Here is a 114,441-nt window from a genome sequence, read left to right on the forward strand (position 1 = left end):
GAGGTCGGGTCGCCGAACGCCGTCGCGTACTCCGCGCACCGGGCGCGGAAGTCGGCTTCGTCCAGGACGAACAGCGGGGTGCCGTACTCGCGGGCGAGCTCGCGCACGTCGGTTCCGGCGAAGCTGACCGCACCGTCGGCGTCGCGGTGCGCGCCACGTGGCCACACCGCCGCGTGCAACTCATCGAGCTCGGCCTCGTCAGCCGGGACCGGCCCGGCGGTGCTGCCCGGCAACAGGACCTCGGCGTGCCGAGGTCCGGCGGGGTGGGCGCGCATGATCGCGGCTCCTCTGCGAAATCGTGCCGAACCGGGGGAGCCGTACCCGGCCCCCCGGCGCAGCCGCCCGAAGCCGGGCGTGGACGTTGTGGATCACATCTGGTCGGGCGCGGTGACCCCGAGCAGGCCCAGGCCGTTGGCCAGCACCTGGCGGGTCGCCTCGCACAACTGCAGCCGCGCGACCGTCAGCGGATTCGCCTGGTCGTCGCCCGGCTGCAACACGCGGCACGCGTCGTAGAACTTGTGGTAGGCGCTGGCCACTTCCTCCAGGTACCGCGCGATGCGGTGCGGTTCCCGCAATTCGGCGGCCGAGAGCACCACTCGCGGGTACTCGCCCAGGGTGCGGATCAGGTCGCCCTCGCGTTCGTGGGCGAGCAGCGACAGGTCCGCTTCCTCGACCGGTCCCCGGTCGATGCCCAGGGACTCGGCGTTGCGCTGCAACGACGCCAGCCGAGCGTGCGCGTACTGCACGTAGAAGACCGGGTTCTCGTTGCTGCGCTTGCTGATCAGGTCCAGGTCGATGTCCACCGCGGAGTCCACCGAGGACCGGGTCAGCGAGTAGCGGGCGGCGTCCACGCCGACCGCCTCGACCAGGTCCTCCAAGGTCACCACGGTGCCGGCGCGCTTGCTCATCCGGACCGGTTTGCCCTCGCGCACCAGGTTCACCATCTGCCCGATGAGCACCTCGACGGCGTCCGGGTCGTCGTCGAACGCGGCGGCGGCGGCCTTGAGCCTGCTCACGTAGCCGTGGTGGTCGGCGCCCAGCATGTACAGGCACAGGTCGAAGCCGCGGCCCCGCTTGTCCCGCAAGTAGGCGACGTCACCGGCGATGTAGGCCGTGGCGCCGTCGCTCTTGATCACGACGCGGTCCTTGTCGTCGCCGAACTCGGTGGAGCGCAGCCACCAGGCGCCGTCGGCGAAGTACAGGTGCCCGGAGGCCTTGAGCTGCTCCACCGACTCGCTCACGGCACCGGACGAGTGCAGCGAGTCCTCGTGGAAGAACACGTCGAAGTCGGTGCCGAACTCGTGCAGGCTGCGCTTGATCTCGTCGAACATCAGGCCCACGCCGACCCGGCGGAACGTCTCGTGCCGCTCGGCCTCCGGCTGCTCCAGCGCACCCGGCTCGGCTTCCAGCACCTGCCGGGCGATGTCGGCGATGTAGTCGCCGCCGTAGCCGTCCTCCGGCGCGGGCTCGCCCTTCGCCGCGGCGAGCAGCGAGAGCACGAAGCGGTCGATCTGCGCGCCCGCGTCGTTGAAGTAGTACTCGCGGACCACCTCGGCGCCCTGCGCGGACAGCGCGCGGCCCAGCGCGTCGCCGACCGCGGCCCAGCGGGTGCCGCCCAGGTGGATCGGGCCGGTGGGGTTCGCCGACACGAACTCCAGGTTCACCCGGAGCCCCTGGTATCGGTCACCACGACCGAACTCAGCGCCCGCGGACACCACGTCGCGCACGATGCCCGCCTGCGCGTCGGTGGCGAGCCGGAGGTTGAGGAACCCCGGACCGGCGACCGTCACCTCGGTGATGCCGTCCTGCCCGGTCAGCGCCTCGGCCAGCCACGTCGCCAGATCGCGCGGCGGCACGCCCGCCTTCTTCGCGACCTGCATGGCCACGTTCGTCGCGTAGTCGCCGTGCTCCGGGTTGCGGGGGCGCTCCACGGTGACCGTCTCAGGCAGCACGGACACATCCAGTTTGCGTGCGGACAGCACGTCGACGGCGGTGTTGCGGACGAGATCAGCGAGCGCGGCAGGAGTCACCCGACAAAGTCTAAGGATGTGTCGTCGCTGTTCAGCGAACGGGTGCGAGCAGCAGTCGAGTGCGCTGCACTGCGGGTAATCGCACGGTGACCCGGATGTGAGAGCGTGACGCACGACGTGTTCGACGTACGCCCACCGGTGGCCGCGGGATCTCTAGACTGGCGAGCCGGGTCACCTGGCGACCGATGGCGAGACGAGGTCCGAACAGCATGGCGAGCGGTAAGAAGAACAAAGCGATGCGCAAAGCACGCGGTTCCGTGGTGCAGCAGCGCTCGATCCCGTGGATGACGTTGTCCGGGGTCGGGGTCGTCCTCCTCGTCGCCGTCGTCGTGTTCGGGTACGCCTACGTGCGCTACGCCGACCAGGCCGAGTCGCGGGAGGCGCAGGCGAAGGCCGAGGCTGCCGCGGCGCCGTTCAAGCCCACCCCGCAGAACCCGGACCCGTCGAAGAACATCCCGGGCGTCGAGACCGCCGACTACGCGGGCCAGCAGCACGTCACCAGCACCCAGCGCGTCGCCTACGACAAGACCCCGCCCTTCGGCGGCCCGCACGACGGCATCTGGGCCGACTGCACCGGTGTCGTCTACCCGCAGGCGGTGCGGACCGAGAACATGGTGCACTCCCTGGAGCACGGCGCCGTGTGGATCGCCTACGACCCGGCGAAGGTCGACGAGGCGGGCAGGGCGAAGCTCAGCCAGCGGGTCGAGAACAAGCCCTACACGATGATGTCGCCGTACCCCGAGCTCGACAGCCCGATCTCGGTGCAGTCCTGGGGCCACCAGGTCAAGCTCGACAGCCCCGACGACCCGCGCATCGACCAGTTCATCGCGGCGCTCAAGCAGAACCCGAACAACGTCTACCCCGAGGTCGGCGGCTCCTGCCAGGCCTACCCCGGTGCGTTCGACACCCAGAACCCGCCGCCGTTCGACCCGACGCCGCCGCCCGCGGACGCCATCCCCATGAGCGGAGAAGGCACCCAGTCCGCGCCCGGCGAGATGGGCGGACAGTGAGCGGTGACGACCGGGCGGCGGCGGGTTCGCCGCTGCCCGCGCGCATCGCCGTCGCCGTCGGCGCCGCCGTGGCGCTGCTGCTGCTCGGCGGCGCGCTCGGCCTGCTGCTGGCCACCCCGGCGAAGGACTCCGAGCCCGCGGCCAGCGGCGTCGACATCGGGTTCGCGCAGGACATGTCCACGCACCACCAGCAGGCCGTCACCATGGCCACGCTCGCCCGCGAGCACGGGGCGGACGTGGCGGTGCGCCAGCTGGCGTTCGACATCGAGACGAACCAGCGCGACCAGATCGGGCGCATGCAGGGCTGGCTGAACCTGTGGGGCGAGCCGGTGAGCGCCACCGGGGCGCCGATGCAGTGGATGCAGGGCGGCGGGCACCAGCACGGCGCGGATCACCACCCCATGGCCGGCGGAGCCACCATGCCCGGCATGGCCGACACCGCCGAGCTGGATCGGCTGCGCTCGCTCAACGGGCCCGCGTTCGACACGTACTTCTTGCAGCTCATGCTGCGCCACCACGAAGGCGGGGCGCCGATGGCCCGCTACGGCGCCGAGCACGCCGGGCTCGCACCGGTGCGCGGGCTCGCCGCGAACATGCTCGGTTCGCAGAACAGCGAGAGCGAACTCATGCGCGGCATGCTGGCCGACCGCCGCGTCCCGCCGCTGCCCGCGGACTGATCCCGGCCCGCCCCCCCGCACGATGCACGTGGACTCCGCGCGCGGTGCCGCGAGCAAGGGAACCTTCCTGTCACCCGTGACAAAAAGGTTCCCTTGCTCGCATCCGTCAGCCGCAGTGCGGATCGGTCGTGGCGTTGCGCATGAGGAAGATCGCCAGCAGTGCGAGCGCCGTACCGCCAAGCGCGAGCATCGGCACCAGCGGTACCTGGATCCGGTCGATGGTGAGCGCGCCCCCGAACATCGTCACCGGGTATCCGAAGCGGAGGCCGAAGCGCTGCCACCCGTTCGACCAGCGCACCCGGCCGCCGGTGAGCAGCGCGAGGCCCGCGGCGAACCCGAGCAGCACCGGGACCGACAGTTCGAAGCCCGGCGCGCCGTCGTCGAACGGCCAGGCCAGCAATGCCGCGACCCCGGTGGCGGCACCGAGGAACAACGGCGGCAGCGCGATCCACAACCGGACGGTGAGGTTGCGCAGGACAGGGCAGAGCAGCACGGGTAAAGGATGATCGTGCGCTGCTCCGCTCGCACTGGTCGACGGCGGCCACTCGGCGGACGGTCGTCCTGTCGCGCCGGGCGGTCGTGCGGCGCCGCCACGAGGAATAACGTTCGGCCCGCCTGCGTTCCAGGTCAACCCATTCGGTCTGGCAGAATGACAGGTCGAGTCGGCTCCGGTTCACCTCGCGATGACGGTCGACGAGGACCCGGCGGCCCCGAACAGGAGGACACGCTTTGAAGGCGGACATTCACCCCGAGTACGTCACCACCCAGGTGAACTGCGGCTGCGGGAACAGCTTCACCACCCGGAGCACCACCAAGGCCGGCAGCATCACGGTCGAGGTCTGCTCGAACTGCCACCCGTTCTACACGGGCAAGCAGAAGATTCTGGACACCGGTGGCCGGGTGGCTCGTTTCGAGGCCCGCTACGGCCGTCGTCAGAAGGACGGCGCCAAGAAGTAGCTGAGCCGACGGCGCCCGCTCTCGCGCACTGCGCGGGGCGGGCGCCGTTTTCGCGTCGAACCCCGGCCGGGGTCGGCCCGCACCGTTGGCGTTCAGCCGGTCCCGTTGCCGGTCCAGGAGTGAAGAGGGTTCCCGTGGAAACGTCGAAGCTCGAAGAGTTGCTCGCCGAGCACGCGGAACTGGAGCGGCGACTGGCCGAACCGGACGTGCACGCCGACCAGGCCACCGCGCGCAAGCTCGGACGCCGCTACGCGGAACTGACCCCGCTGGCCAAAGCGGCCGCCGAATGGGAGCAGACCCGCTCCGACCTGGCCACGGCCCGAGAGCTGGCCGCCGAGGACGACGGGTTCGCTGCCGAAGCCGACTCGCTCGCCGAGGCGCTGCCCGCGCTGGAGACGAAGCTCACCGAACTGCTGCTGCCGCGGGACCCGCACGACTCCTCCGATGTCGTGCTCGAGGTCAAATCCGGTGAGGGCGGCGAGGAATCGGCGCTGTTCGCGGGCGATCTGCTGCGGATGTACCTGCGCTACGCGGAGCGGCAGGGCTGGCGGGCCGACGTGCTCGACGCCACCGAATCCGACCTGGGCGGCTACAAGGACGTGACGGTCGCCGTGAAGACCAAGGCCGGCGACACCGGACCCGACGGCGTGTGGGCGAAGCTGAAGTTCGAAGGCGGCGTGCACCGCGTGCAGCGGGTGCCGGTGACCGAGTCCCAAGGCCGGGTGCACACCTCGGCGGCCGGGGTGCTGGTGTACCCGGAGACCGAAGAGGTCGAAGTCGAAGTCGACGAGAAAGACCTCCGCATCGACGTGTACCGGTCCTCAGGTCCCGGCGGGCAGAGCGTCAACACCACCGACTCCGCCGTGCGCATCACGCACCTGCCCACGGGCACCGTCGTGTCCTGCCAGAACGAGAAGTCGCAGTTGCAGAACAAGCTGCGCGCCATCCAGGTGCTGCGCGCCCGGTTGCAGGCGCTCGCCGAAGAGGAAGCGCAGAAGGAGGCGGCCGAGACGCGGCGCAGCCAGGTGCGCACCGTGGACCGGTCCGAACGCGTCCGCACCTACAACTTCGCGGAGAACCGCATCTCCGATCACCGGGTGAACTACAAGGCCTACAACCTGGACCACGTGCTCGACGGCGAACTCGACGGAGTGCTCGGTGCGCTGGTCGCCGCTGATCGGGAAGAGCGGCTCGCCTCCAGCTCGTGAAGTCCGAGCCGACCGGTGTGTCCGTCGTGACAGGAAGGTTCCCAACCGTGCGGGGTGTCGCCTGAACGAGGCGGCGGATCACGCGCTCTAAGCTTGCCCCGTGACTCGACAGCCACTGCGCCTGGCCATCCTCGAAGCGGAACGCGTGTTGTCCGCGGCAGGCGTGGCGAGCCCCCGCACCGACGCCGAACTGCTGGCCGCGCACCTGCTCGGCGTGGAGCGGACGAAATTGATGATGGTGCCGCTGGTCGACCCGCCGGTGGTGGAGGCGCTGCAGGCGCTGGTCCGGCGACGCGCGGACCGGATTCCCCTGCAGCACCTGGTGGGAACCGCGCACCTCGGCAACGTGACGCTCAGCGTCGGACCCGGTGTGTTCGTCCCCCGACCGGAGACCGAACTGCTGCTGGCGTGGGGGCTCGCGACGCTCGAAGGCGTCGACCGCCCCGTCGTGGTCGACCTGTGCACGGGAACGGGGGCGCTCGCGCTGGCCACGGCCCACGCCCGCCCCGACGCGCAGGTGCACGCCGTGGAAGTCGACTCGCAGGCGCTGGCCTGGGCTCGGCACAACATCGACCAGCAGGCGGCGGCCGGGGACACCCCGGTGCGGCTCTACGCGGGCGACGTGTTCGACCAGACGCTGCTGATGGAACTGGAGGGCCTCGTCGACCTGGTGCTGTGCAATCCGCCGTACGTGCCGGAGGGAACACCGGTTCCGCCCGAGGTGCGCGATCACGACCCGCACGGCGCGGTCTTCGGCGGGCGCGACGGGCTCGACGTGGTCCGGCAGGTCGTCGGGTGCGCGGCTCGACTGCTCCGGCCGGGCGGCGGCCTGGCCATCGAGCACGACGACACCCACGGCGGCTCCGTGCCCGCGCTGCTCAAGGCGCGGCGCGTGCTCGCCGACGTCGAGGACCACGCCGATCTGGCGGGGCGCCCCCGGTTCGCCACCGCCCACCGAGCCGCCCCCGAGCTCTGACTCCCGGTCACCCCTCCGGTCCAGGTCGCGAGGACCTGCACTCCCACCACCGGCTGCCCGAATGCGGCCGGGCCCCGTCGACGCCTCCCTCTCCCCGCACGCCGTGATGGCTGCGAGGAAGGGAACCTTTCTGCCACATGTGACAGAAAGGTTCCCTTCCTCGCATCAGGCCGCGGAGCGGTGCGGGGGATGGCGAGGTGTGCGGGCGCACGAAAAATCCGGTCAGGGGCTGTGCCCCTGACCGGATGGGATCCGTGTCGATGCGTGCGGTGGCGGAACGGGTCCGCGCAGGGTGTGGTCGCGCTCCGGGTCAGCGACGCGGGCGGGAACCCTGCTCGGCCGGTTCGGCCTGGGGAGCTCCGCCTTGGTTGCCGGGACGCTGCTGCTCGGTGCCGGGGATGGGCAGCTGGATCCGCCGGGTCGGCGGATCGTGCGGGTTTTGCTGCTGCGCGGGGGCGTTGCCGGGCAGGTTCTTGCGCTGGATCTTCTCCGTCGGACCGTCACCCGCGGCGGGCGACTCCGCGCGCTGCTCCCGAGGCTGCGGCGGCCGCTCCTCGGCGACCGCGGTCTCGGCGGACTTGCGCGCCTGCTCGCGCGCCTCGGCGGCGGCTTCCCGCAGCGCGGCTTCCTCGTCGTCCTCCTGCGCGAGCCGGGACAGCAGCGGAGTCGTCTGCCCGAGCAGCTCGGCGGCGTCCCGCAGCTTGCCGGCGACGGTGTCGCGCAGCTCGGTCAGCGAATGCACCTGCTGATCGGCCTTGGTGAGCCTGCGCTGGCACTCCTCGGTGGTGGCGCCCAGCCGCTTCTCCGCGTCGAGGCGAGCCTCCCGGACGAGGCGCTCGCTTTCCCGGGTGCCTTCCTCGACGAGCCGGGTCGCCTCGTCCGTCGTCTCCCGGATCATCCGCTCGGAACGCTCGGTGGCCTCGCTGACCAGCCGCTCGGCTTCCTGGGTGCTTTCGCGCTCGCGCTTCTGCGCGGCTTCGACGCTGTCCTTCTCCCGCTGCTGGGCCGCCGCGGTGCTCTCCTGCTCGCGGCGCTGCGCGGCCTCCGTGCTCTCCCGTTCGAGGCGCTGCGCGGCTTCGGTGCTCTCCCGCTCCAGCTTCTCGGCGGCCTGGGTGGACTCGGTGGTGAGCCTGGTGGCCTCGTCGGTGGCTTCGCGGACCCGCCGGTGCGCCTCGTTGGTGCCCTCCCGCAGCCTGCGGTTGGCTTCCTCGGTGGCTTCGCGGACGCGGCGCTGGGCGTCGGCCTTGCTGGTGGTCTCCTGCTCGGTGAGGGTCTTCATCGACTCGGTCCGCCGCGCGGCCATCGCGATCTCGAAGTCCTCTTCGACCTGCACGCGGCGGGCCTCGGACTCGTCATCGGCGCGCTTGCGGTTCTCCTCGGCCTCGCTGGTGATCCGCTCGGCCTCGGCCTTGGCCTTGTCGAGCACCGAACGGTGCTCCTGCTCCATTTCGGAGCGGCGGGTGTCGACCTCGGCGATGAGCTTCTCGTAGCGGGTCCGCAGCGCGCCGGCCTCCGCTTCGGAGCGGGAGCGCGTCTCGGCGGCGTCCTTCTCCGCGCGCGAGCGGATGTCGTTGGCCTCGTCCTGCGCCAGCCGCAGCATCCGCTGCAACCGCTCGCTGAGCCCTTCCAGCGTCGTCGGCGGCTTCGACAGCCGTTCCACCTGCCCGCGCAGGTTCTCGATCTCCGAGCGGGACGATTCGAGCTGCTTCGACAGGTCGCGTGCCTGCGAAACGGCCGCGTCGCGGTCGGAGGTGATGATGCGCAGATCTGCGTCGACCCGTTCGAGATGCTCGTCGACCTGGGCGCGGTCGTATCCGTTCTTGCGAACGAGGTCGAAGCCCGATCCCAGCGGGAGAAGATCACGGTCGTCGGCGAGGCCCATGGTGCAACGCTACCTGGAAGGCAACAGCGTTGTGGGAGGTGTGGGCGGGATGACGGGAGAATTCGCCGACGTGGACCACCTGGTCGGTGGCGCGGCGCCCCGTATCGGGGCGAAAGTCCCTTGACCGGCCGGCCGGCCAGGGCGAACGGTGAAGTCGTCGGCAGCGCTGGAGGTGATCGACATGGCCACCATGGCGAACGAACCGTCGAAGATCAAGCCGTGGACCCGGTGGCAGGACTGGGCCGCGCTGGTGCTCGGGGTGTACGTGATCCTCGCGACGATGTGGACGCGGACCAGCGGCGGCGCGATCTCGGCGATGGTCGTCCTCGGTGCGCTGCTGGTGCTCGCCGCGGTGTGGTCGCTCGCCATGCCCGGGTCGATGACCAGTGAGTACGCCCACATGCTGCTGGGCGTGCTGCTGTTCCTCGCCCCTTGGGTGCTCGGCTACACGGCGCTGACCGGGGCGGCGTGGACGTCCTGGGTGGTGGGGGTGCTGGCCGTCGTCGTCGGTGCCGCCGCGCTGCCCGAGGCGAACGTGGCGCACGGCAGGGGCATGGCCGCCGGGCAGCACTAGGCCGGGCCGCCCGGGTCCGTGACAGGAAGGTTCCCTTCCTCGCATTCGGCGTCGGAAAGTCGGCGCGGCGCTGTTCGCCCGAGGAGAGGCGTGCCGATGGAAGGAACATCGAGTAGGCGAACGACCCCCTCAGCCGGGGACACCGGCGCGGGCCACGGCGCTCGGCTGCCCGGTGGCACCGGGGCGGGGCCGCTCGGCGGGAGTCCGGCTTCGGCGCGGGATCGGATCCTCTCGGCGGCGGGGGAGTTGTTCGCCGAGTCGGGATTCGCCGCGACCCCCACCTCGCGGATCGCGGAGCGGGCTCAGGTGCCCAAGGGGCTGATCCACTACTACTTCCGCCGGAAACCCGACCTGCTGGTCGCGCTCGTGGAGCGGTTGCCCGCCGAGCAGGTCGACGCCGACCGGGTCGTGATCGCCGGGGACTTGGCGGGCAGCCTCGGCAGGCTGGTCGACGAGCTGGACCGCGAGTGCGCGTCCGCGCCGGCGCTCAACCACCTGCTGTGGCGGGAGGCCGATACGCACAGCGCGGTGCGGCGGGCGTTGCGGGAGCGGTTCCGGGGCGCGGTGGAGCAGGTCCGCCAGGTCGTGGTGCGCGCCCTGCCGGAGCGGGCCGACGACGGCGAGCTGGACACGGCCGCGGTCCTGCTGGCCAGGGCGGTCGACCACCGGCACGCGGTGACCGGGCGGGTCGACCGCGACGCCGCGGCCGACCGCGAGATCGACTTCATCGCCCGCGCGCTGCAACCGCACGTCCCGCGCGGCGCTCGGGTGCGCACCGCCGGAGGCGCCGATCTCGGCTGACGGGCCGTTCAGGCCGCGGGTTCGACGAGCTCCACGAGCACGCCGCCCGCGTCCTTCGGATGCACGAAGTTGATGCGGCTGTCGGCGGTGCCGCGACGCGGGGAGTCGTAGAGCAACCGCAGTCCTTTGGCACGCAGTGCCGCGCTGGCGGCCTCGACGTCGGTCACCCGGAACGCGAGTTGCTGCAGGCCGGGGTTGTTGCGTTCGAGGAACTTCGCGATGGCGGAATCCGGCCGCAGCGGAGCGAGCAACTGGATCTGGGTGGCCCCCGCGGCGTCGCCCGGTGCCCGCAGCATCGCCTCGTGGACCCCTTGTTCCTCGTTGATCTCGCTGTGGGTGACTTCGAGGCCGAAGGTCGAGCGCTGGAACTCGATCGCGGCGTCGAGGTCGGCCACCGCGATGCCGACGTGATCGATGGCGGTGACCAGTCCGCTCAGTTCGCTGTGCATGGCGGGCAGCCTAACGCGCCGTGAACCCGGTGGAAGTGTGCGAAATGTGGCAAGAAAAAGGGGTTGTGCGCTGCTGGGATTGGGCTGATCAGCGGAGTCGGGGTTGCAGTGATCGGCGTGAACATGTTGCCGGTTCACGTCGAAAGGCGAGTGATGGTTGCGAAGAAACCAAACCGGCTGAGACCTCGGCCGCTCCTGATCGCGGCGGTCGCCGCGATCATCACCGTGGGCGCGCCCTCGTTCGCCGTTGCGGCCGGCGGCGGCGGGATCGTCTCCGGTGGCGGTGGCCCCGACCCCGATGAGATCCGGCTCAAGCACGAACGAGCCCGCGTCGCCGCGACCCTGCTGAAGTTCGGGGCCGAATCCTACGAATCCGTGCGAACCGCTGCGGCGGACGCCGCGGGAAGCGCCGACTGCTCGGTGAGCGCGGACGCCGCCACCTACCTGACCTTGGCGACGACCTGGCCCGAAGTCGCAGGATCCGGCGAAGCGCCGTCGCCCATGACCCTGTCCCGCTACGACGACCAGACCGCGCTGGCCGACCCCGAGCAGCGCGGCGACGGGCTGTTCTTCAACCCCGGGATCGGGATCTGGCAGCTCGACTCCGCCGGTCTCGGCGCGGACGAGACGGCGGCCACCGCCATCGACTCGGCCGCCGCCGCGTCGAAGGTCGCGCCGTACCTGGTGGGGAAGTACTGCGACTCGGTGGGCTCCGGTGCGTCCAGCTCGTCCGCGCGCGCCACGGCGTGGAAGGCCTGGCACGCCTGCGACGAAGGAGCCTGCGAGGACGTCTACCAGCGGCTCACCGAAGAAGGGGTCACCAAGGATTCCACCGTGTCCCGGTACGGCGGCGCGCAACCGCGCCAGTGCACCTACGAGGGCGCTTCCTACGACTGCCTCTACGTCGACCCCGACGCCGTCGAAGGCGAGGACGCCTGGACATCGCCGGACTTCGGGCCCGCGCCGGTGCCCGACCCGTTCTACGTCTTCACCTACACCAGCGGCGGCACCGACTACGAGGTCCGCTACTGGCTCGATGCCGACTCCGGCGCGGGAACCGACGTGTCCGCGTCCCGGGAGCTTGGCGTCGACGCGCGCACCGCGCTGCACTGGGCAGCCGACTCCGGCCTCTGCGACACCACGGCCACCCGCGGCGACTGCTGAACCGCTGCGAGCAAGGGAACCTTCCTGTCACCGGTGACAGGAAGGTTCCCTTGCTCGCGGTCCGGGGGCGGCGTGGGGTGGTGTCGGGAACGTTCCCTTCCGGCCGAGGGCGGACTTGTGCGAAGGTGCGCAGATGGCACTGCGTGCCACGATGGGTGTGGTCCGGTCGAGCCGGGTGGGCGCATCATGAAGGCGGTGCGCGGCGCCGCTCGGACGGCGCGCAGCGGTAGTCGATGAGGATGGCCGGGAGGCGACTGTGAGCACTTCTGTGATCGTTTCGGGGGCACGCACTCCGATGGGGCGCCTGCTGGGCTCGTTGAAGGACTTCTCGGGCGCGCAGCTCGGCGGCGTGGCCATCAAGGCCGCGCTGGAGCGAGGCGGAGTCGCCCCCGAGCAGGTGCAGTACACGATCATGGGCCAGGTGCTGACCGCCGGAGCGGGGCAGATCCCCGCCCGGCAGGCGGCCGTCAACGCGGGCATCCCGATGGACGTCCCGGCGTTGACGATCAACAAGGTGTGCCTGTCCGGCCTCGACGCGATCGCGCTCGCCGACCAGCTCATCCGCGCCGGGGAGTTCGACGTGGTCGTCGCGGGCGGCCAGGAGTCGATGACGCAGGCTCCGCACCTGCTGGCGAGCTCCCGCGAGGGCGTCAAGTTCGGCGACGCGCAGCTGGTCGACCACATGGCCCTCGACGGCTTGACCTGTGCTTTCGACGAGATCGCGATGGGCGCTTCGACGGAGAAGCACAACGGCAGGCACGGGCTGACCAGGCAGGAGCAGGACGAGTTCGCCGCCCGGTCGCACCAGCGCGCCGGTGCCGCGGCGGCGCGCGGCGTGTTCGCCGAGGAGATCGCCCCGGTGACGGTGCCCCAGCGCAAGGGCGACCCGATCACCGTCGACACCGACGAGGGCGTCCGGCCGGACACGACGGCCGAAGGCCTCGGCAAGCTGCGCCCGGCGTTCGCCCCCGACGGCACGATCACGCCGGGCTCCGCATCGCAGATCTCCGACGGTGCCGCCGCGGTCGTGGTGATGAGCAAGGCGAAGGCCGAGGAGCTCGGCCTGACCTGGCTGGCCGAGATCGGCGCGCACGGCGTGGTGTCCGGACCGGACGCGAGCCTGCACGAGCAGCCGTCGAACGCGATCAAGGCGGCCTGCGCGAAGGAGCAGGTGGACGCCGCCGAACTCGACCTCGTGGAGATCAACGAAGCGTTCGCCGCGGTCGGCATCGTGTCCAGCAGGGCACTGGGGCTCTCCGACGAGATCGTCAACGTCAACGGCGGAGCCATCGCGCTCGGCCACCCGCTCGGCATGTCCGGTGCGCGGCTCGCGCTGCACCTGGCCCTGGAGCTGCGGCGTCGCGGCGGCGGCACCGGCGTGGCCGCGCTCTGCGGCGGCGGCGGTCAGGGCGACGCGCTGATCCTGCGCGTGCCGCAGAGCTGACCTGCACAACCCGGTGAATCGGGGCGGCGTCGGGGTACCCGGAAATCACCCTGATGCCGCCCTGGTTTTCCACGACCGACCGTGATCACTGTGCGTGCCCGCCGCTACCCTGGTGGGTATGAAGTGGCTTCCAGGTGGATGGCAACGTGCGGATCGGTCGGAACGGGAATGGGCCACGGTGCCCGGCCGCGTCACCGGTAAGAGCGACGCCACCGCGCGGTTCGGGGCGGAACGCGGCGGGCCCGGCACCCGGGTCTACGACAAGCACGACCGGCCGGCGGAGCCGGCGGCACCGATCGGGCTCGGTCCGGAAGCGCAGGACGTGGACGTGTCCGCGGGCAGCTTCCGGATGCTGCTGATCGGCGGCGGGCTCAGCGGCTTCGGCACCGTGCTGTGCGCCGCGACGCTGGCCAACAACGGCAGCAGCGCCGGCGTGTGGATCTGGCAGCTGGTGCTCGGCATCATCTTCCTCGGATTCGTGCTGTCCTCGCGGGGAATGCTCAACAGCCGCGGTTTCCTGCTGGACCGCAGCGGCTTCTACGCGCGCACCCTCGGCGAGGTGTACGGGGTGTCCTGGAACGAGATCTCCGCCATCGGCATCGGCAGCCTGCCGTGGATCGAGCAGAAGCGGCCGGTCCACCCGGAGCGCCGCGTCGCGCTGGAGTTCTACCCGGCCGACCCCGGTTTCGGCGGTCGCCACCCGGAGCTGGACCGCTGGCGGGTCGAGGAGCAGCCATCGCTGCCAGGTACGTCGTCGGTGCGCTACCGCTTCCACCTGCCGCCGTTCACGCGGCTGCCGCGAGCGGTGGAACGCGCCGTGCAGACCGTCGCCCCGCGCAAGTGGGTCGGTCACTACCGCAGGCACCTGCCGCCGGTGAGCATGCCGGACTCCACCAAGCTCTGATCGTCACCAGCCGAGGCTGTTCAGCGGCTCCGCGGGTTCGAGCGCCGGATCGTCGTCCTGGAAGGTGCGCGCACGACCACGGCCGGTCGCCGCGGTCTCGAAGCGCACCGTGACCCGGCCGAGCCCGGCGCCCTGCACCCAGCCGTGCCCGTTCTCCGGGTGGAACACGTCGTCCCCGGCGCGCCACGGTCGGTGCCCGAGCCGCGGAGCCGGTTCCGGTGTCGACTCGCCGTCCGGAACGGGCTCGGACTCGGATTCGTGCGCGGGACTGTCGAACAACGCCTCCTGCTCGGAGGTCGCGAGCCCCGAGTAGGAGACCCCGACCAGCCGGATCGGCGTTCCCGGCGGCACCGCGACCGAGATCAGCCGCCGGGCCGCCGCGCCGAGCGACCCCAGGTCCGAGGTGGCCGTGGCGAAGGTCTCCGCGCGGCTGATCGTCGTGAAGTCCGCGTCGCGGACCTTCACCGTCACGGTGCGTGCGGCCCGGCCGGACGAGACGAGCCTGCGGTGCGCGTGCTCGGCCATGCCGCCCACTTCGGTGGACAGCCGCACCGGCTCGGTGATGTCCACGTCGAACGTGGTCTCCGCGCTGACCTGCTTGGCCTCGGCGCGTTCCGCGACGGGGTGGTCGTCGATGCCGTGCGCCAACCGGTGCAGCTCCGCGCCGTGCGCCTGCCCGAGCAGCGACGTGACGTCGCCGGGATGCAAGGCCGCGAGCTCCCCGATGCTGTAGACGCCGATGCGGTGCAGCTTCGACTCGGTGACGGGCCCGACGCCCCACAACTTGCGCACCGGCAGCCCCGTGAGCAGCTCAAGCTCCTGATCGGGCGGGACCACGAGCGCGCCGTCCGGCTTCGCGAGCCCGGAGGCGATCTTCGCGATCTGCTTCCCGGACCCCGCTCCCACCGACGCCGGTACCCCGACCTCGGTGCGGACCCGTTCCCGCAGCCGCGCCGCGAACCGCTCCACGTCGTCGGTCGAGCCGCCGATCAGCTCGACCGGTTCCAGGAAGGCCTCGTCGATCGAGACCTGACCGACCACGTCGGAGATCTCGCGGACGATCTCGAAGACCCTGCGGCTGACCGCCTGGTAGACGCCACCGCGGGGAGGCAGCACCACCGCCACCGGGCAGCGGCGGCGGGCCTCGGCCATCGGCATCGCCGAGCGGGCGCCGTAAGCGCGGGCCTGGTAGCTGGCGCCGGCGACGGTGCCGCGCGGACCCAAGCCGCCCACCAGGACGGCTCGGTCGGAGACGGTGGGGCGGGTGAGCTGCTCGACGGACGCGAAGAACGCGTCCATGTCCATGTGCAGCACCCATCTCCGCATGCGCACATTCAACGAGATACCCCTGACATCCACCACAGGCCCCGGGGGAGACGGCGCTCCGCCGGTCCGCGGCGGTGCGAGGTGAGCACGGCCGCCCGGGGAGGTGCGGCTCAGTCCTCGTCGGTCTCGTGCTCGGCCGGTTCGGCCGGTTCCTGCTCGGCCGGGGGCGCGAGGAACACCACGCCGCGATCGAGGTCGAGCGGACCGCCCGGATCGTGCTCACGCCCAGGTGTGCCCTGATCGCCCTCGTGCCGAAGCTTGCGCCCCGGGAACAGTTCACCGTAGGAAGCCATGTCCCCAGCGTAGGCCGCCCATCCCCGTCATCACCCGAACCACCGGACCAACCGCGCGAGCAAGGGAACCTTTCTGTCACGGGTGCGAGGAAGGGAACCTTTCTGTCATCGACGGTGTCGTGAGGATGCGGTGGCGTCGGGCTGCGGGGACGGCTCGTCGGCTCGGTCGGGCGCATGGGGGAGGGGAGCTCGCTTGCAGAACCCTCGGGCGCGCGGCCGGGCGGGAGCGGGCAGGGCGGCTCGATCAGCGGCGAGCCGGCGGGCGCGCGGCGGGGTCAGCGCAGCGCCGGGTGACGCAAAAAACCCGGCCGCCACCGGACAACGGTGACGGCCGGGCGGCGGTACGAATCAGAACAGGGCGCTGGCCAGTGCCCTGCGGGCATTGGTGACCCGCGGGTCCCCGTCGGGGAACAGCTCGAACATGTCGATCAGGTGCTGGCGCACGCGGTTGCGATCGTCGCCGGAGGTGCGCTTGACGGTGCGCACGAGCCGGTCGAACGCGGCCTCCACCTGCTGGGTGGCGAGTTCGGCGTCGGAGGCGGCGAGCTGCGCGTCGAGGTCGTCGGGTGCGGCGTCGGCGCGCTCGATCGCGGCCGGATCGGCGTTCTCGGCGCGAGCGCTGAACCGGACTTGGGCGAGGGCGGCCTGTGCCTGCTCGTTGTTCGGTTCGGCTTCGAGGATCTGCCGGTAGGCGGTTTCGGCGGCGGCGAAATCGCCGTTGTCCAGGGCCTCTTCCGCGGCGGTGAACCGGGGGTCTTCGGGTTCTTCTTCGACCTCCGCCGCACCCGCGGCCTGCTCGGCGGCCTGGATGCCGGGGAGCTGTTCGCGCAGGGCGTCGAGCAGCGCGGTGATCCACTGGCGGATCTGCGGCTCGGGCTGCGCCCCGGCGAAGGCCTCGACGGGCTGCCCGCCCGCGATCGCGATCACGGTCGGGATGGACTGCACCTGGAAGAGCTGGGCGATCCGCGGGTTGGCGTCCACGTCGACCTTCGCGAGCACCCAGGTGCCGCCGCTCTCCTGCGCGAGCCGCTCCAGCACGGGGGAGAGCTGCTTGCAGGGGCCGCACCACTCGGCCCACAGGTCGACGACGACGGGGACCTGCATGGAGCGGTCCACCACTTCGGCCTGGAAGGTCGCTTCGGTGACGTCGATGACCGCCGGCGTGCCGGTGGCCGCCGCGTCGTCGGCGTGGCCGTTGGCGGCGGGTGGCCGGGAAGCGTTGTCCGCCTTGTTCTTCAGCGCGGACAGGTCGACTGCGCCCGCCATCGCGGCGGACATGGCTGCGTTCTGGCGTGGATCGGGCCTCGTCACCTCTCCATCCTGACACGGCGCGCGATGCGCACCGTGCGTGGGCAGGGGTTCTCCGGAGGGCGACGAGAACCGGCGCAGGACTGGTCACGGTGCGCTGGCTGAGCCGCTGACGTCTACCTGATCGAGTGTCGATGATCACTCGATCGCTTGACATTACGTGCGAACCCCTCATGTTTCGCCGGGGTGATCGCCGAAGGAGCCACTGTGTCTGCTCGAGAGCGTGCTCTCGGGCCGGCCAGACGGGGAGCCCCGGGAAAGATCCGGGATCGAGCCCCCTGCCCGAAGTTCTAGGAGAGGTTCAGAAAGTGCGTATTGCTACCCGCGTTGCCGGCGCCGCCGGTATCGCCGCCCTCGGCATGGTGTCCCTCGGCTCGACCGCCTTCGCCGACACGGCGGGCAACGAAGGCGTCAACCTGGTCGACGACAACAACATCAGCGCGGTGCCGGTCCAGGCGTGCGGCAACAACGTCGGTGCCGTCATCGGCGTCGTCGTGCCGGTCCTGTCGCCGCAGACCAACGACTGCACCAACGCGCCGGTCATCGACCACCCCTCCGTCAAGGGCTGATCGATCGCGTACGACGACGGCCGGCCGGAGACGTCCCTCGGGACCTCCGGCCGGCCGCGTCTCTCACCGGTCCGTCGACAGGTGCTCTTCGACCCGTCGGACCTTCTCGTGCAACTGCCCGGTGTGGCCGGGGCGGATGTCGGCCTTGAGCACCAGGCTGGTGCGGGGCGAGTGCGCGGACACCGCTTCCGTCGCGCGCTTCACCACGTCCATGACCTCGTCCCAGTCGCCTTCGACGGTCGTGAACATCGACGTCGTCTCGTGCGGCAGGCCTGATTCGCGCACGATCCGCACCGCTTCCGCGACGGCCGCGCTGACGCTGTCGCCATCACCGGAGCCGGACGGTGCCACGCTGAACGCAACCAACATTCGATCTTCCTCCTGCGAGCTGCTCGGGAAAGACTGCGATCATGCTGGATCCCATCGGCATCGTGCTCGTCGGCAGGTCGTGATGCCGAATGGTCATTCGTCCGTTCGGTGCCCGCTGCTAGCGTCGGCATCATGAGCGCCCGTAGCCCGCTGCCATTCGACCCCATCGCACGTGCGGCCGAACTGTGGTCGGAGCGGATCGGGCCATCGACGACGATGGCCGCGGTGACCAGCGTCATGCGGGTCCAGCAGATCCTGCAGTCCGCGGTCGACACGGCGCTGCGCCCGCACAACCTCACCTTCGCCCGCTACGAGGCGCTCGTCCTGCTGACCTTCTCCAGCCGCGGAAGCCTGCCGATGCGCGTCATGGGTGATCGGCTCCAGCTGCACCCCACCAGCGTCACCAACATCGTCGACCGGCTCGAGCACGACGAGCTGGTGCGCCGGGTGCCGCACCCGACGGATCGGCGCACCACGCTCGTCGAGATCACCGATGAAGGACGGGATCTGATGAAGCGCGCCACCGAGTCGGTCAACGAGATCGAGTTCGGGCTGGGCGGCGTGACCGAGCGGCAGACGCAGCAGCTCACCGAACTGCTCGGCAAGGTCCGCCACGCGGCGGGCGATTTCTGAGCCGAACCCGGCTCCACTCGGGGATCTCTCCCCGCACGCCTCCCCATCGGGTCGAGGCGCGTTCGACCACCCGCTCAGCCGCCGCACGCGCGCGCCCTGGTGCGAGGAAGGGAACCTTCCTGTCACCGGTGACAGGAAGGTTCCCTTCCTCGCGGGGGAGCGGGCGTCAGTTCAGGGTGCGCAGGACGTAGCGGACCCGGCCCCAGAACGTGGGGTCCGCGGAGTGCTGCCAGGTGAGCAGGCCGCGGCCGGTCGCCCAGCGTTCGAAGCCGACGGAGGCCAGCGGCGGCACCGAGGACACCAGTGCGAGCACGAGCACGCCGAACGACCAGCGCAGCGGGCTGAACACCACGAGGCAGGTCACGACGTAGGCGGTGAACACGAGGCCGTGGATCCAGCCTGCGACGGTGACGCCTTCGGGTAGCCCGAAGCCGTACTTGAAGACCATCGCGATCAGCAGCGCCGCCCAGGAGCACGCTTCGGCGACCGCGACGAGGCGGAACCATCCCGCGTAGGTACGGAACACCCTCAGACCGCCTTTCGGACGCGGTGCCGCTCACCGGCACCTGATTCCTCCGAGTGTGCCGGGTGCTCGTGGTCACACCGCCACCGGTGACGCCGCGGGCCTGGTGCGCGCGTGGCCGGAATGGTTCCGGAGCGGAATCGAACGGTCCGAAATCAATTCGTGACAACCTTGTCTTCCCGGTTCGCCGCGCAGTTCTGGATCAAGATCGAAAAACCGTCGAACACGGTCGCTCGCGAACGATTCCAGGTGTTCGGTTGCGCCGTTCGGCCGCATTTCTGCGGCCGTCGGCACGCAGGAATCCGGTCGAGCATTGACACCGCTGGTCCAGAGCGGTGAAATCCGCCAGATCATGACAACGTTGTCGGATTCCGGGAATGTTCGGCGAGCCACCATGAACGATGTGGCCCGTCTTGCCGGGGTGAGCATCAAAACGGTCTCCCGGGTCGTCAACGGTGAGACCGGGGTGCATCCGGGCACCGCGGGCCGCGTGCTCACCGCGATCGACCAACTCGGATTCCGCCGCAACCTCGATGCGCGCAACCTCCGGCGCGGCGCCGAAACCGGGATCGTCGGGCTCGTCCTGGAGGACGTCGCGAACCCGTTCTACTCGATGCTGACGCGCGCGGTGGAGGAAGTCGCCCGCGCTCAGGGCTGCCAGGTGCTGACCGGCTCGTCGGGCGAAGACCCTGCCAGGGAACGGGAACTGGTCACCGAATTCCTGTCCCGGCGGGTCGACGGGCTGCTGGTCGTGCCGGCCGGGGACCGGCACGGCTACCTCGCGCGGGAGATCATCACCGGCACGCCGGTCGTGTTCGTGGACCGGCCGGCGGGCGGCGTCGAAGCCGACACCGTGCTGGTGGACAACGTGGGCGGTACGGCCCTGGCCGTCCGCCACCTCGCCGGGCACGGCCACCGGCGCATCGCGTTCCTCGGCGACTCGCCGGGCATCAACACCGCCGCCGAGCGGCTGCGCGGCTTCCGGGAGGGCTGCGCGCAGGCCGGTGTCGCGTTCGACGCGGCGCTGGTGCGGATGGGCCCGCACACCGCGGATTCGGTGGCCGAGGTGCTGGCGGGGCCGTTGTGCGCCGCGACGGCCCTGGTCACCGGCAACAACCGGATCACCGTCCACGCCGTCCGCGCTCTCGCGGGGCGTCCCGGGCGGCCCGCGCTGGTGGGTTTCGACGACTTCGAACTGGCCGACCTGCTGGACCCGCCGATCACGGTCATCACCTACGACGTCCGGGAACTGGGCGCGTCGGCGGCGCGGACCGTGTACGCGCGGCTCGCCGGGGACACCACTGCGCCGCGACGACTGGTGCTGCCCACCCGGTTGTTGCCGCGGGGATCGGGGGAGGTGCCCGCGTGAACCCCCGCGCGCGGTGCCGGACCGACGTGCGCCCGCCCCGCCCCGGTGCCCCGCACCGCCTCGACCGCAGCACCCGAGCCACCTGGAAGGTCTGATGTCCGAACCGCTGTTGGAAGCCCGCGAACTCACCAAGAGGTACGGCGGGGTGGAGGCGTTGCGGGGCGCCTCCTTCACCGTGCACCCCGGCGAAGTGGTCGCCCTCATCGGCGACAACGGGGCCGGGAAGTCCACATTGGTCAAATGCCTTTCCGGTGTGGAGCAACCGGATTCCGGGCAGATCAGCGTGTCCGGGACGCCGGTGACGCTGGACTCGCCGGGCGCGGCCCGCTCGCACGGCATCGAGACGGCCTACCAGGACTTGGCCGTCGCCCCGGACCTGGACCCGGCGGCGAACCTGTACTTGGGGCGGGAAATCCGCCGCGGTGGGCTGCTCGGCAAGCTCGGGATGCTGGACAAGGCGGCCATGCGCGCCCGCGCCGCCGAGCAGTTCGCGACTTTCGGCGTTTCGCTGCCCGACCTGGACGTGCCGATCGGGGCGCTGTCCGGTGGGCAACGCCAGAGCGTCGCCGTGGCCCGGTCGGTGGCCTGGGCGGATCGCCTGGTGTTCCTCGACGAACCGACCGCGGCGCTCGGCGTGGTGCAGCGGGAACGCGTGCTCGACGTGGTGCGCCGGGTCCGCGACACCGGCATCTCGGTGGTGCTGATCAGTCACAACATGCCCGAAGTGCGTTCCGTCGCCGACCGCGTCGAGGTCTTGCGGCTGGGCCGCCGTGTCGCTCGCTTCCGCGCTGCCGACGTGAGCCTCGAAGAGCTCGTGGGAGCCATGACCGGGGCTCTGACCCAGGAGGACGAGAACTGATGTCCGCACCACAACGATCCCCCGAGGACGTCTCCGCGCCCACCGCGGATCCCGCTTCCGGCAAGACCTTCCGCACCCGGCTGGCCGCGTCGCCGACGCTGTGGACGGGTCTGGTGCTGATCGTGCTGTGCGTGCTGTTCAGCGCGGTGCGCCCGGACGCCTTCCCCACGTTGTTCAACCTGCAGACCCTGCTGGTGCAGGCGGCGCCGCTGCTGATGCTCGCGGTCGGGATGACCTTCGTGATCATCACCTCCGGGATCGACCTGTCCGTCGGATCCGTGCTGGTGTTCGCCGGCGTCGTGTCCGCGCAGACGATGGAGGCGCTCAGCGGTGGTGACGCCACCGGCGCCGGATGGGGCGTGATCCTCGTCGGGCTGGTCGTGGCGCTGCTCGGCGGTGCCGCCTGGGGCGTGCTCAACGGACTCCTGGTCGCGGTGGCGCGGGTGCCCGCGCTGATCGTCACGCTCGGCTCGTTCGGCGCGGCGCTCGGCGCGGCCCAGCTGCTCACCAACGGCATCGACGTGCGCACCGTGCCCGCCGCGCTGCGGGAGACGCTCGGCACCGGGACCTCGTTCGGCGTGGTGCCGAACCTGGTGATCCTCGCCGCGATCGTCACCCTGCTCGCGGCCTGGGCGCTGCACACCACCGCGTTCGGCAGGCACACCTACGCGATCGGCTCCAACTCCGAAGCCGCGCGCCGCGCCGGGATCAACGTGAGCAGGCACCTCGTCGCCGTGTACGCGCTGACCGGGGTGCTGGCGGGATTCGCCGGGTTCCTGTCGCTGGCCTACTTCGGCACCACCACGATCAGCGGGCACAGCAACGACAACCTCAACGCGATCGCCGCGGTCGTGCTCGGCGGCACCAGCCTGTTCGGCGGCGTGGGCACGATCCTAGGCAGCGTCATCGGCGTGTTCATCCCCGCCGTGCTCGACGCCGGCTTCGTCATGGCCGGGGTCCGGCCGTTCTGGCAACCGATCGCGGTCGGTGCCGTGCTCGTCGCCGCCGTCTGGCTCGACCAGCGGCGCCGGAGGAATCGCAACAGCCGCTGACCCGCTTTTCAGCACAACGGTGTGTGGAGGAAAAAGTGAAAATCAGGAATCAGATCATGGTCGTGCTGGCGGCGGGAACTCTGCTCGCCGGTTGCGGATCGGGTCAGATCGGGGACACCGGGGGAGCCACCACGGACCCGAACAACAAGAACCTGGCATTGCTCACCGGAATGCGTGGAGAACCGTTCTACGTCTCCATCGAATGCGCGGCGAAAGAAGCGGCGGCGGCCGCCGGGTACGAACTCAACGTGCAGGCGCCGGAGAAGTTCGAACAAGCCGAGCAGGCGCAATTGCTCAGCGGTGTCGTCAGTTCCCAGCCCGGAGCCGTGATCATCGCGCCGACCGATGACAAGGCCCTCGCCACGCCGCTGCAGCAGGCCAAGGACAACGGTGTTCAGGTCGTCGAGGTCGACACCGCGTTGGAGGACAAGTCGGTCGCGGTGACCTCGCTGTCCTCCGACAACCACGCCGGAGGGGTGCTCGCCGCGCAGACCCTCGCCGATCTCGTCGGGCAACGCACCGGCACGGTGCTCGCGCTGAACACGAAGGCCGGGACCTCCACCACCGACGAGCGCGCCCGCGGCTTCGAAGAGGAGATCGCCAAGCACCCCAACCTGCGGTTGCTGCCGACGCAGTACACCGAGAACGAGCCCGCGACCGCCGCCCAGATCGTCTCCGCGACGCTGGCCGCCAACCCCGACCTCGTCGGAGTGTTCGGCACCAACCTCAACACCGGCGAGGGCGCGGGCACCGCGCTCGCCAATGCCGGGAAGTCCGGCCAAGTGCAGCTGGTCGGCTTCGACGCCAGCCCCAAGCAGGTCGACGACCTCCGCAACGGACGCGTGCAGGCCCTGATCGCGCAGAACCCCGCGGAGATCGGCCGCGAAGGTGTCGCCCGAGCCATCGCCGCCATCAAGGGCGAACCCGTCGAACGCGAGACCAGAACGGACATGATCGCCCTCACCCGCGACTCCATGCAGTCACAAGCCCAGTACTTCTACCGCGCCACCTGCTGACCGCGGTTCTGCGAGGAAGGGAACCTTCCTGTCACCGGTGACAGAAAGGTTCCCTTCCTCGCATCCGGGCGCGCGCAGGGGCGTCACGGTGCGGAGTGGGGGTGGTGCTCGGCCGGGGGAGTGGGCCGCTGTCGGGTGAGGGTGCTGCCGGGCGCGGGGAGGTGCCGGGGCGGCGGCTGGTGCGCGCTTCGTTCGGTCAGGATCGGGCGTTGACGAACTGGCGCAGCAGGGCGTTGAACTCGTTGGCCTTCTCGCGGTTCGGCCAGTGCCCGGCGCCGGGGATCACGTGCAGCTGAGCACCGGAGATGGCGGTCGCGGCCTGCCGGGAGGAGGAGATCGGCACCGCGGTGTCCTGCTCGCCGTGGATGAACATCACGGGGCAGTTGATCTGGTCCAGGTGGGGGCCGTGGTTGACCCGCATGGCGCGCCGCCCGAGCGAGTCGCGCTGCCAGTCGGAGAACACCGATTCGCGCTGCCCGGCTTCGGCGCTGACCTCGTCGACGATGCTCTCCAGGTCGGGCACGGGCCGGTCGCCGGTGAACAGCTGCTTCGTCAGCTGCCGCCGCACCAGTCCACGATGCTTCGCCAGCAGCTTCGCGCTCACCGAGCCGACGAATTCGACTCGGGTCGCCAGGTAGCTCAGCAGGTGGTGGTCGAGCCGGGGCACCAGCCCACCGGAGCCGACGAGCACCAGTCCTCGCACGCGCCGAGGATGGCGCAGCGTGAACCCGGTGGCGATGCTGCCGCCCATGGACAACCCGACGATCATGGTGTCCCGCACCTGCCAGGCGTCGAGCAACCACCGCAGCACCTCTTCGAAGGTGCGCTGGTTGGCGCGGCCGTGCCACGGCCTGCTCCCGCCTTGACCGGGCAGGTCGGGCACGTAGACGCGGTGGTCTTCGGCGAGCACGGGAATCGTGTGCCGCCAGCTCAGCATCGCGTTGTCCAGACCGCCGCCGTGCAGCAGCACGATCGCGGGCCCAGAGGACCCCGCGCGGTAGTAGCGGATCTTGCCGGCAGGGAACTCGACGTGGTCGACCTCGACACCCTGGGGCGGGGCGGTCATCTGTACTCCTTGTTCGGGACTGGCTGGAGACGGGCGGTCCGGATCGCGGACCTGCCGTTCGTACGATCAGACGTGCGGCGGGACCGTCACGTTGCCGTACCTGAGAGGTGACGAGGGCAACGACTCCGCCGAGGACGAGCGCACCTTTTCGATCTTGCGACGGGGCGCTGGTGTTACTGGGGAGGATAGGCCCGCAGCGCAGCGGACGGGCACCACCCGCCGGGGCCCGTGCGTGGCGTGCCAGGATCGGAGCGTGAGCACCGTGTATGACTGCAACCGCCCGGACGACCGGGAAGCCGGTCTCGCCGCAGCCGCGAACACCGTCCGCGCCGGAGGGCTCGTCGTCCTGCCCACCGACACCGTGTACGGGATCGGCGCGGACGCCTTCGACTCCGATGCCGTGGGGTCGTTGTTGTCGGCCAAGGGCCGAGGACGCGACATGCCCGTTCCGGTGCTGGTCGGTTCGTGGTCGACCATCGACGGCCTCGTCCAGTCCGTGTCGCGGCAGGCCCGATCGCTGGTGGAGGCGTTCTGGCCGGGCGGGTTGTCGCTCGTGCTGCCGCAGGCGCCGTCGCTGGCGTGGGACCTGGGCGACACGCGCGGGACGGTGAACCTGCGGATGCCGCTGCACCCGGTCGCCCTGGACCTGCTGCGCGAGGTCGGCCCGATGGCCGTGTCGAGCGCGAACCGGACGGGGCACCCGCCGGCGTCCGCGGCGGAGCAGGCGCGGGAGCAGCTCGGCGAGTCGGTCGGGGTGTACCTGGACGGCGGGCCCGCCGGTGAGCCGGTCGCCTCGACGATCGTGGACCTGACCCAGCCGCAGCCGCGGGTGCTGCGGGAGGGCGCCGTGACCTTGGCGGAGCTGTCCGAGGTGCTCGGCGTCGAGGTCGAGCCCGCGGCGTGAGCCGGGCGCCGTCGCCGGTTTCCCGGTGACGGCGCGAACCCCCTTCCCCTGTCAGTGGGCGCACCGCACCGGCGATGTGCGTCCACGGCTCGGCCTGCGCGCGTCGAGCGGTGACAGGAAGGTTCCCTTCTTCGCACGGCTGGAATTCGCCGGTTCGCGCAGGCCATGAACGCGGCGCGTGCCCGGTCGCGTTCCCGGCGTGACAGGAAGGTTCCCTTGCTCGCGGCCCGCACGACCGCTCGCCGAGCCCCGGACGATCTTCGCTGTTCCGGACCGGTGGTCGTGGTGCGGCTGTTGGCCGATAGCGTTAGCCCCAGATGCGCAACGTGGACAGCGATGAGGAGCGCCGAGCTTGAAGACGCCGTTCTGGGGGCTGAACATCGACCTTCCGCGGGCCGTCGGCCCGCGAGGGTAGAGCCGCCGCCATGGACAACGCACCCCTCTGGGCTCCCGCGGGTCTCCCCGCCCGCGAGTACCTGCTTGTTCTGCTCACCGCGGCGGCGGTGACATTCCTGTTGACCGGCTTGGTCCGGTTGCTGGCGATCCGCGTGGGCGCGGTCGCCTATCCCCGCAAGCGCGACGTGCACCTGACGCCGATCCCCCGGATGGGCGGGGTGGCGATGTTCGGCGGGGTGCTCGCGGCGATGTTCCTCGCGAGCAACCTGCCTGCGCTGTCGCGGGGTTTCGAGTTCTCCAACGACGCGGTGGCCGCGCTGGTGGCCGGTGGGTTGATCGTGCTGGTCGGCGCGCTCGACGACCGCTTCGAACTGGATTCGCTGACGAAGCTGGCCGGTCAGGTGACCGCGGCCGGGATCCTGGTGCTGCTCGGTGTGCAGTGGTTCGGGTTCTGGGTGCCGTGGGGTGGCGATGAGGGGCACATGGGTCAGCTCATGGTCCTCAACAGCAACCAGGGCCAGCTGCTGACGGTGCTGCTGGTCGTCACGATGATCAACGCGATGAACTTCGTGGACGGCCTGGACGGGCTTGCCTCGGGGATCGGGTTGATCGCGGCGAGCGCGACCTGCGCGTTCTGCCTGAGCCTGCTGCAGCAGCACGGTGGCGACGTCACCGCGTACCCGCCGGCGCTGATCGCGGCGTCGATCGCGGGCGCGTGCATGGGCTTCCTGCCGTACAACTTCCAGCCGGCGCGGATCTTCATGGGCGATTCGGGTTCGATGCTGATCGGGCTGATGCTGGCGACGGCGAGCACGTCGGCGTCCGGCAAGGCCGACTACGCGGGCTTCGGCGGCAAGGACCTGCTGGCGCTGCTCTCACCCCTGCTGGTGCTGGCGGCGGTGCTGTTCGTGCCGCTGCTGGACTTGATCATGGCGGTGGTACGCCGGACGCGGGCCGGCAAGAGCCCGTTCCACGCGGACAAGATGCACCTGCACCACCGGCTGCTGGAAATCGGCCACTCGCAACGCCGCGCGGTGCTGCTCATCTACTTGTGGGCAGGCGTGCTGGCCTTCGGCGCGGTGTCGTTGACGCTGTTCAGCGCGGCCGTGGTCGGCTGGGTGGCCGGGATCGGCGTGGCGGCGGCAGCTATCATTTCGCTCATTCCGAGAATGGCCGGACGATGGCGATCCGATCGAGGGGCCTGAATGAGCGAGACGACCGAACAGCCCGCCGAGCAGGCAGCGGAGAACCCGCACGCCGCGACGGTGCGGAAGCTGGCCGACGCCATGCTGCGGACCGCGCTGTGGCCGGGTGTCGCGACGGTGCTGCTCGGCATCGTGGTGTCCGCGGTCCTCGTCGGGGCGACCGGCGCGTTCGGCGCGGTCGTCGGTGGCGCGGTGGCGTTCGGATCGTCACTGCTCACTATCTTCCTGATGCGCTGGACGGGTGGGTTGCACCCGATGTTCGTCATGGCGGTCGCGCTCGGTGGTTACGTCGGCAAGATGCTGGTGTTACTCATCGTGATGACCTTGCTGGGCGGCGTGGAAGCGATCCATCCGATGGCGCTGGCGTTGACCATGCTGGCCACCATCATGGTGTGGGCCGGCGCAGAGGTCGTCGCATTCCGGAATACCAAGATCCCGACCATCGTCACTGGTCAATGACCGTTTTGTTGACCAAGACCGGGTAGCTTCCCGAAACTTGTTACCCGCTGGTATTGTCCGCTTCGGCCTGGTCGCCCATCCGTGTGGCGACCGTCCATCCCTTACTGAACGTATCTGCGCTCACTAGGGTGGGGTCGGCGAACGTGCCAGATCGCGTATCGGGTACGTTACGTGCAAATCATGACGATTCCCCCGGCGGTGTGAACCTCGGGAGAACCGGAAGGAGCCCAGTTGGGCGCGCTGGTGCTGGCCCAAGGCGGACAGTTCGTACCGCCGGGTGCCGATGCTTTTGACCTCCCGCCGATCTTCGGCGGCGTAACCAAGCCGATGGTGCTGATCGCACTCTCGGTGGTGATCGTCGGCGCGTACTTCGTGATGGCGACCCGCAACCTGAAGCTGGTACCGGGCAAGTCCCAGTTCGTCGCGGAGTTCCTCTACGAGTTCAGCCGTAACAACATCGCGCGGGACCAGATCGGGGCGAAGGACTTTCGCAAGTTCGTCCCGCTGATCTTCGCGCTGTTCACGTTCGTGCTGGTGAACAACATCTTCGGGATCATCCCGCTGATCCAGTTCCCCACGATGTCGCGGATCGGGTTCCCGGTCGCGCTGTTCATCGTCGTGTACGTCGTGATCCACACGGTCGGTTTCGCCACGCACGGATTCCTCGGCTACTTCAAGCACGTCATGTTCCCACCGGGCGTGCCGAAGCCGATCTACGTGCTGCTCGCGCCGATCGAGTTCTTCCAGAAGTTCATCGCCCAGCCGGTCGCGCTGGCGATCCGGGTGTTCGCCGCGATGTTCGCCGGTCACCTCATCCTGCTTGTGTTCACCTTGGGCGGGGAATTCCTGCTCATGGAGGCGAGCGCGGGGCTGAAGCCGGTCTCCATCGTCGCTTTCGCCTTCTCCATTGCCTTGACGTTCGTCGAAGCCCTGATCCAGGTGCTCCAGGCCTACATCTTCGCGCTGCTGACGGCCAACTTCATCGGCAGTGCGCTGTCCTCGGAGCACTGAGAGCAAGACCAAGACCTCCGATCCGCGCGGATTGCGCGGACCGAGTTGAAAGGTAGTGAAAGTGAGCAACATCGTTCTTGCGCAGGCCGCCGAATCTGCAGCGAACATCAACCCCGGCCTGGCCGCGATCGGCTACGGCCTCGGCGCCATCGGCCCGGGTGTGGGTGTCGGTCTGATCTGGGCCGCCGTCATCAACGGCACCGCGCGTCAGCCGGAGGCCCAGGGCCAGCTGCAGGGCATCGCCTGGATCTCGTTCGTCCTGGTCGAGGTGCTCGCCCTGATCGGCCTGGTCGTGTACTTCATCGCCTCCGCAGCCTGACCTTGTTCACGGCTGGAGAGCGTTGGGAGACGTCGTGGTGAAGACACAGATGCTGTTGGCCGCGGAGGGCGGGCACAACCCCGTCATCCCCGAGCCGGCCGAGATCGTCGTCGGCCTGATCGCCTTCCTGATCCTGCTGTTCGTACTGTGGAAGTACGCGGTGCCGCGCTTCGAGAAGATCTACGCGGAGCGCAGCGAGCGGATCGAGGGCGGTATCGCCCGCGCCGAGCAGGCTCAGGCCGAGGCACAGCGGACGCTGGAGCAGTACAAGTCGCAGCTGGCCGAGGCGCGCGCCGAGGCTGCGCGGATCCGGGACGACGCGCGGGCCGAGGGCCAGCAGATCGTCGAGGAGATGCGCACCCAGGCTCAGACCGAGTCGGAGCGGATCGTCACGCAAGGCCAGAACCAGCTGGCCGCGCAGCGTTCGCAGATCGTTGCGGAGCTGCGCGCCGACCTCGGCCGTCAGGCCGTGGATCTGGCCGGTCGCATCGTCGGGGAGTCCCTTGAGGACGAGACCCGTCGTCGCGGCACCGTGGACCGGTTCCTGGAGGAACTGGACTCCACGTCGGCACCGTCCGGGTCCAGCAGGTCCTGACGGCGCCGGTGCGATGGACACGCACATGATGTGGTCCCCGAAGGTTCCCCCAGAACGAAAGGCCCTGGAGAGTTGAGCACCCTCGTGAACGCCGCGAGCCGCGACGCGCTGGCAGCCACCGAGCTGCAGCTGTTGCAGGCCACCGACGGGGCCGGGGCCGCGGAGATCACCGGCCTCGCCGACGAACTGTTCGGCGTGGCCGCCCTGCTGGGTCGTGAGTCGACCCTGCGCCGGGCGCTGGCGGACGCCTCCACCGAACCCCGTTCGCGGGAGGAGCTGGCCAAGCAGTTGCTGGCCGGCAAGCTCGGCGCCCGGGCGCTGCCCGTGGTCGTCGAAGCCGTCCGCTCCCGCTGGTCGAGCGCGAAGGACCTGGTCGGAGGTCTGGAGCGGCTGGCACGGATCGCCCTGCTGGTGCAGGCCGAACGGGCGGGCCGGCTGGACGCGGTCGAGGACGAGCTGTTCCGCCTCGGCCGCATCATCGGCGCCGAACTGGAGCTGGAGCGGCTGCTGGCCGACCCGGCCGCTGCCACCGACGGCAAGACCGCGCTGGTCGACGAACTGCTCGGCGGCAAGGTCGAACCCGTCACCCAGGCCCTGGTGCGCCAGTTGGTGGCGCACCCGCGTGGCGGACACGTCAGCGAGGGGCTGGAGGAGCTCGCGGAGCTCTCGGCCAAGCGCCGGGAGCGTTCGGTGGCGCACGTGCGGTCCGCCATCGAGCTCTCCGAGCAGCAGCAGCAGCGGCTCGCGGCCACGTTGCAGCGGATCTACTCGCGGCCCATCGCGGTCCACCTGGAAGTGGATCCTGCGGTCGGCGGCGGCCTGCTGATCAAGGTCGGTGACGAGATCATCGACGGGACGACCACGGGGCGCCTGCAGTCCCTCCGGCGCGATCTCGCCGACTGACGGCGAGGGCGCGGCCCGGACACGAACTTCCTTCCAGAACGAACCGAGAGCAGGAACGAGACATGGCGGAGCTGACGATCTCGTCGGACGAGATCCGCAGTGCGATCGAGAAGTACGTCTCCAGCTACTCCCCGGAGGTCAGCCGCGAGGAGGTCGGCGTCGTCACCGATACCGGTGACGGCATCGCCCATGTCGAGGGCCTGCCTTCGGTGATGACCGAAGAGCTGCTGGAGTTCCCCGGCGGCGTCTACGGCGTGGCGATGAACCTGGAGGCGCAGGAGATCGGCGCGGTCATCCTGGGCGAATCCGCGGGCATCGAAGAGGGCCAGGAGGTCAAGCGGACCGGCAAGGTGCTGTCCATGCCGGTCGGCGACGGCTTCCTCGGCCGCGTGGTGGACCCGCTGGGCGAGGCCATCGACGGCCTCGGCGAGATCAAGGCCGAGGCGCAGCGCGCCCTCGAGCTGCAGGCCGCCACGGTCGTGCAGCGCCAGGGCGTCGCCGAGCCGATGCAGACCGGCATCAAGGCCATCGACTCGATGACCCCCATCGGCCGCGGCCAGCGCCAGTTGCTGATCGGCGACCGCAAGACCGGCAAGACCACGGTCGCGGTCGACACGATCATCAACCAGAAGGGCAACTGGGACAGCGGTGACCCTGCCAAGCAGGTCCACTGCATCTACGTCGCGATCGGCCAGAAGGGCTCCACGATCGCCGGCGTCAAGAAGTCCCTCGAGGACGCGGGCGCGATGGAGTACACGACCATCGTCGCCGCCCCCGCCTCGGACTCGCCGGGTCTGAAGTGGCTGGCCCCCTACGCGGGTTCCGCGCTGGGCCAGCACTGGATGTACCAGGGCAAGCACGTCCTGATCGTGTTCGACGACCTCACCAAGCAGGCCGAGGCCTACCGCGCGATCTCGCTGCTGCTGCGTCGTCCGCCGGGCCGCGAGGCCTACCCCGGTGACGTCTTCTACCTGCACTCCCGTCTGCTGGAGCGCTGCGCGAAGCTCTCCGACGAGATGGGCGCCGGTTCGATGACGGGCCTGCCGATCATCGAGACGAAGGCCAACGACGTGTCGGCCTACATCCCGACGAACGTCATCTCCATCACCGACGGCCAGTGCTTCCTGCAGTCGGACCTGTTCAACGCCGGTCAGCGCCCCGCCATCGACGTCGGCATCTCGGTGTCCCGCGTCGGCGGTTCCGCGCAGATCAAGGCGATGAAGTCGGTCACCGGTTCGCTGAAGATCGACCTGGCGCAGTTCCGCGAGCTGGAGGCGTTCTCCGCCTTCGCCTCGGACCTCGACGCCGCGTCGAAGGCGCAGCTGGACCGCGGTGCCCGCCTCATGGAGCTGCTCAAGCAGGGCGCGGGCGATCCGCTTCCGGTCGAGGAAGAGGTCGTGTCGCTGTTCCTCGGCACGAAGGGCCACGTCGACACCGTTCCGGTCGGCGACGTGCGGCGCTTCGAGTCGGAGTTCCTCTCCTACCTGCGCCGCACCCACGAGTCGCTGCTCAAGGACATCGTCGAGAGCAAGAAGCTCTCCGACGACGGCCAGAAGCTGATCGTGGACTCGGTCGAGGAGTTCAAGAAGCAGTTCACGACCTCCGACGGCTCCTCACTCACGCAGGAAGCCGACGCCGAGGCCATGGACGCGGACGCGGTGGGCCAGGAAACCGTTCAGGTCAACAAGCCCGCCCCGAAGAAGTGACCGGGTAAGCCATGGCCAATCTTCGAGAACTGCGAGACCGCATCCGGTCGGTCAAGTCGATCCGGAAGATCACCAAGGCGCAGGAACTGATCGCCACGTCCCGCATCATGCGGGCTCGGACCAGGGTGGAGGCGTCCCGGCCGTACGCGGCCGAGATCACCAAGTCCCTGTCCGAGCTGGCCGGGGCGAGTTCGCTGGACCACCCGCTGCTGGTGGAACGGGACAACCCGAAGCGGGCCGCGGTGCTCGTGGTGACCAGTGACGGCGGCCAGTGCGGCGGCTACAACTCCAACGTGCTGCGCGCGGCGGAGGAACTGCAGAGCCTGCTGCGCGAGCAAGGCAAGACCCCGGTGCTGTACGTGATCGGCCGCAAGGGCGACGCGTACTACCGGTTCCGGCAGCGGCCCGTCGCGGCCAGCTGGACCGGTTTCGCCGAGAAGCCCGGCTACTCGGATGCCGCTGAAGTGGGGGAGACCCTGGTCAAGGCGTTCCTCGCGGGCGCCGACGACTACCTCGACGACGGCGGCGAGGACGGTACGCTGGGTGTGGACGAGTTGCACGTGGTGCACACCGAGTTCGTGTCGATGCTGACGCAGCGGCCCACCGTCACGCGGATCGCTCCGCTGGAGGTGGAGTACTCCGACGAGCCGAAGAAGCCGAGGTCGGTCTACGACTTCGAGCCGGACGCGGACACGTTGTTCAAGGCGTTGCTGCCGAAGTACATCAACACCCGGATCTTCGCCGGGCTGCTGGACTCGGCGGCGTCCGTCTTCGCGGCGCGTCGTACCGCGATGAAGGCGGCGACGGACAACGCGGACGAACTGATCCGCAACCTCAGCCGTGAGGCCAACCAGGCCCGTCAGGCCCAGATCACCCAGGAAATCAGCGAGATCGTCGGTGGTGTCGAGGCGCTCTCGTCAGCAGGAAGTGAGTGACATGACTGCGACTGCCACTAGCACGGCTACTGGCACCGGCCGCGTCGTCCGGGTTCTCGGCCCGGTCGTGGACGTCGAGTTCCCGCGCGACCAGGTGCCCGACCTCAACAACTCCCTCACCGTGGACATCACCGCTGAGGCCATGGCCAAGACGCTGACGCTCGAGGTCGCCCAGCACCTCGGTGACAGCGTCGTGCGCTGCGTCTCGATGCAGCCGACCCAGGGCCTGGTGCGGGGCGTCGCGGTGCGCGACTCCGGCGAGGGCATCTCGGTGCCGGTGGGCGACGTGGTCAAGGGCCACGTGTTCAACGCCCTCGGGCACTGCCTCGACGAGCCGGGCTACGCCTCGGACGCCGAGCGCTGGTCCATCCACCGCAAGGCCCCGGCGTTCGACCAGCTCGAAGGCCGCACCGAGGTGCTGGAGACCGGCATCAAGGTGATCGACCTGCTCACCCCGTACGTCCAGGGTGGCAAGATCGGCCTGTTCGGCGGTGCCGGTGTCGGCAAGACGGTGCTCATCCAGGAGATGATCCGCCGTGTCGCCAAGAACTTCGGTGGTACCTCCGTGTTCGCCGGTGTCGGCGAGCGCACCCGTGAGGGCAACGACCTGTGGGTGGAGATGGCGGAGTCCGGCGTGCTCGCCGACACCGCGCTCGTGTTCGGGCAGATGGACGAGCCGCCGGGTACCCGTATGCGGGTCGCCCTGTCGGCGCTGACCATGGCGGAGTACTTCCGCGACGTCCAGAACCAGGACGTGCTGCTGTTCATCGACAACATCTTCCGGTTCACCCAGGCGGGCCAGGAGGTGTCGACCCTGCTGGGCCGGATGCCTTCCGCGGTGGGTTACCAGCCGACGCTGGCCGACGAGATGGGTGAGCTGCAGGAGCGGATCACCTCGACCCGCGGCAACTCGATCACCTCGATGCAGGCGATCTACGTGCCCGCGGACGACTACACCGACCCGGCGCCGGCGACCACGTTCGCCCACCTGGACGCGACGACGGAGCTGTCCCGGCCGATCTCGCAGATGGGCATCTACCCGGCGGTCGACCCGCTGACCTCCAGCTCCACCATTCTGGACCCGGCCATCGTGGGCGACGAGCACTACCGCGTCGCCCAGGAGGTCAAGCGGATCCTCCAGAAGTACAAGGAACTGCAGGACATCATCGCCATTCTCGGTATGGACGAACTGTCCGAAGAGGACAAGGTGACGGTGCAGCGGGCGCGGCGCATCCAGCGCTACCTGTCGCAGAACTTCTTCGTGGCCAAGCAGTTCACCGGCCAGGACGGCTCCTTCGTGCCGGTGAAGGAGACCATCGAGGCGTTCGACAAGCTCTGCAAGGGCGACTTCGACCACTACCCGGAGCAGGCCTTCCTGTCCATCGGTGGTCTGGAGGACCTGGAGCAGGCCTACAAGAAGCTCACCGAGAAGTGAGCCCCGGTCTTCGCCGCGGCTGTCCGCCGCGGCGAAGACCTACCGGCAGCGGGTCGGGGTCCGTCACGGGCCCCGGCCTCTTTTTTCGCCTTTCCGCGAGGAAGGGAACCTTCCTGTCACCCGTGACCTGAAGGTTCCCCTCCTCGCGTCCCCCCTCCGGATGTGACGAGGCCCTGTTCGGCCCGTCATCAGAGCCCGCCTGGCGTTGGCTAGACTGCGGGCTGTACACCCGACAAAGGAGACGCGCGTGGCCAACATGTCCGTCCAGCTGGTCGCTGTCGAGCGCCGCCTGTGGTCCGGTGAGGCGACCACCGTCGTGGCCCAGACGACCGAAGGCGAGATCGGCATCCTGCCGGGGCACGAGCCGCTGCTCGGCCAGCTCGTCGAGGGTGGCGTCGTGAAGATCACGACCGTCGACGGCGACACCGTGACCGCGGCGGTGCAGGGCGGATTCCTGTCCGTCACCGCCGACGGCGTCAGCGTGCTCGCCGAGTCGGCCGAACTCGCCCAGGAGATCGACGTCGCGCAGGCTCGTGCGGATGCCAAGAGCGACGACGAGGAAGCCCGCACGAGGGCCCTGAGTCGACTTCGGGCGGCCGGGCAGTCCGTCTGACGGGCCGCGCACATGGGCTCCGCGGGCGTGTGGTCGATCATCGGTGCCGGGCTGGTGCTTGTCCTGGCCGGCGCGGCCCTGAGCGTGGTGCTGGCCGCTCGCCGGCGGCTGCGGCAGCTGCGCGCCGGTGGCATCGATGTGGCGTTGCGCCTGCGGACCGATGATCGTGGTCGCGGCTGGCACCTCGGGGTCGCGCACTACCGCGGCGAGGAGTTCACCTGGTACCGGGTGCTGAGCCTGCGTTCCGGACCGAACTGGGTGGTGAACCGCCGCGACGTGGAGATCGCGACCCGGCGGGAACCGTCGATGTCCGAGGTGTACGCCTTACCGCAGGCCGCGACCGTCCTGCACCTGACGGGGCGCGACGAGCACCTCGAGGTCGCCATGGGCGCGGACGCGTTGACCGGGTTCCTGTCCTGGTTGGAGTCGGCCCCGCCGGGCCGATCCGTGCCTTGGGCGTCCTGACCGCCCCAGCAGCACGCGCCCCCTCCAGAGGGGGCGCGTTTTTTTGTGCCCGCGTGCGAGGAAGGGAACCTTTCTGCCACGGGTGACAGAGAGGTTCCCTTCCTCGCAGGGCTTCGGGCACGCGGATGGCCTCCGCTCCGGGCGTTGGACGGGCTCCTCAGCGGTCGGCGGTCGTCCCGCCGTGCTCCGCGCACACCTCGCGGAGCAGGTCGAGGAAGACACCGGTGAGTTCGGCGGGGGAGTCCGCGGGCAGGGCGGCGTGCACCCGGCGGAACAGGGCGGGTTCGGCGAGCGCGCGGGACACGGTGCCGGGGACCTCGCCGATCGCGAGCCGGGGCAGGAAGGCCACCGCCACGCCCGCGGACACCACGGCCTGGGCGACCGCGTACGACTCCGATTCGAACGGGACTCGCGGCGTGAACCCTTCGACGCGTGCGAGCGCGTCGAGCTGCCGCCGGTTGGGCAGGTCCCGCGGCGCGCAGGCCCAGGCGTCGGCGGCGAAGTCCCGCAGCGTGCGACCGGGCGCGGCCGATGCGGTGGCGGCGTGGTGGCGTTCCGGCAGCACGGCGAGGACCGGGTCGTCGAGCAGCGGGATCAGCCGGACGCCCGCGGGGGCGCGCAGCGGTTCGTCGTACTCGGCGACCAGTGCGAGGTCGAGTTCTCGTTCGGCGACGAGCGCGTTGCCCTCGACCGGGCCGAGGTCGACGACCGAGATTTCGCTGTCAGGGCGCAGCCGGTTGAGCGCGGCGAGCGCTTCCGGGAGCAGCCGCACGCCCGCGGTGGGGAACGCGCCGATCCGCAGCCGGTTCCGATGCAGGCCGAGGTGCCGGGCGCGGTCCTCTTCGGCGTCGTGCAGCACGCGGGCGATCTGGTCGGCGTGCTCGGCCAGCCGGGCACCGAGCGGGGTCAGCCGCACCCCGTGCGGGAGGCGTTCGACGAGTCCGGTGCCCGCGGCGCGTTCGAGCCGGGCGAGCTGCTGGGAGACGGCGGGCGGTGTGCGCCCGGTGAGTTCGGCGGCGCGCGTGATGCTGCCGCCGTCGCGCAACGCGATCAGCAGCAGCAGCTTCGCCGGGTCCATGAAGTTCTACTTTAGGCGCACGAAGTTCGAGTAACTGGCGGTGAACGCCTCGGCTCGGAAAGACTGGCCGCATGAAGGACGCGTCTCCCGGCAGCGGGCAGTTCACGATCACCCCGGAAGCGATCGACGGTGCGGACTCGCGCGCCGCGCTGGAGCAGTACGTCGGCGAGCTGGCGCGGTTGTTCCCCGCTGGTTTCGATCCGGGCCGGGCCGCGCCGCCCGAGCCCGGTGACTTCACACCGCCGCGGGGCTACTTCCTGCTGGTGCGCGATGCGGCCGGCGAGGCCCGCGGCTGCGGCGCGGTGCGGGTCGCGGAAGGCGGGTTCGCGGAGATCCGCCGCATGTGGATCTCGCCCGCGCTGCGCGGGCAGGGCGCGGGGCGGGCGTTGCTGGCCGATCTCGAACTGCACGCGAGCAAGCTGGGCTGCGAGGTGGTCCGGTTGGACACGGCCGCGGAGCTCCGGGCCGCCCGGTCCCTGTACGCCTCGGCCGGTTACGTGGAGATCCCTGCGTACAACGACAACGAGTACGCCCGCCACTGGTTCGAGAAGTCGCTGGTGTGACCGCTCGTAAGCTGGTCCCGTGCACATCGAGATCGCGGAGTTCGACCACCCCGCCGTGCAGCGGCTGATCGCGGAGGTCCAGCAGGAGTACGTGGCCCGCTACGGACGCCAGGACGAGACCCCCATCGGATCCGAGCAGTTCCGCGCCCCGCACGGGATGTTCCTGCTCGGCCGCGTCGAAGGGGAACCCGTGGCCATCGGAGGGTGGCGGGCGTACGACCCGGCGGAACCGGAATTCGAGGACGGCGACGTCGAGCTCAAGCGCATGTACGTGGCGCCGCGGGCGCGCGGCCGCGGCCTCGCCCGCCGGATGCTGGCGGAGTTGGAGGAGCGGGCCGTGGCGGCCGGGCACAAGCGGGTGCTGCTGGAGACCGGCGACCGGCAACCGGAGGCCATCGGCCTCTACCGGGCGTCCGGCTACCTCGACATCCCCGCGTTCGGGCCCTACCGCGACGACCCGGCTTCGGTGTGCTTCGCGAAGGCCTTGTGAGCCGCTAGGCGCCGCCGCCCGGACGCCACAGCACGTCGCCGTCGGGATTGGCGACGCGGGCGAGGATGAACAGCAGGTCGGACAGCCGGTTGAGGTACTTCGCGGCGAGCGCGTTGCTGCGGTCGGCGTCGGCTTCGAGCAGGCCCCACGCGGCGCGTTCCGCGCGCCTCGCCACGCAGCGGGCCTGGTGCAGCAGCGCGCCACCGGGAGTGCCGCCGGGCAGGATGAACGAGTTCAGCTTCGGCACCCGCGCGTTGTACTCGTCGCACCAGGCCTCCAGCCGGTCGACGTAGGCCTGGGTGACGCGCAGCGGCGGGAACTCGGGGTTCTCGACGACGGGGGTGGACAGGTCGGCGCCCACGTCGAACAGGTCGTTCTGCACCCCCCGCAGCACCTCGACGATCGCCGGCTCGAAGGTCGCGGTGGCCAGCGCCACGCCGAGCACCGAGTTCGTCTCGTCCACCTCGGCGTAGGCGACCAGGCGCGGGTCGGTCTTGCTGACCTCCGAGTTGTCGGAGAGCCGCGTCGTGCCCCCGTCGCCGGTCCGCGTGTAGATCTTCGTCAGGTGTACGGCCATGCCCCCAGCCTAGGTGCTGCGCCGCGTCGTGATCGGTGCGAGGAAGGTCGCCTTTCGGTCACCGGTGACAGGAAGGTTCCCTTCCTCGCACCGCTGCGCGTAGCGCACCCGCCACGGACGGGGCCGTGCCAGGGCCGTAACCTGCTGTTCGTGAGTGAGCACTTCCGCGTGCACGGCGGAGCGCGGCTCGTCGGCGAAGTCGACGTGGTCGGCGCGAAGAACAGCGTGCTGAAGCTGATGGCGGCCGCGTTGCTGGCCGAGGGCACGACGACGATCACGAACTGCCCGGAGATCCTGGACGTCCCGCTGATGGGGGACGTGCTGCGCAGTCTGGGCTGCGAGGTCGTGATCGAGGGCCGCACCGCGTACATCACGACGCCCGCTGAGATCAGCCACGAGGCGGTCTCGCCGTCGATGGGCAAGCTCCGCGCGTCGGTGTGCGTGCTCGGTCCGCTGGTGGCGCGGTGCCGCAAGGCGGTGGTGACGCTGCCGGGCGGCGACGCGATCGGTTCGCGCCCGCTGGACATGCACCAGAGCGGGTTGCGCCAGCTCGGCGCGACGAGCCACATCGAGCACGGTGCGGTCGTGGCCGAGGCGGAGAACCTGCACGGCGCGCAGATCTGGCTGGACTTCCCGAGCGTGGGGGCCACGGAGAACATCCTGATGGCCTCGGTGCTCGCCGAGGGCACCACGATGATCGACAACGCCGCGCGGGAGCCGGAGATCGTTGATCTGTGCGTGATGCTGCAGCAGATGGGCGCGAAGATCGAGGGCGCGGGCACCTCCACGCTCACGGTGCACGGCGTGTCCTCGCTCAAGGCCGTGGAGCACCGGGTCATCGGTGACCGCATCGTGGGCGCGACGTGGGCGTTCGCCGCGGTGGCCACGCAGGGCGACATCAAGGTGCGCGGCGTGGACCCGCACCACGTGAACCTGGTGCTGGAGAAGTTGCGCAGCGCGGGTGCCGAGGTCGTCGTGGGCGACGAGGAGTTCCGCGTGGTCGCCGACCGGCGTCCGCTGGCGGTGGACTACGTGACGTTGCCGTACCCGGGTTTCGCGACGGACCTGCAGCCGATGGCGCTGGCGCTGTCCGCGGTGGCCGACGGCACGTCGATGATCACGGAGAACCTCTTCGAGTCCCGGTTCAGGTTCATCGAGGAGCTCGTGCGGATGGGCGCGGACGCGCGCACCGACGGGCACCACGCGGTGGTGCGCGGGCTGGAGCGGCTCTCCAGCGCGCCGGTGTGGGCTTCCGACATCCGCGCGGGTGTCGGCCTGGTGCTGGCCGGGTTGTGCGCCGACGGGATCACCGAGGTGTGGGACGTGTTCCACATCGACCGCGGGTACCCGAACTTCGTGGAGAACCTGCGGGGGCTGGGCGCCTACATCGAGCGCGTCACGGACTGAGGAGCTCAGCCGCTCTCGAACGCCACCCGGATGCCGAGCCCGACCATCACGGTGCCGGTGATCCGTTCCAGGGCGAGCCGGACGCGCCTGCGGCTGAGCAGTCCTCGCAGGCCGCCGACCAGCCACGACGCCAGGCGCCAGTAGACGAGCGCGACGCCCAGGAATGCCAGGGTGAGGATCATCGAGGTCGCCGTGCGCGGTTCGCCCGGCGAGATGAACTGCGGCAGCAGCGTCAGGAACAGCAGGATGATCTTCGGGTTGAGCACGTTGCTCACCAGGCCCTGCCGGAACGCCGCGCGCCGGGTCAGCACACCGCTGCCCGCGGCGGCCGCGGGCAGGTCGGTGGCCGGTTCGCCGCGGTCCCGGACGCTCTTCCACAGGGTCGTCGCGCCGAGCCACACCAGGTACGCCGCGCCCGCGATCTTGAGCGCCGTGTAGGCGACGGCGGAGGCCGCCAGCAGCGCCGACAACCCGGCCACCGAGATCGCCGCGTGCACCAGCAGCCCCGTGCAGCAGCCGAGGCCCGTCCACCACATCCCGGCCGTTCCGCCGCGGATGCTGTTGCGCAGGCCGAGCGCGGTATCGGGGCCGGGGGCGAGGGTCACCACGATCACGAACAGCACGAAGGGAACGAGTTGAGCGGGCACTCGCGCAGAATAGGGACGCGGGCCCGGTGGCGTCACGTGATTTCCGGGCGCAGCGACGCCCGCCACAGTCCGCGGCCCGAGCGTTTGGTCAGGGCTTGCGGCACACGGCCGCGTAGCTCGCGGCGCGCTCGGGGTCCGGTCCGACGTCCTCTTCGGAGTCCGGTCGCCACTGCGGGGTGAAGACCACTCCCGGTTCCAGCACGTCGAAGCCGCCCAGCATCGCGCTGATCTGCTCCGCGGTCCGCAGCGTCGCCGGCGTGGACGTGCACTGGTACAGCTCGCCCGCGGCGTCGAGTTCCGGCAGCTGGTCGGCGGTGCAGTGCGACAGCGCCAGGTAGCTCCCCGGTGCGAGCAGCTCGCGGTAGCGGCCGAGCAGCCCCACGGGGTCCTCCCGGTCCGGGATGAAGTGCAGCATCGCGAGCATCGTCACCCCGATCGGCCGGTCCAGGTCGAGCACCCGGGTCAGCTCCGGAACGCCCAGCAGCTGCTCGGGGTCGCGCATGTCGCCCTGCACGATCTCGGCGCGGGCGTTGTGCTGCAGCACGAGCTGGCTGTGCGCGATGGCGACGGCCTCGTTGTCCACGTAGACCACGGTGGACTCGGGGTCGAGCCGCTGCGCGATCTCGTGCACGGAGCCCGCGGTCGGGATGCCGGAGCCGATGTCGAGGAACTGCCGCACGCCCCGGTCCAGGTAGAAGCGCACGACGCGCTGCAGGAACAGCCGGTTGAGCCGTGCGTATTCGCGCGCTCCGGGGAAGATCTCCAGGGCGCGCTGCGCGAACTCGCGGTCGACCGCGAAGTTGGCCGAGCCGCCCAGGAAGTAGTTGTAGATGCGGGCGGCGCTGGGCCTGGTCAGGTCTGCCCGGACCGGTTTCCAGCTAGGTCTGTTGCTCACCCGGTGGCACCTCGCTGATCATGGCCGAGTCGGGCATTGGTCCGATCGTGGACCAATGATCAACTTTTGCCAAGTGGAATCCGCGAACTTCACGTTTTTCGTTCGTGCAAGCACAACAGCAGGTATCCGGCGATGGACTGGGCGTCGGTCACCTCGCCGTCCCGGATCATGCGTTCGACCTCCGCGCGGTCGAACCACGCCGCCCGCATGTCCTGCTCCTCGAGCTCCCGCTCATGCTCCCCGGCGGTGAGGCCGGTCGCCAGGAACACCCTGCCGCGCTGGCTGGACATGCCCGGAGCGACGTCCAGCCGCCCCAGGTCGGTCAGCCGCGCCGCGCGCAACCCGGTCTCCTCCCGGAGTTCGCGGGCGGCGAGCTCCGCGGTCTCCACCTCCGCCCGGTCCGGCGCGGTGCCCTGCGGGAACTCCCAGCGGCGCATGCCCAGCGGGTAGCGGAACTGCTCGACCAGGTGCAGCCGGTCCCCGTCCATCGGGATGATCAGCGCGTAGTCCGGTTTGTCCACCACGCCGTAGATCCCGTCGGAGTCGTCGGCGCGGCGGATGCCGTCCTCCCGGACCGTCATCCACGGGTTGGCGTAGACCTCGCGGCTGCTCGTCGTGCGCATGAGCCCATGGTCCTACGCCTCGCTCCGGACCGATCGCGCGGCAGGCGAGGAAGGGAACCTTCCTGTCACCCCGGCCGCGCCCGTCAGGCGCTCTCCGCCCGGTTGAGCTTCGAGCGGCGCACGCCGTAGCCGAGGTACACGGCGAGGCCGACGGCCGTCCAGATCCCGAAGACCAGCCAGGTGACCCAGTCGAGCCCGAGGATGAGGTACGCGCACAGCGCCACGCCCAGCAGCGGGACCCACGGCATCAGCGGCGTGCGGAAGGACCGGTCCAGGTCGGGTTTGCGCCGCCGCAGCACGATCACGCCGACGTTGACGATCCCGAAGGCCACCAGGGTCCCGATGCTCGTCGCGTCGGCGAGGCTGCTCAGCGGGACCACGGACGCGAGGATCGCCACCAGCACGCCGACGATCATGGTGTTGTGCGCGGGCACGGCGCGGCGGTTGACCGCGGACAGCTTCGCGGGCATCAGCCCGTCGCGGGACATCGACACCAGGATCCGGGTCTGCCCGTACAGGACGGTCAGCACCACGGAGGCGATCGCGACGACGGCGCCGAACGCGAGCAGCACCGCGGGCCAGCCCTGACCGGTGACGATCTCCAGCGCGGTCGCGAGCGAGGCCTCGGAGCCGCCGAGCACGTCGGTGCCGACCGCGCCCACGGCGGCGAAGGCCACCACCACGTAGACGAGGGTGACGATGACCAGCGAGAGCATGATCGCCCTCGGCAGGTCCCGCTTCGGGTTCCGCGCCTCCTCACCTGCGGTGGAGGCGGCGTCGAACCCGATGAACGAGAAGAACACCGCGGACGCGCCCGCCGAGATGCCCGCGATGCCGAGCGGCGCGAACGGCGTCAGGTTCTCCGAGCGGAACGCGGTGAGCGCCACGCAGACGAAGAACACCAGCACGGCCAGCTTGAGCAGGGTGGTGAAGGTGGTGACCGCGGCGCTCTCCCGCACGCCCATCATCAGCACGGCCGTGGCGAGCAGCACCACGATGACGGCGGGCACGTTCACGATGCCGCCTTCGCCCGGGGGCGCCGACAGCGCGTCGGGGATGGTCATGCCGAGGGTGCCGCGCAGGAACTCGTTGAGGTATCCGCCCCAGCCGACGGCGACCGCGGCGACCGACACGCCGTACTCCAGCAGCAGGCACCACCCGCAGATCCAGGCGACGAGTTCGCCGAGGGTCGCGTAGGCGTAGGAGTACGCCGAGCCGGACACCGGGACGCTGCCGGCGAGTTCGGCGTAGGACAGCGCCGAGCACAACGCGGCCAGGCCGGCCAGCACGAACGACACGATCACGGCGGGTCCGGCGGCGGGCGCGGCTTCGGCCAGCACGACGAAGATCCCGGTTCCCAGGGTCGCGCCGACCGACAGCGCGACCAGCGGTAGTAGCCCCAGGGTGCGGCTCAGCGCGGTGTGCGAGCTTTCGTCGGTGAGGCGCTCGACCGGTTTGACGCGGGAGAACAACTGGGCGTACGACACGAGAACGCACGGTAGACCTGCCGGTCCTAGTGATCTTCGTGAGGTTTGCCGGGGCACTACCGGCATGGGTGCTCGACATCGTGATCGGCGCCCGTACCCTGTGCCGGGTGCGTCTTGTCATCGCTCGCTGCAAGGTCGATTACGTCGGCCGCCTCACCGCGCACCTGCCCGTCGCCCAGCGCCTGCTGCTGGTGAAGTCCGACGGGTCGGTCTCGGTGCACTCCGACGACCGCGCCTACAAGCCGTTGAACTGGATGAGCCCGCCGTGCTGGCTGATCGAGGACCCCGGCGTGTGGACGGTGCAGAACAAGGCCGGCGAGAAGCTGGTGATCAGCATCGAAGAGGTGCTGCACGACTCCAAGCACGAGCTGGGCCCGGAGCCGGGTCTGGTCAAGGACGGCGTCGAGTCGCACCTGCAGCAGCTGCTCGCCGAGCACGTCACGACGCTCGGCGACGGGTGGTCGCTGGTGCGCCGCGAGTTCCCGACGGCGATCGGCCCGGTGGACCTGATGTGCCGGGATTCGGGCGGTGCCAGCGTCGCGGTCGAGATCAAGCGGCGCGGCGAGATCGACGGCGTGGAGCAGTTGACCCGCTACCTGGAACTGCTGAACCGGGACCCGCTGCTGTCGCCGGTGACCGGGGTGTTCGCGGCTCAGCAGATCAAGCCGCAGGCCCGGACGCTGGCGGAGGACCGCGGCATCCGGTGCGTGACGCTGGACTACGACCAGCTGCGCGGGATCGAGCCCGACGAGTTCCGGCTGTTCTGAGCCCCTCCTGCGGGGCGGTGGCGGGTTCCGCCGTCGCTCCGCGGCCGTGAGGTCGTCGATTCCGGCGCGGCTGACGCGCCTGTGCATGTCGAACACGTGTTCACCCTGCTGAGTGATGATTTCCGCCGCAGCGCGCGGAACACTGGAGACATGATCGCTTCATCGGTGTTCCTCGACGTGTCCGCGCTCGCGCTTCGCGCTGGTCGGCCGCCTCTTCCGGGCGGAGTAGCCGCCCTTCTGCGTCCGGGTCCTGCCGGTCGGCTTCGCCTTGCGGTGCGGCGGATCGCCGGGGTCTCCGGCGGTCCCGCGCGGGCGCCTGCCGGTCGTGCTCGCCCGTACCGCGACTCGGGTTGATTTTCGTTTTCTCCTGTGGACTGCGCTGTGATCGCGTGGTGGATTCCGTGTCCTGATCCGGTCCGCGAAACGCGGTGTCGTTTCTTGTTGGGCCGAGACGGCGTCTGACTGTCCGTGACGTTTCCGCTGCTCGGAGGAGTGGTGGTTGCGCCGAAAGTTGACACCCAACGAATTGGTATCGGTCCAGTGTGAGCGGTCCCACTGTGCGGTAGTGTCCGTCTGCCGCCGATCGGGTGGTGATTATCGTTGGACTTTGTTGGGTCTGGAGGTGGGGTAGCCGTGGACGTGCTAGCCCAAGAAGAGTTGCGGCTCGATGCCGGCGCGGTCGACTACGTGCTGCTCGCGCTGTACTTCGTGTTCGTGCTCGGCATCGGCTATCTCGCACGGCGCTCGGTCTCCACGAGCCTGGACTTCTTCTTGTCCGGGCGCGCGCTGCCGGCGTGGGTGACGGGGTTGGCCTTCATCGCGGCCAACCTGGGCGCGATCGAGATCATCGGCATGTCGGCCAACGGTGCCGAGTACGGCATGCCGACCATGCATTACTTCTGGGTCGGCGCGGTCCCGGCGATGCTGTTCCTCGGCATCGTGATGATGCCGTTCTACTACGGCTCGAAGGTCCGCAGCGTTCCCGAGTTCATGCTGCGGCGCTTCGGCAAACCGGCGCACCTGGTCAACGGCATCAGCTTCGCGCTCGCGCAGGTGCTCATCGCCGGTGTCAACCTGTACCTGCTGGCCAGCATCGTGAACGTGCTGCTCGGCTGGCCGCTGTGGGTGTCGGTGATCGTGGCCGCCGCGATCGTGCTGACCTACACCGCGCTCGGCGGGTTGTCCGCGGCGATCTACAACGAGGTGCTGCAGTTCTTCGTGATCGTCGCCGCGCTGCTGCCGCTGACCCTGGTCGGGCTGCACAAGGTCGGCGGCTGGGAAGGCCTGGTCGACAAGGTCAGCGCCAGCCCGGGCGGAGCCGAGCAGCTCTCGGCGTGGCCGGGCACCGAGCTCACCGGGTTCACCAACAGCTTCCTGAGCGTGCTGGGCATCGTGTTCGGCCTCGGCTTCGTGCTGGCCTTCGGCTACTGGACGACGAACTTCGTCGAGGTCCAGCGGGCCATGGCCTCCAAGAGCATGTCCGCGGCCCAGCGCACCCCGATCATCGGCGCGTTCCCGAAGCTGCTGATCCCGTTCATCGTCATCATCCCCGGCATGATCGCCGGCGTGGCGGTGCAGGAACTGGTCGTGTTCAAGGCGACCTCCACGGGCAACGTCGACTACAACGACGCGATCCTGCTGCTGATGCGGGACCTGCTGCCCAACGGCATCCTCGGCGTGGCGCTGGCAGGTCTGCTCGCCTCGTTCATGGCCGGTATGGCGGCGAACCTGAGCTCGTTCAACACGGTGTTCACCTACGACATCTGGCAGTCCTACATCAAGAAGGACGAGTCGGACCAGTACTACCTGAACATGGGTCGCTGGGTGACCGTCGGCGCCACCGTCATCGCGATCGGCACGGCGTTCATCGCGTCCGGCTACGAGAACCTGATGGACTACCTGCAGCAGCTGTTCTCGTTCTTCAACGCGCCGCTGTTCGCCACGTTCATCCTCGGTATGTTCTGGAAGCGGATGACCCCGACCGCGGGCTGGCTCGGCCTGGTGCTCGGTACCGCGTCCGCGGTCGCCGTGTTCGCACTCGCCGAGACCGGGGTCCTGGACCTGCCGGGTCAGGGCGCGAGCTTCGTCGGTGCCGGTGCGGCGTTCGTGGTGGACATCGTGGTCAGCGTGCTGGTCAGCATCGTGACCCGGCCGAAGCCGGACGAGGAACTGGTCGGCCTGGTGTACTCGCTGACACCGCGGACGAAGCTGAAGGCAGCGGCCTCCGGCGAGGACGCGGGCTGGTACCGCAAGCCCGGCTTGATGGCGGGCATCGTCCTGGTGATCACCATCGTGCTCAACATCGTCTTCGGCTGACCGGAGGAACCCCATGGCTACTGAGACACCCAAGCGCACTGCGGGCGCCTTCGACATCCGGTTGATCATCGCTGTGCTGTTCTTCCTGTACGGCCTGGTGCTCACCGTCCTCGGTGCCACCGCGAGCGCCGAGGACGTGGCGAAGGCCGCCGGGATGAACATCAACCTGTGGAGCGGGCTCGGCATGCTCGTGTTCGCCGTCGCGTTCGCCCTGTGGGTCCGGTTGCGGCCCCTGATCGTTCCCGACGGCTCCACCGAGGAGAGTGCCGCCGAGCACTGACCTCGCCCGTTCCGGTCCTCGCGGTCCGGAACGCGGCGGCACCGCGCGGCGTCGTCGATCGTGGCTTCGGCTCGATCGGCGGCGCCGCGTTCGCGTGCCCAGGACGAATTCGCCGTTCGCAGGCGGAGAATGACCGGTTCCGGACCGGCCGGGCGGGTTCGCTGGCTACTGTGATCGCGTGTCCAGACTCGTGACCTTGACCGCGACCCTGCTCGTCCTGCTCACCGCCGCAGGCTGCGCCACCGGCATGGGGAGGGCGACGTCGCAGCGGGAGACCGTGCCGGTCGTCGAGTTCGACGTGGACGCGGACGCGGTCTTCGACGACGCGTTCGCGCCGGACCGGTTGCGCTCGGTCGACCCGTGCGCGGCACTGCGCTCCGCCGGGCTGGAGCAGTACGGCGAGCCCGCCTCGGACACCCGGGGCGAGTTGGGGTCCTGCTCGAACTTCATGAAGGACCACGACGGCGAGCAGTTCAACGCCACGCTGTACCTGGACAACGACGTCTACAACGTCGACACCCACCGCATCGGCGGGTTGCCGGGCGAGGTGCTGCCCGAGGACGAGACGTGCTTCGTCCGCGCCGCCTACCAGGGGTCCGGCGCCGACGTCCTGGGCACCCGCCACGGCATGCAGGTCCAACTGCTCAGCGATGGGGCGACCGACCCGTGCTCGGCCGCGGTGCAGATCATGACCAGGATCGTCGACACCCTCCGCACCGATCCGCCGATCGGCGGCGGCGGGGGATCGATCGCCTCCTACGACCCGTGCGCGATGCTCAACCCCGTCGAGGCCCGCGACGCGCTGGCCGGCGCCACCGCGCCCGCCGTTGCCCGCGGCCTGTTCCGGTGCGGCTGGACCCCGGAGAACGGGGTGTCGGCGAACGTGCGCTTCGGATCGGGCCGGGTGGAGACGGGCCCGGTCCCGCCGGCCGACCTGGGCGGTCAGTTCGCCTCGGTGCTGCCGGGAGCCACCCCGGGGACCTGCCGGGTGCAGTGGGAGAACCGGGGCGTCGCCAAGCCGTCCGGGGACGACGAGCTCGTCGAGGTGTCGGTGAGCAACGCCGGGCGGATCCCGCTCGACCCGTGCGCGAACGCGATCGGTGCCGCTCGCGCGGCGCGGGCGAAACTCCCGCGGGGGTGACCCGTCGGCGTGCGGTGGATCACCGCGGGTGGCTGTCGGTCGTCCGGGCACGCGACTCAGCGCACCCGGGCCGGCACGGCCCGCGAAGAGTCGTGAGCACCGGTCGTAGCCGATTCGCGACGCTGATGACGAACTTCGCGCCGTTCACATGTGATTGCCCGCTTTCGACCCGAGTACCTGCCGCCGCGCCCGGTATTTCCGTAGGCTGCCGAATTACAACGACCATTGAAACGGTGGGAGGCAGCCCATGACCCGGACCGCCAACGGCGACGCCGACACGATTGCCGGAGCGGCCTCAGCGCAGTCGTTCGACTCGCTCGATCCGCGGACCGGCGAGGTCGTGGGACGGTATCCGCTGCACGACGCCACCGAGGTCAACGAGATCGTGGAATCGGCCCGCGTGGCCGGTCGGTGGTGGGCGGAACTCGGCTTCGCGGAACGGAAGAAGCGCCTCGACCAGTGGCGCGCCCGGCTGGTGCGCGGGATCGACGAACTCGCCGGGGTGATCTGTTCGGAGACCGGCAAACCGCTCGACGACGCCCGGCTGGAACTGGTCCTCGTCATCGACCACCTGCACTGGGCCGCCAACAAGGCGGAGAAGGTGCTGCGCCGCCGCAAGGTCGGCTCCGGCGTGCTGATGGCGAACCAGGCCGCCACCGTCGAGTACCTGCCGTTCGGCGTCGTCGGTGTGATCGGCCCGTGGAACTATCCGGCGTTCACACCGATGGGCTCGATCGCCTACGCGCTCGCCGCGGGCAACTCCGTGGTGTTCAAACCGAGCGAGCTCACCCCCGGCGTCGGCCGCTGGCTGGTGGACAGCTTCGCCGAGATCGTGCCCGAGCACCCGGTGCTGGCGCTGACCACCGGTTTCGGCGAGACGGGTGCCGCGCTGTGCGCTTCGGGCGTGGACAAGGTGGCGTTCACCGGGTCGACCGAGACGGGCAAGCGCGTGATGACGGCGTGCGCGCAGACGCTGACCCCGGTCCTCGTGGAGTGCGGCGGCAAGGACGCGTTGATCGTCGATGCCGACGCCGACCTGCGGGCCGCGGCGGAGGCGGCCGTGTGGGGCGGCATGTCCAACGCCGGCCAGACCTGCATCGGCGTGGAACGGGTGTTCGTCGTCGAGGCCGTCGCCGACCGGTTCCTCGAACTCGTCGCCGAACGCGCCAAGAAGCTCCGCCCCGGTGGCGAGCCCGGCGCCGACCTGGGGCCGATCACGATGCCCTCGCAGGTCGAGGTGATCCGCAGGCACGTCGACTCGGCCTTGGACGCGGGAGCGCGCGCGGTGATCGGCGGCAAGGACTCGGTGCGCCCGCCGTTCGTGGAACCGGTGGTGCTGGTCGACGTCCCCGCCGACTCGGAGGCCGCCGTGGAAGAGACGTTCGGCCCGACGATCGTCGTCGAACGCGTCCACGACGCGGAGGAGGGCGTGGCGCGCGCCAACCAGGGCCGCTACGGCCTCGGCGGCACCGTGTTCTCGCGCTCCCGCGGCGTCGAGCTCGCGCGGAAGCTGCGCTCCGGGATGGTCGCGGTCAACTCGGTGATCTCGTTCGCGGCCGTTCCGGCGTTGCCGTTCGGGGGTGTCGGCGACTCCGGGTTCGGCCGCATCCACGGTGAGGACGGGCTGCGCGAGTTCAGCCGCCCGCAGTCGATGACCCGCACCAAGTTCCGCATCCCGCTGAACCCGATGACCTTCGCCCGCTCGAAGGGCACGGTCGGCGCCGTCGTGCGGCTGATCCGCCTCACCCGAGGCCGCTGAACCACCCCCCGAGGAGGGGAGCTTTCCGAACCGAACCGAGCCCGCGCTGCGGGCCGGCCCGGTCGCGCCTTCGGTGGCAGGAAGGTTCCCTTCCTCGCACGGCGTGCCGGGCGATGGCGGTGGGAGTGACAGAAAGGTTCCCTTGCTCGCGCCGGTGGCAGGAAGGTTCCCTTCCTCGTCACGCGACGGCCGGGGCGGCTGGAGCCGCGCCGTGCTGGGCTGCGCGCCCCGCTCGCGGATGGCAGGAAGGCGACCTTCCTCGGCTCGGTGACAGGAAGGTTCCCCTCCTCTCCGGCAGGGCGTTGTGGCCGGTGGCGGGTGGGGTGCCACGTGCAGGGCATGTGCTGTGCGGGGCGTGATCGGAATGTGGCCGTCCCCGCGTAACCTGCCCGCTCGGAGTGATCGAATGTGCGCTCCGGAGTGGGAGGTTCCGCCCGGTTCGGATCGGCGCGAGGATGCGATGAGGCGGCTCTTGCGGGCACATTCGGTCCGGGAGTCCGTACGTTCCCGCGAGCCCGGTCGTCGAGCAGGTGGCGCCGCGGTCGCGAACCGGCGGCAAGGAGGCCAACGGTGAAGAAGATCATCAACGATCCGGCGACGGTGGTCGGCGACGCGTTGCAGGGCATGGCCGCCGCGCACCCGGAGCTGCTGCGGGTCCGCACCGATCCCGCGTTGATCGTGCGCGCGGACGCGCCGGTGACGGGGAAGGTCGCGTTGATCTCCGGTGGCGGGTCGGGGCACGAGCCGCTGCACGGCGGGTTCGTCGGCGCGGGCATGCTCACCGCGGCCGTGCCGGGAGCCGTGTTCACCTCGCCGACGCCGGACGCGGTGCAGGCGGCGATCAGCGAGACCGAGTCGGGTGCGGGCGCGCTGCTGGTGGTGAAGAACTACACCGGTGACGTGCTGAACTTCGAGACGGCCGCGGAGCTGGCCGGGCTGGAAGGCGCGGACGTGCGCGCGGTCATCGTCGACGACGATGTGGCGGTGAAGGACTCCACGCACACCGCGGGGCGGCGCGGGGTCGGCGGCACCGTGCTCGTGGAGAAGATCGTCGGCGCCGCCGCTGAGCGCGGCGAGAGCCTGCAGCGGTGCGAGGCGATCGCCCGGCGAGTGGTGGGGCAGGTGCGGTCGATGGGCGTGGCCCTGACCGGGCCGACGGTCCCGCACGCGGGCGAGCCGAGCTTCACGCTCAGCGAGGACGAGATGGAGATCGGCATCGGCATCCACGGCGAGCCGGGCAGGCGGCGCCTGCCGATGGACAGCGCCGACGGCATCGTCGAGAAGCTGCTGGAGCCGATCTTGGAGGACCTGCCCTTCGCGGAGGGCGACGACGTCCTGCTGTTCACGAATTCGATGGGCGCGACGCCGCTGATCGAGCTGTACGGGGCGCACGGCATCGCGGAGCGGCTGCTGGCCGAGCGCGGTGTCCGGGTGCGCAGGCGGCTGGTCGGCCCGTACACGACGAGCTTGGACATGCAGGGCATGAGCCTGACGTTGCTGAAGCTCGACGAGGAGCTCACCGAACTGTGGGACGACCCGGTGCGCACCGCCGCACTGCACTGGTGACTAGGACGGGTGGACTAGATGGGTTGCACGGCAACGGACGTGATCGGCGCGCTGCAGGCGGGCGCGGCGGCGGTCTCCGCGCATCGGGATGAGCTGATCCAGCTGGACAGGGTGATCGGCGACGCCGACCACGGCGAGAACATGGATCGGGGTTTCCGCGCGGTCGTGTCGAAGCTGGACACGGCTGTGCCGGAGACGCCGGGTGCGGTGCTCAAGCAGGTCGCGACCACGTTGATCTCGACGGTCGGTGGCGCGTCCGGTCCGCTCTACGGCACGGCTTTCCTGCGCGCCGCGGCGGCGGTGGGCGATGCGCCGGAGCTGGACGGTCCGGCGGTGGCTGCGGCCTTGCAGGCCGGGTTGGACGGTGTCGTCGCCCGCGGCAAGGCCGTGGCGGGGGACAAGACGATGGTGGACGCCCTGATCCCGGCGGTGGATGCGGCGAAGGCGGCCGCCGCCGACGGCGCCGGTCCCGCCAGGGTGCTGGAGGTGGCGGCGCAGGCCGCGCATTCCGGGGCGCAGGCCACCGAACCGCTCGTCGCCCGCAAGGGCCGGGCTTCTTACTTGGGAGAACGCAGCGCGGGGCATGTCGATCCGGGTGCCCGGTCGACCGCGTTGCTGCTGTCCGCGTTCGTCGAATCGAGGTCCGTGTGATGAGTGTCGGCCTGGTCATCGTCTCGCACAGCGAGCGGCTCGCCGCCGGTGTGGCGGAGCTCGCCGCGCAGATGGCGCCGGACGTGCGGGTCGTGCCCGCGGGTGGTCTGGCGGGCGGTGCCGTCGGCACCGACTTCGACAAGGTCTCGGCCGCGTTGTCGGACGCCGATTCCGGTTCGGGCGTTGTGCTGCTCTACGACTTGGGCAGCGCGCAGATGACGGCGGAGCTCGCGGTGGAGTCGCTGGGCGACCCGACGACGGCGATCGTGGCGGACGCGCCGCTGGTCGAGGGCGCGGTGGCGGCCGCCGTGGAGGCGCAGGGCGGCAAGGACCGGGATGCGGTGGCGCGGGCCGCGACCGCCGCCGGGGTCGGTTCGGATGCGGAGCAGGCGCCGGTCGCCGACTCCGCCGAGTCGATCACCGAGGAGATCGAGCTGCGCAACGAGGTCGGCCTGCACGCTCGCCCGGCGGCGTTGCTGGCGCGCAGCCTCACCGGTTTGCAGGCGGACGTCCGGGTGCGGGCGGGCGAGTCGGAGGCGGACGCGGCGAGCGTGCTCGGCCTGATGGGGCTCGGCGCCCGCAAGGGCGACCGGATCACCCTGGTCGCGACGGGCGCCGACGCGGGCGCGGCCGTGCAGCGCATCCTCGACCTGGTGGACCAGAACTTCGGCGAATGACCCCGACGGGACGGCCCGCAACGCCCCATCCCAGTCCGAAGTGGACCGCCCCCGGCGACCGCCGAAGCCCACTGCACGGCCGAAGCCAGCACCGCAAACGAGCAAACCCACACCTGCCACGCCGTGCTCCGCGCTCCGTGCGGGCGAAGCCAAGCCTGCCTCGCGGCCGGAGGCCGTGCTTCGCGGCGTAGCCGTGCTTCGGGCGGGCGAAGCCACGCCTGCTTTGCGGCCGGAGGCCGTGCCTTTGCGGCGTAGCCGTGCTTTGGGCGGGCGTAGCCGTGCCTTTGCGGCGTAGCCGTGCCTTGGGCGGCGAAGCAAGCCTGCCTGGCGGCCGAAGGCCGTGCCTGTATTCGCGCAGCGAATAGCCCACGTCCAAAAGCCGACTACCCGCGGGTTCTCAGTCGGTCTCTCGCGAGGACGGTTTTTTCCCTCGTGGCGGAGCCACTCGGGAAAAAGATCCCGCAGCGAGAGACCGACTGAGGTTCCGCCACCCGGACACCAAAGCAGAACGAGCCCGGAGAACCTCGAACAAGCCCCGCTGTGGGAAGCTGATCGGTGTGCAGTCGACTTCTCCGGTAGGCCGTTCGCGCAACTCCTGGCTGAAATGGGGCGTGCCGATCGCCGTCATCGTGCTGCTCGCGGCGGGTGCCGGGGGGATCGTGGCGCAGCGCTACTACTCGGAGCCGTCGGGGACGACCGGTGTGATGGGCGAGGCGCAGGATCAGGGCGGTCAGTACGCGAACATCGAGTTGAGCCCGGACGCCGAAGCTCACCCGGACAGCGCCGACATCCGCTGGACGCTGCAGATGCACTTCAACGCGATCAACATGCGCCGGTACGAGACGTGGAAGGCCACCGTCGTCGCGGAGAAGCAGCGCCAGCTCCCCGAGGACAAGTGGCAGCAGGAGTACGCGACGACGCGGGACGCGGCGGTCAGGGTGCACCGCGTCGAGCCGGGGCCGAAGGATTCGCTGCGCATCCTGATGACCTTCGTGAGCACCCAGGATCCGCACGACGCCCCGCCGGGGCTGGAATCGCCGTGCCTGCGCTGGTCGGTGGTGTATCCGATGGTGGTCGACGCCGGTGGTTTCCGGCTCGACACGAACAGCCTGCCCGGTAGCGCTCTCGCCGTCCGCTGCTGATCTCCGCGGTCCGGGTGACGGCACGATGATCCGCCCGCGGCGCGTTCCGGTGATGGCCGGGTCACTGCTCGGATGCCGCTGCGACGGCTGAACTTCCCCGCCGATCGGGTGATCATCTCCGCGGACGGGTGGCGCGCTCGGCGCCGAGTCGATCGGGCGCGCTGCGCTGGGGAGAGGTCGCCGGGAGCGGTCCCGAGGACAGCCCCGAAGCGAGGTGCGCTCGGGGCTGTCGATCAGGTCCTGGCACGCGCCGCCTGAGGTCCCGGCCCCCCGCTCGGGGTTGGCCGCGAACGGACTCGTCAGGCCTTGGCGAACGCGAGCGCCACGTTGTGCCCGCCGAAACCGAAGGAGTTGTTCACCGCGGCCGACAGCTCGACTTGCCGCGGCTTGTCCGTCACCACGTCCAGTTCGACCTTCGGGTCGAGCTCGTCGAGGTTGCGGGTGGGCGGGATCTGCCCGTGGTAGATCGACAGCAGCGTCACGATGCTCTCGACCGCGCCCGCGCCGCCGACGAGGTGCCCGAGCGCGCTCTTCGGCGCGGTCAGCGCGACTCCGTCGCCGAACGTCTTGCGGATGGCCGCCGCCTCGCCCACGTCGCCCACCACGGTGGACGTGGCGTGCGCGTTGACGTGCTCGACATCCGAAGTGGACAGATCCGCGGTGCGCACGGCCTGGGTCATGGCGTTGACCTGGCCGACGCCGTCCGGGTGGCTCCCGGTGATGTGGTACGCGTCCGAGGTGATGCCCACCCCGGCGAGCCGACCGTAGATCCGCGCTCCGCGGGCCTTGGCGTGCTCGGCGCTCTCCAGGATCACCACGCCCGCGCCTTCGCCGAGCACGAACCCGTCCCGGCCCGTGTCGAACGGGCGCGAGGCCAGCTCCGGCTCGTCGTTGCGCGTGCTCAACGTCCGGGCCTGGCAGAACCCGGCGACGGTGATCTGGTGGATGCAGGACTCCGCACCACCGGCGACCACCACGTCGGCCTGACCGGACCGGATCATGTCCCAGCCCCGCGCCAACCCCTCGGCGCCGGAAGCGCAGGCGGAGGCGGGGGAGTGCACACCGGCGCGAGCGCGCAGGTCGATGCCGACGTGCGCGGCGGGACCGTTGGGCATGAGCATCGGCACGGTCAGCGGCGAGATCTTGCGCAGCCCGTGCTCCTCCAGGAGGTCGTCCTGGTTGAGCAGCGTGACCGGCCCGCCGATGCCGGTGCCGAGCGCGACGCCCAGCCGATCCGGATCCACCGACTCGTACTCGTCGGTGGGCATGTCGTAACCGGCGTCGTTCCACGCCTGGCGAGCCGCGATGATCGCGATCGCCTGGCAACGGTCCAGCCGCCGCAGCTGCACCCGAGGCAGCACCTCGGAAGGCTCCACGACCAGCGGTGCGCCGATCTTGGCGGGCAGGTCGTACTTGTCGACCCACTCCTCCGTGAGCCTGCGAACGCCGCTGCGCCCGGCCAGCAGACCGTCCCAGGTGGACGCGACGTCACCACCGAGTGGTGTCGTCGCGCCCATCCCGGTGATGACGACGTCGGTCGCCGTCATGCGTTCTTGGTGATGTAGTCCACCGCATCACCCACGGTCTTGAGGTTCGCCAGCTCGTCGTCGGGGATCTTCACGCCGAACTTGTCCTCCGCCTGCACGGCGATCTCGACCATCGACAGCGAGTCGATGTCGAGGTCGTCGACGAACGACTTCTCGACCTGGACGTCCTCGGCGTCAACGCCGGCGACCTCTTCGACGATGCTGGCGAGACCCTGCGCGATTTCCTCGTTCGCCACGGTGGTTCCTTTCCTCTGTTGCGGTCTCACCGCGGGCGCGGCCCGCGGTGGTATCGGTGAGCGCGAACGCTCAGGGGCAGATCACGACCTGGCCGGCGTAGGACAGTCCAGCCCCGAAGCCGACCAGCAGCAGCACGTCCCCGCTGGAGAGCTCGCCCGCCGACCGCATGTGGTCGATGGCGAGCGGGATCGAAGCGGCGGAGGTGTTGCCGGAGTAGACGATGTCACGAGCGATCACCAGGTCATCGCGGGCACCCTGGCTCTGCAGCTTCTTGGCGATGCCCTCGACGATGCGCAGGTTGGCCTGGTGCGCGACCAGCGCATCCACATCGGACAGTTCCAGGCCCGCGAGCTCCACGGCGCGCTTGGCGACGGGGGCGATCTGCGTCGTCGCCCAGCGGAAGACCGCCTGGCCCTCCTGGTAGATGTACTTGCCGTCGCGCAGGTAGATGGTGTCGACGAGGTCGCCCGCGCTGCCCAGCGCGGCCGGGCCGATGCCGGGCTCGTCGGACGGTCCCACGACCGCCGCACCCGCACCGTCGGCGAAGATGATGCAGTTCGCCCGGTCCTGCCAGTCGATGGTCTCCTGGAACCGCTCGGCGCCGATCACCAGCACCCGGCGGGAGGACCCGGCCAGCACCATGTCGGAAGCCATGCTGAGCGCGTAGCAGAACCCGGCGCACGCGGCGTTGAGGTCGAAGGCGCCCGCGGCCTTGACGCCGATCTGGTCGGCGACCTGCGCGGCGGCGTTCGGAATCCCGCCCGGCATCGTGCAGGTGGCGATGATCACCTGGTCCACGTCGGCCGGGGTCAGGCCCGCGTCGGCGATCGCCTTCGAACCGGCTTCGACGGCCATCGCGACCACGGTCTGGTCCTCGTCGCCGAGACGGCGGTGCACGATGCCGACGCGCTGCTGGATCCACTCGTCGTTGGTGTCGACGATCTTGGCCAGATCGTCGTTGGTGACGATCCGGTTGCCCTGGGTGCTACCGAAACCGAGCAGCTTGGTCGCTGCCGGGCCGGTGGACTGGCGCAGGGTCGGTGTGCTCACGCGTCGCTCCCAGAGGTGTTCGCGTCTTGGGCGGACTCGTCGGAGTCCGCGGCCAGCAGGTCGGCGACCTTGTCGAGGTCTTCGGGCTTCTTCAGCGCCACGGTCTTGGTGCCCTTGAGCTCGCGGCGCACCAGGCCGGTCAACGCGCCGGCCGGGGGGAACTCCACCACGGCCCGCACTCCCCGCTCCGCGAGGGTGGCCATGCAGTGGTCCCAGCGCACCGGCCGGGTGATCTGCGCGACGAGGCGGCGCACGAACTCGTCGCCCGCCTCGACGACGGAACCGTCCGAATTGGACAGCAGCGGGAACGCGGGGTCGTCGACGGCGACCTTGTCGGCCTGCGTGCCGAACGCGTCCTGCGCGGGTGCCATGAAGCGCGTGTGGAAGGCCCCGGCGACGGCCAGCGGCCGCACCTTCGTCCCGGTCAGCGGTTCTTCGGCCAGCGCCTCCAACGCGGGCTTGCGGCCCGCGGCGACGATCTGACCGGCGCCGTTGCAGTTCGCCGGGTCCAGGCCGAGCGACTCCAGGTGGCTCACGACGGTCTCCGGGTCGCCGCCCATCACCGCCGACATCGACGTCGGCTCCAAGGCGCACGCGGCGGCCATCTCCCGGCCGCGCACCGCTGCCAGCGCGACGGCGTCGTCCGGGGAGAGCACGCCCGCGATCGCGGCTGCGGCCAGCTCGCCCACCGAATGTCCCGCGACCGGGGTCTCGGCGGGGATCTCGAAGCGGGACCGCAGCTGCTCGGCCGCCAGCAGCGACAGCGCCACCACCAGCGGCTGCGTGATGGCGGTGTCCTTGATCTCGTCGGCCTCGGCGGTGGTTCCCAGCCGCACCAAGTCCAGGCCCGCGTGCTCGGACCAGGCCTCCACGCGCTCGCGGGCGCCTTCGAGTTCGAGCCAGGGCGTGAGCATGCCAGGGGCCTGGGAGCCCTGGCCGGGGGCGAGGAGCGCGATCACCCTGCTACTACACATCCCCGACCCTGATCGGCGTGATGTCGACACGGACGAGATCCGAGGCCCAATCTTGTGGAGTGTCTACAACGGCATCCCTGATTCGGGCATCACGGAGCGTGAATCGTTGTTGCCCGTGTCGGTTCGATCACGTCAGGACACCGCGGCGCCGAACCGCTGCGGGGCGGTGACCAGCGGCGGCGCGCGCTCACCACAGGCCGCGAGCCCGCGCCAGCCTGCCCATCGACAGCGCCACCCGCAGCACCAGCGCGTCGCGCGCGTTCGACGGCGTGCGCCCGGTGAGCTCGGCGACCCTGCGCAGCCGGTAGCGCACCGTGTTCGGGTGCACGTAGAGCTGCCGGGCGCAATTCTCCAGGACCCCGCCCAGCTCCAGGTAGGTGTCCACGGTCTCCAGCAGCGCGCCGCCGGCGTCCACCAGCGGCAGCACGATGCCTTCCACGAGCTGGCGCTCCGCTTCCGGATCTCCGGCCAGGGCCCGCTCCGGTAGCAGGTCTTCGGCGAGCACCGGACGCGGCGCCGTCGGCCACGCCACCACCGCGCGCAGCCCGGACATCGCGTCCGAAGCGGACCGGTGCGCCTCGGAGAGGCTGGACGCGGTGGGGCCGACCACCACCGGCCCGTCGTCGAAGGCCTCCGTCAGCTTGGTCGCCGCCTCGTGCGCGGCCCGGTCGTTGGACGGCCCGCCGAACACCACCACCAGCCTGGTGCCCTGCACGCCCAGCAGCACCGGGCGTCCGGCGCGGGCCGCCCTGCTGCGCACCTGGTAGATGATCTTCGGCGGATCGTCCGAGGGAGCGGTGCCGACCAGCACCGTCGCCTCCGAGCCCGGTTCCCAGCCGAGCGCCGCGGCCCTGGACAGCAGCGACTCCTCCGGGTCGCCGCGCACGATGCCGTCCACGACGAGCGCCTCCAGCCGCGCGTCCCACGCCCCGCGCGCCTCCGCCGCCGCCGCGTACGAAGTGGCCGCCGCGAACGCGATCTCCCGCGTGTAGCGCAGGATCAGCTCGGTGAGCGCGGTGCGCTCCTCGGCCCGTTCGGCCAGTTCCGGCAGCTGGTGCTCGAACACGTCGATCGCGGCGCGCACCAGGTCCAGCGTCTGGCGCAGGCTGACCCAGCGCGACAGGTCCTTCGGCGCCGCGCGGAACGCCTCCGCGGTCAGCCGGATGGCTTCGGTCGGGTCCTGCAGCCAGGCCACGAAGTTCGAGACGCCGGTCTGGGTCACCAGCAGCACGCTCGCGCGCTGGTCGGCGGGCAGTCGGCGGAACCACGGCAGCCGGTGCTCCATCGCGTTGATGCTCGCGGTGGCCAGGTCCCCGGATGCCCGTTCCAGTGCGCGCAAGGTGACCGCGGAAATGCGTTCGCCTTGTTCACCTGCGCCTTCGGAATTCATACCGCCAGAATCGCACGGGCCCTCCGAGCGCGGAGCCGGGCACCGCGCGCGCCGTGCGTCCGGCGTGGAGCGAGCCCGGTCACCGCGCCGGCCGGGTCCGATGTGGAGGGTTCGCCGGAGGTCGTCGCCAGGGGTGTCCGACACGCCCGCGCGCCACCGTTCGCCGGGCCGATGACCACCGGTCGACCGCAATTCATCCGATCAGGCGTGGTCGGGGCGGTTGATCGCAGGACACGATGGCAGCAGGCAAGCGACGCGAACGCGGCTCGGACGGGCCGCCAGGGGAGTGATCGGCATGGCTCTGCCGCTGGTGTGGCTCGGTGACGTGTTGCGAGCGGCGGGGCTGACCGTCGTCGAGGCACCGGGGTGGCAGGAGCGCACCGCGAACTCCGGCGCGCAGCCGGAGCCGGTCGGGGTGCTCCAGCACCACACCGCCACCGTCGCCTCCTACGAGGACCCCGCGCCGAGCCTGCAGCTGGTGATCGACGGCCGGTCCGATCTGGCCGGACCGCTGTGCCACGGGCTGATCGGGTTCGACGGGGTGGTGCACTTGATCTCCGCCGGGCGCGCCAACCACGCTGGGAAGGCGCAGGCCTCCGGACCGGTGCCGGCGGGCGACGGCAATGTGCTCTACGTCGGGTTCGAGTGGGACTACCAGGGCGTCGAGCAGGGTCCGAGCCCCGAGCAGTACACCGCCGCGCTCGTCGCGACCAGGGCGGTGCTCGACCACCTGGGCGCGCCGCACGAGGCCTCGCGCGGGCACAAGGAGACGAGCGTGACCGGCAAGATCGACCCGGGTCACGTCGACCTGGACCGCTTCCGGGCCGAACTCGCCACGAACGAACAGGAGAACGCCGACATGACGCCCGAACAGGACGCGATCCTGCGCCGCATCGAGAACGAACTGCTCGGCCCGCGCGGACCCGAAGGGCAGATCGCCGGGTGGAACACCGCGCTCGGTCCGCGCACACCGGTGGCGATGCTGGTGGACCTGGTCAACGGCCTGCTCGCCACGCAGACCCCCGCGCCGATGCAGGCGCCCGCGGTGCCGCAGCAGCAGACCGCGCCCGGCGAAGCCCCGGCGCAGCCAGCCGATCCCGAGTCGATCAAGGCCGCGTTCTCCGCACTGCCACCGGAGCAGGCCGCCCCGCTGCTCGCCGAACTGGTCCGCATCCAGCAGGACCGCCAACTCACGCCGGAGCAGCAGGCCCGCACCACTGCCTGAGGAGTCGCAGCGGACGGGCGGAACGGCGGCGGGAGCTCAGCGGCGAGGTGCGGCGGCTCTGCGGTCCGATCGTTCCGCTCGTCTGCGTAACAGGCGGTTGACCAGCACGGGCTGTTGGGCCAAGGCCTCCGGTTCGTCCAATAACCGGTTGAGGCGCTGGTAGTACCGCGTGGGCGAGATCCCGAAGCGCTCCTGGATGACGCGGTCCTTGCTGCCCGGATAGCGCCAGAACTCGCTCTCGAACGCCAAGATGGCGTGATCGACGTCGTTCACCCGGGCACCCCCTTCGCGTCGCGCGCTCGTCGCCCTGCCGTCTGATCGATTCCACCGGAGATCGCCGAGTCTACCCCGGGTCGCACCCCTGTTCGATCACCTGATCGAAGATTCGGGAGCTGTGATTCGAACCACGACGAGTCCGCGGAACAAGCACGGCGACCGACGATGTTGACAGCAGTACGAAACGTCGTGCGCTCCGGGGCTCGGTGAGATTCCGAACCGGCGGTGACAGTCCGCGAACCGGTGCCTCCCGGCCGAACCCGGCCAGGAGCTCCGGCCGATCCGGTGGAACTCCGGAACCGACGGTGACAGTCCGGATGGGAGGCGGCGCACGGGCACTCGACCGCGACCGGTCGCCATGCGTGGCACCGGTGGCCGCCGCGTTCCCGCTCAGCCCCGGTGCCAGGACCGGCTGGGAGGAGTGGGGTTGTGCGCGCTGTCGCGGAATGGGTGCTCGGCAACGGAATCACCGTGCTGGGCCAGCAGATCTCCTGGGCGGAACTGGTCGGGCAGCTGTGCGCGCTGGCGGTCGTCTTCCTGGCGCAGCGGCGCACCCTGGCCACCTGGCCGGTGCAGGTGACCGCGACGGTCCTGCTGTTCACCGTCTACGCCTCCGCCGAACTCGGCGGCCTCGCGGTCCGGCAGATCGTGATCCTGCTGATCTCCGTCTACGGCTGGTGGGCCTGGAGCCACCGCAGCGACCCGGTCTACGGCGTCGCGGTCCGCAAGGGCACCGTCCGGGAGCGCTTGGTGCTGCTGGGAGTGCTGGCAGTGGCCACGACCGGATTCGCCTCGCTGCTCACCGCGATGGACGCGTCCTGGGCGCCGTGGCCGGACGCCTGGATCTTCGTCGGCACGGCCGTCGCGTTCTGGGCGCAGGGCCGCGGGCTCGTCGAGTTCTGGTTGGTGTGGCTGGCGGTGGACGCCGTCGGCGTGCCGCTGCAGCTGGCGTCCGGGCTCTACTTCAGCGCCGCGATCTACGTGGTGTTCGCCGCGCTGGTGATCCACGGCTGGTGGAGCTGGAACCGCACCGCCCGAGCTCGCACGCTCGCTCCCGCGACGACCTGACCCGCCCGCCTCCGGGTGGCCGAGCCGCATCGGCTCCGCCACCCGGCGGCGGGGTGTTCAGGCGTCGCCCGGGTCCGAGGTCTGCGGCCCCGCGGCGCGCACGTCGTCCAAGCGGTACCGGCGGGTCGCCTCGGTGACGCGCGACCCGTCGATCACGCCGCGCCGGGCCAGCGCCGAGAGCGTGGCGACCACCGCGGACTCCGCGTCCACCAGGAACACCCGGCGCGCCGCCGGCCGGGTGTCGGAGAACCCGAAGCCGTCCGCGCCCAGGCTCACCATGTCGCCCGGCACCCAGGAGCGGATCAGGTCCGGCACCGCGCGCATCCAGTCGCTGACCGCGACCACCGGACCTTCGGCGTCCGCCAGCGCGCGGGTCACGTACGGCACCCGCGGCTGCTCCTCCGGGTGCAGCAGGTTGTGGCGGTCCACCGCTTCTGCTTCGCGCCGCAGCTCCGTCCAGGACGTCGCCGACCACACGTCGGCGCGCACGTCCCACTCGTCGGCGAGGATCTGCTGCGCCCGCAACGCCTCGGGCATCGCGACGCCCGAGGTGAGGATCTGCGCGGGGACGGAACCGGCCGAACCGCGGCGGAACAGGTAGAGGCCCTTCAACAGGCCGTCCACGTCCACCCCGTCCGGCTCGGCGGGCTGCTGGTACGGCTCGTTGTAGATCGTCAAGTAGTAGTAGACGTTCTCGGCGTCCTCGCCGTACATCCGCCGCAGGCCGTCCTTGACGATGTGCGCGATCTCGAACGCCCACGCCGGGTCGTAGGCCACCACCGCCGGGTTCGTCGCGGCCAGCAGCAGCGAATGCCCGTCGGCGTGCTGCAGCCCTTCGCCGGTGAGCGTGGTGCGCCCGGCGGTGGCCCCGAGCAGGAATCCGCGCGCCATCTGGTCCCCGGCGGCCCACAGGCTGTCACCGGTGCGCTGGAACCCGAACATCGAGTAGAAGATGTAGATCGGGATCATCGGTTCGCCGTGCGTGGCGTAGGACGTCCCCGCGGCCGTGAACGACGCGCTCGACCCGGCTTCGTTGATGCCTTCGTGCAGGATCTGGCCCTGCTCGCTCTCCCGGTACGCGAGCATCAGCCGGTAGTCGACCGGCGTGTACGACTGCCCCATCGGGTTGTAGATCTTCTGCGACGGGAACATCGAGTCCATCCCGAAGGTGCGGGCCTCGTCCGGGATGATCGGCACGATGCGCGGCCCCACCTCGGGGTCCTTGGCGAGGTCCTTGAGCAGCCGGACGAACGCCATCGTGGTGGCGACCTCCTGCTTGCCGGAGCCGCGCCGGATCACGTCGTAGACCTGGTCGCCCGGCAGCACCAGCGGCTTCGCCTTCACGCGCCGCTCCGGCAGGTAGCCGCCGAGCCGCCGGCGGTGCTCCCGCAGGTACTGGATCTCGGGGGCGTCCTCGCCGGGGTGGTAGTACGGCGGCAGGTACGGGTCCGCTTCGAGCTGCTCGTCGCTGATCGGGATCCGCAGGCTGTCCCGGAACAACTTCAGGTCGTCCAGGGTCATCTTCTTCATCTGGTGCGTGGCGTTGCGGCCCTCGAAGTGCGGCCCGAGGCCGTAGCCCTTGATCGTCTTGGCGAGGATGACCGTCGGCTGCCCGTGGTGCTCGGTCGCGGCCTTGTACGCCGCGTAGACCTTGCGGTAGTCGTGGCCGCCGCGGCGCAGCGCCCACACCTGCTCGTCGGTCAGGTCCTTGACCATGTCCTTGGTGCGCGGGTCGCGGCCGAAGAAGTGCTCGCGGACGAAGGCGCCGTCGTTGGCCTTGTAGGTCTGGTAGTCGCCGTCGGGCGTGGTGTTCATGAGGTTGACCAGCGCGCCGTCCCGGTCGGCGTGCAGCAGCGAGTCCCACTCGCGGCCCCAGACGACCTTGATGACGTTCCAGCCCGCGCCCCGGAAGAACGACTCCAGCTCCTGCACGATCTTGCCGTTTCCGCGCACCGGCCCGTCGAGCTGCTGCAAGTTGCAGTTGACCACGAAGGTCAGATTGTCCAGCCCTTCGTTCGCCGCAACGTGCAGCAGGCCGCGCGATTCGGGCTCGTTCATCTCGCCGTCGCCGAGGAACGCCCACACCCGCTGCTGGCTGGTGTCCTTGATGCCGCGGTCGTGCAAGTAGCGGTCGAACCGCGCCTGGAAGATCGCGTTCATCGGCCCGAGCCCCATCGACACCGTCGGGAACTCCCAGAAGTCCGGCATCAGCCGAGGGTGCGGGTAGGACGGCAGCCCACCGCCGGGGCCGGCGTGCGAGTGCTCCTGGCGGAATCCGTCGAGCTGATCGGTGGTCAACCTGCCTTCGAGGAAGGCGCGAGCGTAGATGCCGGGGGAGGCGTGGCCCTGGATGTAGAGGTGGTCCCCGCCGCCGGGGTGGTCCTTGCCGCGGAAGAACCAGTTGAACCCGACCTCGTAGAGACTCGCCGAGGAGGCGAACGACGAGATGTGCCCGCCGACGCCGATCCCGGGCCGTTGCGCACGATGCACCATCATCGCGGCGTTCCACCGCATCCAGGCGCGGTAGCGGCGTTCGGTCTCCTCGTCGCCGGGGAACCACGGTTCCTGCTCGGTGGCGATGGTGTTGACGTAGTCCGTGCTGGTCAGCGACGGCACGCCGACGCCGCCTTCCCTGGCGCGCTGGAGCAGCCGGAGCATCAGGTAGCGGGCGCGCTGCTGGCCCGCTTCACCGAGCATCGTGTCGAACGACTGCAACCACTCTTCGGTCTCCTCCGGATCGATGTCCGGGAGATGCGAGGCGAGACCGTCTCGGATGACCCGCACCCGTTGCGGGGTGCCGCCGACGTCATTGTTCTGCGCGGGCAAAGGAACTCCTCGACTGCTTGCGGTGCTTGTCGCGGGCTTGGGTGACGCCCGACACGTGCCATCGTCCCCCATCTTCGTGGCCGCTGCGTACACCGCGGTGATTACTTGCCGGTACCGTTCTAGCCTGACCTGGATGTGGGCGCCTACAGTCGAGTTCCACGCCGGATACCGGCGTGTCGTGCGCCCAGCAGTTGCGCCGGAAGCGGTTCGCAGTGTTCGCTATCGGCCAGATCTGCCCAACCTGGGTGTGGCGTTCGCGCCGCACCGCCTGCATTGGAGGAGTGAGAACGCCGTGGTCGCCGCGGGAGACGCCGGCAAGAGCGAAGTCGACGTCGCCGACAGGCTCGACATCGAGCCGGAGATGGTCGTTCAGGAGATCGGTTGGGACGAGGACGTCGATGACGCCGTTCGTGCCGCGATCGAGGAGCGTTGCGGGAGCGAACTGCTCGACGAGGATGCCGACGAGGTCGTCGACGTCGTACTGCTGTGGTGGCGGGACGACGACGGTGACCTGACGGACACGCTCCTCGACGTGATGACGCCTCTTGCCGATGAGGGGGTGATCTGGGTGTTGACGCCGAAGACCGGTCGTGACGGTTACGTGGAGCCCAGTGACATCGCCGAGGCAGCGTCCACGTCCAACCTGGCCCAGACCTCGAACGCGAGTCTGGGGGAAGCCTGGATGGGTACCAGGCTCGCTTACCGCAAGGCCAAGTCCAAGCGCTGACGAGCTCGGCCTCGAGTCGAGCGGATCGCCGATCCCACGTCCCGGGCACCGGTGGCGACCCCGCCACCGGTGCCCGGGTGCGTGTGATCGGTGTAGGTTCGGCGTCGTACGTGCACAGGCCGAACAGAAGGGTGCGCGCATGACGCTCGAGGTCGGCGCCGACGCTCCGGACTTCACGCTGCCGGACTTCAACAAGGAGCAGGTCTCCTTGTCCAGCTTCAAGGGCAGCAAGAACGTGCTGCTCGTCTTCTACCCGTTCGCGTTCAGCGGGGTCTGCCAGGGCGAGCTGTGCCAGGTCCGCGACGACCTGGCCGATTTCCAGAACGACCAGGTCCAGGTGCTGGGCGTGTCGGTGGACACCCCGTTCGCGCTGAAGGCCTGGGCGGAGCAGCAGGGCTACACCTTCCCGCTGCTGTCGGACTTCTGGCCGCACGGCGAGATCGCCAAGGCCTACGGCGTGTTCCACGAGCAGGCCGGCATGGCGTTGCGCGGCACGTTCCTCATCGACACCGCGGGCAAGGTGCGGTTCGCCGAGGTCAACCAGCCCGGCGAGGCACGCGACCAGAACGTGTGGAAGAAGGCGCTGGCCGAACTGGCCGCGTGAGTACCGGTGGTGGCCGGACCGGTACAGTGATCCGGCCGGTTGCGGTTGATCTTCGGACGGCCACCACTCGGGGCGCATAGCTCAGCGGAAGAGCACTTGCCTTACAAGCAAGGGGTCGCTGGTTCGAACCCAGCTGCGCCCACTTTGGGTCTGTGACCAGCGATGATGCTTCATCTTATCGAGAATTACAAGGTCGGGCGCGTAGGCGAGCTCGGCAGGATGCTGACGTGCGAGAACAAGCAAGGGCTCGTTGGCGCTGACCCCATCGTAGTGCTGTGACCTGCGTAAACGAGATGTGTGTTCGTAGCTTCTTCCTCTCGCGCAGCGTTCAGCGAGCCCTTAATTTTGCATTAGTAGGCAATGTGCGGCGTTCAGATCAGTTGCTTTGACAAGGGACTGAAGCGAGCTGGCAGCTGTCCCGAACGGGTGGTGAGTAAGGAGGGCGCGACCTGGTTCGCGCGGCTTCCGCACAGTGCGCGCGCCGCGGCGAACGTGCGTTGCTCAATCCGGAGACGACACATGTCGCGGTCGAGATTTCCAGCGAAAGCTCCGCCATGAGCTCGATGAGCTGGTTCAGCGTGTCCGCCGTCCCCGCGCCCTGCTGCTGTGAAGGTCAGCAGCGTGCGACAACTTCATCGGCATGCGTTCGTTTCTCCAAAGACGGCCGAAGCGTGGGAGTGGCGATCCCGCAGAACCGAGAGATACCAAGGGGGCTGACATTCCACTGCTCACTACGTAAGTGCGTACAGACCACCAGCGCGGGCAAAGACATCGAGGCGTCCTTCACGAAGACGCCGAGTCTCACGAGTGGCTGTACGAGACGGACTGGATCGGCCGGGGCGAGATCGTGCAGGGCTGGCGGAGCCGCGACGGTGGGGCGGCGCAACGGCTGGATCTTCGAATAGGTGGTCTTGATGGTCACCGGCGATACTGCCGCCGTGCGCGAGCTCGGTATCTACACCGACTTCGGCAGGTGTGACAACCTCTGGGCCCTGACTTTCGCGCTGAACGGCCGCGCGGGCGCCTTTCGCCTGGGAGAACGACGCCGCCGAGGAGGGAATGTCCGCTGTGCGCATTACCATCGAGCCGTGTGATCGGTACGTCGTCGCGTCTGCTGCGCTTGCTGTCGTTGCTCTCGTCGCGGCCGAGCTGGACCGCGGGCGAACTCGCCCGGCGGATGGAAGTCACTGACCGCACCGTGCGCCGGGACGTCTCGCGGTTGCGTGACCTCGGCTATGACGTCGAGTCTGATCCCGGTCGCTGGGGCGGGTACCGGCTGCGGCCGGGCAATAAGCAGATCCCGCTCGTTCTCGACGACGAAGAGTCGCTGGCCGTCGCGGTCGCGCTGCGCGAGGCGGCCCGAACCGGGGTGCTCGGGGACGACCAGGCCGTGCTGTCGGCGTTTCTCAAGCTGCGGCAGCTGCTGCCCGCCCGGGTGGCGTCGCAGTTGGGTGCCATGGACGACGTGTTCGAGCACACCGCCCGGGCTGGCGGCCAGCCGTTGTCTCCCGGCCTGCTCGCGGGTTTGGCCGCGGCCTGCCGCCGCAGCGAACGGCTGCGGCTGTCCTATCGGGACATGCGCGGTAGCGATAGTGAACGCGCGGTCGACCCGCACCGGCTGGTGTTCACCGGCAACCGCTGGTACCTCGTCGCTCGCGATGTCGAGCGCGGGGCGTGGCGCACCTTCCGGGCCGACCGCGTCCTCCACGCGGAGCCGACCGGCCGGGTGGTGCGCATCGAGGACCCACCGGCTGCCGCGCGGCTCGTCGCCGAAACCCTCACCAGCGATTATCCGCTCTATGCGAAGGTGCGGCTGCACGTTGCCCTGGACGAGGCGATGCGCGCGATTCCTCCGACGGCCGGGGTCCACCAGGCGGACGGGCCGGGCGCCACGGTCGTCGAGGTCGGCGGCACGGATGTCGAGTCGCTCGCCACGCGGTTGGTCAAGCTCGGCGTGCCGCTGACGGTGCTCTCGCCCGCGGAGGTCCGCGCGGCGGTCCGGCGGCATGCGCTCGCGCTGGTCGAGACCAACGAACCCGGCGAGGGCTGACCGCCCTCTTGACTGTAACCAGAGCTGTTATATATTCATTTAATGTAACCAAGTTGGTTTCATCTTTAGGGGGTTCGATGCATGTCGTCACGTTCGACGAGCCGGGTGGTCCAGAGGTCCTGCGCGTCACCGAGGTCGACACCGCCGACCCGGGCCCGGACGAGGTTCGGATCCGGATCGAGTACCTCGGCGTCAACCGGCCCGACGCGTTGTTCCGTGCCGAGCTCTACCCGGTCCTGCCGACCTTCCCGCGGTCCCGGCTGGGCATCGAGGCGGTAGGCGTCGTGGAGGCGCTGGGTGCCGAGGTCACCGGGCTCGCTCCCGGGGATCGCGTGGTGGCGGGGCCGATCGCGCAGCAGAGCCGCCACGGCGTGTACGGCGACGTCGCCGTCGTGCCCGCCGCCGAGGTCGTCCCAGCTTTCGACGCGGTCAGCGCCGAGACCACGGCCGCGGTGTGGATGGCGTATTTCACGGCTTTCGGCGGCCTGGTCGAGACCGGCGGTCTCCGGGCGGGTGACCACGTGGTGGTCACCGCCGCCACCGGCGGTGTCGGGTTGGCCGCGCTCGATGTCGCCAACCACGCGGGCGCGGTGTCGATCGCGACCACCCGGTCGGTCGGCAAGCGCGACCGGCTGCTCGCCGCTGGAGCGGCACACGTCGTGGTGACGTCCGAAGAGGATCTGGAGACCGAGGTCCGGCGGATCACCGGCGGCCGTGGCGCCGATCTCGTCTTCGACTCCGTCGGTGGCTCGCGGTTCCCGGCCACCGCCGCCGCAGCCGCCGACAAGGGTGCCGTCGTCACCTACGGCTGGTACGGCGCCGAGCCCGCGGTGCTACCTGCGCGCTGGCCGGTGAAGATCCTGGGGCACAACGGATTCACCTACAGCACCGATCCGGCCGCCTTGTCGCGGATCCGGGGGCACCTCGCCCGAGGGCTGGCCGAAGGCGCGTTCCGGCCTCGCATCGACCGGATCTTCGACGGCTTGGACCAGGTGGCTGACGCGCACCGCTACATCGACTCCGGCCGGCAGGTCGGCAAAGTCCTCATCAGGGTCGGCGAGTGAAAGGATCTCCGATGACGCAGAAGTTTCCGACCATGTCGTTCGGGCTGCACGGCGTGAACGCGGGCACCGGCGCAACCCCCGCCGCCGCCCGCGGACTCGCCCGGCGGGCCGAGGAACTGGGCTTCGACTCGCTGTGGGCGATCGACCACGTCGTCATCCCCTCCGGCTACCGGACGCCCTACCCGTACGACGAGTCGGGGAAGATGTTGGGCGGCGCCGAGGAATTCGACCTGCTCGATCCCTTGGCGTGGCTGACGTTCGCGGCCGCCGTGACGTCCCAGATCCGGCTCGCGACCGGCATTCTCGTTCTCCCGCAGCGCAATCCCACCGTGCTGGCCAAACAGCTGGCATCACTGGACGTGCTCAGTGAAGGCCGCGCCATCGCAGGCACCGGCGTCGGCTGGCTCGAGGAAGAGTTCGACGCGGTCGGTGTCCCCTTCCACGGCCGTGGCCGCCGCCACGACGACTACGTCCACACCATGCGGGCACTGTGGACCCAGACCCGCGCCACGATCGAGACGACCCACACGCGCTTGTCCGAGGCCATCAGCCTGCCGCACCCGGTCAACCGAACGGTGCCCATCGTGATCGGCGGCAGCGGGCCGCGATCCGCCCGCCGCGCCGCACAGCTCGGCGATGGCTACTTCCCGACCGTGCAGAACCCCGAACAGCTCGAAACCTTGCTGAACATCCTCCGTGCCGAAAGCGCGCGCGTCGGCAGGGACCCGCACGACATCGAGATCACCATCCCCTTCCCGGGCCTCGTAGCAGGCACGTCCGGCTACGAGGACTTCCTCGAGGAGGCGCACCGCTACGCGAACCTGGGTGCGCACCGAATCGTGCTCCCCGTACCACCCGACGACGTCATGACCGAGCTCGCCATCGAACTCGGCCTGCACGCACCGAAAGGACGGCCATGACCCAGCCCGAGGCCCCGCTCAGCCGGTACTACGACGCCGCGACCCGTGACGACGCGGAATTCGCCGAGCACTTCGCCCACCGATTCAGCACGATCGACGGCGTGCAGATGCACTACGTCATCGGTGGAACCGGCCCGCAGCCCATCGTGCTGCTGCACGGCTTCCCGGAAACCTGGTACAGCTGGCGACCGCTGATGACCGAACTGCTGCCCGGGCACACGGTGATCGCCGTCGACCTGCCGGGACTCGGAGACTCCACCGGCGAGATTCCCCGCCACGACAAGGCTTTCCTCGCCCGCTACGTCCACCTGCTGCTCGAGCGGCTCGGCTACACCAGCGGTGTTCAGCTGGTCGCGCACGATTTCGGCGGCGGGATCGCGTTCGCGCTCGTCACCGGCCGGCGGGAGCAGTTCGGTGGGCTGCTGCTGATGGACTTCCCCGTCGCGGGCGGCAGCCTCACCTACGACGCGATCAGGCCGCTGTCGTTCCACTTCTCCTTCCACAGCCAGGAACCGCTGTTCGAGCAGCTCGTGGCCGGCCGCGAGCGCATCTACCTGGAGTACTTCTACCAGGCGAACTCGCCGGCGACGCCCGAGCCGATCCCGGCCCATGCCGTGGACGAGTTCGTCCGCGCCTACTCCCGGCCCGGCGTCCTCCACCACGGGTCCCGCTACTACCAGGCCTGGCCCCAGGACGAACTCGACAACCGCGAGCAGATGCGGACCCCGCTCGCCATCCCGGTGCACCTGCTCGCGCAAGCGCCACTGTTCGACACTTTCCTCGCGGCGATCCGCGGTAGCGCACCGGATGCGACGGGCACCCCCGTGGCGAGCGGGCATTGGATGCAGCACGAGGCCGGTGAGCAGGTCCTGGCCGAGATCAAGCGCTTCTACGGCTACCCGGCCTGACCGGCGTCAGAAGCGTGCGGGCGCGAACCCTTGCGACTCCCACAGTTCCGGGAAGTCGGCAAGGGACTCGCGCAGCACGTCCCGGATGGTCCTGGCCTCCAGCACCCGGGTCATCGCCTGGGTGGCCTCGGCGTAAATGCCGGTGAGCGTGGCTTCGATGCCGTGACCTACGTAGCACTCGGCGTCCGGCGGCGTGGTGTACATGCCGAAGATCGGCTCTTCGCCGAGCGCCCGGTACACGTCGAGCAGTGTGATCTCCGTGGCGTCCCGGGCCAGGATCCAACCACCGCTGCGGCCACGCTGGGCTTCGACCAGTCCGGCGGCCTTCAGCTCGGTCAGGCAGCGCCGGATCACCACGGGATTGGTGTTGACGCTGGTCGCGATTCGCTGCGAGGTGGCGATCTCCTTGTCGGTGCCGCGCCGGTCGAACGCCATCCACGTCAGGATGTGCACGGCCATGGTCATCCGGGAGTTCGCGCTCACCCTTCGACTGTAACCGCTCCGCACTCGAATACGTAACTGCCTTTGTTGCGGATCTTCAGGTAAGGCTCCTAGTGAGACGTCTCGCGCAGCGAGTTTTCGAGTCCGGTGCGGATCTTGTCCATAGTGGATTCATACGCTGCCGGGACGTCCACGTCGAGGCGGTCGCCGAGCACGAACACCCACCACATGCACTCGGCCAGCTTGTGCCGCAACTCGGCGTCGGCATCGCCATCGATGCCCCAGGTCTGCTCGGCGGCGAGCACCAGGCGGCCGATGTAGGCGGCGTCGTTGGTAAACCCCACCGCCAGCTCGGGCAGGGTCCAAGTGCGGCCCAGCAGGCGGTTCTCGAGCTGCTCGTACAACCCGCGCACCTGCAGGGCCCGGTCGTCCGCTTCGGCGAGATTCATGGAAGGCGCTCCTGTGGTCGTTCGTCGTGACGAGCGCGACCGTAGCTACCAATCCGGACAGATCCGGTCCGGGTGATGTTCGGGGTGTACGCCGGATCACACGACCGGGCAATTTCTTGCGGACACGAACTGTCCGGGTCATTTCCTAATCTCGCTGGCATCACTCGATGAAGGGAACGCAATGATGAACGGACGTCTCCTCGTCTACGGCGCGACCGGCTACACCGGGCGGCTCGTCGCCCAGCACGCCGCCGCTACCGGCCTCGACGTCACCGTGGCCGGCCGCAATCCCGGCCGCGTCACGGCCCTCGCGGACGAACTCGGCGTCGAAGCCCGGATTTTCGACACCGGCGAGGCCCGCGACGCGCTGACGGACGTCGATTGCCTGCTCAACGTCGCCGGCCCGTTCCGGCACACGGCCCGTCCGCTCATGGACGCCTGCCTTGACGCCGGAGTCCACTACCTCGACACGACCGCGGAGTTCGCCACCTTCAGTCTCGCCCAGTCACTGGACGGGCAAGCCGCGCGCGCGGGGATCATGCTGATGTCCGGCACGGGCTGGGACGTCGTACCCAGTGACTGCCTGGCCCTGCACGCCACCCGCCGGGTCGCCGAGCCGGAAAGGCTCACCATCGCCCTGCGCGTCACCGGCGGCTTCTCCCGCGGCTCACTCGCCAGCGCGGCCGGGATCGAGGATCTCGGCACCTACGTCCGCCGGAGCGGTCGGCTCGCCCGCCTCGAAACGGCCACACCCCGGACGTTCGACTTCGGCAACGGCCCGGAGGAGTGCCTGCCGGTCTCGATGGGCGATCTGATCACCGCCCCGAAGTCCACCGGGCTCGGCGACGTCGAGGTCTACCTCGGCACCGACGAAGGGTTTTCCGCCACCCAAGCCGACGGGCCGAGCGAAGCCGAGCGCGCCCGGGGTCATTACCTCGCCCTAGCGGAGGTGACCGGCGGCGATGGCCGGGTCGCGCGTTCACTGGTCACCACTCCGACCGGCTATGCGTTCACCCAGCACAGCTCCGTCGAGATCGCCCGCCGCGTGCTCAGCGGGCAGTTCCGCCCCGGTTATCAAAGCCCCGCGTCGGCCTACGGGCCTGAACTCGTCACCGCGATCGATGGCACGACCGTCGTCGACCTGGACTGAATGTAACTAGTTCTGCTACATTTAAAAAACAGAATGTACTTGGTTACAGATGGGGAGTTCATGGGACAGCTCGATGGCCGCACGGCTCTGGTGACCGGAGGATCCAGCGGCATCGGCCTCGCGATCGCCCGGTGCCTCATCGAGGAAGGTGCGACCGTTCACGTGTCGGGCCGCCGGTCGGACACGCTGCACGCGGCGGTGTCGGACCTCGGTCCCCGCGCGCACGGCATCGTCGGGGATGTGGGCGACACCTCCGACCTCGATCGGCTCTTCTCGGCGATCACCCGGCTCGACATCGTCGTGGCCAACGCCGGCGGCGGTCGCCACACACCGTTCGAAGAAGTGACGGAGGCGGAGTTCGACGCCACCTTCACCACCAACGTCCGCGGCCAGTTCTTCACCGTCCAAAAAGCACTCCCGCTCTTGACCGACGGAGCTTCGGTGATCCTCGTTTCCTCGGTCGCCGGCGTCAACGGGTCCCCCGGGCAAAGCGTCTACGCGGCCACGAAAGCAGCCTCACGGAACCTCGTCCGTTCCTGGGCGGCGGAGCTGGCGCCACGCGGCATCCGAGTCAACGCGCTGCTGCCCGGCCCGACCGGAACCCCCGGAATCGAGCAGTCGCGCCGGGAAGTGCTCGCCAAAGGCGACACCTGGACGCACACCACGCCACTCGGTGACCTGGTCCCCGTCGAGCAAGTCGCCGCAGCCGCGCTCTACCTCGCGTCCGACCACAGCACCTACATCACAGGAACCGATCTCATCGTCGACGGCGGCAACCTCGTCGCCTGACCCGTCAGGAGCCCCTCATGACCCAGCCGACCGCGGCCGACGAACCGGATATCGCCACCATCGACGCCGCCACCTTCCTGACCGTGAGCGGCCAAGGGCCACCCGGCACCGACGAGTTCTACGCCAGCAAAGAGAAACTCAGTGCGGCAGCGCAGCAGCTCGGCCACCCCGGCCCGATCGAAATCCTCTACTGGTTCGACCCCGAACACGGTGACATCGGTATCGCCGACTTCTACTGGACAATCCCACTGGAGCACCTGCGCTGGCGAATGCTCGTCCGCATGCCCGACGACATCGAGCTCCCCGAGGAACTCGCCAGCACAGGACTGGTCCTGTTCCCTTACACCGAGGGCAAAGTCGTCCAGATCATGCACCACGGACCGTTCGCCGGAGAAGACGAAACGATGAAACGGCTCGGCGCCTACGCCGACGCACGCGGACTCCGCCGCCGCGGACCGCACCACGAAATCCACCTCGACACCTTCGACCGCACGTCATCCCAAGACGGATTCCGCACCATCCTGCGCGATCCCGTCGCGTGATCGCGGTACCCCGCTGATCTGCGCGACCCGGCCAGATCTTGGCTCCAACGCTCAGCATGAGCGGGGTTCATGTCCTGCTCTTGGTGCTCGTCGTTGTGGGATGCTGCGTTGGTGCTGCGGATCGGCTGGTCTGTTCGGGTGAGGTTTTCGGTGCGCTGAGCAAGATCTTTCTGCGAGCCCTTAACTGCGGGCTGGACGCTCGTCAGCGACCTGGAAGTTCCTGGTCAGGCACACCGCTGGGGCTCTGATGCCTTACAAGCAAGGGGTCGCTGGTTCGAACCCAGCTGCGCCCACTTTCGGTCGTCTGATCAGTGGTGATGCACCACCTTGTAAGAGATTGCCGGCCCAGGCTCGTACGCGAGATCGGCAGGTGCTGGCGTCGGCTGGTTCAGCGTGTCCGCCGCCCCCGGTCCTCCCCAGCCCTCCTGCCGCCGAGGGATTCCTGCCGTGCTTGGCTTGGTGCTGCGGCAAGCATTTACCGCATCTTTTTCGGCGGGTCGTCTCGATCTCGTGAGTCGCTCGGAGACGCGGCAGGTTTTTTGGGCTCTGGCATTAGCTCTGGTAGTCGCTGGTCGATCGCGGGATGGTGTTTATGCCCGGTCGGTATTATTCGATCAGCTTTCGGATTGCTCGTGCGTCGAAGCGGTCAGGAAAATGGTGTCGGTGGTGTCTCGCGGGGTCGGCTCGACCAGACCTCTTGCAGAGCCAGCCGCTCCGGGCCGACTGTTTCGGTCTTGTCCGGGCCGCCGGGCGCACCGGCGGCAACGGCGCGATCTGAAACGACAACTCGCCAGAAACGATCCACGACGCGGACGTCGACGACGATCACCCTAGCTCCAGCCCGCCAACCCGTTAACGGCTCGTAGTGGCGATTTCTGTCAGCAAGTGCACGTTCGCCCTGATTTTGAATAGGGCGAGAAATCTTCTTGGCTGGGCGAAATCGAAGCGATGACGGCCGTTGGGGTATTTTGCGCAAGCGGCGAGCTCGCTTGGCGTCGGGGCGGTGAAGATCGTCGACGGAGGATGGTCGCCCGTAGATTTCGCATAGTGTCTGCCTATGTGGAGCATAGGCAAAAGGTACTTTGCGTCTGTTTTTGCGGGCATCTACTCTTCGCTATCGCAGCGCCGAATACGTTTCGGTGGCTAGACGAGAGAAGCGGAAGTCATGACTCTTAACAACTCGAACAGGTTGCAAGGAAAGGTCGCACTTGTGACCGGTGCCGCCAAGGGGATCGGGGCCGGCATCGCGAAGGAGTTCGCCGCTGCCGGGGCCTCGGTCGTGGTCAACTACGCCTCCGATGCCGAGGGGGCGCAGAAAGTGGTGAGCCACATCCGCGACAGCGGGGGGACGGCGGTCGCGGTTCAGGGTGACGTTTCCGCTCGCGAGAATGTCGAACGCGTCTTCGGCGAAGTCGTGCACACCTACGGTCGGCTGGACGTCGTGGTCAACAACGCCGCGGTGTACTTCGCGGAGCCGGTCGAAGACGCGTCGCAGGAGCACATCTCGCACCAGCTATCGGTCAACGTGCTCGGGCCCATCCTCACGGTGCAGGAGGCGCTCAAGCATTTCGGGCCCGATGGCGGCTCGATCATCAATATCGGGTCGCTCGACAGCGCTCGCGCGGTTCCCGGGATGTCGGTCTACGCCGCGACCAAGGGGGCTGTCGACGCATTCACCAGGGTGCTGGCGGCCGAGCTGGGACCCCGTGGGGTCAGGGTCAACACCCTTGCCCCAGGAGGTGTGGAGACCGAGGGGATCCATGCCGCGGGCTTCATGGGAAGCGATGCCGAAAAAGAGATGATCGAGCGCACTCCGCTAGGGCGGATGGGGCAGCCGCAAGACCTGGCGAGGGTCGCGGTGTTCTTCGCCTCCGACGACGCGGCGTGGGTCACCGGTGAGCGCCTCACCGCGTCGGGCGGCCTTCGGAGCTAGATCCTCCCGGCTGTGAAGATCGACGATCGAAGCTTCCTTCGGCGGCGTTGACCTTGTTCTCACGGGTGACCACCGCGTCGCAGCCGTCGTCCGCTGGACGTCCGGAGCGAGTGACGGTCGTCCGGTCGACGCGGGGAACTCGCGGCGGCGGGCGCGCGTGGCAGTGCACGGCTCGGTGGCTTCTTCGACACCTCGTGAGCAATGCTCGGCTTCGCTGCTGCTCGACCGTCGACGGCAGTTCGGGTTCTGCCTGTGTTTCCGTCGACAGCGGACACGGCTGACCGGTATTCGGAATCGTCGGCGTGTGTCCCGGAGATCGTGGGTCGAGAAAGGCGAACCCGATCGCCTCGGTGAGCAATGTAGTCGGTTTCGTGCCCGTGAATGATCCTCGTGAATATGGTGCAGGGGTCGTAGATATCGGTCACCGGCGGTGTTGTCGTTTGGTGCGAATCTGGAGCCTGTCCCGTCGCGGTGCGCTCAGGAGGGGGCCTCCGGCAGCGCCCGTCGACAGGGGGCTGTGGTGGCAGAACGCCGCGTCGAAGGAGGACGAACGTGACCCTTTTGGGCAAGGCGCTGGAACTCATGTGCAAGGTCGCCTCGCGGAGGTGCGCTACTCGATGGTACGTGCTTACAGTTCGGTAATGTGAGTTGTTTTCGTGAGATCCTCGTCGTTGCCGCCTCGGATGTCACTTTCCTGTCCTGATTCATTTGTCGGAGGTTAGTGCGATTCGTATGCGTGCGTTGATTCTTTGCGACGTGCCGGTGGAATACGGCCGTTCGCTGATCGGTGGGGATGTTCGGCACCGCCCCGAGCTGGCGCTGACGGGGGCGGAAACCGGGGACGTCGTGGCTGCGGCGGCTTTGGGCTCGGCGATCGCCGAGCTCCGGCCGCACGTGGTCGTCACCGCCGCGACGCTGCCGTCCGCCGTTCTCGCGCGGTGGCGCGCGGTGATGGGGACCGAAGCGGCGGTGTGCGTGCGCGTCGCGGACGCTGCGGATGAGGTGAGCACCGCCGGAGCGGACGCGGCGGGAAGGATCGCGGTGCGCGTCGTCGACGCCGGAGCGGACGCCGCGTTCCGCGCGCTGGCCGTCGCCGAGCGGTACCTGCTGACCCGGCGCACCGCGGCCCCATCGGTCGAGGACAGCTGGTCGGGGTTGGCGGCAAGCGTTCCGTACCGGCGGCCGGGTGGCGGGGCCGATGAGAGCGTCCTGCTGATCGGCGCCGGAGTGGTCAACCTGGTGACCGCGTCGCTCCTGGTCCGGCACGGGTACCGGGTCACGGTGCTGGAACGGTCGCCGGATCCGCGCAGGAACGCCGAGTGGTCGGCATACGGCTGCAGCCGTGGCGGCCACAACGCCCGCATGTTCACCCTGACCGAGGCCGACGACTACCACGACAAGGTTCCCGTCCCGCCGGATCAGGCGAACACGCTGTTCGATCGCCCGCCGTCCGAGCTGGGGTGGAACGTCCTCGTCGGCACCGGGCCCGCCGAGCAGGCGTGGATCCAGGAGTTCCGGCGAGTTCCGCCGTGGTTGGCGCGGGCCTACAACACCGACATCTTCGACCTCAACCGTCGCAGCGGGAAGTTGTGGGCCGAGTGGATGGCCGCCGATCCGGCGTCCTTCGACGACGTGCACCTGCGGCACGACGTCCTGCGGCTCTACCAGGACGCCGACCACTTCGCCGCCGGGGTCGGCAGGCAACGCGACGCGGGAGCGCTCCTGGACAGCTACGCCCCGGAGCGGGTACGAGCGGAGTTCCCCGCGCTGGCAGAGGCCGCGCCGGACGCCTACGCGGGCGGCGTGCTGGTGCGCGGGTTCACGCTGAACGTGCACGATTTCATCGCCCGGTTGCTCGACGAGTTGGAAGACGCCGGAGCGCGGCTGTCGTTCGACGAGGAGGCGGAGACCGCGCTGCGTGACCGGGCCGACCGGGTGGCCGGCGTGCTCACCGACCGCGGGAACTTCCACCGCGCCCACCACTACGTCGTCTCCCCGGGCGTGCACGGCGCGAACATGCTGGCCAACACCGAATCCGCCGGGCAGATCCACGGCGTCCTCGGCTGCTGGCTGGCCGTACCGAATCAGCGGCCGTTGCTGGAGCATTCGCTCAAAATCGCTCGTCGCGGGCATGTCGCCGAGGACGCCAACGTCACCGTCGCCCGCGACGAGCGCGGCGGTGAGGTGCTGGTGTTCGGCTCCGGTTACGGATACACCGGCGCGGACCCGGCCAACATCGACCGGGCCGAGCTGGCGGCGATGCACGCCGCGACCGCCGACACGGCACGACGGCTGTTCCCCCGCGCCTACGCCGCCGCCGGGATCACCCCTGGTGATCCGGACGCGCGGTTCTGCGTGCGCCCGTGGACCGCGTCGAACCTGGGCTTGTTCGAAACGCTGCCCGCCGCGAACGGGGCGTTCGTCGTCGCGGGCGGGCACAACACCGGCGGGTTCGCGCAGGCCCCGGTCGTCGCCGAGGCCGTGCTGGACGCCCTGGCCGGACGTCCGCACCCGATGCACGCGCTATACCACCCGCGACGAGCCCGCGACGTCCTCGGTGGCCCGCCGGCCGCGGCGCCCGTTCCGGCCGAGACCCTCCCGCCGAGGACGGTTCCGGCAGAGCAGGCGCACCAGGTCACCTGATGTTCCGCGGCGAGCAGGGATGACGAGCCTTCGGACACTCGATCACCCGCTCCTGCGCGAGCTGGGCTCTTGGTCGGCTGCGGCACGGCGTGCTGCGCAGCCGCAGCGGATCTCCGGCAGACAGCCGGTGTCGCTGCCGACGACTCCTCCCGAGCTGCACGGGCGCCGCGCCTACCGCGGAAGCCGGACCGAACCCGTTGATATGACAGGAAAATCCCCACTCCGGAGAAAGAGATCATGACCTCGTTGCGCCAGTACGCCGCTGTCCACACCGGACGGTCGACCGATACCGGGAAGCCGCGTGCGTTCTGGTGGGGCTGCGGGCTGGCGCTGCTGGCGGTGATGATCTGGGCCGGGAACTTCGTCGCCGCCCGAGGGTTGGGCGATGAGGTCTCCCCGGTGGCGCTGTCGTTCTGGCGCTGGACGATCGCCACCGCGGTGCTGGTTCCCTTCGTCGCCCGCGCACCGGTGGCCCAGTGGCGGCTGTGCCGCGCCCATGTCGGCTACCTGTGCCTGACCGGATTCCTCGGGGTCGCCGCGTTCAACACCCTGGTCTACATCGCGGGCCGTACCACTTCTGCGACCAACCTGGCGCTGCTGGCGGTGGCCGCGCCGGTGTTCATCGTGCTGCTCGCGCGCGTGCTGGACCGCACGCCGATCACCGGTCCGCAGCTGGCCGGCACGGTCATCGCGCTGGGCGGGGTGGGAGCGCTGATCACCGGAGGGACGCTGATCGGCCTGCGGTGGCACTCCGGCGACCTGTGGATGCTGCTGGGCACGTTGACCTTCGCCTGCTACTCGCTACTGGTGCGCCGCAAGCCGCCTGAGCTGGGGAATTCGGTGTTCCTGGCGAGCATCTTCGGCGTCGGCACGCTGTTCCTGCTGCCGCTGTACCTCGGGGACTTGCTGCTGCTGGGCGGCCGGATGCCCCTGGACGGCCGGGTGCTGTGGTCGCTGCTGTACGTCGGGGTGCTGTCCTCGGCGGTCGCCTTCGCGGCGTGGAACCGGTCGATCGAGATCATCGGCGCCTCGCGCGCAGGCTTCCTCTACTACCTCACACCGGTCGCCACCGCGCTCGCGGCGTGGCTGGTGCTGGGAGAGCGAGCCGGGTGGGTGCAGGGCGCGGCGATGCTGCTGATCGTGTGCGGCGTCTTCGTCAGCAACCACGCCCCGACGACCGGCCGTACGACGAGCAGGGGCCCAGAGACGGGCCCCGGGAAGTAGGAGCGAACGTGTGCGGACTGTTCGGAATCGCCGGGACCGGCCCTGGAGGGGGCGATGCGGGGGCGATCCCCGCGTTGACGTGGGCGCTGGGGTCTGCGTCCCGAGAACGCGGCGTCCACGGCTCCGGTGTGGCGTGCTTGTTCACCGCGATTGACGGCGGCCCCGGGCTCCGCGAGTGGGAACCGGCCACCGCGACCACCGTTGCCGACCTGCGCACGTCGCGGCTGCGGATCGTGAAGACGCCGGGAGCGTTCGACACGATGCCCTCGGCCGGTAGCGCCGACGAGAACGACGGCCCGCCGGCGGACCTGGCCGCCGACTTGAACCGCGCGGCGATCGTGCTCGGCCACACCCGGTTCCGCACCCAGGGGGCGACCGCCGCGCTGGAGCACACCAGCCCGCTGCTGGTCGATTCCGTCGTCGGCACCCACAACGGCGACGTCGACGTGGACACCCTGCCCGCCCCGCCGCCGCGCACGCGGCCGAAGTTCGACACCGAACTCCTGCTCGCCGCGCTGTCCGATGCGGGCGGCGATCGCGCGGCGATCTGCGACCTGCTCACCGGCATGGTCGGCCGTACCGCGCTCGTCTGGGCCGACCTTCGCGATCCGATGCACCTCCACCTCGCCCGCGCCGCGCTGAGCCCGCTGGCCGTGGCCCGTGACCAGTTCGGCCGGTTGCACTGGGCGTCCAATCCGGGGTGGTTGCGCACCCACCTGCCCGCGGTCGGATTGCGCCCCACGGGGTTGCGGATGCTGCGGGAAGGGACGGTCGAGACCTACGACCTGCGCGGTGGCGTCCCGGAATCGGTCTGGCGGGCCGATTTCGTTCCCACCACCCGGGAAAGCGACCTGCGCAAACGCCACTCCGTCGCGTTGCTGGGCTACACCGACCGGGACCGCGCCGCCGACGACGCGTTGTTGCGGCGTCGCGTGCTGTCCTCGTCCGCGTGAGCAGATCGCGACACCCTGATGTTGCACGCGCGTGGGGATTCCGCGCTCTGGCGCGGAGTGCTGTGCCGTCCGCTGAAATGACCGACTGAAGACATGTCGCCCGTCGCGCGTCCCAGAGCGGGACGTCGCGTCGGCGCAACGTTGCGAAGACCATCGAATCTTCCCGGCCGGAAAGGCTGCTCGCCGTGAGTGATCAGACCGCATCGCTTCCCGAGAACCCGTGCTTGGTGACCGAGCGGCTCGTTCTGCGTCCGTGGGAGCCCGCCGACTTCGACGCGGTACGAGCATGGCACGCCGACCCCGTGGTCATGCGGCACCTCGGTGGAGTCCTCGATTCCGCCCGCAGCGACGCGACGGTGCGCCGCTGGACGGCGGAGCTGGAGTCGAAGGGATTCGGCATGCTCGCGGTCTGCCCGGCCGACGGTGCGCGGCCCATCGGCACCGTGGGGCTCGGCCTGCCTGCTTTCGACAGCCACTTCACCCCGTGCGTCGAGATCGGCTGGCGCCTTGATCGGGGCGCCTGGGGGCGCGGCTACGCGACGGAGGCCGCGCGCGCGGTCCTGCGGGACGGGTTCGACCGGCTCGGGCTGGCGGAGATCGTCGCCTTCACCGCCAGGCAGAACACCGGGAGCGAACGGGTGATGAACCGCCTGGGCATGCGGTACGACCCCAGCGGGGACTTCGTGCGCCGATTCCGCCCCGACGGGCCGGAAGTCCCGTCCGTGCTCTGGCGTGTCCGCGCCGGCGATCTGGGTGAGGACGGTGCACTGCAAGAAAACGGCGACCCGCGAAAAGGGGGAGGCGTGTGATCGGCTTCCACCTGCGGGGTGGCTCTCGTGAATCCGGGCAGCCCTGAATCGGGCAACGGCGTCGGGTGTCGACCATCGGACGTTGCGCAGCCGGGTGCGGGTGCTGATCCCGCTGAGATCAGCCCTGTTGCTGTACTCCCCGCTGGTGAACTGAGGAGTCGCGGGAAGTGCCTGAGCGGGTGGCGGAGCTGGAGCCGCTGTTCCTGTTGACCAATGGTTCGCAGGTGTCGTGAAAGCCCGGTCACCGGACTTGCGGAGCGGCGACCGCTGTCGCGGCGCCACACTCCGAGCCAGGCGGAAACGTCCTGGCGCTGCCCTGCGGGCGGTCTCGTGCGGGATTCCCCCGAAGTGCGGGCGTGGAAAATGGAAAATTTTTGTTTCCGGAATTATTAAACGATCTCAGCTCGCCGGTGTCGTGATATGGGAATGCGCGATCGGGCAGGGATAATTCTCGTACGTGATCGCTTCGAGGTGCTGGTGAGTTGAACTCTGTTTCGTCTGATTGACTCCGCTCGGCAACTGAAATTCGGCAGAGGGGAAAACTCATGAAGCAGGTCACGCAGCGCCGGCTGGGGCGTGGAACGGCGTTGACGGCGGCAGTGGGTGCCGCGCTCGCCATGGCGACGGCGGGCACCGCGCAGGCGGCCACTCCCGGGGTCTTCACGCTGTGCTCGAAGGGTTCTTACGCGTCCTACGCGGTGTTCCCGGAACGTGGTGGCATGGCCACGACCCTCGTTCCCAGCGGCGCCTGCGAGAAGTTCGAATTCGGTGGCAAGAAGCCGGAGCGGGTGGAGATCCACCAGGGTCGTGGCGCGCTCATCGGCCCGGTCACCTACGACGGCCGGGCGGGCTTGAACATCGCGACCGTCAACGGGCCGAGCTTCCACCCGTTCTGATCCTCGCCGGCCGAGGACCGGGCTGTGCCGTTGCCATGAACCACGTGGCAACGGCGCAGTCATGTCGCCGGAGATTTTCGGCACACCGATGCGGGGAAATCGAGCCGTGCGGAAAGGCGCCCTTGCGCCAAGTGGCGCGATCCGGTTTCAAGTGGGGGGAATCCCCGTTCGCCGGGAACGCGGTCCGGACGGCAGCCCGAGTTGCGGACACTCGTGGTGGTCGCGCGTTGCCGCGGATTTTCCGCCGTGGAGGAGTGGTTCGAAGGCGCTGCGCAACCGAACTGCTCGCTTTCCAGTTTCGGAGGATGATCGGGATGACTTCCCAAGCCGAATCAGCAGAATCGTCGCCGGCCCTGCACGAGGAGCACGAGTCACCGAAGCGCGTGCGGGTGGCGGCCTGGGCGGCTGATCCCATCACGCTGAACGGTTTGACGCAGGCGTTGATGGGCCGTCTCGACGTGTTCGTCGCGACGGGCGAACTCCCCGCCGACGTGGACGTCCTGGTGGTCGCAGCCGACCGGGTCAGCATGGACGTCATGGTCAACATGCGCCGGGCCGCCGCTCAGTGCTCGGCACCGATGGTGCTGGTGACCAACGAGCTCGACCGGACCCAGCTGCTGGCCGCGGTCGAATGCCGCGTGGTCGCGGTGCTGCACCGCAGCGCGGCCACCGAGGAACGGTTGGTCAGCACGATCGACGTCGTGGCCGGAGGTGGTGGTCTGCTGCCGCCGAACCTGCTCGGTGATCTGCTGCGCCAAGTGCAGAACCTGCACGAAGAGGTGCTGGCTCCGCGCGGTCTGAACTCCTCCGGGCTGACCAGTCGCGAGGTCGACGTCATCCGGTTGCTCACCGAAGGGTGTGACACCGAGGAGATCGCGACCCGGATGTGCTATTCGGAACGCACCGTGAAGAACGTCATCTACGCCATGACGAGCCGCTTCAACCTGCGCAACCGTCCGCAGCTGGTCGCGTACGCGATGCGTTCCGGAATCATCTAGCACCGGCGCGAGGAGCGGATCGGCAGGCGGTGGCGCCGAAATCCCCTCGCAGCACGCCGAAACCGGTGCCGCGCGGGGATGATCGGTGCCCTTCGTCCGTCCTGGTCTCAGCCCGCGACGTCCTCACGCGGACGCCGGCGCGGCGCCGCGCAACATCGCCGTCGCCAGCTCGGCGCGCGACTGGTACCCGGCGCGCTGGAAGAACCGGGTCAGCCGCCCCTCCACGCTCTTCGCGCTGGTCCCGAGAACGACGCCGATCTGCTGGTTGGTCAATCCGTCCGTGATGAGGGTCGCGAGCAACCGTTCGTTCTCGGCGAGGGTGGCGCTCCGGCCCGCGACGGCGATGTTGCGCGCGCGCATCAGCAGCCGCAGCCGCGCCCGCGGAATCAGCGCGTCGAGCTCGCCGAACGTCCGGTACGCCTCCCGCAGCAGCCGCGGGTCCCCGAGCCCGCTCTCGGCCACGACCAGGGCGGTGCGGGCCAACTCGACCTTTCGGCGGCGGGAGCGGGAGAGCTCGACCGCTTCGCGCGCGGCAACCGGATCGCGCTCCACCAGCACTCGCGCGAGCAGGTGATTGCGCCGCGCGGCGGGGGTTCCCAGGCGTTCGGCGATCCGCTTGAGCCGCGCCGCGCACTTCCGGCCGGCCGCCGCGTTCCCGTGCCGCGACTCCCATACCGCCAGTCGCAGCCACAGTTCGTCGGTGCCGACGACGATCCCGTCCGCGCCCGCGCGAGCGAGCCCCTGCTCGATGAGCGTGCGCGAGAGGTCGTGGACGCCGAGCGTGCTTTCCAGGTCCGCGGCGGGCGCGGCCAGCAGGTGCGGCAGCAGCAGGTGCTGTGAGCGGGCTTCGTCGAGCACGGCGCGCGCGCTGTTCAGCTGGCCGCGGGCGGTCAGGATCGTCACCGCTTCCCGGTACATCGGTGTGCGCCCGGGAGCTCGGCCGTGGACCGTGGCCGCGGCCATCGTGGACCGGGCGGTGTCGAGCGCTTCGTCCCACTGCTCGTGCGCACCGGGGTCGCCGAGTTCTGCCGCGCCGCGCAGGTGGAGGGCGTTCGTCACCAACTGCTTCACCGGCCCGGCGGCGCTGCTCGCGTCGTCCTCGGTCTGCTCCTGGCCGGACGCCACCCCCAGCATCGACGCCGCTACTCGACCGATGGCCTGGCCGAATGCCGCCGTGGCCCGGCTTTCCGATCGCCACTGCTCGGATTCGGCGGCGAGCTGCTCGTGCGCTTCCTGCCAGCGATCGAGCAGGCAGAGCGCGGCGGCCCGGGTCACGATCCGGGACGCCGCACCGCCGGGGATCGATCGCCAGCCCTCCCGGACGAAGTCCTGCAACGCGGTCGCGTCACCGTGCTCGGCCAACCCGGCCACGTAGACGAGTTGCAGTTGCTGTTCGGCGATGGGTGAGAGCGCGTGGGGGAGCGTGCGCAGCGCGAGGGCGGCCGATTCGAAGGCGGAGCCGAACCGCTGCTGCACCGCGCACGACACGGCGTGCCGGTGCAGCGCCACGGCTCGGCGGGCGGGGTCGGTGGTCAACTTGGTCGCCGCCAGCAGCCATCGCACCTCGTGATTCTCGTGCGCATCCGAGGCGCTGTGCTCCAGCAACTGCGCGGCGGCGCGCTCGGGGTCCACCAACCTGCCCGCGTCCACCAGCCGTTCGGGCAGGTAACCGGGGTCAGCGCAGGGCGCGCCGTTCCAGAGGGCGCGCACGGCGAGCAGCCCGATCCTGCGCCGTTCGAAGGGCCCCGCGCAGGAAGCGAGCACGGTGGCGAGCATCGGTACGCGGAAGCGCCAGGAATTCGGCTGCGGGCCGCGCAGCAGCACGTCCGCTTCGGCCAGCGCGCGCAGGATTTCGCGGACTTCGTCCTCGCCGCGGTTGACGCAGTCCGCGATCAACGATGGCGCGGCCTCGCCCAGCGGGTGCAGCACTGCCAGCGATTTCAGCACGGCCCTGGCCGGTGATTTCGGTTCGCACAGGTCGGTGAACAGCGGATGGGTGTTGGACAGGTGAGGAGCCCGGTCCCGCACCAGGTGCACTCGGCGGTCGACCACCCGCAGGCAGTCGGAGGCCAGGTATCCCTCGACGGCGGCCTCGATGACGGCGGGGAGTCCTCGGCAGGAGTTCCGCAGCGCGGCGGCCATGCCGGGCGCGGGCACCGCGTTGAGCAGCTCCGCGAGGACCTGCTCCACTTCGGCTTCGCCCAGCGGGCGGAGCCGTTCCTCGTGCACCAGCCCGTTGCCCGCCAGTCGGTCGAGGCCCGCCCGGTCGGCTGCGCCGCTGCGAGCGGCGCAGACCAGGGTGATGCGGGTGCCTGCCAGTGCGTTCAGGAAAGCGGTGATGGAGCCGGCGGATTCCGGGTTGATCCGGTGCGCGTCGTCGAGGAAGACCACGAGCCGGTCGGGCTGCCCGGCCAGGGCCGCCAGCAGCCGCCGGAACGAGGCCGTGGCGAAGTCGCCGCGAGCGGGCGGCGCGCCGAGCTCGTCGGCGAGCCGGGCGGCGAGGTGCGCCGCATCGCATTCCCTGCGCGGTATCGGAACGTTCACCGTGGTGGTGCGCTCGTCGGTGAGCCGCAGCCGCGCTTGCGCGAGAGCCGTGCTGCGGCCGATCCCGGCGGGGCCGGTGACCACGATGAGCGGGACGTCGGGGCGGTGCAGGCAGACGTCGACGATGCGATCGACTACTTCGCCGCGGACGACCGAACGGGCACTCGGCCCGCGTTCTCGAGCAGTGTTGCCCCGCGGGGGCGTGCGCTGGAGGGCCGCGTCGGGGAGTGTCAGGTGGTCCGGGGCGGCGGGCTGGTGCGTGGGTCGATGAGTGAACACGGTCCCAGTATTGCCAGCGGTCCCGAGACCTTCCGCATTCACGTGATGACAAAACTCTTAATCATTTCTTGCGCGAATGTGGGCCGGGTGGAACATATTACACCGTTCTGAAATATGTCATTCCGGATTCTTGATCTCCTGCTGTTCCGCTGATCCCGGCGCTAGCGTGCGGTCGTCGAGCCAGGGCGTCGAAGGCGGCGCAGCGATGCAGGAGGACGACGATCATGACGCGGGAGAAGACGGCCATCACGGGCCGGGACGAGGTCTTGGCGGAACTGTGGACCGCGCTGTCGTCCGGAACGAAGCACGGTCGGCTGCTGGTCGTGCGCGGTGCGCAGGGCATCGGCAGGACCCGGTTGCTGGAGGCCGCCGCTCGGCGCTGGCTGTCCAGGGGGCTGCGGGTGACCCAGGTGCGTGCGAGACGTGAGCGCTACGGGATCGGCGCCGTGGTCGACGCGCTCCGGGAGGACTTCGACCGGTCCGGCGGGCCCGCCCTGATCGAATGCATCAGCGCGCTGGCACGGCTCCGCGAGGGCGAGCCGACGGATCAGGGCGCGCGGTTCGTCACCGTGGTGGACGAGTTCAACCGGGTGTTCGGGCAGGTCGGTGGCACCGGGCGGACCGCGGTGCTCGTCGACGACGTCCTGGAGATCGCGGACCCCGTCCCGCTGCTGCTCGCGGCCCGCCGTCCGGGTTGCCTGGTCGTCGCGTCCTTGCGCACCGGTGCCGAGCCCTCCCCGGTCGCTCGCGAACTGCTGGAGCTGGCCGACGAGGTGCTGGATCTGGATCCGCTGCGCAACGCGGACATCGCGACGATCACGGGCGGCGACCTCGACGAGAGCGTGCACGAGGCGCTGCGCGCTGCGCTGGGTCCGCTCTACGGCAATCCGGGCGCCGTCTTGGCGACCGTGCGGGAACTGCGAGACCGCGGGCGGATCGTCGACCACCGCTTGACCCCCGCGGACGCGGAGATCGAACTTCCCGCCGACCACGAGCTGGTGCTGCGCGTCCGCCGGCTCGGCGCGCTCCCCCCGCGACTGCTCGCCGCGGTGGCCGCTCTCGGAGCGCTCGACCTCGACGACGTGCCGCTGGTCGCCCACGCCCTGGGGGACGACTTGGCGGAGTGCGAGCGGGCGGTGGACGAACTCGTCGAGGAGGGGCTGCTCGTGGGGGAGGAGGAGCGGCAGCTGCGCTGCGGCTGCCCGGCCCTCGCGGCGGCCTTCGTGCGCCAGCAGCGGGACGTGGTGCGGTGCCTGGCCGTCCCGCGACCGTCGGGCGCGAAGGTGCCCGTGCGGTCGAGGGCGGCGGTGGGCTCCTCCGGTTCGCGGTCGCAACCGGCCGCGCGGGCGCAGTCGTGGTCCGCGGCCGACGGCCGGCTGCTCGGCCTGATCAGTTCGGGGCTCACCAATCGACAGATCGGTTCGAAGCTGGGGCTGAGCGAGAAGACGGTGGAGAACCAGTTGACCAGGTTGTTCGCCAAGACCGGGTGCCGGTCCCGCGTGGAGCTGGTGACGGTGGCGAACGCGCCGCGGCTCGCGGTCGGCGGGGCCGTCGGCACCCGGATCGCTCCGTCGGCCTGATCGGATGCGTTGCGGAACTCCCCGGCGCGAGATACTCGTGCGTTCGCGGAACGCGCTGGGTCCGTGCGAGCGACCGAGCTGCCCAGCGGCGGCCGGACCTGGCTCGATCCACTGCGCGCCGTCCTCAGCCGAGCTCGTCCCGGCCACCGGGGGGATCGAAGCGGTAGCCCACGCCCCACACGGTCACCAGCACCTCCGGGCGCGACGGGTCGAGCTCGACCTTCTCCCGCAGTCGTCTCATGTGGACGGTCACGGTGGAGTCGTCGCCGTAGTCGCGATCCCACACCTTGCGCATCAGCTCGTCGCGGCGGAACACCCGGCCGGGGTTGTCCATGAGGAACGTCAGCAGCGCGAACTCCCGGTTGGTCAGCACCAGTCGCCGCCGACCTCTGCTGGCGACCCGCGCGTAGTGGTCCACCACCAGGTCGCCCGCGCGCCGGATGCCGGGAGACGGTGCGGGAGGTCTGGCCCGCACCCTGTGGAGCACCGACTGGACCCGCATCACCAGCTCTCGCGGGTCGAGCGGTTTCGTCAGGTAGTCGTCCGCGCCGGCCTCCAGCCCGCGCAGCCGGTCCTGCTCGGCGTCCGGCGAGGTCAGCATGATCACCGGTACCCGGCTCCGGGTGCGCAGCTCCAGGCAGAACTCCGAGCCGTCGAGGCCGGGCAACGTCATGTCGAGCACGACGAGGACGGGACGCAGCTCGTGCGCCAGCTCCAAGCCGAGCAGGCCATCGGACACGACCACCGCGGTGTAGTCCGCTCGGCGCAGGTGATCGGTGATCGCCTGGGACGTCGCGGGATCGTCCTCGAGAACCAGGATGCGTGGTCCTCGTGCGCGCGAGCGGTCCTGCTGAGCACGATTCGGCGGTGTCATCTCCTGAACCTGTTTCTCACTCTCGAGCTCATTTCCGTCCACCTTGTTCCGAGGCGACCGGGCGGTGGTCACCGCCGGGCGCGGGTACGGCGAATCGGCCGTGCGCGACGGCGGTCGCGCGGCAGGCGATTGGTCGGCCTGGCCATTGTTCGCCACATTCCCCGGGGGATCGGTAGTGCCCGGATAAAGTCACGCTGCGCCTGGATCGGTGGTGGAAATTGTACGTCCCGCCGAGGACGCGGGGAGCGGCCCAGGTCGTTGCGGAATCCATTCCGCCTGTCCGTCGTCCACCAGCGCGAAGCTGAACGAGGTGGCGGGAGTGAACCGCTGATGAACAGCGGTTTTGTCGCTCATCGTCGTCATCGGTCGGGCTATGGATTCCAGGAGGGCGCCGATTCGCGGCTGCTCGCTGATGTCGCGGAAACATGGTTTCGCTGGTTCGGTGATGCCCTTCCGGGTAATTCCGTTGCCTGGAGGTGTCATCCGCTCCCCGTCGGCCCCGCCGCGGTGGTGACTTCGGTTAGTTTTGGGGTAAATGAATTGATCGGTAGTGGATACTCGGCTCGCCGCAGGCGGTCCGGTGCGTCGTGCGATCGGGAGAAATGAAAGATGAAGAACGGTTTCCTGTCGTATTCGGACCACTTCGCCGGCGGCAGTGGCTGGAAAGTCCCTGCGCTGGGCAAGGAGTACGGACCGGGTGAGGAAGTGCCCGCACCCGTGAAAGCGCGCCGGAGCGGTCCCGGCACGAGCGCGGAGACGCTCCTGCTCGGCGGTCGTACCGAACGGGCGTGGTTGCGCGGCACGGCGGTCGGGCCTTGCTCGCGGTGCGCTGAGCACGGTCCGGGGCAGCCGCGCGCGGTGGCGCTGGCCGAAGCGCCGACCAGGTGCTGTCCCGGTTGTCCGGGATGCCGGTGACGTCGATGCCGAAGCGGTTCCGGGGTGCGCCGAGCGCACTCGCCCTCGGTCGGCCCGCAGACGGCTCCGGCGCAGCGGCTCCGCGGCCGCAACGGCGAAGCGAGATCTGATGTGCCCTGTCGTGAGCGCCGATGAAGCAGCGCATCGCGCCCTCAGCGGGGGAGGTTCGGCCACGGGACGCGTCGAAGAGCTGCTGACCGTCATGTCGGAGCAAGCGGCCGCGGTGGCGCTGCTGCGGGAGAAATGGGCCGAGTCGGTCCGAGCGGTGCCACCGGCGCCCGACGACGGCGGGTCTGACGGGGCGAGCTCGTGGTCGCTCACCGACCCGCGGCGCCGGCTGTGGTTCAGGGCCGAAGGCGTGCGCGAGATGAGGTTCTCGAACTACGCCCTGTGGGTGGGGTGGTGGGTAGATACCGCGCAGCTCGCGCTGCGATCCGCCGTGGGTGAGCCGGACCCCGAACTGCGGGAGGCGACCGCGGACGGCTCGTCCGAGGCCGCGCAGGGGCCGGAGCGCGGGAAATCCGATCCGCCGCGGCTGGTTCAGCGCGCCCGGCTCCGCCGCTGGGGCGAGAATTGGATCAACGATTCGCTGCCCTGGTTGCTCCCGCGCGATGATCTGGACAGGTTGCTCGCGCTCACCGGCGATACGAGCTCCGCGCGGGCCGTGCGGCTCGCCCACCGATCCGTGCTGGACGCTCGGCACGCCGGGGATCTCGCGCTGGAGCAGGAGGAGTCGGGTTCGGCCGCGACGTGCGAGGTGAACCGGAACTGGAACCTCTACGGCCGGCGGCATCCCCTGGTGTGCGAATACGCGCGCGCGATCGCCGACCACTTGGCGAAGTGGACCTCGGCGCGACCGTGAGCCCGCCCGTGGTTCAGTAGCCGAAGTTCTGCGTCCACCACGGAGTTCCGCGGCCGATGTGCAGTCCGACGCCGATCGCCCGGAACTCGCCGTTGAGGATGTTCTCCCGGTGCGGGATGCTCTGCATCCAGGCGCGCACCACGCTGGCCGGGGTTTCCTGCCCGACCGCGATGTTCTCCCCGGCCGGGTCCTCGAAACCTTCGGCCAGCATCCGTTCGAACGGCGACGGGCCGCGAAACCCTTGGTGTGCGAAGAAATCCCGCTGCGCCATGTCGGCGCTGTGCCGTCGGGCCGATCGGCGCAGCCGCTCGTCGCCCTCCAGCCGGGTCAGTCCGCGCTTGGTGCGCTCGGCGTTGACCAGTGACACGACCTTGTCCTCGGTTCGGGACCGCACCGCGTCCCGACCGGCTCCGAGCGCCATGCGTCGTCCACCTTCCTCGGTCCGCGGGTTCCGAACTCGACGGTTGCCATCGGTCTCCCTTATATCGCGAAGTCCGCCGCCGAATGCGGTGCGAGCGGGGATGTGCCCGAGCAGGCAATCGTGCCCGCGTTCGGGTAGGGGGCGCGCACGTCGGCTTCCATATTCGAATTCGACGACGAGTATTGCGGGTGCCCGCGCACGCGCGCCGGTCCTCCGGTGCGGTACGCGGCGAGCACAGCGAGAGGAGCTTTCGAATGGCACAGCAGGTGCAGACCTCGACTCCGGGCATGCAGTCCGCGGGGCAGAAGTTCAGCGACACCGCCAGCGATTTCACCAGGGACATGCAGTCCGTCAACACCATGATGGCGACCCTGCAGACGAGTTGGCACGGCGACGCCTCCCGGAACTTCAACCAGGCGATGGACAACTGGGAGAAGTCGTTCAGCATCGTGATCAACAAGCTGATCGGCATGATGGAGGTCATGGGGATCAACTCCAAGGACTACGTGGCGGCGGAGGACGACGCGACCAGCCAGGCCGGTTCCTTCGGCTCCGCTCTCCCGCTGCCGGGAGTCTGAGCGGTTCCGTCCTTTCCACATTGTTCGAGTCCGCTCGCCAGCGGATTGATGAGGAGTGTAAATGTCTGATTATCGGTTCAACTTCGGTGTCGCGGACGCGACCCTCTACGACATGGACGCGGTCAACAACAAGGTTCGATCGGCGCTCACCGAAATGGAGCGGGCCGTCGAGTCCAGCCTTTCGGAATGGACCGGTGACGCGCAGGCCGCCTACTGGGAAGCCAAGGCGGCGTGGAACCAGCAGGCCAACATGATGCCGCAGTACCTGCAAGCGGGTCGCCAGACCCTGCTCAACATCTCCGACAACTACGGCACGACCGAGCAGCGCGCTCGGCAGATCTGGGACCAGACCCGGGGTTGAGGGATTGCGCGATCACGTTGCGGCTCGGCCGCCGGGGAGGTGACCCCGGCTTTCCCGGCGGCCAGCGCCGTGGCCATCGGGGCCGCATCCGGAGAACGAGCTTGGAGAGGTTGTCATGGGAGACAAGCAGGGAATCGACTACTGGCGGGACAGCGACGCGTGGGAGGACACCGACTACGCCGACTGGAAGAAGATCGATGCGTTCGTCGACGAGGGGTATCTGACCGAGGACGAGCGTGAGCTCCTCCAGGCGCGCGGCAGCGCCGCCGCGCTCGGTCACAGCAGCAGTCCGGGCGAGACCGATGACCCGTGGGAGAAGTACCTCGACCTGAAGGAGGAGTACAAGGACGACCCGCGGTTCGGCGAGAACGGCAAAGCCGAGGACCTCGCGAAGCCGGACGGCTACGGGGAGGGGCCGAAGGAAGATACCGACTACGTCGACAAGCTCGACTGGGGACTGGACGACGACAAGACGCCGCCGGAGGTGGAAGACCCGCCGAAGGTCCCTAAGTACGACAACGAGGGCAAGGAAGGCGACGAGGTCGTCGTGAGCACCGAGGCGCTCAAGACCTTCGCGCAGAACATGTTGAAGTTGAAAGCCATGATCACCCCGGCGAAGGACTACGTCAACGACGTGGAAATCCTGCCGGGAGCTTTCGGCAACGCGTACCGGCTTCGCGACCGGGTCATGGGATCCGACGGGGAGAACGGTTCCGCGGGGCTCAAGACCGCCATCTACGACTTCCTGCACAACACGGAAAAGGGCTTCGACTTCCTGGAGGAAGACCTGGCGCGCGTGTTGAAGGAGTACGCCGAAGCCGAAGATCTGAACAAGGTCGCCGGCAGCGATTTCGACGCCATCATGGCGAAGGCGTACTCCTACATCGGTGAAACGGAGTCCGGCGAGTAGTACGAGTCGGACGCGGCGTAGTGGTGCGGGGTGCGGGAAGGGGCGGCCCGCGCACCCCGGGGGCGACTAATTCGAGATCTTCCGGAACCGGGTGATCTCACCTCATCGGCGGTTCAGGGGCGGTAGGAGCAGGCGTGGGTTCGCACCAGGAAAATTACGACGAGAACAGCAGCAACACCACTGCGGATGATGACGACAAGCATTCCGTATTCGCCGATTCCGCCGGTACCGCTGAAGGGGACGACAACTTCAACGACTGGGACTGGAAGCGGATCAAGGCCGCGCTGACCGGTGGCGCCGCCGTGATCGGGGACCAGGACGACCGGCTGCGCGGCCTGGTCGACCCGGTGACCTTGCAACAGGCCGCCAACAACTTCGACTTCGCCCGCAAGACCATGGAGTCCGTCGCCGAGAACCTCCGCGACCAGGCCCGTGCCACGGCGGGTCCCGACGGCATCTGGAAAGGGCCTGCCGCGCGGGCGTTCCTGGCGAAGATGCAGACGTTCGCCAACAACATCGACGCGCACGCCAGGCTGCTCAGCGACGGTGCGCTGGAGAGCGAGGCGGGCGGGTCGATCGCCGACACGCTGCGGATGAACGGGAACTACCTCGCTTGGGGCGGGCAGACCGTCGACTACTACGACCGCTACTACGCCGACGTGGCGTTGCAGCGCGGGGTCGCTCCGAAGATGGAAGACAACAAGGTCATGGTGAGCAAGGACGAGGAAGTCGTCAAAGCCATGACCGACTCCATGCGCCAGGTCATCGTGCAGGTCTCCTCCAACTACGAGTGGCGCAAGGACGACGTCGTCACTCCGGACGCGGTCAAGGGCGAGGCAGCACCACCACCCCCGTCGCCCAAGCCGCCGCCGAAGGAGCCACCGCCGCCGAAGAACCCGCCGCCGCCCAAGGAACCGCCGCCGCCCAAGTCGCCGCCGAAGGAGCCGCCGCCCAACGAGCCGCCGCCGCCCAAGGAACCGCCGCCAGTGGAGCCGCCACCCGCTGGTGGTCCGGAAGGCGATCCGCCGCCGGTGGGTGGTCCGGAGGGAGATCCGCCGCCGGTCGGCGATCCACCGCCGGTGGGTGGTCCGCCGCCGGTCGGTGGTCCGGGAGGCACGCCGCCGCCGGCGGGCGGCCCTGAGCAGCAGCAGGTGAACAGCCAAACCCCGCCGCCGGTGGGTGCGCCGCCGCCAGTGGGTGGTCCGCCGCCGGTGGGTGGTCCGGGAGGGACGCCTCCGCCGGGAGGCACCCCGCCACCGGGAGGCACCCCGCCACCGGGAAGGACGCCGCCACCGGTCGGCACCCCGCCGCCGGTAGGTGGGCCGCCGCCGGTCGGCACACCGCCGCCGGTGGGCAATCCCCCTGGGAACCGCCACAACCCGAGAAATCCTGGAGGAAATCAGGGCAACGTTCCGCCGCCGGTCGGCGGGCCACCAGTGGGCGATGGGCCTCCGGCCGGGAATCCCCCGCCGGTGGGCAGTCCGCCTCCTGTCGGGAGCCCGCCGCCGGTGGGAAGTCCGCCGCCGGTGGGTAGTCCCCCTCCAGTGGGAAGTCCGCCTCCGGTGGGGAGCCCGCCTTCGGCGGGCGGCCCGCCGCCAGTGGGGAGCCCGCCGCCGGTCGGCGGCCCACCGCCGGTCGGCGGCCCACCGCCGGTGGGGCAGCCGCCGGGCGGTACGCCGGAGGGTTGGTCGCCGGGTGAGGGTCAGCAGTCGTCGTCCGGGCAGGACGAGCGCGGTGGGATGCCGATGATGCCGCCGATGATGCCGCCGGGCGCCGGTGGTGGCGGTGGTGGCAATGGCGGTGGTGAGCGTTCGGATGCGTCCGGTCTGCTCGACGCCGGGAATGAGCCGTGGTCGGGTTCCGGTTCGCCGGTGGGCGATCCGGAGGCTCCGTTCGGCGCCCCGCCGGTCGACGCTCCTTCGGCGGGTCGGCCGCCGGGCGGTACGCCGGAGGGTTGGTCGCCGGGTGAGGGTCAGCAGTCGTCGTCCGGGCAGGACGAGCGCGGTGGGATGCCGATGATGCCGCCGATGATGCCGCCCGGAGCTGGTGGCGGTGGTGGCAATGGCGGTGGTGAGCGTTCGGATGCGTCCGGTCTGCTCGACGCCGGCAGTGAGCCGTGGTCGGGTTCCGGTTCGCCGGTGGGCGATCCGGAGGCCCCGTTCGGCGCCCCGCCGATCGAGGCTTCTCCCGTCGGAGAGGCCGCGCCGGTCGACGTGCCGGGCGCGGACGAGCAGCAGGAGCCCGAGCAGCAGGTGGCCGGTGGGATGCCGATGATGCCGCCGATGGTGCCGCCGGGCGCCGCCGGTGGCGGCGGCGAGCGTTCCGACGCGTCCGGTCTGCTCGACGCCGGGAGCGAGCCGTGGGAGGCCGCAGGTCCGCCCGCGGGCGATCCGGAAGCTCCGGCCGTGCCGGTGCCGCCGGGCGAGGTGCCGTCCGCGCCGCAGCAGCGGGCCGATCCGCCCGCACCGGTGGGCGAAGCCGGGAAGGTGGCCGGCGGCGTGCCGGTCGTTCCCCTCGTGGTGCCGCCGCTGGGCGCTCTCGGCCCGAACCGGGAGCGCCGGCGCGGTACCCACGAGCCGGAGGGCTCCGGGCCCGCCGGCACCACGAGCGCTGACGGGAACGGTGCGTCGGCCGAGCCGGTCGATCCCGCCGTCCGCGAGGACGAACCGGCCGCCGAGCCGGAGTGGCCGCAGGACCACGTCCCGGTGGTGCGCCAGGAGGACGGGGCCAAGGACACCGGGGCCTGGGACAGCCCCGGCGTCCTGCCCTGGCTGATCCCGTTCCCGGTGTCCGGCGATGCCGATCGGGAGCGCGACCGGCCCGCCGCGGACCACTCGCTGCGGGACACCACCCCGTGGGAACCCGAGCGGGCCGCCGGCGATGCGGGCTACGCCGCGTGGCGGCGCGCGAGCTTGGGCGGAGACCGGCGGGTCCCGGCGGAGGAGGAGAGCCCCCTGCGCTGCGGCGGGCCGGACTTCACCCCGGAGGAGCTCGCGGCCATGCGGGCCGAGGAAAGAGCGGAAGCCGAACGGCAGGCGGAGGAGAAGGCCAAGGCGGAAGCCGAGGCGGAGGCGGAGAACGAGAAGGAGCGTTCCAGTTCGGACCTCCTCGTGAGGGATAACTCCGCCTGGGGCGGCGGTTCCGCAAAACCGCCGCCGGGCGCGCTGGGATGAGGTCGATGTCCCCAGCGGTCGACACGAACGAGGCAAACCCATGAGCACCATCACGGTGAAGCGCCCACCGCGCGCCACGGGGCCGGAGATGCCCGAGGGCACGGTGGAGCTGCAGGAGCCTCCGGTCATGGAGGAACCGGCCGCGATGGACTTCCGATCGGTGGCCATGATCGTGCCGATGGGCATCGGCTCGATGGCGATGATCATGATGGTCTCGTCCCGGAGCAGCTCGCCGATGATGTACATCATGGGCGGCGGCATGGCGCTGGCGATGCTGGTCATGGTGCTGACCCAGCTCGGCCGCAACGGGGCCGAGCGCAAGCGCAAGATGGCGTCCGAGCGCCGCGACTTCCTGCGCTACATCGCGCAGCTGCGGGAGAAGGCCAGGGAGTCGGCGGACCAGCAGCGCCGGGCCGTGGTGTGGAGCAACCCGGCGCCGTCCTGGTTGTGGTCGATCGCCGCCGGTCCCCGGTTGTGGGAGCGGCGGGCCAACCAGGACGACTTCGGGCGCGCCAGGATCGGATTGGGCGCGCAGGCCGCGGCGGTGGAGTACACGGCGCCGTCGACCAAGCCGATCGAGGACCTGGAACCGCTGGCGGCGGTCTCGCTGCGGCGGTTCCAGGAGGCCTACGGCACCGTCTCGGGAATTCCGATGTCGGTGGGGCTGCGCAGCTTCACCAGCGTGGAGTTCGCAGGTGCGCAAGAAGGCGTGGTCGGCTTGGTGCGGTCCCTGCTGGGCCAGCTGGTCACCTTCCACTCGCCGGACGAGCTGCGGGTGGCGGTGCTGACGAGCGAGACCTGCCAACCCGAGTGGGACTGGGTCAAGTGGCTGCCGCACAACGCCCACCCCACCGCGCACGACGCAGCGGGCCCGCTGCGGTTGTTCGCCTGCGACCACGACGAGCTGATGGACGTGCTCGGCGCGGACATCACCGACCGGCCCGACCACGACCCGAGCAGCCGCCCGGGCGTGGTCGAGCCGTTCGTGGTGGTGGTCGCGCACCTGACCGAGATCCCCGAGTCCTCGCGGCTGCTCGACACCGGGCTGCGCAACGTCGTGCTGCTGGACCTGTCCGGGCGGCTGCCCGGCGGGCCCAAGGTGCTGCGGCTGACCGCGGAGGACGACGAGGTGAGCTTCCCGGTGGGGGAGGAGACCGGCACGGCCCTGCGCGACGGGCTGAGCCTGGTGCAGGCCGAGGCGCTGGCCAGGTCGATGGCGCCCAAACGCACCAGCGGCTCCGTGGACGTCGTCGACCAGCCGTTGGAGAGCGACTTCGAGCTGACCACGCTGCTGGGCATCCGCGACCCGCGCACGTTCGACGTGCCCGCGCAGTGGCGGCCCCGCGCCGCGCAGCGCTCGCGGTTGCAGGTGCCGATCGGCGTCACCACCGAGGGCGAAGTCGTCGAGCTGGACCTGAAGGAACCCGCCCAGGGAGGGATGGGCCCGCACGGCATGCTGATCGGCGCCACCGGCTCCGGCAAGAGCGAGCTGCTGCGCACCTTGGTGGCGGGCCTCGCGGCGACGCACTCGTCGGAGATCCTCAACCTGGTGCTGGTCGACTTCAAGGGCGGCGCGACGTTCCTGGGCATGGACGAGCTGCCGCACACCTCGGCGGTGATCACCAATCTCGCCGACGAACTGCCGCTGGTCGACCGGATGCAGGACGCGCTCAACGGTGAGCTGGTGCGCCGCCAGGAGTTGTTGCGCGCCAGCGGATATTCCTCGTCGTTCGAGTACGAGAAGGCGAGGGCCGGGGGCGCCCGCCTGGTGCCGTTCCCGGACCTGCTTCTGGTGGTCGACGAGTTCAGCGAGCTGCTGGCGAGCAAGGCCGAGTTCATGGACCTGTTCGTCTCCATCGGGCGGCTCGGCCGCAGCCTCGGGGTGCACCTGCTGCTGGCTTCGCAGCGGCTCGACGAGGGCCGCATCCACCGGGTGGAAGGCCACCTGTCCTACCGGATCGCGCTGCGCACGTTCTCCTCGATGGAGTCACGGGCCGTGATCGGCCAGGCCAAGGCGTACGAGCTGCCGTCCGACCCGGGCAACGGCTATTTGAAGATCGATACGACCACGCTGGTGCGGTTCAAGGGCGCCTACGTCTCCGGGCCCTGCCCGGAGCGCGACGGCGCGGCCCCTGCCACCTCCGAAGAGCGGGCGTTCTCCGAGGTCGTCTCCTTCCGCACGCAGCCCTACCCGAGCCTGCACCAGATCCGGCAGCACGAGGAGCAGGGCACCCCGGAGCCGGAGGCGGAACCCGAGGACGAGTCCGGTGAGGACGCCCCGTCGCTGATCGAAGTCCTCATCGGACGGTTGAAGGGCTCGGGCCCGCCCGCCCGCCAGATCTGGCTGCCGCCGCTGTCGGCGGCGCCGAGCCTGGACGGCCTGCTGCCCAGCGTGGTGCCGGACCCGGTCCGCGGCATGACCGTCGAGCCCACCGGCGGCCGGACCCCGCTGCGGGTTCCGGTGGCCGTCGTCGACCGGCCCTACGAGCAGTCGCGGGATCTGATGACCGCGGACCTGTCCGGCTCGGACGGTCACGTCGGCATCGCCGGTGCACCGCAGAGCGGCAAGTCCACGCTGCTGCGGACCCTGGTGCTGGGGCTCGCGCTGCACAACACGCCGCGGGACGTGCAGTTCTACTGCATGGACTTCGGTGGCGGCGGCATCATGTCGCTGTCCGGGCTGCCGCACGTGGGCTCGGTCGCGACCCGGATGGAACGCGACCGGGTGGTGCGCACCATCGCCGAGCTGACCCAGCTGCTGGAGCGCCGGGAGTCCCTGTTCGCCGAGCACGGGTTCGAGTCGATCGCGGCCTACCTGCGGGCTCGGGAGCGCGGCGAGGTCGACGATCCGCACGGGCACGTGTTCCTCGTGGTGGACGGCTGGTTCACCGTCAAGCAGGACTTCCAGGAACTGGAGGCGAAGATCGGCGAGCTCGCCTCCCGCGGCTTGTCGTTCGGCATCCACCTGGTGCTGGCCGCGACCCGCTGGTCGGAGATCCGCACCTGGCTCCGGGACCTGCTGGGCAGCAAGCTCGAACTGCGCCTCGGCGATTCGATGGAGTCGGAGTTCGGTTCGCGCAAGGCCGCGACCGTGCCGAACCAGGCCGGTCGCGGGATCACCTCGGACGGCTACCACTTCCTCACCGCGCTGCCCCGGCTGGACGGACGGTCCGATGTGGACGACCTCTCCGAGGCGACCAAGACGGTCACCGAGGAGGTGCGGGCGTTCTGGCCAGGCGAGCCCGCCCCGCCGGTGCGGATGCTGCCGACGAAGCTGCCCGCGCGGCAACTGCCCGCCCCGCAACCGGAGTTCCGGATGTGCATCGGCCACGACGAGCAGCGGTTGCAGCCGGTGTGGCACGACTTCCACGCGCAGCCGCACCTGATGGTCTTCGGCGACGGCGCGACGGGCAAGACCAACCTGCTGCGCCTGGCGCTGCGCTCCATCCGGCGGCGCTACGGGCCTGACCAGGCCAAGATCGTGCTCGGCGATGCTCGGCGCGACCTCGACAACGAGGTGCCCGCCGAGTACAACGTCGGCTTCGGGGTCAACTCCGAGGCGCTGCACGGGCTCGCCGAGCAGACCGCCGCCTCGATGGTCAAGCGGGTGCCGGGCCAGGAGATCTCCTCGGAGCGCATGCGCAAGCGGGACTGGTGGGAGGGTCCGGAGCTGTTCCTGGTCGTCGACGACTACGAACTGCTCACCCGCGGCGGGATGGGGTCGGCGCTGGACCCGCTGCTGTCGATGATCCCGCAGGGTGTCCACATAGGACTCCACCTGGTGGTCGCCAGGAGCACTTCCGGTGCCATGCGAGCGATGATGGACCCGGTGCTGCGCCGGCTCTGGGAGCTCGGCACCCCTTCGCTGCTGCTCTCCTACCCCAAGGAGGAGGGCACCTTCATCGGTGAGGCGAAACCGCGCAAGCTGCCTCCCGGCCGCGCCCAGCTGGTCACCCGGCGCGGCATCCAACTCATCCAGACCGGTCTGGTCGACGACGAATTCGCCACGGCCGCCCAGCAGACGAGCACGATCAGGAAGGAGAACCGATGACCAGCGCCAGGGCCGCGGAGCTGTGCAGGGTCACGGTGTTCGGCCCGGACGGGAAGGCCGATCTGGCGGTGCCGGTGTCGACCTCGGTGGCCGACCTGCTGCCGGTGCTGCTCAGCCACACCCGGCGCCAGCCCGCGGAGGACGAGCCGGGCTCCTGGGTGCTGCAGCGGCTCGGCGAGCCGCCGCTGGACCCGGACGGCACCCCGGAGACGCTGGATTGGCTGGAAGGCGAGCGGCTGCACCTGCGCCCGGCCGCCGACCCGCTTCCGCAGCTGGACTTCGACGATCTCGCCGACGGGATCGCCACCAGCGTCGAGCAGCACCCGGACCGCTGGCGGCCGGAGTTCGGCCCGCGCCTGTTCCAGGTGCTCTCCGGCGTGCTCATCGGGCTGCTCGCGATGGTCCTGCTCGGCGACGGTCCGACCGGGCTGCACGCCGGCTTCGCCGGGGGCCTGGCCCTGATCTTCACCGGTGCGGCGCTGCCGCTGGCCAAGAACCTCAAGGACGTCGCGCTGGCGCGGCTCATCGGCCTCGCCGGGTGCGGCTACGCGGGGATCGCCGGGCTGATCGCCGCCGACGGCGTTCCCGGCGGCGTGGCACCGACTCCGCCGGGACTCCTGGTGGGCACCGGGTGCGCCGCGTTCGCGGCCGCCGTCCTGCTGGTGCTGCACCGGTTCGCGGGCCGGGCCGTCCCGTTCGGCCCGTTCCTGGCGGTGCTGCTGCTGGCCGCGGTGGTCCACGGCGGGGTGTGGCTGGGACTGGGCTTCGGCCTGCGCCCGGGGCAAACGGCGGGTGCGCTCGCCGCCGTGGTGTTCGGGGTCGTGCTGTTCGCCCCCAAGGTGACCATCCGGGCGGCGTTCCTGCGCGGGCCGCAACTGCCGCGCAACGCCGCCGACCTCCAGCAGGACATCGACCCCGCCGGGGCGGACGACGTGAGCTCCCGCACCGGCAACGCCGACCGGTACCTCAGCGCCGCGCTGGTCTGCGCCGCGGCCGTCCTCATCGCGGCGTTCCCCTTGATCATGACCGAGGCCGGATGGGTGGCCTGGGCGCTGGTGAGCGTGCTCTCCTGCTCGGTGCTGCTGCGGTCGCGCGCCCTGTTCAGCGCCTGGCAGCGGGTGTCGCTGGTGGCGGCCGGGACCACCGGGCTCTCCCTGGTTGCGCTGGCCTTCGCGCGGGAGTTCTCCCCGGGATGGCGCGCGGTCCTCGTGCTCGGCCTGCTCCTGGTGCTGCTGGCGCTGGTGCTGGGCGCGCTGCGCCCGCTGCACCGCCGGATGCTGCCGATCTGGGGGCACCTGGCGAACATCTTCGACACCTGCACGGCCATCGCGGTGCTCCCGCTGCTGTTCCAGCTGCTGGAGCTCTACGCGTGGGCGCGCGGATTGGCCGGGTGAGCAGGTGCAGACCCAACGAGACCACGTCCACGCCTACCAGTTCCTGATGGGCAGGATGAGCTCGGCACTGGTGCTCGCCGACCCGGCCAGCGCCGAAGTACCGGCGAAACGGGCCAAGACCGGGTTGATCGCCGGTGTGGTGCTCGCGCTGCTGATCGGCGTCGGGTTCGGCGTCTACGGGCTGTTCGTCCCCGGCGGCAGCAAGAAGTGGCAGGCCCAGGGCGCGATCGTGGTGGAGAAGGAGACCGGGACCAGGTTCGTCAACGCGGGCGGGGTGCTGCACCCGACGCTGAACTTCGCCTCGGCGAAGTTGTTGCAGGGCGCGGGATCCGAGGTGAAGACGATCTCGCAGGCCTCCCTCGCCGGCGCCCCGCGCGGTGGCCCGATCGGCATTCCGGACGCGCCGCAGACGCTCCCCCCGGTCGAGGACCTGGCCGGTTCGCACTGGCTGGTCTGCCTGCCGGGAGCGAGCACCGGAGCCGCCCCCGGGCGGTTCAACCTCGACTTCGATCCGACGTCCACCGCCCGGCAGCCGTCCGCCGACCAATACCTGCCGGTGCGCTCGGTCGACGGCACCGACTACCTGCTGTGGCAAGGCCGCAAGCACCGGATCGCCGATCCGTCGGTCCAGGTCGCGCTGGGCATGGCCAACGCGCGTCCGTCCACGGCTCCGCCGTGGTGGCTCGACGCGGTGCCGGACGGGCCGGTGCTGGCGCCGGCCCGGATCGACGGCGCCGGGTCCGCCGGGTCGCCCGTCGGCGGCACCCCGCGCCAAGTGGGGCAGCTGTTCGAGCAGCACGCCGCCAACGGCGGGGTCCAGCGGTTCGTGCTCCGCGCGGACGGACTGGCACCGCTGAGCGAGACCGAGTTCGCGCTGCTGGCGGCCCAGCCAGGAAACCCGGCGCCGGAGCGGATCGGTGCCGCCGCGGTGGCCGGTGCGCCCCGCTCGGCGGACCGGTCGTTGTTCGACCGGATTCCCGACCTCAGCGGCGCAGGCTGGCAGTCCGGCGCGGACTCGCTCTGCCTGCGCCAGAACCCGGCCGGGGACCAGGTCCGCAGCCAGGTGGTGCTCGCCGCGCCGCGGCAGGCCGCATCGCCCGGTGGCGCGGTGAACGTGCGGCCGGGAACCGGGCTGGTGGCCGGTGCGCTGCCGATCCCCGCCGGGCAGCGGGTGCCGGACCGCTACCTGATCACCGACCAGGGCACCAAGCACCTGGTGCCGGACGACGAGTCGATGCAGGCCCTCGGTTTCGGCAGCGCGCCGGTGCGCCCGATCTCGAACGAACTGCTCGCCGCCCTCCCGGACGGACCGGTGCTCAGCCGGGCCGCGATGGGCGTGAGCGAGAAGGGATGAACAGCTGATGCCCGCACTGCCTCCGCTGACCAGGCGCCGTCGCGATGAACCGGACATGCCGCTGACCAAGCACACCGTGGGCAACGCGCTCGTGGTGTGCGCGCAGCGGCGGATGACCACCGAAGCCCAGGAGATGGCCCTGGCGGTGGCTCCGGACACCGAACACGAGATGGTGGTCGTCGACCTGCCCAGCGACCTGCCCATCTCGACTTGGGACTCCGTCGCCGCGCTGCTGCCCAAGCGGCGCCGCGGGGTCCGGCTGGTCGTGGGCGGCCGGTCCCGGGAGGCCACCGCGCTGGCCGGGCAGTGGCTCTCGGAACGCCTCGGGCGCACCGTGGTGGCCCCGGACGGAGTGATCTTCCGGGGGACCGGCGGGACGCTGTTCGTGCATGCCGGGAAGGGCAGCGGCTGGGTCCGGTTCCGGCCGGGGAAGGCGCCGGAGTGGGAGGCCAAGCGGTTCCCGCGGCCGCTCTGGGACTCCAGCTTGGTCGAGGCTTGGCCCACCAGCGCGGTCGGCGTCGCCGAGCCGGTGCCCGGCGGGGTGTGGATCCACCCCACGGTCCGCGACGCCGCCTTCAGCGGGCACTGGGAGCGGCTGGCGAGCGGGATGCCGTGCCAGCAGGAGGTGCTCACCGTGGTGCTGGGCTGTCCTGGTGCGCCCGCGCTCTCGCTCGACGACGTGGTGCGGTTCTGGCGGCGGCTGGACACCTCGGTGCGCGCCCGGGTCCGCTTCGTGCAGTACGGCCCGGTGCACCTGCCCGAAGGCGACACGCTGGGCCAGGCGCTCGCGGACCTGCTGCAGACCCGGGTCGCCTGCTACGCCGGGATGCCGGTGGGTTCCCCGCACGCGCCGGACATCTACACGATGTGCGCGGACGGGAACCTGGGCTGGCACGCCTTCGCGCGCGAGATCGGTTACGTGCCCCGAGGGCACGCGGCGCACGGGGAGACCCCGGCGCTGCTGAGCCACCGCGCCCCGTTCGAGGGCTTGGAGGTGCTCTCCCCGGCGGTGTACTGGTACACCCCGGACGCGGTCGTGGAGGTCGTGCAGTCGGGCCTGTGGGTGCGTCCGCCGCAGGACGCGCAGAACGCGGCGGCGGTGCGCGCCGCACCGGTCGACCCCGAGGTCAACGTCCTGGCCTTCGACGCGACGGACGAGCGGGTGGCGGCCCGGATGCGGCTGCTGGCCGAGGACGTGCTGGCCCGGTTGGACCCGGCCACCCGCGTGCGCTGCCGGCTGGTGGCGGCCTCGGAGCTGGGGCGCGGTGCCGAGCGCGTCGCCGGAGCCGCCCGCGGTGAGCTGGGCGCCGGGCCGGGGCAGGCGTCCGCGCGGACCGCCCTGGCGGAGGCCGCGACGGACTTCGTCACCCCGATCTCCGGCTCTCAACCACCGCCGGTGGCCGCCCCGCCGTCGGCCGGGCTCCCGCCGATCTCGGTGCCCGCGCCGGATTTCGTTGCGGCGTCGGCCATGACGAGCCGTTCCGGTGGCGGACACGGACCGGCTCCGGGCGGCGGGCACGTGCCCGGACCCGTCCCGGAGCGCGGTGCCCCTTCGAAGGGCGCCGTCCCGGAGCCCGGCTTCCCGGCTCCTGCTGCTGCCCCGACCCCCGATCCCGTTCCCGTTGCTAACCTGATCCCCGATCTCGCTCCTGCGGCCGTCCCGATCCCCGACCCCGCTCCTGCTGCCGCCCCGGCCCCCGATCCGGGTCCCGCTGCCGCCCCGATCCCCGATCTCGCTCCCGCTGCCGCCCCGCCCCCTGCTCCCGAGCCCGCCCCGGTCCCCGGTGCCGCTGCGGTTTCCGGTGCGCCGGCCGCCGCCCCCGGCGCACCGGTCCGCCCGGCGTCCTCCGATGCCGACCAGGTCTCGGTGATGCCGCTCCGGTTGGAGAGCTCCCCGGCTCCCGAGATCGGCCCGCCACCGGAGGTGCCGGGCGCCCCCGAGCCCGCCGCCACGACCGAGGCCCCGGAACCGGAAGCGGCCCCGGAACCCCCGTCCCCCGACACCGATCGGTCGGCCCCGCCCGCGAAACCCCGCCCGCAACCCGTGCCGGAAGCCGCCGCTTCGGCGTTGCTGCCCGCCCAGGGCATCACCGAGGAGCGCACGTGGTTGCGTCGGACGCTCAGCCGCGAGTTCGACGCCATGGCCCACTCGGTCTCCAGGATCCTCTCGGAACACCCCGGTTTCCAAGGAGATCCCCGCTCGTCGGCCGACGTGCTCACCGACACCGTGGCCGTGCGCCTCTACCTGACCGAGCGGGGCGAGGCGATCGACCGTTCGCTGCGGACCGCCGCGAACGGGCCGCACGTCCCCTTCGCCCGCTGCGTCGTCTCGGGGTTGAGCAAGCTGCCCTCGCACCGCGGTGCCACCGTGTTCAGCGCCTCGCCGACGCCGGAGCAGTGGGAGCTCTACCGGCAGCGCCGCCTCGTCACCGAGTGGGGCTTCACCCACGCGCTGACCGAGCCCAGCGCGGACCAGGAGGGCGAGATCGACGTGCTGGTGTGGTCGATGACCGCCCGGCGCACGAAGCTGCTCGAACTCGACGACGCCGACCGCGCGGACGACCGCGTGGTGTTCGTACCGGGCACCAGCTTCAAGGTCCTGGAAGCGACCGAGTCCACTGCGGACGAACCGAGGAGGCGCATCCTGCTGCGCGAGCTCGCGAGCTCCGAAGTGGACGAACAGGGCCGGGTGGCCGAACGCGCCTCGCTGGACGAGCTGGCGACCACCTCGCTGCGGCGGTGCGTGGAGCGCTGGGGGAACGCCCGTCCCAGCGGCGCGGTCGGCGAGTCGGCGCGCGGCCGGTTCGGCGCCCTGCCCGGGCTGGTGTAGCGGTGCCGGGTCGCGGCGCCGCCGTACGGGCGGAGCGCCGCGGAGCGGATTCGAGGACGGGTCGTCAGAGAGGGGAAGGTCGATGAACCGCGAACTTCTGGTGGTGGGAGCAGATCGACCGGGCGCGTTCCCCTCGATCGGCGCCGCGCTCGCGGCCGCCCACGACGGAGCCACCATCAGCATCCGGCCCGGCCGGTACGAGGAGAACCTGGTCGTCGACCGGATGGTCAACCTGACCGCCGAGGACGGCGAGGGCACCGTCGAGGTGCACGCCGCCGAGAACAGCGCGCTGGTCATCGACACCGAGGGCGCTCAGCTGCGCGGACTGGTGCTGGTCTGCGACGACGGCCGTTACCCCGCGGTCGACGTGCGGCGCGGCGAGGTCGCGCTGGACGGCTGCCGCATCGCCGGCTCGTCGTGGTCGGCCCTGCTGACCAGGGGCAGCGGCTCCGTCGCCGCGCGCGGTTGCCGGATGACGAGCACCGGCGGCGCGGGCATCGTGATCACGTCCTCGGCCGCCAGCACGGTGGAGGACAGCGAGGTCTCCGATGTGGCCTCCTCGGCCGTGGTGGTCGGGGAGGACGGTTCGCTGACGCTGCGCCGGTTCGTCGTGCGACGCCCGGGCGGCAACGGGATCTGCGTCAACGGGCGGGGCCGGTGCCTGCTCGAAGGCGGCGCGATCACCGAGGCCGCCAAGCCCGCGCTCGTCGTCGAGCAGCAGGGCACCCTCAAAGCCACCGAGCTGGACGTGCGCGACGGGGTCAACGTCGACCTCTACGTGACCGGCGGCGCGTCCGTCGAGATCGCGGACTCCCGGTTCTCCGGCGCCGCGGGCCAGGCCGCGTACCTCACCGAGCAGGCGAACCCGTTGCTGCGCGGGTGCACGTTCTCCGCCGCCCGGTGCGGGGTGCAGGTGACCGGGCGGGCCGCGCCCCGGCTGGTCGAGTGCGTCGTCGAGGACTGCCGGGTGGGCATCGTCGTGGACGGCGAAGCCCGGCCCCGGTTCGACAAGACCACGGTGCGCGGGACGACGGACGCGATCGCGCAGCTGTCCTCCTCGGCGGGCTCGCACTTCTCCGCGTTCCGCGCGACCGCCGACTCGGGTTCCGGGATGCTGCTGGCGGGCACCGGTGAAGTCGTGGTCGACAACGCGTCGATCGAGACCGCCACCTCCGCTGCGGTGGAGCTCGCCGAGTCCGCGCGGGCCGCGCTCACCGACACCCGCATCACCGCGGGCACCGAAGCGGCGCTCGTGCTCACCGGTGGCCGTGCGGAGCTCGTTTCGGCGCTGCTGCGCGGTGGTGGGCTGCGGGTCGGGGGCGCCGAGGTGTCGATGAACGACACCGAGATCGTCGAGGCGCTCGCCGACGGCGTGCTGATCACCGCAGGTGGTTCGGTGCGGGCGGGCAGCTGCCGCATCCGCTCGGCGGGCGGGCACGGCGTGCACGTGACGGCCGGGGGCGGCGCGCGGCTCGACGAGTGCGAGGTGCTCGGCAGCGCCGGCGACGGCGCGCACCTGGACACCGCGGAGCCGGTCGCCCTGCACCGGTGCGCGATCAAGGGCAGCGGCGGAGTCGCGATCCGGTGCCCGCAGGACGACGCCCGGATCACCGTGCGGGACCTGGTGACGGACGCCGCGACCGGCGCACCGCAGTCTCCCCGCGGTTCCCGGCGGGAAGTCGACCGCTCCGCGCCCGAACCCGAGGAGTCCGAAGTGGACAACTCGCTGCTCGGGGCCAGCGGCGCCGAGCTGAACGGCCCGCTGTCCGAACTCGACTCGCTGATCGGCCTCCAAGGCGTCAAGCAGGAGGTCCGAGGCCTGATCAACCTGATCCGGATGTCGCAGGTCCGCCAGGAGAAGGGCCTGCCGATGCCGCCGATCAGCAGGCACCTGGTCTTCGCGGGCCCGCCCGGCACCGGCAAGACCACCGTGGCCCGGCTCTACGGCGCGGTCCTCGCCGAACTGGGCATCCTGTCGAAGGGGCACATGATCGAGGCCGCCCGAGCCGACCTGGTCGGCCAGTACATCGGCTCGACCGCGATCAAGACCACCGAGCTGGTGAACCAGGCCATCGGCGGGGTGCTGTTCATCGACGAGGCCTACACCCTCAACGCGCAGAGCGGCGGCGTCGGCCCGGACTTCGGCCAGGAGGCCATCGACGCGCTGATGAAGATGATGGAGGACCACCGCGACGAGCTGGTGGTCATCGTCGCGGGCTACTCGGAGCTGATGCAGGGATTCCTGGAGTCCAACCCCGGTGTCGCCTCCCGCTTCACCCGGACCATCGAGTTCCCGAACTACAGCGTCGAAGAGCTGGTGACCATCGCCAGCAACCTGTGCCGCAAGCACTACTACGAGCTCACCGACGACGCGATCGACGAGCTGACCAACTACTTCACCCGCGTGCCGAAGGGGGAGACCTTCGGCAACGGTCGCGTGGCGCGCAAGCTCTTCGAGGAGATGATCAGCCTCCAGGCTTCGCGGCTCGCCCAGCGCCCACCGGCCAGGGACTCCGACCTGAGCAGGCTGACCGCCGAGGACATCGCTCCGCAGACCGCGATGCTGGAGCAGCTCCCGTCGCAGCAGCCGACCACGCCGGACGCCGCCGACGACCCGCGCTCGGCCCTGCGCGCCACCCATGCCTGGCGGCGGCTCTCCGAGCTCAGCGGGATGGACGACACCCGGCAGGCGGTCGGGGCGGCGCTGCTGTCGCTGTGCGAGCGCAAGAACGGCCGCCGGGCGGTCGGCCGGCACGGCAACGCGGTGCTCGTCGGGCGGCGCGGCAGCGGTCGCTCCGAGCTCGCCCGGCTCTACGCCCAGGGGCTCTCCGAACTGGGATTGGTCGGAATCGGCCAGCTGGTGCGGGTTTCGCTGGCCGGAGAACTCGGTCCGCACTGGCCAGGCCAGGCCGAAAGCCTGGTGCGCAAGGCGCTCCAGGACGCCCGCGGCGGAGTGCTGGTGGTCGACGCCGACGCGGCAGGCGAGTCCCAGCCGGAGGAAGCCGAAGCGCTCCAGGCGGCGCTGCGCGAGCACACCGCGGAATCGGTGGTGGTGCTCACCGGCACCCGCGCGAGCCTGGAGGTCGTGCTGGCACGGGCGCCCAAGCTGGCGGAGAACTTCGGGCAGCGATGGGAGATCGGCGCGTACTCCACCGCGGAGCTCGCGGAGATCGCCGTCCGGTACCTGCGCGAGCGCGGCCACGAGGTCCCGGACGAGGTGTGCGAGGCGGTGCACGCGCGCCTCGCGGAGTCGGGCGGTTCGACGGTGCACGACGCCCACCGGTTCTCCCGGTACCTGGCCCGGGCGGCGGCTTCGCGCACGTTGGCGCTCGCCGACCTGGCCGGGCTGGGGGAGCGGGTCGAGCCGACGCGCTCCGGGCTGGCTTCAGTGGGCTGAGGCGGTAATCGGGGCAGACCGGATGCCCGCTGGTCCTCGATCCCGCTCGCGTCGTCGAGTGGTGGGCATCGCGTCGGGTTGAGTGGGAAGCAAGTCTCATCCAGGAGGTTTCCGTGTCCGATGTGGATCGTCGCAGCATCGAGATGTTGCGCGAGGAGTACGAACGCGTCAGCGCCGGCCTCGGCGACATGCAGCGGCGGATCACCGAGCTCTCGGCGACCGCGGTCTCGCCCCGGCGGGAGGTGTCGGTGACGGTGGGGAACCAGGGTGTGATCAAGGATCTGCACTTCCCCACCGCCGCCTATCGCAAGCTCCCCAAGAACGAGCTGGCCGAGCTGATCACGAAGACGATCGAAGCGGCCCGGGAGAAGGCCACCGAGCAGATGGCCGAGCTGATCGCCCCGATGATGCCCGGTGGCCTCAACGCCAAAGCCGTGCTCAGCGGGGACGTCAGCGCTGAAGCCCTGGCCGCCGCTGAGCCCCAGCTGCCGCCGGTGGTCGCCGAGACGCAGCGCAGCCGGGCCGCGCGGATCGAGGAGATGCGCGGATGAGCGGCTCGTTCTGGGTGGATCCCGAGCGGCTGGGCCGCAGCGGGCAGGGCTACTACGACGAGCAGACGCTGCTGAACGACCTGCATTCCGGCGCAGGCGACATCATGCTCCGGTACTCCGAGAGCTTCGGCAACGACAAGGAAGGCCAGGACTTCCGGCAGACCTTCAACGACGGGATGGCGGCCTACACCGGAGGCATCGAGGGGCTCAGCGGGCTCATGGAGCACATCGGCACGGGGTTGCACCACAACGGCCGGATGTACGGGGACTCGCGGGACAGCGCCGACGAGCTGACCTTCAACCTGCAGAGCGAGACCGACGTCGGCGAGCCCTCGCGGCCGGAGCAGCCCGCATCGCAGGAGGAGAAGGAGCCTGTGCCGTGGTCGCCGACCGAGGCGTTCGCCTTCGAGCGCGAGGGCGACTCGCCGCGATCGGATGGTTCCGGTGAGCCGGGTGATTCCCAGGCCGTCCTCGCGAACGCCGAAGAACCGCAGTTCGTCCGCAGCGAGAAGCCGGACGTGCCTGGTGAGGCGAAGTTCGAGGAGGGGCGGGATTCGGTAGACCCCGGTGTGCCGGGTGAAGCCAGGTTCGAGGAGGGGCGGGATTCGGTAGACCCGGGTGTGCCGGGTGAAGCCAGGTTCGAGGAGGGGCGGGATTCGGTAGACCCGGGTGTGCCGGGTGAAGCCGAGTTCGAAGAAGCGCGGGAGTCGGTGGATCCCGTTGCGCCCCGCGGAGTTCGGTGACCTCGTGCCGGGGCCGGACGGTCACCCCACCTGTCCCGCCGTGGGCCGAGTGGCGCGCCGATCGGCGCGGGGACACCCGCTGATCGGCGGTTCGTGATGGTTATCCCCGGTTCGGCCGCGCGTCCGGTCGTCACCGCCCGCACCCGCTGGAAGGTGGGCCGGTAGTCGTCGTCTGTTCGGAAGGAAGCTGAGCCGTGAGCCTGGACGTCTTCGCGTGGATCACGACCGGCATCGACCCGCTCGACGTGAACTCGTCGCACATGTACGCGCTCTCGAGCGAGCTCCGCTCGCACGCGCAGAACTACCAGCAGCAGGCGAACGGCATCAACCAGCTCTCGGCGGGCGCGCTGGACAGCGTCGAGGGCGACACCGCCGAAGCGATCCGCAACTACAGCTCGAACCTGACCGGCCAGGTCCCGAACCAGGTCCGCGCGGTCTACAACGCCGCCGACGGCGTCGACATGTTCGGCGTGAACGGCGAGGAGATCTGGTACGAGTTCTACACCACGGCCGCGTTCATCGTGGCCGACATCGCCATGATCATGGCCTCGCCGTGGGGGCCCTTCCTGCTGCCCTCTCGCCTGATGGCCGGGCGCATGACGTTGAAGGCGATCGTCGACCAGGGCAAGGAGATGGCGGGGTCGCTCAACGGCTGGCTGCGCATGGCCTGGCAAGGCATCGAGGAGGGCAACGAGGAGCTCATCCAGAGCGGCCTCCCGCAGGTCATCACGATCGCGCAGGGCAAGAAGAACAAGATCGACGGCGAGGCGCTCTACGTCTCCTGGCTGGCGGGATTCTCGGCGGGCGCCATCATCAGCGGCCTCTACAAGGGCGCCAGCTACAACCAGTTCACCAAGGACCTCTCCCACACCTGGTACGGCGGGTCCCACCTGGAGTTCCTGGGCGAGCTCCCCGTCGAGATGGTCGTCGCGTCCTTGATGGGCGGTGCCGGAGATCCGCTGGGGACCTACATCTCAAGCACCAGCATCGGCTCGATCACCAAGATCTTGCAGAACTGGGCGACCGAGAAGCGGCGCGAGCTCGGATTCGACCAGCACGGCAACCGCATCCCGGACTCGCCGGACCTCGACACCGCGGTGAACCTGCCCGACAAGCCGCTGCCCGAGGAACGGGGCGGTGGCGACCGGTCGTCCGCGGAGAAGCCATCGCCCGGGCCGGTCGAGCCGCCCCCGGTCAAATCCGAGAACCCCTCGACCCAACCGCCTCCGGAGAAGTCCGCCGGGCCGCCCCCGGCGTACACCCCGGTCCCGCAGCAGTCACCGGGGAAGCCGGACACGCCGCAGGGCCTGTCGCCGGAGAAGATGAAGTCGCCGCCGCCCGCGTATTCCCCGTCCCCGGAGAAGGGGCAGGGGAAGTCGGAGCTCCCGACCCGAGGGCAGTCGCCGAAGGGCGGTCAGGAGCCGCCCCCGGCGTACACGCCGAAACCCGGGCAGGCGCCCGTTGCGGGGCAGGTGGCTCCTCCGGCCTACACCCCGGCTCCGCAGCAGTCGCCCGGCCAGGTGGAGCCGCCTGCGGCGCACGCCCAGCAGGGTGGGCAGGAAGCGGTGGGCGGGCAGGAGCCGCCTCCGGCGTACACCCCGAGTCCCGAACAGGTCCCCGTGGCGGGCCAGGAACCGCCGGCGCCCGCGCCGTCCGGTGGGCAGGAAGCGGTGGGCGGACACGAGCCGCCTTCGGCCTACACCCCGAGTCCCGAGCAGATCCCTTCGGCGGGGCAGGAGCCACCTGCGGCGCACGCTCCGCAGGGCGGGCAGGAACAGGTCGGTGGGCAGCAGTCCCCGGTCGATTCCACGCAGCACCAGTCGGACAAGGGCGCTCCGGTCGGTGGAGAGGGCATCGGCGAGCACCGCTCGCCCGTCGAGCAGCAGGAGAACGGTCCGGGCCGGAGCGGCGAAACGCAGCAGGACTCCACGGCACCGCCGCCCGGCGCGCCCGGCCGCACGCCGGGCGAACAGCAGGTTCCGCAGCAGGACGGTGGCGCGACGCCGCCCCGCAGCGATGCGGATCCGTCGCGGCAGCCGGGCGCGGAACCTCTGCCGATCGGTTCGCAGCAGCCGCTTTCCGTTTCGCAGCAGCAGGTTTCCGACACCGCGCCGCGGCTGGGCACCGGCCTGGACGGCGGGTTGCCCGGGTTCACCACCTCCGTGCCGCAGTCTCCGGGGGACGTGCCCGGCGACCAGCCCCTCTCGCCGCAGGACCGGCCCGCGCAGGAGAACGGCCCGGAATCGGGAGCCCGGCCGAACTCGACGGACCCGGACGCGGCCCGGCAGGAGCCGGTCCGACCGGCTCCGGACCGGCTCTCGGTGGACCAGCCGGTTCGCGATCCGGAGCAGGACGCTGCGCGGCGGATCGAGTCCGATCAACACGGCGACCGGCCCGCTGCGCCACGTCCCGTGGCGGAGCAGCAGGACCAGCAGGATTCCGGCCGGCAGAGCACGACCGGCCCCGTGGCCGCCACCACGGGGAGTCGGGGCGAGACGACCACGAGCACTCCGGCGGCCCCGCGAGACCCGGCGGCAGGTGCGGTGCGAGGTGGCACCAACGCCCCCAACCCGGGCATCCGGCGTCCTGACCAGGTCTCGGACGCCACCGAGGACGACGTCGCGAGCGCGAGTCCTCAGCTGTCCCTCGAACGGGAGGCGCCGCAGGAGCACGCTGATCCGCTGTCGACCGCGTCCCTCCCGAACGTCCCAGCGACCGATCCCGGGCAGGCCGAGCAGCGCTACCAGGTCCGGCCGCAGCACCAGGACGACACCGCGCAGCCGCCGCGCGAGGACTCGGCCCGGACCCCCGCGCCGGTGAGCGCCGAGGCCTCGAACCGGGACGCGCGCCGCGACGAGAACTCCCCGCCGCAGCACCGGATCGAGCCGCGGACCGGAGCGACGAACCCCGCTCAGCTCGTGGGCGCGCGGTCGTCGTCCGGCACCGCGGTGCCCGGCACGTCGGCGGCGATCCCCGGCGTGGTGTCGGCGGAGACGTTCGCGAACGACCCGGCCGGGGAGTTCGCCTACAAGGAGAAGCACTTCAAGAACTTCCTCCTGGTGAACAAGCAGAACTACCGCCACGACCAGGACGGCCTGCTGGGGTACCGGAACAACTGCGTCGCGACGGCGATCCAGTCGCTCAACGCCGACCTCCGCCCCGCTCGGGCGGCGGAGTTCGTGGCCGGGCCCAGCGGCATGGTGGACCGATCGCGGGTGCCGGAGTCCGGTCTGCCGCCGATGGAGCTGCAGGAGAACGGGGTCGTCGATGTGCGGGATTACGCGGCGTCCCTGAAGCGCGCCTTCCACGTGCACCACGGCGACGGCGTGGAGGCGGACTACCCCGTCGGAATGATCAGCCTGGGCTACGAGGGCACGCACGGGCACTCGTTCTCGGCGCACCAGCGCGGCGATGACCTGGTGCTGTTCGACGGGCAGGATTGGAGCCTCGCGTCGAATTCGGCCGCCGAGGTGTGGTTCTCGCCGTTGACGTCGACCGACGAGCTGAACCCGGTCTACTCGCCGCTGGACACCGGCGACGAGGTCGATCAGCGGTCCGTCCCGGAGGCCACCGCGATGACCGGGCAGGCAGAGCCGGTGCCCGATCGGCCGGATTCGGCCGCGTTGGTCGAGGACCTGAATCGCGATGGCGTCGTCATCGCGGTGGCCGATGGCCGGAGCTTCGGTCATCAGGCAGCGGCTACCACGTTGGCGAAGTCGTTGCGAGGGCTCGGCGTGCGCGGCGAGATCACGGTCGTGGGCGATGCCGAGCCGATCGCGAAGCTCCGCAGGCTCATCGGGGATGACGACGGCCTGCGGACGGTCGAGCTGGGTTCGCCCGAGTGGCACGGAGCCGGTGATCGCGTCGTGCTGAGCGCCGCGGACGACGCCATCGGACCGGAGAACGTCGAGGAGGCCGCGAACTTCCTGGACCGCTTCGGCGCGAACGAAGCGATCGTGCTCAAGCCCTACCTCTGGGAGACGGGCACTCGCGTGCACCTGTCGCGGCCCGATCCGAACGCGGAACCCGCGATCGTCGACCTCGACCAGCGGATCGACCCGAACGCCCTGTACCGGTTCGAGGTACCGCGCATCGACGATCCCGCGGAGCTCAAGCGCTTCATCGGCGATCACATGCGGGGTGACGACCGGATCGCGGGTGTGCACGCGGTGGTCGACGCGGTGACCGGGCCCGCGCGGGTGGATCTCATGCCGATCTACGGCATGCGCAACGTGGAGCCGTTCGTGCGTCCCGGCGTGTCCGCGCACCTGGCGGAGGGGATTCACGCGTCGAACCCGGGCCGCCCTTCGATCATGCTGGAGATCTCCGATTCGCAGGTCGGGTACGTGCCCAGGCACGAGGCCCCGTGGCTGAGCTACGCCGACGTGACCGACGGCGACCTGAGCGAGGTGATCGCCGGGCTCGGACCGGACGACGTGCTCGTCCTGCGCACCGGCGGC

104 protein-coding genes, 1 tRNA gene and 1 riboswitch (2 of these 106 only partly in view) are annotated in these 114,441 nt (G+C 70.3%); of the genes, 73 read left to right on the forward strand and 32 right to left on the reverse strand.

Annotation, left to right across the window (positions count from 1 at the left end):
• Nucleotides 1–275, reverse strand: the 5' portion of a protein-coding gene (lysA, locus tag ACWD38_RS02845) for a diaminopimelate decarboxylase (protein ID WP_450123214.1). Its footprint begins 1,144 nt before the window's first position; only the first 275 of its 1,419 coding nucleotides appear in the window; it begins with the start codon at nt 273–275; the stop codon falls past the left edge of the window.
• A gap of 93 nt (nt 276–368) precedes the next feature.
• Nucleotides 369–2,030 (reverse strand): arginine--tRNA ligase, encoded by a 1,662-nt coding sequence (gene argS, locus ACWD38_RS02850; protein WP_450123215.1) that lies wholly within the window; start codon nt 2,028–2,030, stop codon nt 369–371.
• A gap of 209 nt (nt 2,031–2,239) precedes the next feature.
• Between argS and ACWD38_RS02855 the strand changes: the two genes are divergently transcribed.
• Both ACWD38_RS02855 and ACWD38_RS02860 read left to right on the forward strand, forming a co-directional pair.
• On the forward strand, nt 2,240–3,040 hold the full coding sequence (locus ACWD38_RS02855) for a DUF3105 domain-containing protein (RefSeq protein WP_184482079.1): 801 nt from the start codon (nt 2,240–2,242) through the stop codon (nt 3,038–3,040).
• A complete protein-coding gene (locus ACWD38_RS02860; protein ID WP_450123216.1) occupies nt 3,037–3,717 on the forward strand; it encodes a DUF305 domain-containing protein in 681 nt (226 codons plus the stop codon). Before ACWD38_RS02855 ends, ACWD38_RS02860 begins: the two co-directional genes overlap by 4 nt.
• 106 nt (nt 3,718–3,823) lie before the next feature.
• Here the strand turns inward: ACWD38_RS02860 and ACWD38_RS02865 are convergent, their stop codons facing one another.
• Complete coding sequence (locus ACWD38_RS02865; RefSeq protein ID WP_184482075.1) at nt 3,824–4,210, reverse strand: hypothetical protein; 387 nt, start codon at nt 4,208–4,210, stop codon at nt 3,824–3,826.
• Nucleotides 4,211–4,446: 236 nt separating this feature from the next.
• Between ACWD38_RS02865 and rpmE the strand changes: the two genes are divergently transcribed.
• From rpmE to prmC, 3 genes are all read left to right on the forward strand, one after another.
• On the forward strand, nt 4,447–4,674 hold the full coding sequence (gene rpmE, locus ACWD38_RS02870; RefSeq protein WP_184482073.1) for a 50S ribosomal protein L31: 228 nt from the start codon (nt 4,447–4,449) through the stop codon (nt 4,672–4,674).
• Between the two features lie 134 nt (nt 4,675–4,808).
• Nucleotides 4,809–5,882, forward strand: coding sequence for a peptide chain release factor 1 (gene prfA, locus ACWD38_RS02875; RefSeq protein ID WP_184482071.1), 1,074 nt, complete (start codon nt 4,809–4,811; stop codon nt 5,880–5,882).
• A gap of 100 nt (nt 5,883–5,982) precedes the next feature.
• Nucleotides 5,983–6,858 (forward strand): peptide chain release factor N(5)-glutamine methyltransferase, encoded by an 876-nt coding sequence (prmC, locus tag ACWD38_RS02880; protein WP_184482069.1) that lies wholly within the window; start codon nt 5,983–5,985, stop codon nt 6,856–6,858.
• 310 nt (nt 6,859–7,168) lie between these two features.
• On the opposite strand, the gene ACWD38_RS02885 is transcribed toward prmC, so the two are convergent.
• Nucleotides 7,169–8,740 (reverse strand): M protein, encoded by a 1,572-nt coding sequence (locus ACWD38_RS02885; RefSeq protein ID WP_450123217.1) that lies wholly within the window; start codon nt 8,738–8,740, stop codon nt 7,169–7,171.
• A 181-nt stretch (nt 8,741–8,921) separates the two neighbouring features.
• Here ACWD38_RS02885 and ACWD38_RS02890 point away from each other — a divergent pair, with 181 nt between their 5' ends.
• Complete coding sequence (locus tag ACWD38_RS02890; protein WP_246457072.1) at nt 8,922–9,314, forward strand: SPW repeat domain-containing protein; 393 nt, start codon at nt 8,922–8,924, stop codon at nt 9,312–9,314.
• Between the two features lie 96 nt (nt 9,315–9,410).
• A complete protein-coding gene (locus ACWD38_RS02895; RefSeq protein WP_184482067.1) occupies nt 9,411–10,115 on the forward strand; it encodes a TetR/AcrR family transcriptional regulator in 705 nt (234 codons plus the stop codon).
• Nucleotides 10,116–10,123: 8 nt separating this feature from the next.
• On the opposite strand, the gene mce is transcribed toward ACWD38_RS02895, so the two are convergent.
• Entirely contained in the window at nt 10,124–10,564 is a 441-nt protein-coding gene (mce, locus tag ACWD38_RS02900; RefSeq protein WP_184482065.1) for a methylmalonyl-CoA epimerase, read from the reverse strand.
• A 225-nt stretch (nt 10,565–10,789) separates the two neighbouring features.
• Between mce and ACWD38_RS02905 the strand changes: the two genes are divergently transcribed.
• The 3 genes from ACWD38_RS02905 to ACWD38_RS02915 all read left to right on the forward strand — a co-directional run bounded on the left by ACWD38_RS02905 (nt 10,790) and on the right by ACWD38_RS02915 (nt 14,076).
• Nucleotides 10,790–11,728, forward strand: coding sequence for a hypothetical protein (locus ACWD38_RS02905; RefSeq protein ID WP_450123218.1), 939 nt, complete (start codon nt 10,790–10,792; stop codon nt 11,726–11,728).
• A 256-nt stretch (nt 11,729–11,984) separates the two neighbouring features.
• Nucleotides 11,985–13,172: an acetyl-CoA C-acyltransferase gene (locus ACWD38_RS02910; RefSeq protein WP_184482062.1), complete on the forward strand. Its 1,188-nt coding sequence runs from the start codon at nt 11,985–11,987 to the stop codon at nt 13,170–13,172.
• 118 nt (nt 13,173–13,290) lie between these two features.
• Nucleotides 13,291–14,076, forward strand: coding sequence for a hypothetical protein (locus ACWD38_RS02915; RefSeq protein WP_184482060.1), 786 nt, complete (start codon nt 13,291–13,293; stop codon nt 14,074–14,076).
• 3 nt (nt 14,077–14,079) lie between these two features.
• Here ACWD38_RS02915 and ACWD38_RS02920 read toward each other — a convergent pair whose 3' ends face one another.
• The 3 genes from ACWD38_RS02920 to trxA form a co-directional block, all read right to left on the reverse strand.
• Nucleotides 14,080–15,402: a DNA polymerase IV gene (locus ACWD38_RS02920; protein ID WP_450123219.1), complete on the reverse strand. Its 1,323-nt coding sequence runs from the start codon at nt 15,400–15,402 to the stop codon at nt 14,080–14,082.
• Nucleotides 15,403–15,512: 110 nt separating this feature from the next.
• On the reverse strand, nt 15,513–15,695 hold the full coding sequence (locus ACWD38_RS02925) for a hypothetical protein (protein ID WP_184482056.1): 183 nt from the start codon (nt 15,693–15,695) through the stop codon (nt 15,513–15,515).
• 348 nt (nt 15,696–16,043) lie between these two features.
• Entirely contained in the window at nt 16,044–16,973 is a 930-nt protein-coding gene (trxA, locus tag ACWD38_RS02930; RefSeq protein WP_450123220.1) for a thioredoxin, read from the reverse strand.
• Nucleotides 16,974–17,311: 338 nt separating this feature from the next.
• Here trxA and ACWD38_RS02935 point away from each other — a divergent pair, with 338 nt between their 5' ends.
• On the forward strand, nt 17,312–17,572 hold the full coding sequence (locus ACWD38_RS02935; RefSeq protein WP_343071559.1) for a hypothetical protein: 261 nt from the start codon (nt 17,312–17,314) through the stop codon (nt 17,570–17,572).
• A gap of 63 nt (nt 17,573–17,635) precedes the next feature.
• Here ACWD38_RS02935 and ACWD38_RS02940 read toward each other — a convergent pair whose 3' ends face one another.
• Nucleotides 17,636–17,941: an MTH1187 family thiamine-binding protein gene (locus tag ACWD38_RS02940; RefSeq protein ID WP_184482054.1), complete on the reverse strand. Its 306-nt coding sequence runs from the start codon at nt 17,939–17,941 to the stop codon at nt 17,636–17,638.
• Between the two features lie 132 nt (nt 17,942–18,073).
• On the opposite strand from ACWD38_RS02940, the gene ACWD38_RS02945 reads away from it, so the two are divergent.
• On the forward strand, nt 18,074–18,574 hold the full coding sequence (locus ACWD38_RS02945) for a MarR family winged helix-turn-helix transcriptional regulator (RefSeq protein ID WP_184482052.1): 501 nt from the start codon (nt 18,074–18,076) through the stop codon (nt 18,572–18,574).
• A gap of 166 nt (nt 18,575–18,740) precedes the next feature.
• Here the strand turns inward: ACWD38_RS02945 and ACWD38_RS02950 are convergent, their stop codons facing one another.
• Together ACWD38_RS02950 and ACWD38_RS02955 are read right to left on the reverse strand one after the other, a co-directional pair.
• Nucleotides 18,741–19,100 (reverse strand): DUF3817 domain-containing protein, encoded by a 360-nt coding sequence (locus tag ACWD38_RS02950; protein ID WP_184482049.1) that lies wholly within the window; start codon nt 19,098–19,100, stop codon nt 18,741–18,743.
• Nucleotides 19,101–19,172: 72 nt separating this feature from the next.
• Nucleotides 19,173–19,526: a hypothetical protein gene (locus tag ACWD38_RS02955; RefSeq protein WP_184486166.1), complete on the reverse strand. Its 354-nt coding sequence runs from the start codon at nt 19,524–19,526 to the stop codon at nt 19,173–19,175.
• On the opposite strand from ACWD38_RS02955, the gene ACWD38_RS02960 reads away from it, so the two are divergent.
• The 4 genes from ACWD38_RS02960 to ACWD38_RS02975 all read left to right on the forward strand — a co-directional run bounded on the left by ACWD38_RS02960 (nt 19,492) and on the right by ACWD38_RS02975 (nt 23,393).
• Nucleotides 19,492–20,466: a LacI family DNA-binding transcriptional regulator gene (locus tag ACWD38_RS02960; protein WP_184482047.1), complete on the forward strand. Its 975-nt coding sequence runs from the start codon at nt 19,492–19,494 to the stop codon at nt 20,464–20,466. The two genes, ACWD38_RS02955 and ACWD38_RS02960, sit on opposite strands and share 35 nt — an antisense overlap.
• Nucleotides 20,467–20,560: 94 nt before the next feature.
• Complete coding sequence (locus ACWD38_RS02965; RefSeq protein ID WP_184482044.1) at nt 20,561–21,325, forward strand: ATP-binding cassette domain-containing protein; 765 nt, start codon at nt 20,561–20,563, stop codon at nt 21,323–21,325.
• The gene (locus ACWD38_RS02970) at nt 21,325–22,377 is read left to right on the forward strand and encodes an ABC transporter permease (RefSeq protein ID WP_184482043.1); all 1,053 of its coding nucleotides are present in this window, start codon (nt 21,325–21,327) and stop codon (nt 22,375–22,377) included. The genes ACWD38_RS02965 and ACWD38_RS02970 overlap by 1 nt, the downstream gene beginning before the upstream one ends.
• 56 nt (nt 22,378–22,433) lie before the next feature.
• Nucleotides 22,434–23,393 (forward strand): ABC transporter substrate-binding protein, encoded by a 960-nt coding sequence (locus ACWD38_RS02975; RefSeq protein WP_184485680.1) that lies wholly within the window; start codon nt 22,434–22,436, stop codon nt 23,391–23,393.
• Between the two features lie 196 nt (nt 23,394–23,589).
• Here the strand turns inward: ACWD38_RS02975 and ACWD38_RS02980 are convergent, their stop codons facing one another.
• A complete protein-coding gene (locus ACWD38_RS02980) occupies nt 23,590–24,459 on the reverse strand; it encodes an alpha/beta fold hydrolase (protein ID WP_450123221.1) in 870 nt (289 codons plus the stop codon).
• Between the two features lie 253 nt (nt 24,460–24,712).
• Between ACWD38_RS02980 and ACWD38_RS02985 the strand changes: the two genes are divergently transcribed.
• The 12 genes from ACWD38_RS02985 (at nt 24,713) to ACWD38_RS03040 (ending at nt 35,405) form a co-directional block, all read left to right on the forward strand.
• Nucleotides 24,713–25,363 (forward strand): L-threonylcarbamoyladenylate synthase, encoded by a 651-nt coding sequence (locus ACWD38_RS02985; RefSeq protein ID WP_184482039.1) that lies wholly within the window; start codon nt 24,713–24,715, stop codon nt 25,361–25,363.
• A 425-nt stretch (nt 25,364–25,788) separates the two neighbouring features.
• Complete coding sequence (locus tag ACWD38_RS02990; RefSeq protein ID WP_184482037.1) at nt 25,789–26,964, forward strand: glycosyltransferase family 4 protein; 1,176 nt, start codon at nt 25,789–25,791, stop codon at nt 26,962–26,964.
• On the forward strand, nt 26,965–27,423 hold the full coding sequence (locus ACWD38_RS02995) for a hypothetical protein (RefSeq protein ID WP_184482035.1): 459 nt from the start codon (nt 26,965–26,967) through the stop codon (nt 27,421–27,423).
• 231 nt (nt 27,424–27,654) lie between these two features.
• Nucleotides 27,655–28,434 carry a F0F1 ATP synthase subunit A gene (atpB, locus tag ACWD38_RS03000; RefSeq protein ID WP_184482033.1) on the forward strand — a complete coding sequence of 260 codons (780 nt, stop codon included), beginning with the start codon at nt 27,655–27,657 and terminating at the stop codon, nt 28,432–28,434.
• Between the two features lie 61 nt (nt 28,435–28,495).
• Complete coding sequence (locus ACWD38_RS03005) at nt 28,496–28,753, forward strand: ATP synthase subunit c family protein (RefSeq protein WP_184482031.1); 258 nt, start codon at nt 28,496–28,498, stop codon at nt 28,751–28,753.
• A 37-nt stretch (nt 28,754–28,790) separates the two neighbouring features.
• The gene (locus ACWD38_RS03010; protein ID WP_184485679.1) at nt 28,791–29,348 is read left to right on the forward strand and encodes a F0F1 ATP synthase subunit B; all 558 of its coding nucleotides are present in this window, start codon (nt 28,791–28,793) and stop codon (nt 29,346–29,348) included.
• Between the two features lie 72 nt (nt 29,349–29,420).
• Complete coding sequence (locus tag ACWD38_RS03015; RefSeq protein ID WP_184482030.1) at nt 29,421–30,251, forward strand: F0F1 ATP synthase subunit delta; 831 nt, start codon at nt 29,421–29,423, stop codon at nt 30,249–30,251.
• Nucleotides 30,252–30,313: 62 nt separating this feature from the next.
• Nucleotides 30,314–31,957, forward strand: coding sequence for a F0F1 ATP synthase subunit alpha (gene atpA, locus ACWD38_RS03020; protein ID WP_184482028.1), 1,644 nt, complete (start codon nt 30,314–30,316; stop codon nt 31,955–31,957).
• 11 nt (nt 31,958–31,968) lie between these two features.
• A complete protein-coding gene (locus ACWD38_RS03025) occupies nt 31,969–32,892 on the forward strand; it encodes a F0F1 ATP synthase subunit gamma (protein WP_184482026.1) in 924 nt (307 codons plus the stop codon).
• Between the two features lies 1 nt (nt 32,893).
• Nucleotides 32,894–34,327 carry a F0F1 ATP synthase subunit beta gene (gene atpD, locus ACWD38_RS03030; protein ID WP_184482024.1) on the forward strand — a complete coding sequence of 478 codons (1,434 nt, stop codon included), beginning with the start codon at nt 32,894–32,896 and terminating at the stop codon, nt 34,325–34,327.
• A gap of 247 nt (nt 34,328–34,574) precedes the next feature.
• Nucleotides 34,575–34,940: a F0F1 ATP synthase subunit epsilon gene (locus ACWD38_RS03035; protein ID WP_184482022.1), complete on the forward strand. Its 366-nt coding sequence runs from the start codon at nt 34,575–34,577 to the stop codon at nt 34,938–34,940.
• Nucleotides 34,941–34,952: 12 nt separating this feature from the next.
• Nucleotides 34,953–35,405 carry a DUF2550 domain-containing protein gene (locus tag ACWD38_RS03040; RefSeq protein WP_184482020.1) on the forward strand — a complete coding sequence of 151 codons (453 nt, stop codon included), beginning with the start codon at nt 34,953–34,955 and terminating at the stop codon, nt 35,403–35,405.
• Between the two features lie 157 nt (nt 35,406–35,562).
• Here the strand turns inward: ACWD38_RS03040 and ACWD38_RS03045 are convergent, their stop codons facing one another.
• Nucleotides 35,563–36,483: a LysR family transcriptional regulator gene (locus ACWD38_RS03045; protein ID WP_450123222.1), complete on the reverse strand. Its 921-nt coding sequence runs from the start codon at nt 36,481–36,483 to the stop codon at nt 35,563–35,565.
• A 71-nt stretch (nt 36,484–36,554) separates the two neighbouring features.
• Here ACWD38_RS03045 and ACWD38_RS03050 point away from each other — a divergent pair, with 71 nt between their 5' ends.
• Nucleotides 36,555–37,046, forward strand: coding sequence for a GNAT family N-acetyltransferase (locus tag ACWD38_RS03050; protein WP_450123223.1), 492 nt, complete (start codon nt 36,555–36,557; stop codon nt 37,044–37,046).
• Nucleotides 37,047–37,065: 19 nt separating this feature from the next.
• Nucleotides 37,066–37,536 carry a GNAT family N-acetyltransferase gene (locus tag ACWD38_RS03055; protein ID WP_184482014.1) on the forward strand — a complete coding sequence of 157 codons (471 nt, stop codon included), beginning with the start codon at nt 37,066–37,068 and terminating at the stop codon, nt 37,534–37,536.
• 4 nt (nt 37,537–37,540) lie between these two features.
• Here the strand turns inward: ACWD38_RS03055 and ACWD38_RS03060 are convergent, their stop codons facing one another.
• Entirely contained in the window at nt 37,541–38,113 is a 573-nt protein-coding gene (locus ACWD38_RS03060) for a cob(I)yrinic acid a,c-diamide adenosyltransferase (RefSeq protein ID WP_184482012.1), read from the reverse strand.
• A gap of 150 nt (nt 38,114–38,263) precedes the next feature.
• On the opposite strand from ACWD38_RS03060, the gene murA reads away from it, so the two are divergent.
• Nucleotides 38,264–39,520, forward strand: coding sequence for a UDP-N-acetylglucosamine 1-carboxyvinyltransferase (gene murA, locus ACWD38_RS03065; RefSeq protein ID WP_184482010.1), 1,257 nt, complete (start codon nt 38,264–38,266; stop codon nt 39,518–39,520).
• A gap of 5 nt (nt 39,521–39,525) precedes the next feature.
• Here the strand turns inward: murA and ACWD38_RS03070 are convergent, their stop codons facing one another.
• The 4 genes from ACWD38_RS03070 to ACWD38_RS03085 form a co-directional block, all read right to left on the reverse strand.
• The gene (locus ACWD38_RS03070; RefSeq protein WP_184482008.1) at nt 39,526–40,167 is read right to left on the reverse strand and encodes a LysE family transporter; all 642 of its coding nucleotides are present in this window, start codon (nt 40,165–40,167) and stop codon (nt 39,526–39,528) included.
• 88 nt (nt 40,168–40,255) lie between these two features.
• A complete protein-coding gene (locus tag ACWD38_RS03075) occupies nt 40,256–41,062 on the reverse strand; it encodes an SAM-dependent methyltransferase (protein WP_184482006.1) in 807 nt (268 codons plus the stop codon).
• Nucleotides 41,063–41,151: 89 nt separating this feature from the next.
• Complete coding sequence (locus tag ACWD38_RS03080; protein WP_184482004.1) at nt 41,152–41,685, reverse strand: NUDIX domain-containing protein; 534 nt, start codon at nt 41,683–41,685, stop codon at nt 41,152–41,154.
• Between the two features lie 83 nt (nt 41,686–41,768).
• Nucleotides 41,769–43,172 carry an amino acid permease gene (locus ACWD38_RS03085; RefSeq protein ID WP_343071558.1) on the reverse strand — a complete coding sequence of 468 codons (1,404 nt, stop codon included), beginning with the start codon at nt 43,170–43,172 and terminating at the stop codon, nt 41,769–41,771.
• A 107-nt stretch (nt 43,173–43,279) separates the two neighbouring features.
• Here ACWD38_RS03085 and nucS point away from each other — a divergent pair, with 107 nt between their 5' ends.
• The 9 genes from nucS (at nt 43,280) to ACWD38_RS03130 (ending at nt 53,471) form a co-directional block, all read left to right on the forward strand.
• Entirely contained in the window at nt 43,280–43,939 is a 660-nt protein-coding gene (gene nucS / locus ACWD38_RS03090; RefSeq protein WP_184481999.1) for an endonuclease NucS, read from the forward strand.
• 633 nt (nt 43,940–44,572) lie between these two features.
• Nucleotides 44,573–46,255, forward strand: a complete 1,683-nt coding sequence (locus ACWD38_RS03095; RefSeq protein WP_184481997.1) for a sodium:solute symporter family transporter — start codon at nt 44,573–44,575, stop codon at nt 46,253–46,255.
• Between the two features lie 13 nt (nt 46,256–46,268).
• Nucleotides 46,269–46,535, forward strand: coding sequence for a hypothetical protein (locus ACWD38_RS03100; RefSeq protein WP_184481995.1), 267 nt, complete (start codon nt 46,269–46,271; stop codon nt 46,533–46,535).
• 178 nt (nt 46,536–46,713) lie between these two features.
• On the forward strand, nt 46,714–47,676 hold the full coding sequence (locus ACWD38_RS03105) for a hypothetical protein (RefSeq protein ID WP_184481994.1): 963 nt from the start codon (nt 46,714–46,716) through the stop codon (nt 47,674–47,676).
• Between the two features lie 247 nt (nt 47,677–47,923).
• A complete protein-coding gene (locus tag ACWD38_RS03110) occupies nt 47,924–49,435 on the forward strand; it encodes an aldehyde dehydrogenase family protein (protein WP_184481992.1) in 1,512 nt (503 codons plus the stop codon).
• A 570-nt stretch (nt 49,436–50,005) separates the two neighbouring features.
• On the forward strand, nt 50,006–51,001 hold the full coding sequence (gene dhaK, locus ACWD38_RS03115) for a dihydroxyacetone kinase subunit DhaK (RefSeq protein WP_184481990.1): 996 nt from the start codon (nt 50,006–50,008) through the stop codon (nt 50,999–51,001).
• Between the two features lie 18 nt (nt 51,002–51,019).
• Nucleotides 51,020–51,652 (forward strand): dihydroxyacetone kinase subunit DhaL, encoded by a 633-nt coding sequence (dhaL, locus tag ACWD38_RS03120; RefSeq protein WP_184481988.1) that lies wholly within the window; start codon nt 51,020–51,022, stop codon nt 51,650–51,652.
• Nucleotides 51,652–52,329 (forward strand): dihydroxyacetone kinase phosphoryl donor subunit DhaM, encoded by a 678-nt coding sequence (gene dhaM, locus ACWD38_RS03125; RefSeq protein ID WP_450123224.1) that lies wholly within the window; start codon nt 51,652–51,654, stop codon nt 52,327–52,329. The genes dhaL and dhaM overlap by 1 nt, the downstream gene beginning before the upstream one ends.
• 557 nt (nt 52,330–52,886) lie before the next feature.
• Complete coding sequence (locus tag ACWD38_RS03130) at nt 52,887–53,471, forward strand: hypothetical protein (protein WP_184477748.1); 585 nt, start codon at nt 52,887–52,889, stop codon at nt 53,469–53,471.
• 299 nt (nt 53,472–53,770) lie between these two features.
• On the opposite strand, the gene ACWD38_RS03135 is transcribed toward ACWD38_RS03130, so the two are convergent.
• The 5 genes from ACWD38_RS03135 to ACWD38_RS03155 form a co-directional block, all read right to left on the reverse strand.
• The gene (locus ACWD38_RS03135; RefSeq protein WP_450123225.1) at nt 53,771–55,018 is read right to left on the reverse strand and encodes a beta-ketoacyl-[acyl-carrier-protein] synthase family protein; all 1,248 of its coding nucleotides are present in this window, start codon (nt 55,016–55,018) and stop codon (nt 53,771–53,773) included.
• Complete coding sequence (locus ACWD38_RS03140; RefSeq protein ID WP_184477750.1) at nt 55,015–55,254, reverse strand: acyl carrier protein; 240 nt, start codon at nt 55,252–55,254, stop codon at nt 55,015–55,017. Before ACWD38_RS03140 ends, ACWD38_RS03135 begins: the two co-directional genes overlap by 4 nt.
• A gap of 70 nt (nt 55,255–55,324) precedes the next feature.
• Nucleotides 55,325–56,305, reverse strand: a complete 981-nt coding sequence (locus ACWD38_RS03145; RefSeq protein WP_184477751.1) for a beta-ketoacyl-ACP synthase 3 — start codon at nt 56,303–56,305, stop codon at nt 55,325–55,327.
• Nucleotides 56,302–57,279, reverse strand: coding sequence for an ACP S-malonyltransferase (locus ACWD38_RS03150; RefSeq protein WP_450123226.1), 978 nt, complete (start codon nt 57,277–57,279; stop codon nt 56,302–56,304). Before ACWD38_RS03150 ends, ACWD38_RS03145 begins: the two co-directional genes overlap by 4 nt.
• A gap of 187 nt (nt 57,280–57,466) precedes the next feature.
• Complete coding sequence (locus tag ACWD38_RS03155; protein WP_184477753.1) at nt 57,467–58,669, reverse strand: PucR family transcriptional regulator; 1,203 nt, start codon at nt 58,667–58,669, stop codon at nt 57,467–57,469.
• A 295-nt stretch (nt 58,670–58,964) separates the two neighbouring features.
• Here ACWD38_RS03155 and ACWD38_RS03160 point away from each other — a divergent pair, with 295 nt between their 5' ends.
• Nucleotides 58,965–59,894, forward strand: coding sequence for a peptidoglycan recognition protein family protein (locus ACWD38_RS03160; protein WP_450123227.1), 930 nt, complete (start codon nt 58,965–58,967; stop codon nt 59,892–59,894).
• 36 nt (nt 59,895–59,930) lie between these two features.
• Here ACWD38_RS03160 and ACWD38_RS03165 read toward each other — a convergent pair whose 3' ends face one another.
• The gene (locus tag ACWD38_RS03165) at nt 59,931–60,167 is read right to left on the reverse strand and encodes a DUF3263 domain-containing protein (RefSeq protein WP_184477755.1); all 237 of its coding nucleotides are present in this window, start codon (nt 60,165–60,167) and stop codon (nt 59,931–59,933) included.
• 192 nt (nt 60,168–60,359) lie between these two features.
• A riboswitch (FMN riboswitch) is annotated at nt 60,360–60,503 on the forward strand.
• Between the two features lie 96 nt (nt 60,504–60,599).
• On the opposite strand from ACWD38_RS03165, the gene ACWD38_RS03170 reads away from it, so the two are divergent.
• A complete protein-coding gene (locus ACWD38_RS03170; protein ID WP_184477756.1) occupies nt 60,600–61,238 on the forward strand; it encodes a nicotinamide mononucleotide transporter in 639 nt (212 codons plus the stop codon).
• Between the two features lie 57 nt (nt 61,239–61,295).
• Here the strand turns inward: ACWD38_RS03170 and aceE are convergent, their stop codons facing one another.
• On the reverse strand, nt 61,296–64,064 hold the full coding sequence (aceE, locus tag ACWD38_RS03175; protein WP_246456686.1) for a pyruvate dehydrogenase (acetyl-transferring), homodimeric type: 2,769 nt from the start codon (nt 64,062–64,064) through the stop codon (nt 61,296–61,298).
• Nucleotides 64,065–64,356: 292 nt separating this feature from the next.
• Between aceE and ACWD38_RS03180 the strand changes: the two genes are divergently transcribed.
• The 3 genes from ACWD38_RS03180 to ACWD38_RS03190 all read left to right on the forward strand — a co-directional run bounded on the left by ACWD38_RS03180 (nt 64,357) and on the right by ACWD38_RS03190 (nt 65,537).
• Entirely contained in the window at nt 64,357–64,791 is a 435-nt protein-coding gene (locus ACWD38_RS03180) for a DUF3052 domain-containing protein (protein WP_184477758.1), read from the forward strand.
• Between the two features lie 139 nt (nt 64,792–64,930).
• On the forward strand, nt 64,931–65,395 hold the full coding sequence (locus tag ACWD38_RS03185; protein WP_450123228.1) for a peroxiredoxin: 465 nt from the start codon (nt 64,931–64,933) through the stop codon (nt 65,393–65,395).
• Between the two features lie 70 nt (nt 65,396–65,465).
• A tRNA-Val gene (locus ACWD38_RS03190) sits at nt 65,466–65,537 on the forward strand.
• Between the two features lie 471 nt (nt 65,538–66,008).
• Here ACWD38_RS03190 and ACWD38_RS03195 read toward each other — a convergent pair.
• Nucleotides 66,009–66,317 carry a hypothetical protein gene (locus tag ACWD38_RS03195; RefSeq protein ID WP_450123229.1) on the reverse strand — a complete coding sequence of 103 codons (309 nt, stop codon included), beginning with the start codon at nt 66,315–66,317 and terminating at the stop codon, nt 66,009–66,011.
• Between the two features lie 168 nt (nt 66,318–66,485).
• On the opposite strand from ACWD38_RS03195, the gene ACWD38_RS03200 reads away from it, so the two are divergent.
• From ACWD38_RS03200 to ACWD38_RS03215, 4 genes are all read left to right on the forward strand, one after another.
• Nucleotides 66,486–67,445 carry a helix-turn-helix transcriptional regulator gene (locus tag ACWD38_RS03200; RefSeq protein WP_450123230.1) on the forward strand — a complete coding sequence of 320 codons (960 nt, stop codon included), beginning with the start codon at nt 66,486–66,488 and terminating at the stop codon, nt 67,443–67,445.
• Nucleotides 67,446–67,522: 77 nt separating this feature from the next.
• On the forward strand, nt 67,523–68,509 hold the full coding sequence (locus ACWD38_RS03205; RefSeq protein ID WP_450123231.1) for a zinc-dependent alcohol dehydrogenase family protein: 987 nt from the start codon (nt 67,523–67,525) through the stop codon (nt 68,507–68,509).
• An 11-nt stretch (nt 68,510–68,520) separates the two neighbouring features.
• Nucleotides 68,521–69,429, forward strand: a complete 909-nt coding sequence (locus ACWD38_RS03210; RefSeq protein ID WP_450123232.1) for an LLM class F420-dependent oxidoreductase — start codon at nt 68,521–68,523, stop codon at nt 69,427–69,429.
• Entirely contained in the window at nt 69,426–70,337 is a 912-nt protein-coding gene (locus ACWD38_RS03215) for an alpha/beta fold hydrolase (RefSeq protein WP_450123233.1), read from the forward strand. Before ACWD38_RS03210 ends, ACWD38_RS03215 begins: the two co-directional genes overlap by 4 nt.
• A gap of 6 nt (nt 70,338–70,343) precedes the next feature.
• On the opposite strand, the gene ACWD38_RS03220 is transcribed toward ACWD38_RS03215, so the two are convergent.
• Together ACWD38_RS03220 and ACWD38_RS03225 are read right to left on the reverse strand one after the other, a co-directional pair.
• Nucleotides 70,344–70,820 carry an Rrf2 family transcriptional regulator gene (locus ACWD38_RS03220; protein ID WP_450123234.1) on the reverse strand — a complete coding sequence of 159 codons (477 nt, stop codon included), beginning with the start codon at nt 70,818–70,820 and terminating at the stop codon, nt 70,344–70,346.
• Nucleotides 70,821–70,888: 68 nt separating this feature from the next.
• A complete protein-coding gene (locus tag ACWD38_RS03225; protein ID WP_450123235.1) occupies nt 70,889–71,227 on the reverse strand; it encodes a hypothetical protein in 339 nt (112 codons plus the stop codon).
• Between the two features lie 184 nt (nt 71,228–71,411).
• On the opposite strand from ACWD38_RS03225, the gene ACWD38_RS03230 reads away from it, so the two are divergent.
• The 3 genes from ACWD38_RS03230 to ACWD38_RS03240 are packed head-to-tail and all read left to right on the forward strand — an operon-like array spanning nt 71,412 to nt 73,708.
• Nucleotides 71,412–72,377, forward strand: a complete 966-nt coding sequence (locus tag ACWD38_RS03230) for a saccharopine dehydrogenase family protein (RefSeq protein ID WP_450123236.1) — start codon at nt 71,412–71,414, stop codon at nt 72,375–72,377.
• A 60-nt stretch (nt 72,378–72,437) separates the two neighbouring features.
• Nucleotides 72,438–73,166 (forward strand): SDR family NAD(P)-dependent oxidoreductase, encoded by a 729-nt coding sequence (locus ACWD38_RS03235; RefSeq protein WP_450123237.1) that lies wholly within the window; start codon nt 72,438–72,440, stop codon nt 73,164–73,166.
• Between the two features lie 17 nt (nt 73,167–73,183).
• Complete coding sequence (locus tag ACWD38_RS03240; RefSeq protein ID WP_450123238.1) at nt 73,184–73,708, forward strand: GyrI-like domain-containing protein; 525 nt, start codon at nt 73,184–73,186, stop codon at nt 73,706–73,708.
• 646 nt (nt 73,709–74,354) lie between these two features.
• Here ACWD38_RS03240 and ACWD38_RS03245 read toward each other — a convergent pair.
• Nucleotides 74,355–74,537 carry a hypothetical protein gene (locus ACWD38_RS03245; RefSeq protein WP_450123239.1) on the reverse strand — a complete coding sequence of 61 codons (183 nt, stop codon included), beginning with the start codon at nt 74,535–74,537 and terminating at the stop codon, nt 74,355–74,357.
• A gap of 336 nt (nt 74,538–74,873) precedes the next feature.
• Here ACWD38_RS03245 and ACWD38_RS03250 point away from each other — a divergent pair, with 336 nt between their 5' ends.
• The 7 genes from ACWD38_RS03250 to ACWD38_RS03280 all read left to right on the forward strand — a co-directional run bounded on the left by ACWD38_RS03250 (nt 74,874) and on the right by ACWD38_RS03280 (nt 83,164).
• A complete protein-coding gene (locus ACWD38_RS03250; RefSeq protein ID WP_450123240.1) occupies nt 74,874–75,641 on the forward strand; it encodes an SDR family NAD(P)-dependent oxidoreductase in 768 nt (255 codons plus the stop codon).
• A gap of 756 nt (nt 75,642–76,397) precedes the next feature.
• Nucleotides 76,398–78,284 (forward strand): FAD-dependent oxidoreductase, encoded by a 1,887-nt coding sequence (locus ACWD38_RS03255; RefSeq protein ID WP_221315713.1) that lies wholly within the window; start codon nt 76,398–76,400, stop codon nt 78,282–78,284.
• Between the two features lie 237 nt (nt 78,285–78,521).
• On the forward strand, nt 78,522–79,508 hold the full coding sequence (locus ACWD38_RS03260; protein ID WP_184477761.1) for a DMT family transporter: 987 nt from the start codon (nt 78,522–78,524) through the stop codon (nt 79,506–79,508).
• Between the two features lie 137 nt (nt 79,509–79,645).
• Nucleotides 79,646–80,461 carry a class II glutamine amidotransferase domain-containing protein gene (locus ACWD38_RS03265; protein ID WP_221315714.1) on the forward strand — a complete coding sequence of 272 codons (816 nt, stop codon included), beginning with the start codon at nt 79,646–79,648 and terminating at the stop codon, nt 80,459–80,461.
• A gap of 185 nt (nt 80,462–80,646) precedes the next feature.
• Nucleotides 80,647–81,270, forward strand: coding sequence for a GNAT family N-acetyltransferase (locus ACWD38_RS03270; protein ID WP_184477763.1), 624 nt, complete (start codon nt 80,647–80,649; stop codon nt 81,268–81,270).
• A gap of 545 nt (nt 81,271–81,815) precedes the next feature.
• The gene (locus tag ACWD38_RS03275) at nt 81,816–82,166 is read left to right on the forward strand and encodes a hypothetical protein (RefSeq protein ID WP_184477764.1); all 351 of its coding nucleotides are present in this window, start codon (nt 81,816–81,818) and stop codon (nt 82,164–82,166) included.
• A gap of 314 nt (nt 82,167–82,480) precedes the next feature.
• Complete coding sequence (locus tag ACWD38_RS03280; protein WP_184477765.1) at nt 82,481–83,164, forward strand: LuxR C-terminal-related transcriptional regulator; 684 nt, start codon at nt 82,481–82,483, stop codon at nt 83,162–83,164.
• A gap of 123 nt (nt 83,165–83,287) precedes the next feature.
• On the opposite strand, the gene ACWD38_RS03285 is transcribed toward ACWD38_RS03280, so the two are convergent.
• Entirely contained in the window at nt 83,288–85,987 is a 2,700-nt protein-coding gene (locus ACWD38_RS03285) for an AAA family ATPase (RefSeq protein WP_450123241.1), read from the reverse strand.
• 224 nt (nt 85,988–86,211) lie between these two features.
• Between ACWD38_RS03285 and ACWD38_RS03290 the strand changes: the two genes are divergently transcribed.
• Nucleotides 86,212–87,567: a helix-turn-helix transcriptional regulator gene (locus ACWD38_RS03290; RefSeq protein ID WP_184477767.1), complete on the forward strand. Its 1,356-nt coding sequence runs from the start codon at nt 86,212–86,214 to the stop codon at nt 87,565–87,567.
• A gap of 124 nt (nt 87,568–87,691) precedes the next feature.
• Here ACWD38_RS03290 and ACWD38_RS03295 read toward each other — a convergent pair whose 3' ends face one another.
• Entirely contained in the window at nt 87,692–88,441 is a 750-nt protein-coding gene (locus ACWD38_RS03295; protein WP_184477768.1) for a response regulator transcription factor, read from the reverse strand.
• Between the two features lie 1,036 nt (nt 88,442–89,477).
• Between ACWD38_RS03295 and ACWD38_RS03300 the strand changes: the two genes are divergently transcribed.
• Entirely contained in the window at nt 89,478–90,218 is a 741-nt protein-coding gene (locus ACWD38_RS03300; RefSeq protein ID WP_184477769.1) for a hypothetical protein, read from the forward strand.
• Between the two features lie 13 nt (nt 90,219–90,231).
• Here the strand turns inward: ACWD38_RS03300 and ACWD38_RS03305 are convergent, their stop codons facing one another.
• Nucleotides 90,232–90,639, reverse strand: a complete 408-nt coding sequence (locus tag ACWD38_RS03305; protein WP_184477770.1) for a CAP domain-containing protein — start codon at nt 90,637–90,639, stop codon at nt 90,232–90,234.
• A 254-nt stretch (nt 90,640–90,893) separates the two neighbouring features.
• On the opposite strand from ACWD38_RS03305, the gene ACWD38_RS03310 reads away from it, so the two are divergent.
• The 12 genes from ACWD38_RS03310 to ACWD38_RS03365 all read left to right on the forward strand — a co-directional run.
• Complete coding sequence (locus ACWD38_RS03310) at nt 90,894–91,217, forward strand: WXG100 family type VII secretion target (protein WP_184477771.1); 324 nt, start codon at nt 90,894–90,896, stop codon at nt 91,215–91,217.
• A 61-nt stretch (nt 91,218–91,278) separates the two neighbouring features.
• Nucleotides 91,279–91,578, forward strand: a complete 300-nt coding sequence (locus ACWD38_RS03315) for a WXG100 family type VII secretion target (RefSeq protein ID WP_184477772.1) — start codon at nt 91,279–91,281, stop codon at nt 91,576–91,578.
• A 115-nt stretch (nt 91,579–91,693) separates the two neighbouring features.
• Complete coding sequence (locus ACWD38_RS03320) at nt 91,694–92,488, forward strand: hypothetical protein (RefSeq protein WP_184477773.1); 795 nt, start codon at nt 91,694–91,696, stop codon at nt 92,486–92,488.
• 134 nt (nt 92,489–92,622) lie between these two features.
• A complete protein-coding gene (locus tag ACWD38_RS03325) occupies nt 92,623–95,661 on the forward strand; it encodes a hypothetical protein (protein WP_450123242.1) in 3,039 nt (1,012 codons plus the stop codon).
• Between the two features lie 40 nt (nt 95,662–95,701).
• Nucleotides 95,702–99,712: a type VII secretion protein EccCa gene (gene eccCa / locus ACWD38_RS03330; RefSeq protein WP_184477775.1), complete on the forward strand. Its 4,011-nt coding sequence runs from the start codon at nt 95,702–95,704 to the stop codon at nt 99,710–99,712.
• Nucleotides 99,709–101,106, forward strand: a complete 1,398-nt coding sequence (eccD, locus tag ACWD38_RS03335) for a type VII secretion integral membrane protein EccD (protein WP_450123243.1) — start codon at nt 99,709–99,711, stop codon at nt 101,104–101,106. The genes eccCa and eccD overlap by 4 nt, the downstream gene beginning before the upstream one ends.
• 4 nt (nt 101,107–101,110) lie before the next feature.
• On the forward strand, nt 101,111–102,460 hold the full coding sequence (eccB, locus tag ACWD38_RS03340) for a type VII secretion protein EccB (RefSeq protein WP_184477777.1): 1,350 nt from the start codon (nt 101,111–101,113) through the stop codon (nt 102,458–102,460).
• A gap of 7 nt (nt 102,461–102,467) precedes the next feature.
• Nucleotides 102,468–105,290, forward strand: a complete 2,823-nt coding sequence (locus ACWD38_RS03345; RefSeq protein ID WP_450123244.1) for a hypothetical protein — start codon at nt 102,468–102,470, stop codon at nt 105,288–105,290.
• Between the two features lie 82 nt (nt 105,291–105,372).
• Nucleotides 105,373–108,687, forward strand: a complete 3,315-nt coding sequence (locus ACWD38_RS03350; RefSeq protein ID WP_450123245.1) for a right-handed parallel beta-helix repeat-containing protein — start codon at nt 105,373–105,375, stop codon at nt 108,685–108,687.
• 113 nt (nt 108,688–108,800) lie between these two features.
• A complete protein-coding gene (locus ACWD38_RS03355; RefSeq protein WP_184477780.1) occupies nt 108,801–109,238 on the forward strand; it encodes a YbaB/EbfC family nucleoid-associated protein in 438 nt (145 codons plus the stop codon).
• Nucleotides 109,235–109,981 (forward strand): hypothetical protein, encoded by a 747-nt coding sequence (locus ACWD38_RS03360; protein ID WP_450123246.1) that lies wholly within the window; start codon nt 109,235–109,237, stop codon nt 109,979–109,981. Before ACWD38_RS03355 ends, ACWD38_RS03360 begins: the two co-directional genes overlap by 4 nt.
• A 194-nt stretch (nt 109,982–110,175) precedes the next feature.
• On the forward strand, nt 110,176–114,441 hold part of the coding region annotated (locus ACWD38_RS03365) for a toxin glutamine deamidase domain-containing protein (protein WP_450123247.1) (this coding region is incomplete at its 3' end). Its footprint extends 5,739 nt past the window's final position; 4,266 of 10,005 annotated nt are visible.

The organism is Saccharopolyspora sp. NPDC002578 (assembly GCF_053592695.1).

What these genes read in the sequence shown, in the direction of transcription:
- ACWD38_RS02855 (WP_184482079.1), top strand. Translation starts at nt 2,240, where the DNA reads ATGGCGAGCGGTAAGAAGAACAAAGCGATGCGCAAAGCACGCGGTTCC.
- ACWD38_RS02885 (WP_450123217.1), bottom strand. Translation starts at nt 8,740, where the DNA reads ATGGGCCTCGCCGACGACCGTGATCTTCTCCCGCTGGGATCGGGCTTC.
- ACWD38_RS02890 (WP_246457072.1), top strand. Translation starts at nt 8,922, where the DNA reads ATGGCCACCATGGCGAACGAACCGTCGAAGATCAAGCCGTGGACCCGG.
- ACWD38_RS02895 (WP_184482067.1), top strand. Translation starts at nt 9,411, where the DNA reads ATGGAAGGAACATCGAGTAGGCGAACGACCCCCTCAGCCGGGGACACC.
- mce (WP_184482065.1), bottom strand. Translation starts at nt 10,564, where the DNA reads ATGCACAGCGAACTGAGCGGACTGGTCACCGCCATCGATCACGTCGGC.
- ACWD38_RS02915 (WP_184482060.1), top strand. Translation starts at nt 13,291, where the DNA reads ATGAAGTGGCTTCCAGGTGGATGGCAACGTGCGGATCGGTCGGAACGG.
- ACWD38_RS02920 (WP_450123219.1), bottom strand. Translation starts at nt 15,402, where the DNA reads ATGCGGAGATGGGTGCTGCACATGGACATGGACGCGTTCTTCGCGTCC.
- ACWD38_RS02925 (WP_184482056.1), bottom strand. Translation starts at nt 15,695, where the DNA reads ATGGCTTCCTACGGTGAACTGTTCCCGGGGCGCAAGCTTCGGCACGAG.
- trxA (WP_450123220.1), bottom strand. Translation starts at nt 16,973, where the DNA reads ATGTCCGCCGCGATGGCGGGCGCAGTCGACCTGTCCGCGCTGAAGAAC.
- ACWD38_RS02940 (WP_184482054.1), bottom strand. Translation starts at nt 17,941, where the DNA reads ATGTTGGTTGCGTTCAGCGTGGCACCGTCCGGCTCCGGTGATGGCGAC.
- ACWD38_RS02945 (WP_184482052.1), top strand. Translation starts at nt 18,074, where the DNA reads ATGAGCGCCCGTAGCCCGCTGCCATTCGACCCCATCGCACGTGCGGCC.
- ACWD38_RS02960 (WP_184482047.1), top strand. Translation starts at nt 19,492, where the DNA reads ATGAACGATGTGGCCCGTCTTGCCGGGGTGAGCATCAAAACGGTCTCC.
- ACWD38_RS02955 (WP_184486166.1), bottom strand. Translation starts at nt 19,526, where the DNA reads ATGCTCACCCCGGCAAGACGGGCCACATCGTTCATGGTGGCTCGCCGA.
- ACWD38_RS02965 (WP_184482044.1), top strand. Translation starts at nt 20,561, where the DNA reads ATGTCCGAACCGCTGTTGGAAGCCCGCGAACTCACCAAGAGGTACGGC.
- ACWD38_RS02970 (WP_184482043.1), top strand. Translation starts at nt 21,325, where the DNA reads ATGTCCGCACCACAACGATCCCCCGAGGACGTCTCCGCGCCCACCGCG.
- ACWD38_RS02975 (WP_184485680.1), top strand. Translation starts at nt 22,434, where the DNA reads ATGGTCGTGCTGGCGGCGGGAACTCTGCTCGCCGGTTGCGGATCGGGT.
- ACWD38_RS02980 (WP_450123221.1), bottom strand. Translation starts at nt 24,459, where the DNA reads ATGACCGCCCCGCCCCAGGGTGTCGAGGTCGACCACGTCGAGTTCCCT.
- ACWD38_RS02990 (WP_184482037.1), top strand. Translation starts at nt 25,789, where the DNA reads ATGGACAACGCACCCCTCTGGGCTCCCGCGGGTCTCCCCGCCCGCGAG.
- ACWD38_RS02995 (WP_184482035.1), top strand. Translation starts at nt 26,965, where the DNA reads ATGAGCGAGACGACCGAACAGCCCGCCGAGCAGGCAGCGGAGAACCCG.
- atpA (WP_184482028.1), top strand. Translation starts at nt 30,314, where the DNA reads ATGGCGGAGCTGACGATCTCGTCGGACGAGATCCGCAGTGCGATCGAG.
- ACWD38_RS03025 (WP_184482026.1), top strand. Translation starts at nt 31,969, where the DNA reads ATGGCCAATCTTCGAGAACTGCGAGACCGCATCCGGTCGGTCAAGTCG.
- atpD (WP_184482024.1), top strand. Translation starts at nt 32,894, where the DNA reads ATGACTGCGACTGCCACTAGCACGGCTACTGGCACCGGCCGCGTCGTC.
- ACWD38_RS03040 (WP_184482020.1), top strand. Translation starts at nt 34,953, where the DNA reads ATGGGCTCCGCGGGCGTGTGGTCGATCATCGGTGCCGGGCTGGTGCTT.
- ACWD38_RS03045 (WP_450123222.1), bottom strand. Translation starts at nt 36,483, where the DNA reads ATGGACCCGGCGAAGCTGCTGCTGCTGATCGCGTTGCGCGACGGCGGC.
- ACWD38_RS03050 (WP_450123223.1), top strand. Translation starts at nt 36,555, where the DNA reads ATGAAGGACGCGTCTCCCGGCAGCGGGCAGTTCACGATCACCCCGGAA.
- ACWD38_RS03060 (WP_184482012.1), bottom strand. Translation starts at nt 38,113, where the DNA reads ATGGCCGTACACCTGACGAAGATCTACACGCGGACCGGCGACGGGGGC.
- ACWD38_RS03080 (WP_184482004.1), bottom strand. Translation starts at nt 41,685, where the DNA reads ATGCGCACGACGAGCAGCCGCGAGGTCTACGCCAACCCGTGGATGACG.
- ACWD38_RS03100 (WP_184481995.1), top strand. Translation starts at nt 46,269, where the DNA reads ATGGCTACTGAGACACCCAAGCGCACTGCGGGCGCCTTCGACATCCGG.
- ACWD38_RS03110 (WP_184481992.1), top strand. Translation starts at nt 47,924, where the DNA reads ATGACCCGGACCGCCAACGGCGACGCCGACACGATTGCCGGAGCGGCC.
- dhaL (WP_184481988.1), top strand. Translation starts at nt 51,020, where the DNA reads ATGGGTTGCACGGCAACGGACGTGATCGGCGCGCTGCAGGCGGGCGCG.
- dhaM (WP_450123224.1), top strand. Translation starts at nt 51,652, where the DNA reads ATGAGTGTCGGCCTGGTCATCGTCTCGCACAGCGAGCGGCTCGCCGCC.
- ACWD38_RS03135 (WP_450123225.1), bottom strand. Translation starts at nt 55,018, where the DNA reads ATGACGGCGACCGACGTCGTCATCACCGGGATGGGCGCGACGACACCA.
- ACWD38_RS03150 (WP_450123226.1), bottom strand. Translation starts at nt 57,279, where the DNA reads ATGTGTAGTAGCAGGGTGATCGCGCTCCTCGCCCCCGGCCAGGGCTCC.
- ACWD38_RS03155 (WP_184477753.1), bottom strand. Translation starts at nt 58,669, where the DNA reads ATGAATTCCGAAGGCGCAGGTGAACAAGGCGAACGCATTTCCGCGGTC.
- ACWD38_RS03160 (WP_450123227.1), top strand. Translation starts at nt 58,965, where the DNA reads ATGGCTCTGCCGCTGGTGTGGCTCGGTGACGTGTTGCGAGCGGCGGGG.
- ACWD38_RS03185 (WP_450123228.1), top strand. Translation starts at nt 64,931, where the DNA reads ATGACGCTCGAGGTCGGCGCCGACGCTCCGGACTTCACGCTGCCGGAC.
- ACWD38_RS03205 (WP_450123231.1), top strand. Translation starts at nt 67,523, where the DNA reads ATGCATGTCGTCACGTTCGACGAGCCGGGTGGTCCAGAGGTCCTGCGC.
- ACWD38_RS03210 (WP_450123232.1), top strand. Translation starts at nt 68,521, where the DNA reads ATGACGCAGAAGTTTCCGACCATGTCGTTCGGGCTGCACGGCGTGAAC.
- ACWD38_RS03215 (WP_450123233.1), top strand. Translation starts at nt 69,426, where the DNA reads ATGACCCAGCCCGAGGCCCCGCTCAGCCGGTACTACGACGCCGCGACC.
- ACWD38_RS03225 (WP_450123235.1), bottom strand. Translation starts at nt 71,227, where the DNA reads ATGAATCTCGCCGAAGCGGACGACCGGGCCCTGCAGGTGCGCGGGTTG.
- ACWD38_RS03230 (WP_450123236.1), top strand. Translation starts at nt 71,412, where the DNA reads ATGAACGGACGTCTCCTCGTCTACGGCGCGACCGGCTACACCGGGCGG.
- ACWD38_RS03235 (WP_450123237.1), top strand. Translation starts at nt 72,438, where the DNA reads ATGGGACAGCTCGATGGCCGCACGGCTCTGGTGACCGGAGGATCCAGC.
- ACWD38_RS03240 (WP_450123238.1), top strand. Translation starts at nt 73,184, where the DNA reads ATGACCCAGCCGACCGCGGCCGACGAACCGGATATCGCCACCATCGAC.
- ACWD38_RS03250 (WP_450123240.1), top strand. Translation starts at nt 74,874, where the DNA reads ATGACTCTTAACAACTCGAACAGGTTGCAAGGAAAGGTCGCACTTGTG.
- ACWD38_RS03260 (WP_184477761.1), top strand. Translation starts at nt 78,522, where the DNA reads ATGACCTCGTTGCGCCAGTACGCCGCTGTCCACACCGGACGGTCGACC.
- ACWD38_RS03275 (WP_184477764.1), top strand. Translation starts at nt 81,816, where the DNA reads ATGAAGCAGGTCACGCAGCGCCGGCTGGGGCGTGGAACGGCGTTGACG.
- ACWD38_RS03280 (WP_184477765.1), top strand. Translation starts at nt 82,481, where the DNA reads ATGACTTCCCAAGCCGAATCAGCAGAATCGTCGCCGGCCCTGCACGAG.
- ACWD38_RS03290 (WP_184477767.1), top strand. Translation starts at nt 86,212, where the DNA reads ATGACGCGGGAGAAGACGGCCATCACGGGCCGGGACGAGGTCTTGGCG.
- ACWD38_RS03295 (WP_184477768.1), bottom strand. Translation starts at nt 88,441, where the DNA reads ATGACACCGCCGAATCGTGCTCAGCAGGACCGCTCGCGCGCACGAGGA.
- ACWD38_RS03305 (WP_184477770.1), bottom strand. Translation starts at nt 90,639, where the DNA reads ATGGCGCTCGGAGCCGGTCGGGACGCGGTGCGGTCCCGAACCGAGGAC.
- ACWD38_RS03310 (WP_184477771.1), top strand. Translation starts at nt 90,894, where the DNA reads ATGGCACAGCAGGTGCAGACCTCGACTCCGGGCATGCAGTCCGCGGGG.
- ACWD38_RS03315 (WP_184477772.1), top strand. Translation starts at nt 91,279, where the DNA reads ATGTCTGATTATCGGTTCAACTTCGGTGTCGCGGACGCGACCCTCTAC.
- ACWD38_RS03320 (WP_184477773.1), top strand. Translation starts at nt 91,694, where the DNA reads ATGGGAGACAAGCAGGGAATCGACTACTGGCGGGACAGCGACGCGTGG.
- eccCa (WP_184477775.1), top strand. Translation starts at nt 95,702, where the DNA reads ATGAGCACCATCACGGTGAAGCGCCCACCGCGCGCCACGGGGCCGGAG.
- eccD (WP_450123243.1), top strand. Translation starts at nt 99,709, where the DNA reads ATGACCAGCGCCAGGGCCGCGGAGCTGTGCAGGGTCACGGTGTTCGGC.
- ACWD38_RS03345 (WP_450123244.1), top strand. Translation starts at nt 102,468, where the DNA reads ATGCCCGCACTGCCTCCGCTGACCAGGCGCCGTCGCGATGAACCGGAC.
- ACWD38_RS03350 (WP_450123245.1), top strand. Translation starts at nt 105,373, where the DNA reads ATGAACCGCGAACTTCTGGTGGTGGGAGCAGATCGACCGGGCGCGTTC.
- ACWD38_RS03360 (WP_450123246.1), top strand. Translation starts at nt 109,235, where the DNA reads ATGAGCGGCTCGTTCTGGGTGGATCCCGAGCGGCTGGGCCGCAGCGGG.